The organism is Dyadobacter psychrotolerans, assembly GCF_004349265.1.
In the GTDB taxonomy this organism is placed as follows: domain Bacteria; phylum Bacteroidota; class Bacteroidia; order Cytophagales; family Spirosomataceae; genus Dyadobacter; species Dyadobacter psychrotolerans.
In genome coordinates, this window is the sequence record NZ_SMFL01000005.1 from 461,373 (window position 1) to 576,715 (window position 115,343).

The window sequence follows — 115,343 nt, forward strand, 5'->3', positions numbered from 1 at the left end:
TTATTTCGTTTCGTTCGTATTTTTTAATCAGGACCTGCCTTGGCGGGGCCAACTGCTAAAAATTTCTGCTGTCCGTCCCTGCAATACATTTGCTAAAATTTAAAATAAGCTAAATTAAGATTTGTCAGGCTGTTGCTAATCAAAATAGTGCAAAGCCAGAAAAGCCCGAAAGGTGGCTGAAATGTTTTTCCCCAAATAACAAGTCAAAAAGAATAGCGAAACTAGCGTCCCGATTATTTAAGACTTTATAAGAAGGCCAAAAGCGTTCGGCATAATGACGGCCATGATAGATGCTGGCTGCACGCCGTCAACCCCAAAGGTACTTATTCCGCTTCCTTTTGGCTTAGAGGCGGGCCGCTTACCGTGGGCTTTCTTTTTTTCTTGTTTTTTCTTTGGGGAAAACAATGTTGTTTTTTGATTAAGGCAGACACGAGGGAAAGAGAAAATGAAATTATTTTTTTCATCCATTCTAATCTTAAACACTATGTCTCACAACATTCATTTTAACGAGAACACAGGAAACCACAGTTTTTTTTCAGTGACAGAAAAAGCCTGGCATGGACTGGGGCAAATTGTGCAACAGGTGCCTACAAGCGGGGAGGCCATCGGATTGGCTGGCCTTGACTACCAGGTCGTTAAAATACCTGTTAAAACTGCTCCTTTTGATCTTCGTATTGAGGATATCGGTGTAGGAGTCTCCGTGCAAGAAATGGTAATTCCTAATTATTTTGCAACAGTCAGAACAGACTCGATGAAGCCGCTTGGTATTGTAGGTAAGGATTATCATATCGTTCAAAACAAGGAAGCTTTTTCTTTTTTTGATTCAGTTGCTCAGAAGCATCAGGTATCTTATGAAACAGCCGGAGCGCTTGGGCGAGGGGAGCGGATTTTTATAACGGCCAAACTTCCCGGTCACATCCGGGTAGGGGATGATGATCTTATCGAAAAGTATATTTTTCTTACCAATTCGCATGACGGTTCAGGTAGTATCACGGCCGCTTTCACGCCGGTTCGCATCGTTTGCCAAAATACACTAAATGCGGCTTTGGGGAATCTTGCAGGTGCCGTCAGGATCCGCCACACAGCCAATGCTAAAGAAAGACTTCAGCAGGCACATAAAATCATGGGTCTTGCTGAAAAGATCACCCAGCAGAAAGAAGCACTTTTTAACAACTGGGCCAAAGTCCGTATCACAGATAAGCAGTTAAAAAGACTCATCGAAATGGCTATGGCTTCAAGCCGCGAGACGCTGGGCAATGTGCTGGATGGAAAAACAGATCTTTTATCTTCTCAGTATCTTAATACAGTAGAAGACGTTTACCAGTACGCGCTTGGACATCCTTCACAAAACCTGGCTACCACAGCCGGAACCGTTTTTGGTGCCTATAATGCTGTCACAGGTTATTTTCAAAACAGAAGAAAATACGATAATGATGAGGCGAAGGTAAAATCCGTACTTTTTGGCGGGACAGCGCAGCTTAGGGGACAAAGGGCTTTTGAGCTTTGTGAAGGGTTTTCGCTGAATGGAAACGGGATATTTCAACTGAACTAGTCGAATCGGGGAGGGGGAGCCCTCCCCGAAAACATTACTGTAATTAACCCTTATTCCAGGCTACCCAACTCCAGAAGGGCGCAGATACTCTGCAAGCTTTTTCCGTCTCAGATCCCGGAAGTGCTCGGATTTATAGCTCCATCGCACTGATGCGCTCTTAGAGAATCCGGCTGGTTTCAAATCGCAGCATGATGAGCGTCTTTTTAGATTTCGCTATTTGATGGCTACAGGGCTCGTTACACAGCCCAGCTTTTGACCTGTTACGCAATTGAAATAAGACCGGCGCACGAGCGGTTTGCCTCCGTGGTCAGGCTACTATTTACGGTGTAGGATTTGCCCAGCAGGTAAAATACTGCAACCTTCTCACCAATCAAAATGAATCAGATACTCGCTCCGGCAGTTGCCGGAGCCAACATAAAACTTTTTTAATACGATACTTCTAGGAAATCCTTCAAACAGTGATCTGCTTTGCGGTCTGCTACTTTTTCTTGGTTTCGCGTTTCGTTTGTGGGTATCCCAAAGGCGCTTCGACAGAAAAAACGATTTTGGAAGTCAGCAGTTCAAAAGTTATTTCCACGCTGTGTTAATTCTTTTCATAGAGCGCGTTTTAATGCTTATCAGCCTTGCCATGATCCTGGGTTCCGTGCTCTGGTTTCTTTACAACTGAGCTAAAATATGCCCGATTTGTCTTTTAGAACTGGTCTATATATTCATTTCAAGTCTTTGCACAGCCTCTAAAAAACGGCTCGTGGTTACCGGAACCAGCAAATAATCATTCACGCGTTTATCGCGGACCGTTCTCGTTTCGAGTGCTGATGTCAGAATGATGTAATGATCGTGGGTGCTGAAATGATCCAGCATCTCAAGCCCCGTCATATAAGGCATTGTTACGTTAAGAAAAATGACACCGGGTTTGAGCCTCTCGACTAGTTTTAAGCCTTCCACGGCGTTAAATGCTCGCCCGACCAGCGTTAGCTGCGAGTAGCTGGCTATGTGAAAGGAAAGGGCCTTATGTGCAGGGCTTTCATCATCGATGATCACGCAGGTATATGATTTTTGTCGATTTGCTGCCATAACCGCTTGTTTTAATGTTGAGACAATAAAAATAAAAAACTCACATTGTAAAGTCAATGAATGGTTACATTAATTGCAGTGTTATTCTGCAATTGGTTATTACTGATTTAATCGTTTGCCGGGCGAACACTGCCAAGACTATCCAGGAAATTTTCGCTGTGATACATCAGATTATCGTAAATATCCACTTTTAAGAGCTTTCCGCTAACAAGGCTGCTGACAATAAAATTGTTACGGTGAAAATAGCCGAAACCGTAAAACTGGCGAAAATCAACCCGGCCCGGACTATGTCCGGGCTGCCTTGGGTAAGATCTGCTGACGGTTTGAAAGCTCAAAGTTTCAAACCCGCAGCTTTGCCCGTAAGCTTCAAGAAGCTGCCAGCCGTATTTGTTTTCAAGCACCGGCATGAGTGCTGCCAGCTCCGGCCAGTTGGGAAGGTAAAGATCAAGACCTTTGCCCTGTCTGTAGGGCCGCAGCCACTTGACAAAATCGTAGAGTTCTGCGTGCTTGTAACATAAAGCTAAAAGCTGCTTCCACTGACTTCGCAGCTCTTTGTCAAGACCATGTGGGAAGGCCTCGCGCTCGGTGTTGTAATCGTAGCTGTACCAGGTCTGGATTTTGACTTGCCCTTGCAGCGCTGGATCCAACCAGCTCAGCTTAAATTTAAAAAGTGATTTATTCGGATCGGGCGCAAGTGCCCGTGCGTTTATCGGTTTTCTGATCATTTTGCAGCACTTTTAATCGGATAATAATAAAATAAAATCCTTTTCAATCGATTCATAGCTCAATCGATCAATTGAAACTCAATTGAAAGTCATCAGAACAATTTCAAAGAATTTTGGACACAACCGCCCGTCTCACCAGAACACCTGGTCAGTAACGGTATACTTATATGTTATGGAAAGCTGGCCTCTAACTTTTGCAAGCGCTTGCAGAAGTATATAGGTTTTTTTGCGCTATTTAGCAGTGAAGCGTCAAGGGATAATAAAAACTTTACTCGCCTGCTTGGGGTGATAAGAAGGATGGTAATGAATGTAGCCAAAGCGTACCAGGTCTGTCATGTACTTATGGTAGGTAGGAATGCTTTTGATGCGGGCAATAGGCATGAGAATCTTTCTTGAAATCGTAATGGGGTTCACGCCCTGGTTCTGGCGCAGCAGATGCAGAAGCGCCAGGTAAGTTCCGATATGCCATACACTGACCCTTTTATCAAGAAGGATCCGGGTTTGAAATTGTACGATGCTGTTTTCCATGACAAGGTCTAGTTTTGGTTTTTACCTGATTTTAATAGGGCGTCGATATCCGATTGCAGATAATAAAATGAGCCGCCGATTTTGGTATGTTTGAGCGTGCCGTTTACCCGGAGCGTCTGCAGGGTGCCTGGCGAAATGCTTAGCATCTCTCTGACCTGGGCGCTTTTTAGCCACTCGGCTTTTTTGCTGGTTTGGCCGGCGAAATGTTGTTTGATATCTTCGAGCAGCTGCACGCGCAGCTGTCGAAGATCTTCTTTAGTGATCAGTTCTATTTCCATTTTATTTAAAGATTTTATGTAGGTACGTGATGCGTTTCAGCGCAACGACTACCATTTTAGATGGTTGAAAGAATGGATTCTGTTGAATTATTATGCCTTTCCAAAAGCAGAACCTGGCTGGGCTTGTTGCGTTTAAAAACGGGCATATACTGCAAATAACCAAAGGCATGCAAATCATGCATGCAGCGGTAATAGGTGCTGCGGCTTGAAATCTTGCAGATATCGATAATCTGCTGGCTGTAAACATGGATTGTAGAAGCTGCTGGCTGGTCTTTGCCATAATAAACCAGCGCCATATAAATACTGATATGGGTTGTGTTGATGCAGGGGTCTTTACGGATCGCATCGAAAAACCGGCTGACAAGATTTAAAGTTTCCATGATTGTTTTGTTTGACCTTGATTGCATAGCAGGGAAGAAGGCTCACAGGCTTCTTCCCTTTCTTAAATTAACTCACAGACATTCCTTTACTTTGGCTTGTCTTTTTACCCTTAGAAGGACTATTTTCGGAAGATTCGACCTGCTGGCCGGCTGCTTGTTTTTGATCATCCTTTTTAATGGATTGATCCTGCTTAGTGCTCTGCTGCTGGTTTTCTGATTTCTGTTGCGTGTTGGAGATCCTTTTCATGTTCTCATCGTAAATAGTGACCGATTTAAACTGCGGAGCGGCTTGAATAAAATGCTTTTTTTCTACGCCATCCTTCTCAAAACTCACCACCTGTCGGTTTCCTTTTTGCAGCGATTCTACTAGCCGATTTTTGTCAAATTCTACGCCAAGCTCTTTGATAGGGTGCTTTTCAAGCGCTTTTTCCAGCTCAAAGCCGTATTTCTGGTGAAATTGCTTGATCTTAAAATTTCCGTTGTTCTCTGTCTGCTTGAAATCCATCTGCAGCCAGGCGTTATAAACCTGACCTTCTTTGTTGGTCAGATCTTTGTTTACCGCACGCCCGTCCATCAAATTATACGCTTCTTTAAGCGTGATATTCCCGCCTTGCTTATTGACATAGAAGGTCTGTTTGAGCGCTTCTTTCTGGTTTTCTTTTTTTAGCTCGGCATCATAGCTGTTTAGAAAATATAGGTCGCTCTGTGTTGAGCGCTTAAAGTGCAGCTCGGAACTGACCTGGTCTTTTCCAAAACTGGTCTGGTGCTGCAAAGTGAACTCTGGCGCCTGCTTTTGAAGGTTTGCCTTCAGATCATTTTCCAGGGACTCTCCAAAGCCGGAGTATTTGACCTGGTCTTTTAGGAACTCAAAATTCTTCTGATTCATAGTCTTCTGATTTTAAGTGAATAATTAAAGAGAATTTGCTTTTAGAAGGGTCTTGTTTCGGATCTCAAAACGCGGGTGCCGGCCGCCGTTTTGCTCGCTGCACTGGATTTGGAGTTTTTTAGCGGCGTCCAGTGTCATTTTAGAAACCGCATAAACTTTCACCATTGCGCTGCCCGGCTCAATGCGGGCAGAATCATTGTAAACCTGCACAGGCTGGATTTCAAGCTGCTGGACTGCGCCGCGTTTGGCCTTTTTACTGTCGCTGACAAAGAACCGGATGCTTTCGATGTCGTAGGGGATAGCTGATTTATTAATGAGCCGAAGTTGGTAGTACATGATATTACCTTCAATGTAAATACCCAGCAGCTGCATTTTGACCAGGTAGGATTTATCGGAAATGCCGTGCAGGGTCCGGGGGAGCGCGCTGATTTTCTCAGCATTTTGCTGAATCTGCGCCTGGTTGTAGTCTCCCTTTAAGATAGCACTCTGACCGTTCTCATTAGTTTCCTTAGAAAACCCGATGTTTAACTGCAAGGGCTCTGGGCTGTAATCCACTGTAAAGCTATAAAGCTTGCCATCGCGGGTAACCACCGTCAGATTAGACTGCTCAAAAGCAGCACTTGCTGCCTTGAGTTGTAAAATATTGCTTAGTCCTTTTGCCTTCTGTGCCAGGATCCAGCGGCTCCCCTTATCGACACTGACAATATCATAGGGAAAAATAATGTTGGTCGTTTTCTGCGTCGTTATTTCAAGCGGATACGGGCTGACCGAGTAAAGCTCAGTTTTTTGCGCACTAGCTGCAAGGTTGATGATTAGAAGCAGCAGCACGGAAGCGGCCAGGATTTGCAATATGTATTTAAAAAAAATCATGGTAGAAAAGTGTTAAAGTGAAAACTATTTGCAGGCTTATCGGGACACGATTCCCTGATCATTTTTATCATAGAGCAGCACCTTGTAACCTTCCCGAATTGAGACCTGCTGTAATTTGGCTTTTCGGCTCAGAAGCGTTTTACTGGCCTGTATCGCGGCATCTGCCGCCTGGGCGCCCAGCGAATTATCGAGCGAGCCTACACTGATGCCGCTAGAAGCCTGGGAAGCTGACTGCTTGGCGACATCGCGGGTGATCGCCCCCGGAATATAAATCCCCGGCTGTCCATCCAGGTCATAAACGATCAGGTTTACCGTGAAAATGGCATTTTGATGCCGCACCGACTGAATCTGGATATTGAGCCGCTCACCGCTCAGGCTGGCACTGCCAAAAAGAAAACTGCCTTTGGGCACCAGCTGACCCTGGATGAAAATATCGGTGCTGAGTTTAAGTTTGACCGTCGAGCCTGAGACAAGTTTTGGATTCTGGTCAATGACTGCTTCGATTGCTTTTTGCTGCGCGCTACTGACAGGCTCGTCCAATGAGTAAAAGCCGTTTTGTGCCAGAGCCACTGAATTCGTGATCATCGAATCGCCTGGATTCGAAGCTTGCAGCAGACTGGCATCGGGTAGTTGCTGTGTCAGTGAAACGTTGCTGACCTTTGGACTCAGGCTGTCCGCTGGGTTATTTTTCTTGGCAAGTTCAGGATTCTGGATTTGGATAATCTTATCCAGCATGCCGGAAAGCGCTGCCAGTTCAGGGTCACTTGTAGACTCTTGTGAATCCTGAGTAGTGGCCTGGGCAAGGATTGTTTGCAGCTGCTTTTCAAGCTCGGCATGTGCCGCGTCGGTTTGCAGCTGCTTAGTTTTTTCTGTGTTTTTAAACGAAGGTTCAGAGGCGGTATTCAGCGCAGCGTTAAGCGCTTCAAGTTTTTTATAGACCTGCCCTGGTTTAGGGTCTGATCCTGTTTTTTGTCTTGCTGCACTTCTACGGGCTGGCGTTTCTGGCACCAGTGAAACACCTTCTGCAAATGCCGGGGTGGGTGCTAAGCTATCCTGAAAATAGGGATCCTTTTTTAAAAGCTGCGCGCGCTTGGCTGAATCCTGGGCAGCCTTTTCATAGTAGCTGAGCTTGTTGATCAGTTTGTCCTGGTTAATGATTGCATCGGGCAGGGCAGTGTTCAAACCCTGTTTTTCTGCCAGCGCAGGCCCCTTGTTTTTGTTGATTTTGGCGACGATCACCCCGTAAAAAACGGTGATGAAGGGAAGCAGCACAAGCGGCAAAAAACTGTAAAAACGCCGCTGTTTTAAAAACTGCTCTGAATGCGGTTGATGTAACATGATTGTTATCGTTTTGGTGAAGAATTCGAAAGGCTGTCCTGGATATGAGCCCATTCCAGACTATCCAGGTATGTTTCAAAAGGTGGAGGGCTTCTGCTGTAATACTGCTGGGATTGGTCAGCTGGGAATTCCGGCAGCATGTCAGCTGTGATCCCGTCTATCATGAGCCGTAGAAAGCCAAGACCTGTCAGGCTGATCAGAAGGATCAGCACCGGCATCTTGATTTTTTCTGGAACCTGCGCCAAAAGGTTTTGAATGCTGGTGCGAAGCGGGCGGATTTCAGGTGCCCTGTTTTCAGACGCTGCCAGCCTTTTATGTCTGTTAAAATCGTAGAACATGTCACTAACGGTTACGGACGGAGATATCTTTATTTTCCAGGGTCCTCCACTGCTCGATCAGAAAGCCATGTGGATTGTTATCACTGCGAAGGGTGTTTCGAAGGTACCCTTCTGTGATCAGGCTCCGGGAGACGACACTGGTCGCGCGGGTGATGGTCTGCACTCCGTAGTATTTAAAGTAATAGGGGTAGGCGCGCGCATCGATCTGAATGCTGTCGGGGTTAATACTCTGGCTGATATTCGAGGAAATAATGCTGTTGTAAAAGCCTGCTTCCCGCAGATTATCATACTGTTTTTTCGCCGAACCGTCTGCCAGATAAAGCGCCTTGACTACATAGCTTTGAATGAGCTTGTCATCGGGTTCAAGCGAGAAGAAATACCAGTGGAAACTGCTGACGTGGTCACGCGCTTCAACGGGCACATTATCCTTTCTTTGGGATGAGAAAGCTTCCAGTATCTTTCCGCTTTCCAGGATATAAACCCTGCTTTGCGCGTGTTCAACCATCACCGCCGAGCGGTAGAAAGTAAAGCAGCACAGTGCGATACATCCAAGGCTCACAACCAGCGAAAAGCTGCGGATCTGCCGGAAGGCGGTATCAATATTTTTGGCTATTTTAAACATAGACCGTCTTGTTTAATTTTAGGATTTTCGTTTTCTGTCTGGTACCGCGCTTTTAGCCAGGCTGCCAAAACCCCGTCCGGCGGCAGCAGCCGTGCTGAATACCGTGGTCACTGTTGATGCAAAAAGACTGGATACTTTGTGGGTAAGCGCATTGCCACCCCCTGCGTGAATGATGTAACCTGCAACCGAAGGCACCGAGAAATAGCCTACAATGCCAATGATTAGAAAAATCAGGTACGCGGTATCATGGGCACCGAAAACGGTATCGCCCTGGGTTTTGATCTGCGAAATGTCAAGTTCAATCATTTTCTGCTGGATCACCGAGATGATCGCGCCAAAAATATTGGCTACGGGAAGCCATAAGTAAATATTGATGTAGCGAGCAATCCAGCCTGAAAGCGTGTGCTGAAACCCGTCAAAAACCGAGATTCCGAAGGCAAGCGGCCCGATGATGGCCAGTACAATCAGATGAAAGGTGCGCATCGTATTGATGCAAAGGGCCGCGGATTCAAAAATGATCTGAAGGATCTGGCTGATCCAGGCCTTGATTGCATTTCTGAAATTGAAAGACTCTTTGGCCATGTAAAACTTGACATCATTGCCCAGGCCCTCTAAAAGCCCTTCCGAGTAGCTTTCTCCGTAGGTATATTTAAGCCACTTGTCCTTATCACCGCCTCCACTCTCACCGACAAACATCTGCCAGCTCTCAGATTCTTTGACTGCTTCCTGTTTCTGTTTCAAAAGCACTGCGATAGCCTGGTTAGAACCCTGCACCATCGAGGCGGTGGCCGCTACGGTCGGCGACAGGATCCCGTTGATCATCGCGATCACTTTCGGGAAAATCAGGATCGCAAAACCCAGCGCGAATGGACGCAGCAGCGGGTAAATGTCAATGGGTTCAGCGGCTGCCAGATGGCGCCAGACCCGGGAAGCAATATACCAGAGCGCTGCAAAGCCTGCAATGCCCCGACCGACACTAATCAGCTTTTCACAGAGCGGCATCATCTGATCGTATAGATCACCCAGCACGCTTTGCAGTCCGCTGATCTGCCCGGCCAGCCCTTGCGCATGGCTGGCTAGTGGGCATAGCAAACACAGCAACCATGCAAATAGAAATATTTTTGATTGTCTCATAACCCGGTTAATTAGACTGCCCGTGAAGGGTTTGACTCATTTTGATATCTTGATGCTCCTTTTTTCGTTGCAGGGCCAGAACGCTGGTCGAAGCGTTGAATTGCCGCAGAAACACCAGTGATTCTGCCATATCTTCGTAGATGCCATCCACCGCTTTGAGCCGCTCATCGTCGGACATACGCATTTTTTTAGCGGTCAAAACATCTGTGAGTGCATCCAGGTTTTTTACGCTTCTTTTGATGAGCCGCCCGTAGACGGATTCGAGATATTCTAACTCATCAGAATTCAGAAAGCCCGAGGCAGAGAATTGCCGCTGTGCGGCCTGATATTCTTTTAAAAGCGCCAGCTGAAGCGCGATGATATCCTTAATCCTTTGATAGTTTTTTACCCCAGGGCTCACTTGCAGCAGCCCGTCTAAAAAGGCCTGGTGCAGATTAAAGTTGCTTTTGGAAAGGTCACGGATCAGCGTGTAACCTTTGAAAAGAATATCATATCCCTCTTTGAGCTCCTTTAAAATCTTACGGAGCTGATTGAGCTTTTCGATATTTAAAATAAGCTGCGTGACCTCGGCAGTCTGCGCATGAACTTTCAGGGGTGCACTGAGCGTGAAAAGAAGCAGGGCAAGTAGTAGCTTTTTCATTAGTCTTCGTCTATGCCGAGAAGTGCCCGGCTGGTTTGGATTTGGTCTTTTTCACTGGAGCGCTGTTTTATAAGCACGGCGGACTGGCTTTGAAAAGAACTTGCAAAACGGTAGTTGGAAAGCATCTGCCCGTACAAAACTTCAAGCCTTTCAAGCCTTTGGGCATCATTCATTTTTAGGTTTCCATCCCGGATCAGCGTTAGAAGCGCATTTAGTATTCCCTGGCAATCATCGTAAACTTTGCCATACACTTTTCTGATATAGGAAAGCTCTGGATTGCTCAGCTGCCCGCTGCTGGCTAGTAGGGTCGGTCCTTTGTTACAGATCTCATTAACCTGCCCGTGCAGGTCTGTGATATCTTTTAGCCGCGGGCTGCCAGAGACGACAGGGTTCACGATCAGAAGCGTATCAAAGAAATTCTTATGGAGTTTATATTCCCCATTCTTGATGCTGTGAATGGTAGCCAGGCCCTCTTTGGCAATCTGATAACCTTTTTTGGTAAGCTCCAAATAAATTTTCAGCTCCGCGATCTGGGTTTCCAGATACTTTTTTTGTGTCCGGTTCTGCCGCAGCCACTCGTTCAGATTCTGGCTTTGTGCGGGCCTGATTACAAGTATAAGCAGCGTGAACGGTAGTAGCTTTTTCATAAGTCCGTGTTTTTAGGGAAGCCCATAGAGCGCTTTGACTGCATCGATATCCTGCTGGGTTTTGGCCCTGGAAAGACTAAGCATCTTGTTCTCCCGGTTAAAACTCAACAGGTCGCTGTAATTGTTATCGACACGTGCCGCGGCTTTATCAATCATTGCGAGCCTTTCTGCATCAGTCATCTGCAAAGTGAAGGATTTGACTACGCTGGAAAGCAGCTCAACATTTTTGGCCGTTTCATCAAGGATCGAATCGTAGACCTTTTTCATGTACTTGCGCTCGTCGGCTGTGAATCCCGGATCCTTTTGAAGAAGTGCCCACATTCTTTGGTAGGCTTCCACCACCTGAAGGTTCTTTTCAGCGAGCTGCTTGATTTTAAAATAATACGAGACCACTGCTTTCACCTTTTTTAGCTCGTCATAGTACTCCTTGTATAGATCCCTTTGCTTTTTGATCCAGTCGGCAATCTCTTCGAGCTTGAGTTTGGACATCACATTTTCAAGGGCTTTCTGCGCGTTTTGCAGTTTGATCACTTTGTTCTGACGCCTTTGAATCAGAAGATCCACCGCCTTGACCACCTTTTTTATGGCTTCTTTAATGATTTGCGCCCAGGGGATCGCCGCCTGTGTTTCGGGCACCGGGGTAAGCATCGCTGCAAAAAACACCAGGATCATTGTCCATTTTCTTAGCGTTACACTCATGGTTATAGGGGGCTTAATTTTTTTCGGAAAGAAGCACAGAAATCCCTTTTTCAATGCTGCCATAACGTGCCGCATACGCGTTCACTTTCATTTTCTCGGTCTGCTCAGTTGTGTAGGCCCAGTATTCAGAAGGGCTCACCTCTACCCGGTAGACTTTGGAAAGCATCCCACCCAAGCTGATAAAAACTTCCTTGTAACGTCTGAGCGGATCGTTGGCTTTGTTCACCGAAAGGATCAAGGCCTTCTCTTTTTCGGTTAGTCCCAAAAGTTGCTGGATTGAATCAAACTTGTTTTGGTATTTGCTTTGATCGAGCAAGATCTTGCAGTCACTGTTATTGATGATCGCCTGTTTGACGATCTCAGAGCTAATGATATCTTCGACCTCCTGGGTGACTACAATCGCTTCGCCAAAAAACTTGCGGACCGTTTTAAAAAGATACTTAATGTACTGGGCCATCCCTTCGCGGGCAATCGCTTTCCAGGCTTCTTCCAAAAGGATCACCTTACGGATTCCTTTCAGCTTACGCATCTTGGAGATAAAAACCTCCATGATTACAATCGTCACGACCGGAAAAAGAATGGGGTGATCCTTGATCTCGTCTAATTCAAAGACAATGAAGCGTTCCTGTAAAAGATCCAGGTTTTCAGTGGCGTTTAGAAGGTAATCATACTCGCCTCCCTTGTAGTAGGGGCGCAGCACATACAGGAAATTGGCAAAATCAAAATCCTTGTCTTTGACTTCGTCGGCCTGTAAAACCGCTCTAAAATTATCGGTCAGAAAATCATAGAAACTATTAAAGCCGGCTGCAACCGATGGATTTTCGCCCAGCATCTGATAGTAAAGTGTCAGCGCGTTAGAAAGCGCGACATACTCTGAGCGCTTAAATTCCTCGCTGTCTTTTTTCCACAGCGCCAGAAGCATTGCTTTGATACTTTCCTTTTTCTCGGTGTCAAGATGATCACCTGCTCCGATATAAAACGGATTAAAGCAGATCGGTGTGGTCTCTGAGTAGCTAAAATAATATCCGCCTACAAGATCGCAGAGCCCTTTGTAAGAGTGCCCCACATCGACCAGCACAATATGCGCGCCGCGCTCGTAGTAGCTTCTAACCATGTGGTTGGTGAAAAAGGACTTGCCGCTACCCGATGGACCTAAAATAAATTTGTTGCGGTTCGTGCAGATTCCCATCGAGATCGGCTCATCACTGATATCCACATGTACGGGTTTCCCCGTTAGCCTGTCGGCCAGCCGCATGCCCACCGGGCTGACCGAGGAGCGGTAGCTGGTTTCCAGGTTCAGAAAACAGCAGGCTTGTTCGAGAAACGTATCAAAGCTATCATTCATCGGAAAGTCCGCGGCGTTTCCAGGAATTCCCGCCCAAAAAATCTGGGCAGCGCCGGCCGTTTCGATCTTGGCGACCGCGTCCATCTGCGCAAGCGAAGAGGTGATCTGGCTTTTTAGCTCTTTCAGCTGGCTTTTCTGATCTGTCCAGGCCAGCACATTAAAGTGCGCTTTGACCGGCTGACGCTGCTGGCTGATGGCTTCATTTAAAAAAGCGTTGGTGGCATCAAGGGCAATCGAGTTTTCACGCGAGTAATTTGCCAGCGATTGCAGCCTGAGCCGTTTGCTTTCCAGCCGGCGCATCGTTTTGCCTTCATCTTCCAGGAAAATATACTGGTTGTAGATATGTGAGCAGGGTAGCAGCTGGCCGAGCCCACAGGCAAAACCGATACTGAACTTGGTTCGGTCGGTTGAATACTTATCGTAGGTTATCCGCGGGCTGGCAAGCGATGGCAGGTCAGCCGCATCTCCCAGTGTAAACAGCTGACAATACTGATCCCCGATCTTAATCCCATCTGAAAACTCCATATCGCGAAGAAGCGGCTCGCCGTTATCCTCACTCAGAAAGCAGTAACTTTCAATCAGGCCGACACGCTCTGCGTGGCTTTCAAGCTCGGCGCTGGTCAGCTGGAGGATTTTAACAAATCCGCTGTCAGTCAGAATCCTTTTGAACTGACTGGCGCTATCTAAAAAATCATCCAGAAGATGCCGGCTGATACTCTGCTCGGGCACGATGCTTGGCCGGATCAGATTGGAAAGAAGCGAGCTGGACAGCTTTCTACCAGCGGGTTTCTTTGTCAGTAGCACATAACAGCTGTGTTCTAAAAAAGGCCGCTCGTTAAAATAACGCTCGCTGCTTCGGGTCAGAAAACTACTGTCTTCTCCGCTGAAATCCGGATGGTACTTGCGGTCAATAAACCAATCCTGCTTATGAAATACGGTATGAGCCGGAAGTATCTTGATTGCCTTAACCCAGATCTGGTGAAGCGCTTCATACTCCTGGTCTGAAAGCGTAAAAATCTCGGGAAGATCAACTTTGAAAGCTACGGTGATATCACCCTGTTTGGAGAGGATACAGTCGTGCTCGACAGTGAAAATCGGAAGCAGCTCATTTAAAAACTTTTCCATAGTTTTATGCTTTCAGGTTGGACAGATCAGAAGGCGCCTTTTTTACAAAGGGCAGCCTGTTTTTTGCTTTGATGATTTTTGGGATTCTTCCCCTTGCAAGGGCCTTGGTCAGGCCATGCTCTCCGTATGTGCTGCTCAGATGGTAAATGGTGGTAAATAGACCTGCACCCAGGACTGCTGTCAGTGAAAGGGTCAAAAAAGTATTGACCTTGGCTGTGTACAGGATTACATAAAACAGAAATACCAACACCATCCCGCCGCCCAGATACCAGATGTACTGGGCCTTTAAACCTTTGAATTCTATCGGGCGGTTAATACCCTTATTGATTTCATAAATGCTGTTTGCCATGGTGGTTTTACTTTAAGTTTTGAATGTCACTGAACAGTTGATCGGCGTTCAGCGCTGGCCGGAAAGTTTTAAACGATCCGGCCTATACGCTGAGACTGCGAACCCACTACAGATCAAAGAACGATTCAAGAACTGTTGCTACCACCACCAGGAAAATGCAGCTGCCAAACCATGCCGCGGCTACTTTTCCTGTATCATTATCGCCGGCATTCCACTTTTGAAATACCTTAATTGCGCCTACCAGGGCCAAAACCCCGCCGATTCCGTACATAAGCTCGGTTCCGGGTTCAAAATATTCCCGCACGAGCTCATTGGCCTGCTCGATCCCGGCGCTTCCATCCTGGGCCTTTGCTGCGGCGCCGACCAGCAGCGCTGAAAACAAAGCCGCACACTTTCCCTTTGACCATTTTTTAAATGTCAATCTCCTCAGTCTCATCTCGCATCATTTAAAAGTGGAACATGCCTTTTTATCGGCCGGCCCGCTTCCTTTACTTTCCGGCTAGCAAAGGGCGGCACCGGTCAGGCTCCATGGCAACCTAAATCCATAACTCCTCTGTTTCATCCTCACTTAGGAGCATGGAGCCGTATTTTGCGCATTCCGCCTCGATCTGGTTATTGATCGAAACGCGGAAGGGCGTATCCTTTAAATAAGAATAGTCTTTTAGAAGCATCTGGATCAAAAGGACCAGATCGTTTTTACTATATTGCTTTTCGTGGGCTTCCTCGATCGCATCCCTAAGATGTGCAGTCAGCGCCATAACGTTTTGGAAGGTTTCTTCGTCAGGCAGGGTAGCTTCGGTAGTTTCCTGTTCCACATGCCCGGGTTCTGACTGCTGTTCTATCACTGAAATACTTGGCGCCGGTCTTGGTGGCTTTTTAACAGGCCGATTCTGTTTTCCGGAAAAAACGGACCTGAGATCCTGCCGGTAGAATTTGTAGCTGATAAAAATATAGTAACCAAGCGTTAAAGGGCTGAGCACAGCGGCGTAGGTGGTCCAGGGACTATCGATGTACATGGTCGTTTTGGTTTAATTTCTTTGCTTGATTGTCAGACGGAAGTTGAGATCTGCTTCCGCTTCCGGGGATTAAATTCTATGTTGCAAAGTAAACCGGGGAATGGGGTTGCAAAAAAGTTAAACTTTTGTTGACCCTTTTTTGACCTTTTATGTATTTAGAAATTTTTGTTGTAGCTAGGTTTTTTGTCTGTTCAGTTAAAAGAAATGGAGTGCTAAATATTTATTGGATTTAATATTTCCTGAAATACTCCCCATTCACTGGACAGCCAGCGATTAATATTAAGTTTTAAGATGCTTTTGCTTCAAAAAATCGGTCATGGGGGATATATCCCGTGCCTGTGTGTTTACGCCGATAATTGTAGAATTCCACGTATGCTTTTATTCCTCGATACAGATCCATACCACCATTTGGAGGATTAAGATATACGTATTCCTGTTTTAATGACCTCCAAAAACGCTCTATAAAAACATTATCAAGTGCTCTTCCTTTTCCATCCATTGATATCTTTATACCTATATCCAGCAGCGGATTAATAAAATTTGGGCTTGTGAACTGGCTACCCTGATCTGTATTGAAGATTTCCGGTTGCCCTTCGGTTCGAATTGTGTCCGACAGTGTTTCTCTGCACCATTCCATACTCATAGTATTAGATATACTCCATCCAACAATCCTACGGCTATATACATCAATAATTGCGAACATGTACATGAAGCCTCGGAACATAGGGATATAAGTAATATCGGCCTGCCAGACCTGATTAGGTCGCTCTATTTTCAAGCCTTTCAACAGATATGGATATTTATAATCGGTCGCTCTGGCCTTACTTAGGTTACGCTTTGGATAAATCGTGCGCAAATTCATGATCTTGTAAAGCCTTCGTACCCGTTTTAACCCTACATGATACCCTAAACTGCACAAATGATCGGTCATACGTTCAACGCCATAAAATGGACAATCCATGAATTTTCGATCTATGGCTTTCATAATCTTTTGATTGAGAATAGGTTCTCCTTTAGGCTTGAAATAATAGCTGCTCCTTTGTAAACCAACTAGTTTACATTGGGCTGAAACGCTCAGATCGCTATATTCCGGGGAAATGAGTTCGCGTTTCTCCATGGCCGTCATTTCCCCAAGACTTTTTTTAAGAAATCCAGCTGCACCTGAAGTTCCCCAATCTTGGTGTACAGCTCTTTTTCTCGTGGATTTTCCGCTTCTTTTGTTGTCGGAGCTTCCTTGCTAAATACCAACTCCGCATTCTCCAAGAACTCCCGTTTCCAGGCAGTTATTTGCGTCGGATGAATTTGATACTTAGAAGCAAGTTCTTGTGAGGTGCTAATCTCTTTAATGGCTTCAATGGCCACTTTGGCTTTGAAGCTCGCGCTGAATTTTCTGCGTTCCTTTTTCATAGTCAACTACTAAATTAAAAAATTTAAGTAGCTGTCCAGATATTAGGGAGTATTATATCCATAATTATTGACAAAGCCGACAGTGCGGCCTACTTTCAAGCAGGCCGCACTGTCGGCTTTGTACTTTGTTCGATTTAACCTGTTAGATATGAATATGCTGAAACATCAACCTCTTAATGAGTTAGATTACGGGATTGATCGAATCTTGAGATAAAGAATCGATTTTATCTTCTTCCCCATTGTCGTACCAGCTCTCAGTATTGATATCCAAGGGATCTACTTCTATATTTTTAAAGTCTTTGACATCAACACGTGTTGTACATTCAAATGGAAATGAATCGTTCATTTCTGCGGAATCGTTCCTGTATCCATATTCTAAAACAACGTGAACATATCCTGAGACATTTGCTGTAATAAAATCAAAATTGATTCCGGTAACAGTAATGTTATTAACTTCCACATCTTCAATACGGGATCTCGATGCCAGAATATCGATTTCACTATAAGTACTTTCAATACAATGACTGAAAATCTGTTCATTTAAATTGGCCTCAATCAGTCTTACTAACGACTCTCTGTATTCCTTAATTCCTTCCAAGAATTCAAAAAGTGAATTGATAACCTCAGCAGTTAAGTCTTCAATTTTAACATCAGCTGCTCCAAATGTAGTTTCGTTGATGTGAGTGTACTGGTTAAGAATATTTATCGAATCCAACAAAGCATCTTCGCATTCAGTATGATCAAAGTCAATTTGGTCTAAAACTTTATCAGACAAACCACCCGAAAGCGCATACCGAATCTTTTGCCGCCTGACAACTTTATTAGCCTTACCAATTTGAGTAGTGAACCAGTTACATTTTAAAACTTCTGCTTCTGGAGCCAGATCATTAATTATCAAATTTGCAAGTTCGCGAATAACATAGGAAAAATTGTTGAACCTTAACTTGTTAGAGGTCTCGAATAGGTTTGTTAAAGCAGAGTCAAGTAATTCTCGCTGAAAATCCGATGTAAGAAGATCCTTAAATCTATCTTTTAAAATTTGTTTTTTACTCATTTTAAATATGGTTATATTATGTAAATTTCTTTGATTGGGTATAGAGGGGATATGTATAATCGATTTTCAATACTTATGGTTCATCTTTGAAAATAATATATTGAAATAACTCCTATCAACTTAATTATTTATCCAAATGAAATTTACCGAATACGCAATTGATGGCGCTCTGAGTTAATTCTAAAATTTTTGTAAAAATTGCATCGCAGATGAAAACCCAAAATTGAAAAGAGGTGGGCCAATATTAGTATGGTTTAGTTGAACCTCAAAATATTTTAATGTTATACTGTCTTTACGATAGCCTCATTTGCTAACATTAGCATAGTAGCAAATTGCTGATTATCACTAGGTGAAAAGTGTTGAGCCTATTGTTTGTTCGCTAAAATGGAAATTCTGGCAGAAAATCCTTTGGAGAGCAATTTAATACCTTTGCTAAGATATTAATATGATTGATATTATACTTGGCTCTTTTTTTTGGAGACTCAACATGGGATACAAAACTGTCATTCATCTCCATTCTAAGAGATAATGCTAATTGCGAAAGGCCTAACTCTATTCGTTTTGCCTTCACTTTTTCGATTATAAACAGCTCTATTTGTGATTCCACGTCGTATTTTTCACAAATAGCCAGATATTTATATTTTTTTACAATGGTACATGTACCATTAATTATTTAATTTGTATATTTGTAAAATCAGAAATAACACTGATGATTTTATAAAAACTGCGAAACTTCACAAAGAAATTGAAGCATTCGCTTAGCGTCTCACGTTGGAAAACTGGTAATTTTTGGAACGGGACAATAAGTAGAATAGCTCACGACCTAGGCGTGGGTTTGCTTATTAGTTCCAGGGTATACCAGTACCTCCAATGAAATAGGTGAGTTCCACGCCTTTTAGGCGTTCATTAGCTGCCGCAACAATAATGAAACTCACCATAATGCTATTGTTCACGCTTCTTGTTTGAGGCAAAACTGGTAACTTTAGTTATGAACCCGATTCTTTCCCTTGTCATTTGCCCACCAGAATAGCGGTGTTTTTACGCTTCCTTGGGTTATGCTTCTTTTCAAAAGTCGAGTGGGAGCGTTACGTTCCGATTTCCCTTTCAGTTCCATGTGATACCTTTAAACAGTAATCCATGCGTGCATTCACTAATGATATCTTTCAGCTGATCATCCGTAATCCGGAGTAGGGCTTTGCTACTTCTTTGATTTTCATGCTATCCTTCCGGGTGAAGGAGACCGGCATGCTCATTTTTCACTCCATAACTACTGTTGCAATGAAAATATTTTATTGCTCCTCAGGCAAAGTATTGCATATTCTTTTTCATCTACTGGTAATGTCGATTCTTTCCGGAGCGTTTAACCCGCTTCTGGCACAGTCCAGGTATATTAAAGGAAAGGTCGTTGCGGCTGAAAATGGCGAGCCTTTGACGGGCGCAACCATTCAGCTGCGTGGCAGCTTTCAGGGAACCACCACAGATGCGGGAGGGTTTTTCTCTATACCTTCTCAGGGTGGGAAACCCAATCTGATCGTATCATTTATCGGATACCGTTCGGTTGATACACTGCTTCATTTACCGCTTCAAAAGGAGCTTGTCTTTGCTTTGCAGCCTCATGTAGCGCTCATCAATGAAGTTTCTGTGACCGGGTATCAAAGTATTCCCAAAGAAAGGGCGACCGGCTCTTTTGTGCAGGTTGATAACGCGCTTGTCAGCCGGAGCGTATCGACCAATATTCTTGACCGGCTTAACGGAATCACAAGCGGCATGCAGTTTACCGGGATTACTTCCAATGCCACCAATGCCAATCCACTCGGAAGGAACCTGGGCATCAGAATCCGAGGGGAGAGTACGCTTGCCGATGGCACCCAGGTGAGCCGTGACCCGCTGATCGTTTTGGATAATTTTCCCTTTGAGGGAAACCTGGATAACATAAATCCCAATGACATCGAATCGGTGACCATCTTAAAAGATGCGGCTGCGGCTTCTATATGGGGCGCGCGGGCTGGCAATGGCGTGATTGTCATCGTGACCAAAAAGGGTAGGGCGAACCAGCCGCTTAAAGTTGAATTTAATTCCAATCTTACCATTATTAATAAGCCTGATCTGGGCTATGACAAAAGTTTTCTTTCATCGCCGGGATACATTGACGCTGAGCAGTATCTTTTCTCCAAAGGGTATTTTGATGCGGATCTTTCTAACAGCTCCAACCGGCCACCTGTTTCCCCTGCGGTGCAAATCATGGCGGATGGAAAGGCGGGATTACTCACGCCACAGCAGGTTAATACCCAGCTTGATGCGTTAAGAAACACTGATCTGAGGAGTGATTTTGAAAAGTACATCTATCAAAAGGCAATCAACCAGCAGTATTCGCTTGGTCTTCGGGGCGGGACAAATCATGCGACCTATCATTTGTCGGCTGGCTATGACAAGAATATTTCCTCTGTCAAACGGAATGGATACCACCGTTTTACCCTGAATTCTTTAAATACCTACACACCGGTGAAGGGGCTCCGTTTAACTGCCGGGATCAATTACAGTACAAATAAAACGACTGAGAATAACTATCAAAACCAGTACGGCTCTTTAACGGTTGGTGGCAGTTATACGGATCTGTTCCCGTATGCGAGGCTCGCTGGTCAGGATGGCAGTCCGCTGGCTATTGTGAAAAATTATAGTGATACGTACCTGAACAGCACGGAAGAGCAAGGGTTTTTAGATTGGAAATACAGGCCACTCGATGAAATTGCACTTGCCGACAACTCAGTCCGGTCGTCCAACCTGCTTTTAAAGGCAGCTGTTTCGTATAGTTTTAGTAAGCATCTGAGCGCTGAAATTCAGTATCAGAACGAAAAGCAATCCATCGCAGGCCGAAATTATCATAGCCAGCAGACCTATTATGCCAGGGATCTGATCAACCGGTTTTCTGCTGTGGACTCATCAGCAGCATTTACCTATCCGCTACCAAAGGGAGGGGTCTTAGAACTTAATCAGGCTGAGTTCAACGCCAATAATCTCAGAAGCCAGCTGAACTTTGATAAGACCTTCGCCGGAAGGCACGCAGTCAATGCGATTGCCGGAGCTGAGCTCAGAGCGCTTAAAACGACTGGTTTTAACAGGATATCGTATGGATATCTGGATGAAACAGGGATCTCGGTCAATAACCTGAATTTTTCGGAGTACCTGCCAACCAATCCGGCAGGTACCGCTTTGATCCCTTACCCTGACGGCAATATTTCGGGTTTTACAAACCGGTTTATATCGTATTATTTTAACGGGTCTTACAGTTATGATCACCGCTACACACTGACGCTGAGCGGCAGGCGTGATGGAGCCAACATCTTTGGGGCTAAAACCAATGACCGGATCACGCCGCTGTGGTCAGCTGGCGGCAGCTGGGATATTTCCAGCGAAAAATTCTATCACCTAAGCTGGCTTCCGTATCTGCGGATGCGTGCTTCGTACGGAACCAGTGGCAATGTCTATCAGGGGTCTGTCTACGTCAGGGGTACCTATCTGGCCAGTGATCTGACCGGGGCGCTATTTATTAATAACCTGACCGCCCCGAACCCTGAGCTTAAATGGGAAACGATAAAGACAGCGAATGTGGGTATTGATTTCGGACTTGTGAAAGACCGTCTGAGCGGCAGCATCGAATATTATAACAAAAAGGGAGCGGACCTGATCCAGAACCAGGCGATTGCTCCATCAGCCGGGTTTAACTTTTTCTACGGGAATTCGGCCGCAACAGCAACCAACGGGATAGACCTTACTTTAAAAAGTAATAATCTGACAGGCAGCCTGGGCTGGTCGACCACCTTGTTGGTAAGCCATCTGGCGGATAAGATTACAAAGTATGATGCCAAACTTAGCTCGGGAAGCATCCAGGGGAGCAGTGGCGGGCGTGTCGGTATGGTCGGCAAACCGTTGTATAGTATTTTTAGCTATAAATGGGCGGGGCTGGATGCTGCCACCGGCGACCCGCAGGGATATCTGAACGGTGAGATCAGTAGAAATTATACCGGTATCATCAATAATTTTAGTGCGGATAGTCTTGTATTTCACGGCTCAGCAGTGCCGACCTGGTTTGGGTCGTTACGTAACGATCTGACCTTTCAACGCTGGTCGCTTTCGTTTAATCTGGTCTATAAGCTCGGATATTATTTTAGAAGACCGGGCAGCTCGATTAACTACACAGATATATTGTCCGGATACGCGCATCAGGATTACAATGCCCGCTGGCAAAAGCCGGGTGATGAGCTCGGCACTCAGGTTCCCTCCATGGTTTATCCTTCCAATAACCAGCGTAATACATTTTACCAGTATTCGCAGGCACTGGTTGAAAGAGCGGATCATATCCGTTTGCAGGACATCCGATTGGCATATACAATCAATCGAAAAGCATCGGGCTCCCTGCCTTTTGAATCCGCGCAGCTTTATCTGTATGCCAGTAATCCGGGTATTGTCTGGCGGGCCAACAAACAGGGGCTTGATCCTGATTATGTAAATGTGCAGCGGCGGCATATGTTGCCAGCACCCTTTTCACTGTCTGTGGGCCTGAGGGCTGATTTCTAACCATTAATTTTTTTATGCGATGAAAAACCGAAACCGGATATTTTCGATCCTTCCTTTTTTGTTTGTTTTAATGATGTTGTATATCAGCAGTTGCCAGCTTCAGGACGACTGGCTGAATGTAAAACGGGATAAATCTGATATAAGCCCCAAAAGCCTGGATGATTTGCAGGCAGTACTTGATAACAGTAATACCATGAACCGGGGCTATCCCATGCTGGGAATGACCGGCACGGATAATCTGTATCTACCTGATAACATTCTGGGCTCGGTCAGTCAGCGCGAGCGGAATGCTTACAGCTGGGCAAAAGACATCTATCAGGGAGGACCAACACCTGATTTTAATCAGCCCTATATTGTCTCCGAGTATTGCAATATCGTTTTGGATGCCCTGGTGAATCTGGCCGCTTCGCAGTCGCAAAAAACGCAGGCTGATAACATCAAAGGGCAGGCCCTGTTTCACCGGGCCATGTCGCTTTACAACTTGTCCCAGCTTTTTTGTAAACCTTATCAGCCCGCAACCGCGGCGCAAGACCTGGGACTCCAATTGAAAACGAGCTCAGATCCCAACGAGAAAACCAAGCGTTCCAGCGTTAAAGAAACCTACGCATTCATGATTGCTGATTTAAAGCAGGCCGCCGCGCTCTTGCCACAAAAACAGCAGTTTACCACACGCCCATCAAGGGCTGCGGCACTTGCACTGCTCTCGAAGATCTACCTTTCGATGCAGGATTATAAAAATGCCGCAGAGGTTTCAGCACTGTCTTTGGGAGAAAATCCACCGATCCTGGACTTTAACAGCACGACTATTAAACCGGCGGCAACCTTCGTTTTTCCGGCTTACAGCAACCAGCATGCAAATCAGGAGATTATTTTTTACGCTTATGGGCAAACCCTGGCGTCACTTTGGCCGGTTAATACGGTTGGTTTTGCCGATACCGCGCTATTTAAATCGTATCATAAAGATGATCTTAGAAAGTCGCTTTTTTTCAAAGTGAACAGCAGCGGCCTTGCCAAATTTACCGGTTCCTACACGGGTGCAAATTACAATTTCTCAGGCCTTTCCGTCAACGAGATACTGCTGGTTCAGGCTGAGTCGCTGGCACGTACCGGTCAAAGTCAGAAAGCCAAGGACCTGCTCGATGGACTTTTGCTAAAAAGATATAAAACCGGCAGCTATCAAAAAATGCAGACTGGTGACCAGCAGCTGCTGACAGCAATTCTGGCTGAGCGGCGGAAAGAGCTGCCTTTTACAGGTCAGCTGCGTTGGGAGGATCTTCGCCGGTTAAACCAGGATCCGGCATTTGCCAAAACGCTGGTGCGCACGGTTAAAGGAGAGAAATTTGAGCTGTTACCCAATGTCAACAAATACGTTTTTCCCCTCCCGGATCAGGAGATACAGCTTAGTAATGTGCAGCAAAACAACCGATAATCAACTAAAAACAAGGTCAATGAAAAAGGCAATGATGTTTAGTATGGCTTTGCTGTCAGGGATTGCCCTGGCAATGGGGCAGCCAGTAAAACAATCCACAATTGATATTACAGTGCGCTTTGCGCCGAACCAACCGGGAGATACCCTCTATTTAAGCTGCAACCCTTATTTTTTTAGTTTTATGGGAGATTTAAATTCCAATCTGATCAAAAGCGTTGTTGGTCGTGATGGAACCTGTCATTTTAAGGTCCCTGTTCAGCAGCCCAGCGGAAGGTTTACGGTGTCCAAGAGGTTTGATCTGGATACGAATTTGATCCCAAATGGTAAAATGAAGACCATGAATGCCCTGATCAACAATTTTTTCTGGGATGCCGGGGACCAGCTCGTTGTCGACGTAAAGAAATATGCTTCCAGCGGAAGAAACCAAATATCACCCAATTATGATTTTCATTACAGTTTTTCCGGCAGAGGTGCCTTGAAGAATAACATTCGTTTCAAAGTTGATTCGGCATACTTTCATCAGGATTTTGTCTACGGATTTTTTGAACATCCCTTTACCGATAATTTTCAATACAATGATGTATGTGTTAACCGGATCAAAGCGGCTGTTCCGGTTGTAGAGCACTACAAAGCCAGCTTGGATGAATTTTACTATGGTGTAATCAAAGCAGAATTTTTTTACCGGGACGCTGGTGCGCGGTTTCGACACATGCGCTATTTCTTTGAGAAGAATATCAAAGGTAATCAGCAGGCACGGCAGCAGTTTTTGAAAAAGTATGAGCAAAGTCTGGCAGAACATTTTTCGGGGTCAGAAGATCCCAATAGTGTCGAGTACGTAAATTTTTTAAACCAGAAGGCTGCTTTTGCAGACTTTCTGGTGCATGGAGATAGTAATACAGATCGGATTATAGAAAGTTTGATGGCTGATTACCGCAGTGTAACAAAAGACAGGGTCGTCACACTGGCGCTTGAAGGAAAAGCCTCTGCCAATTTCAATGTACTACTTGACAGCGCCCTGGCGTTTGCCCGTGACCCGGCGAGCCGGATGCGGCTGGAAAAGTTAAAAATGCGAAAGAGCGGAATAGAGCCTTTCCCGTTCAAGCTGCCTGACCAGACAGGTAAATATGTGAAACTGGAAGACTTTAGGGGGAAATTTGTCTTTGTTGACTTCTGGTTTACGGGCTGTGGAGGGTGCACGGGTTATTATCAGAAAGTGCTTTCGAAGATCGAGCATCTTTTTGATCCCAGGGATATTGCCTTTGTGACCATTAGTACAGATACCGGAAAGGCTCTCTGGCTTAAAAGCATTAAAAGCGGCAAGTATGTTTCACAGCAGTCCGTAAATCTTTTCACCGAGGGCAAAGGCGATAAACATCCTGCGATAGAGCACTACAAGTTTAATAGCTACCCTTCATTTCTTTTGATTGACCGCCAGGGTAAAATCATGGCATTTAATACAGAAGAGCTTGCAAAAAGAGACCCTGATAATCTTACCAGGGTCCTTCGGGCAGCGATAGAAAAGAAGTAAGCATTTCAGGGAATTCCTTTCATGGAATTCCCTGATTTCAATCATTAATCAGCACTTCTCCAATCAGTGGCAGTTGCCTGTGTTTTTAAAATCCGGTTGTTTGCATCCGGTGTGGCAGTGCTGGAAATTTTGCAAGTCACATCATTACCATTGCCGCAATCAGGATCCTGCACGGAGGTTACATGATAAGATGTGGCATCCTCACTGTCTACATTGAATGTAGCGAGTACCGGTTTACTTTTTCCGGTTGCTTTTTCGCTTGTTGCAAAAGCGGCACCCACAGCAATCATAGCTGCCAAAACGGGGAAAATGAATTTTCTTGTTTTCATAATCGTACTTTGAGTAAACTGTTAATTAATACGCCTACTATCTTACAGGTTTTCGGCTTTCTCCTGATTCACCTTGCGCAATGGAATATCTTTAAGCGGGTTATGTCTGGTGTCCGGTTAATAGCTTACCAGACATTGATGCTTAAAATTACCAGCTGGTAAAGCCGGGATACTGCACAAAAGGCAAGAAGTGAACCCGGAAGCTATTTTCTTTTTGCCCGTATCCTGCTAAGGGTATAGGGACGGATGTTTAGAAAATAGGCAATGTCCTGGAGAAGGATTCTGTTACAAGGAAAAAGCTGACAGAAGGCTGGGTAGGCTTTAACAGCCGGGAGTACCAAAAGCGCTGCACGCTGGTACTGTTTTCTGCTGTCCTTGAAATGGATTTTCCGGCTGAGCTTGTATGTCTCGCTGAATGCGTGATAGGCAAATTCAATCTGCTTATTATGAATGGCCAGTAGTTGGCAATCCTCCAAAAGAACGATGTCTTCCAATGATTCCATGTTTTCCATGAACCCGCCTTTGGGAAGCACAATCTCATTTTCTTTCCAAAACCGGGTTACAACCTGTTTGCCATCTTCATCAAAATATCTGGACTTGATAAGGCCAGCCAGCACAAAGAAGGTCTGGCTGAATTTTTCTCCGCTTTTCAGCAGCGTTGTTCCCTTGGGAAAATCTTGCCGGATCACTGTTTTGTGAAGATAGTTTTTAAACTCACTACTTAGCGGTGTTAGTGCAGAGAGGTATTCGTTCAACTTTTTGGTGTCCATATTGGGTATGCTTAGTATTCTTTGATCCATTCAATGACACTTTCCAATGTCTTTATTAAAATTTCCTTGTCGCGCTGCTCGACCGAATAGGATTTGTTACGCATACTTTCCCAGGAAATATCCTGCTTTCTTGGCGTAGACAAATAGGGGGTAATACTTTGGTAGACCAGGTTTAGCGAGCGGGCTTTCAGGATCCGAAGCGAATCCATCGCCCTGAATAGAAGTCCGATCTGGTCAACAGACAAAAAGCAAAGTATCTTGAATCGTTCGGAAAGCGTGCCAGCTGGTGAGGGCGGGCTGTAATCCTGCAAAGGATTCACATCCCATTGGTGTTTCTTTTCCAGATACATGATCTCCTGGGCAAACCAGTTGCCGATCACTTTTTTTACATCCGCATAGTTAGGGTTTAGTTTTACCCCAGGTTTGCGGTGCATCTGGTTGAATTCTTTATAGCATAGAAGAAGCTGTCTCATCTTGTCGCGGATTGGGCCATAGGCATTTATTTTCTGGGCGAGCTTCTGGGTGTAATAATTCATGAAAGACCGGCTGTTGAAATTCAGATAGACCAAAAGCTCAATCACGGCATCGTGTACCTTATCCTCCTCTTTGATATCATTTATTTTTTCAAGCCCTTTGATCACTTCTTTTTTATAGAATACTTCACGAAGTGAAATAGGGCGGTTCTGATTCTCGGCGTTGAAATTATTAAGCACACCCAGCAGAATATCAGTCAGGTTTTTATTTCCGACCCTTTGAATCAAACCTGGGCGGATAGAGTCAATTCTATGGGCCACTTCCTTTTTGATCTGGGTCAGGTAGGCGGCCGGGACACGCTCGTCCAAACTGATATATTCCCAGAAATGGTTTTCAATAAAAGTCAATAGCTCATCGACGCATCCAATGATGGTTTGAATGGTACTGATCATGACAGGATTTGAGCTCGTTAGTTTCAACGCATTTTCACAGGCCTGATCCAAAAGGATCACCAGCGTACTGTGGTGTTGTTTGATCAGGTGCTGGATTTTGCGTTTACTTGATACTGTAAATGTCTGCTGCTTGAGAAACGTTTTGTTTTTGTGGATTTCAGAAACCGCCTTGGCAATTATCGTTTCGGCTTCTTTTTGTCCCAAAGCATCAACATTGGTTTTGGATGGATCCAATGTGAAGGTGATGATCAGGTCAAGCCATTCGAGCGTGTACTTTTTTTCTTGCATAATACGCTGAGTGTTTAATAAATAAATTTTATCAGCGAGAAGGGATATGACTTTGCACAGGAAGCACAAAATCCTGAGGTAATCTTTAAGGTCCTAGTTTTTGGTTTGAAACCACTAAATCCAGGGACAAAGCACTCTTTTTTGGGACGAAAAAGGATACAATATTGATTTCAGATCCGATTTAGTAGACAGAAACAACAAGACCCATAGCCAATTTTGCCATGGGTCTTGCTGTTTTAACGTTTGCCTTGTTTTAGAATCGTACTAATAATGGTGCAGGTTGTAATACCATCCAGATTTCTGAGGGCTGGCTGATCCAGCCAGATGCTCCCTGTGTAAAATGCAACAGGATACTTTTTGATTTTCAGGTCCTTTTTCATCATTGAGTTGTTTTGGTGGGTAGATTTATTTTCAACTTCCCAAAACAATATTTCACAGCCCTGATTTAAAAACCATTGGTATTAAGCGGCTGGTATCAGGTTGGAATGCCAAGTTCGTCCCTATGATCCGGGACGAATGGCATGTAAAGCTCCATTTCAAAACTTCGTTCTAAATTTTTGCTTTGAAGCTTGTATCGTCCGGCAAAATTATGTTCCAGGATTCTCTCAATGTTTACGAGACCGATTCCGGAATATTTCTGCTGTCTGACAGCTGTCGAGTTAACCGGTTTGCTGTTACTGATCTGAAACCTAACCCCTTTTTCTTCGGCACTTAATCCGATCTTAATCCAGTTATCATCAAGTGGACTTCCCACGGAATGTTTAAAGGCATTCTCTGTCAGCGTAAAAAGAATCAGAGAAAGAATTTTCTGCTCAGGCTTGATTATGCCTTGCTGCTGGAAAGTTACTTCTGGGCAGATCCCTCTTCGCATTTTTTCAAGTTCCAGATAACTTTGGATGCTGTACAGCTCGTCTTGCAAAGGAATGGATTCATTTCTTGTGTCATAGACATTATGGCGAAGCAGATCCGAAAGCTTTCGAATGTAGAAGGCGGACTGCTTGGAAACCGGTTCTACCTGCGCGTAAGCTGCATTGATCATATTGTAAATTAAATGCGGAGCCAGGGTGGCTCTAAGGTTTTTTAGTTCCGCGCGGATGACCTCATTTTCTGCACTGAGTTTTAGCGCATTTTGCCGGTTGCCGTATTTTGCCATCTTTAATCCGAGCGGAAGAAACAGCAGCTGCATTTCCATCATATCATAAGAGAAGATCAAAAAATCGGCGCTTTTATCGAAAGCCATTTGCTGGATATATAAACTACCTATGCCATAAAACACGGGAGATAAATTCCTTAGCCCGTATAAATAATCGATCAAAAGAAAGTTAAGCGTCGTAACGATATGCATTAAAATCAGCGATGAGAGAAGGCTGAGTGCATAAAGGGAAAATGGCCTTACCCGCTTTTTTAAAAAGTTAAATATCCACTCATAACAATAAAAAATGGGTATCATTCTTAAATAATGAAGAAGGTACGCCATCCTGAGTGGAGCTGATAACAGCTCGCTTCTAAAAGCGGGTACAAAGTAAAGCAGGTGCGAAGCCACAAACAGCAGCCAGAAAATCCCGTGCAGCAGGATTTTTTGACTCAGTGGCTCATCTTCATAGCGGAACCTGATGCTTAAAAAGCGGTAGCGTCTGTCATCCATTGAAAGTAAGTTTAGCCAGCACAAGTGCTCTTAAATCTTTGGATACTTTGACGCGGTAGTTGTTGTTCATCAACATTTCGTTACCCTCCATTTCAATAAAGGCCAGACGGTTCACTATAAACGAGCGGTTGGTGGTAATGAAAAGTGAGCTGGGAAGACGACTCATCATGACTGAAATCGGGATCCGGCAATACCGGACAATGTCCCCGATATATATTTTTACATAATTTTTTGCGCCTTCCACAAAGGTTACGTCGGCATAAGGAATCTGAACGATCCGTCCGTCCACCTTAACAATCATGGTGTCTTTGTGAAAAACTGGAAATTTTCCCTGAGAATCGTCGCCGCTTTCAAGATCAATCTCAAAACCAGTTAAAACGGGCTGAACCGGCATAAACGCGGAATTATTTATGATTTCACGCTGCTGTCTGACCCGGTAAACTGTGGAAATGAACTCTTCGAAATAAATGGGTTTTAAAAGGAACCCTTTGACCGCATAGCCATACCCATCGACAGCAAAATTCTGGTGTGCTGTGGTGAGAATCACAGAAGCAGTCAGCGTCTTTAAAAGATCCAACACTCTGAGCCCGCTCAGATCAGGCATTTCGACATCGAGAAAAAGAATGTCGGGCTTTAATATCGGAATCTTGTCAAGTGCATCTAAACCCAGGTATGCACCTTCAATAGGGGATAGACCGGGAACCCGGTCTATGTACTGGTTTAAAACCTGATGGGCAGGTTTTTCGTCATCAACGATCATGCAGGTGACCGCATTTTTCATTTGATCTTCCATTGTCAATTGGTGTTATGAGAGTGAATAACATTCAATCAGATAGAAGGAGGTTAGTACAATTTATGAATCTACCGGTTACTTAAAAAATGATTTTACTCAGTTTTTAGCCGTTTTTTCTAAATTCAAAACCATGTCGTAATATTTCTTTAGAAAGTGATAAATGATCCATTCCTGTTTTCTATGCATCTGATTAAACCAGCGGTTTAAAAATAGATGCATCAGGTGGGCAATGGTTTCGATTATATCCTGAGATGAAGTGACCATCTCTTCAATGAAAGTGCAGCGCAAAAAATCAGAAAGGTGATCAAAATGTGCTGTGAACGGCTCGATTCCGTTTGATAGATCCTTTTTTGTGTCCAAAAATGAAAGGATCGCGTTTTTATGCGTCCTGTATTTTTGATCTAAAAGAACAAGATCGTCCACGGATGCATTAAACTCACTGCTAAAATCATCATGCAGTCTTTTGATTAATGAGAATTTTTCAATGTTGGTAAGACCAGCACTATTTAAAAGGCTAACACATCCTCGTAAAGCCAAAAGCCAGCGAAGATCCGGATTGTGGTTTTCAGTTAATAAACGCAGGGATTTGCATGTAAGGTAACTGTCTATATAAAACATCATTTCCATTTTGATGTAAGCCAGCAGCTTGTAACGGTCAATCTCGCGCTTGTACTGATCAACTGTAAATGCGCTGATGAGTCCATTTTCCAGATACGGCTGAACCGTTTTTTGAAAAGTAGTTAATAGACCATTCCATGAGATTTTACTTTCATTCATATGAAAACGGATGCGCAGGTGTGGTTTTGGATCGTAGTAACGTATAAAAAACCATTTTTCAAGTTCACCTCTGCGTTCAAGCGACTCACAGAAAGGTTCTATAATTTTAGAAAGAAGAAAGTCGGAGGCCTGCTCACTGCAATAGAGCTTCACATAAAGCCACTCGCTTCCCAAGTGAAAGACTGCTGGAGTGTATTGTATTTTAACCAGGCTTTTCAGTGCTGGCTTCTCTATGGGGTTCAGAAAGGGGATAATCACTTCACTGGCCAGACTATTTCCCTTCTCAGAAAGAAATCCCATGGCTTCGGTTTCAAGGTATTCTGTTAGTTTCAAAGGGCTGCTTTTTTTTAGGTAGTCTTCCAGTATTTGAAGAGAAAAAAGACTTTGCCCATCGATCAGAAGCTCGTTATCACCCTGCTGGATTTGAAAATACTTGGGTAGTTTTTTCCTGGCCGCGAGCGCTGCCCAGGCACTGAGCTGGTCTTCACTTTTAGCCATAACCGTTTCGAATTCATCCCAATCCAAACGCCAACTGGCTTTTTGGAGGATCAAGTGTTTATAGGTGACTCTGGGTAAAAAAGATTCATTTGAAAAATCACCCCAGTCCCAGCCCATACTGGCACTGTCAGACTGCTGGGCAAGCTCGCATAGAAATCGGTAAAACGGTAAACCGTTTGTATAATAATGAGCGCTGGTCAGTCTTGGGATAATTCTTTTATCAAGGCGCTTGCAGCTCAGAATAATTTGCCTGCCATCAGGCGAGCTTACCAAAAGCTCACTAGTTTGGATCTGGCTAGAACGCGGCAAACTGCTATGTGACAGGTAGGGAATCTCATAGGATAACAGAGACGGCCGGTTGACAACTTTTAAGACCTGTGGGCTCGGGACGTGGCAGATTTCAGCAAAGATCATATCGGGATTCTGAGCCTCCGCAAGCTGCACGACATTTTCAAGCTGCTTTTTGAGATCCGGATCAGACTGGGCAAAGCGGCTCATTAGGTTCAATCCTGATGGGCCTGCTATCGCTTTTAAATCAAAGGAAAATTTGCCTTTGTCAAAATCTGACTGCGTGCCGTTAATAACACCTCCAAACACATAAAAGCTTTCAGGCAGCGGAATATGTTTTTCATTTTCGAATAGTACAATATCCTTAGCCGTTAACTCGTAGGCCATGCTACCGGTTGCATTCGTTTTTTCAAGGATACTTTGTTGAAAATTGGAAAGCGGGGTGTCAACCTGCTTACTGGTTTCTTGGGAAGCGGGCTGGGTTAAGCCGGTCAAAAGTGTCAGACTGCTACTGACAGCGGGTTGGAGTGTTCCGTAGCCAATACCACTTGCGAGATCCAGCACGGGCAAAAGGGGCACGGGTTTGTTTCCAAAATGCGTAAATAACCGGCTGGCAAATTCTGCCAGTTCCGGATTTTTCGTTTGACTTGTAAGAAATGCCAGCTCCTTGATTTCTGATGCCAACATATTCACGATACTGCGGCTTATTTCACAGGCACTGGTGCGGAAAGCTAAGTCAGTTTGAACAAAACTTTTGTCAGGCGCCATTACGCCGGCCGTTTCAAAGTGAGATTTTAGGGACTGCTGGATCGTGAAGGCGCCTGACCCATTTTTAATAAGTGCCTGGATTTTCTGTATCTTTTCAAGATGCTCTTCACATCCGGTCATGTTTTTGAGCTCTTTTTCGATACGCTGTAAATAATTCTCACCGGTAGCGTTCATTTCAAAGCTGCTGACAAAAAACTGGGACTCGATCAAAGAATCTACAAACGTCTTTGCCATCTTCTTTCCGACGTTGTATTGGCGTAGAATTTCATTTAATTCTGTTACTGTCCGCCCGTCTTTTGCATGCTCTAATAACCTTGCCAGATACCGGTTTGACTTAATGGCAGATAAGCCCAGCGTTTTACCATCGGCCTGCCGCTCGATGTAACGGTAAGAATCCATGATTTGGTAATGCGAAGTGTTGGGAAAGAATTTCAATTGGCTGATTATCCCAGGCGATTGAAGGATTTGATTGACCAGCTGCCAACAGATTTCTGCATCTATTTTTGTGTGAAGATGCAAACTGTTTTCGCCATCGAAACGAATCCTTGTATTTTCAGTGATGGCTCCCAAACTGTATCCTGCAAATAATCCGAAAGGGGTACACCGGGTGCTCATACGGATCAGGTATTTGTAAAGGGTATTTAAAAGGTCTTCTTTCCCGTTTTGCAGCTCATCATTTTGCAGCCGCAATACCTGCTGATACAGCACAGGTGAAGCCTGGTGCAGGGCGTGTTGCAGCAAAGGATCTGAATAGATGAGCCTTAAATACGATTCAAAGGCCAACGGGTCATTACCGACTGCTTTTTGAAAGCTAAAAAAGAAATCTGTTGAAAGAAGTGGCCTTCGCAGCATAAAAAAGTTTTGTGGTGTCATAATCAGGTTTGATTGGTGTCATGGATCCAATCAAATTCGTCATGTGCCAGATGCGTCTCAATTATTTGGGAAAAAAGGGCCAAATCCCGGTACGAAAGTGCCTGCGTGTATTTCGTCCCAGGCAATTTGGTACAAAAAGAAAATTGGGTAAAGCTTGCTGAAATGTAATTCTGAAGAGTCCTGACTTAATTAGGCCACAAAGGTAGGCTCACTCAGCGCTGGAACGTCCATGAAATTCCGGCATAAACACTGGGCTCCCACGCAGGCATTCCATGCCGGAGCTTTCCTTTATTCCGTTGCTTCATGGGCGTTAGCGTCCTTCGCCAATCAGGGCACCATAATCAATTCATAAACCTTAAATTCAAATGTTATGGAAAATGGTGCTAACGTTTCAACAATTTATCAGTTTGCAGAGATTGAACTGGTTTACAAAAATCATGTTAAATCAAGCGAGCGTTTTAAAATCGCACGATCGCATGATGCCTACTCGGTTTTAAAACAATCCTGGGATGAAAATAAAATCGGGTTTGTCGAGCAGTTTAAAATTATTCTCATAGACCGGGCTAATAAGGTACTTGGCTTCTATGAAGTTTGCCAGGGTGGAACCTGCGGCGTTGTAGTAGACTTAAAGCTGATTTTTGCAGCGGCTTTAAAAGCAAGTGCACACGGGATAATCCTGGCACATAACCATCCTTCCGGAAACCTGACAGCCAGTGAAGCAGATAGACAAGTTACCGCAAGAATAAAAAAGGCGGGACAGCTGCTGGATATTTTGGTAATGGACCATATCATCATAACCAGTGAAGGATATTATTCCTTTGTTGATCAGGGTGAAATGCCCTAAAAAATAAGCGGAAAACCGTAGGTCAGAAACCTACGGTTTTCCGCTTTAATAACATGACAATCTGCACAATTTACGGAGCCGTCACCAGGGCTTTCAGTTTTTGACTCAGCAGATCTAGTCCCGACTTTTCAAGGCAGTCTTTTGAGATTCCAAAAAGAAGCTCGCTGAACTGCTTTGAAATGTTTTCAGGCAAACTTGGAAGTCCGGCTTTCCCTGTCTCATCTGAACCCTTCTCAATCGCGTGGCAGAGAATGAGAACGGCTTTACGCGAAATCTTCAAATCGATCTTTACGATCTCATCCATGCCAGGGCTGCAAAGCAGCGTATCATAGACCCTGGCTATTTCAATTTTCGAATCCATATAAAAGGCGTTTATGTGAGCAATATTACCGGCCGTAAAATTAGGTCAGACCGCCTAATTGGACCTAAGCAATAAACGGTTAGCATACCTTAAAACAGCTCGCTGTTTTTAAATTGCCAGTGTGGAAGAAAGGACGTGCAGCACTCTTCCTTGACGGACTACATCCTAATAATTGATACTGAAAGTGCCTGCCAAACTTAAAAAAATACAGGAGCGAAATGAAGCGGTTTAACACAAATATTCAAAGGCGCAAAGAAATTGAAATCATGGATTTCAAAGAATTTAAAGAAAGTCTAAAACAAGAAGAGTTTTTGAAAAAATCTGGGGTAATGCCTGCTTTGCCGCAAACTGCCAGATGTCAGAATGTTTAACACATTCTTCCGGACTGGTAACCCATTCCGGATCTGGCCGCGCCGCGTAGGCCCACCCATTCACTCCGAAGTCGTGGGTGGGGGAGTCTAAAAAGTAACAGTGTTTGAGATAGGGAAAGGAAAGAGAAGATGGGAAATCAGAAATCAAACAAAACAAGAATTGTCGCGCTAAGACTTAGTGCCCAGGAGTTTACGCTGCTAGATCGGAAATTCAAAGGCAGCACCTGCCATAAGCTCAGTGAATATATCCGCAAAGTAATACTTGAAAAACCGGTCGTGGTTAACTACCGGAACGGTTCACTTGATGACTCAGTCAAGGAGCTGATAAGGCTCCGAAATGAGCTTAATAATATCGGCAATAATTTTAATCAGGCTGTCAAAAAGCTACACACATTGGATCAGATTTCTGAGTTTAAATCCTGGATTATTACCTATGAGCTCGATAAAAGAAGGCTGCTTTTGCAGATCGATGAGATCAAAAAACAGATCAATAAAACAGCAGACCAATGGTTGCAATCATAAAGACCGGATACTCGATCCAACGCAGTTTTTATTACAACGAAAATAAGATTGCTCAGGGAGATGCGCAGTGTATCATGGCCGCAAATTATCCCAAGGATCTTACAGATCTTAATCAGATGCAGCGGCTAAATATGCTTCTGAAAACGGCGGCGCTCAATGAGAACGTGAAAAGAAACAGCGTTCATATTTCACTGAATTTTGATCCTTCGGAAAAGTTAAACAAGGATCAGTTGACACAGATTGCAGGCGTCTACATGGATAAGATAGGCTTTAAAGATCAGCCCTATTTGGTCTATGAACATTACGATGCGGGGCATCCACATATCCATATCGTGTCGGTAAAAGTCCGGCCCGATGGCAGCCGGATCGAGACCAATAACATCGGAAGGAATGAGTCTGAAAAAGCAAGAAAACAAATTGAAATCGACTTTGGTCTTGTGAAAGCAGAAGTTCACAAACGGCAATTTTTTGAGCTCAAACCAGTGAATGTGAGCAAGGCACAGTACGGGAAATCGCAGACCAAGCAGGCGATCAGTAACGTCTTAAATACGGTTTTGAATTCCTATAAATACACCTCGACCGCTGAGCTGAATGCGGTGCTTAGACAGTACAATGTGCTGGCTGATACCGGAAGTAAAGACTCCCGCATCAATAAAAACAGCGGACTTGTCTACCGGATTTTAGATGAGAGAGGCAGACCGGTAGGCGTGCCGATCAAAGCGAGTGACTTTCATTTTAATCCGGGGCTCAAATATCTCAGTGAGCGTTTCGCTCTAAATGAAACTGCGAGGCAGCCGCATAAAGCCAGGGTGAAAAATGCCATTGATTTAGCGCTGATGGGGACTTCAAAGCCGGATGTAAAAGGGCTCGCTTCGGCCCTTGACAAGCAGGGGATCAAAATGGTTTTAAGACAGAATGAATCCGGAATCATTTACGGGATTACCTATGTGGATTACAGGACCAAATCGGTTTTCAATGGTAGCAGCCTTGGAAAACAGTACAGTGCAAATGCAGTTCAAGAGCGGTGTAGACCGGTGGTATTAACCCAAGCTCCTCACCAGGAAAAAGCTCAGCAGCAAGCTAATCGTAAGGCTGATCACGAATCAGAATTTTTCAAAAGGAAAGATCAGGTAGCATCTTTTGAGCCTGATTCCGGCGGTAGCAACGGGCAAAATGAAATGCTGGATTCACTGCTTGACCCTGTAAAAGATGGTAGCGCGTTGCCATTCGCGCGTCGGAGAAAAAAGAAAAGAAAGCAGAAAAATATCAGTAATCACCTTTAAACAATCTTATCATGGCTTCACAAACAGGCGAAAATCAGCAGGCACTGCACAGGATTACCGACATGACCAGGCTTATCAGTATTCTGATTCTAGCCCTTCATTTTTATTATTTTTTCTATGGCGTTTTCGCGCACTGGAAACTGGTTTCAGTTTTCAGCGATCGGATACTTTCCAATATTTACAGGACCGGGCTTTTCAACGGATTTAACAGGACTAAACTGATTGCGCTGGGCTTCCTTTTGATTTCGCTAATGGGAGCGAAGGGGAAAAAGGAGGAAAAGCTTAGCGTCAAAAAGGGATTCATCGTTATTGGTATCGGAACGTTTCTATACTTTATAAGCCAGGTTTTTGTAGGTAGAAACAGCGACTTGGTTATGATCTCATTGTCTTATATGCTGATCACCGTCAGCGGATTTTGCCTGGTTTTGACAGGCGGAACGCTGCTGTCGCGTGTGATCCATTTAAAGATGAACAGCAAAGATATATTTAATAAGGAGAATGAAACCTTTCCGCAGGAGCAGCGGCTTTTAGAGAATGAATTTTCTATTAATCTTCCTGCCCGCTACCATTTAAAAGACAAGGTCCACCGTAGTTGGATCAACATAATCAATCCGTTTCGGGGTCTTTTGGTTCTGGGATCACCGGGGGCGGGCAAGAGTTATTTCGTAATCCGTCATGTGATTACCCAGCACATAAAAAAAGGTTTTTCTATGTTTGTGTATGATTTCAAGTTCGATGATCTCTCTGTTATTACCTACAACACCTGGCTAAACAATCAGGATGCGTACCAGATTGTACCCAGGTTTTACGTGATCAATTTTGATGATCTTACCCATACACACCGCTGCAATCCGCTGGACCCAGAGAGCCTTCTGGATATAACGGACGCAGCTGAATCAGCCAGAACGATTCTTATGGGACTTAACAGGGAGTGGATCAAGAGGCAGGGAGATTTTTTCGTAGAATCACCCATCAACTTTCTTACAGCGATCATCTGGTTTTTACGCCGGTATCAGGACGGGGAGTACTGCACACTTCCGCACGTGATTGAACTGATGCAGGTTCCGTATGACAAACTTTTTACCATTCTTCGGGCGGAAAAAGAGATTGAGGTATTAATCAATCCTTTCGTATCTGCTTATCTTAACGATGCGATGCAACAGCTGGAAGGACAGATAGCATCAGCACAAATTTCTATGGCCAGACTATCATCGCCACAACTTTATTACGTTCTCTCAGGTAGTGATTTTACGCTCGATATCAATAATCCGGACGAGCCCAAGATTATCTGTATGGGAAATAATCCGCAGAAAATTTCAGTTTATGGTGCTGTACTTTCCTTGTATGTAACGCGATTGATTAAGCTTGTCAACAAGAAAGGTAAGCTAAAAAGTAGTTTGATTTTTGATGAGTTTCCAACCATTTATCTTAATAACATGGATAGTTTGATCGCTACTGCCAGATCAAACAAAGTGTCAACCACCCTCGGTGTTCAGGACTTCAGTCAACTTAGAAAGGATTACGGAAAAGAGCAGGCGGATGTGATCATGAACATTACCGGAAATATTATTAGCGGCCAGGTGACGGGCGATACGGCAAAGCAACTTTCTGAGCGTTTTGGAAAAATTATGCAAGACCGTACAAGCTTTTCCATCAACCGAATGGACACTTCCGTAAGTAAATCCAAGCAGCTGGATTCGGCCATTCCTCCTTCCAAGATTTCTGCGCTTTCCTCTGGAGAATTTGTCGGATTGGTCGCAGATAATCCGGAGCAGAAAATTGATTTGAAAGCGTTTCATTGTGAGATTCTTAATAATCACCAGGCGCTGAAAGGGGAGCAGGATAGTTACCAAGCTATTCCTGAAATAAGAAAACTGGATCAGGCGATGGTAATTCGGAATTACATGCAGGTGAAACAGGATGTTCTTGACATTGTCGAATTTGAAATGGAGAAGATTGTGGATGATCCGGCTTTGCAGCATCTAATTATCAAGAAAGGGTAATTTGGATGGCTAGGATTCATTCAGTTTTAATGTATCAGCAACTTGATTAATTAAATTATCAGATTGGTTTCTAAGGTGATCAGACATAATGGTTTTAAAACCTTGCTGCTGCAGAAGTATATCCTGGAATTTCTGGGGCGATCTTTTTCTCCGTTTCGCTTTGCGTTCATTATAAAGGTCGATGACATGCTGGAAATTTTTTTTGCTAGATATCCGGTTTAGTTGAAGGCTAATTAGATCATTGATATGGATAATGACAGCAGGATTAATTTTATGTTTACCGAAATCTTGGTTCAAAAGCTGCCTTTGAAATTCATCATTTACTATTTTTTCAACACCGTCAACATTGAAAAAATCATCTGTGCAAACCAGAATCGGATAGATGTTCAGGCGGCTAAACTTTTTGCTGAGAAAATTATCAAATGGAAATGGTTTGGCTACCAAATTTTTAATCACGTTGCAAAGTTGGGTGACTCCTTTTGGTTTACCCTTTTCATTACGTACTAGCTTCTTAAATATTTCCTGTTCAATTGTTTTGTAGTTCATTGATTGTTTTACCGCAGAGCTTATCAACACATTCTTAAATTCGAAGAGAAAAATGGACTTGCCTTCGCGAACGTAATAATCTGTATACTCCAGGGTATTATATTGGTCACCAGTTACTTTGACAATGTGCCGGTCCTGACGGAAACATCGAGCCACATGGGTGTAGAAAATTTTACTTTCAGCAAAACTGCTTCCCAATTGCCGTAGGAAGGAAGCAAAACTGCCAACTTTGTCGCAAACTGAGGTTTGTTTGTAAAAATCGAAGATTGCCCCCTGGTACAACTTATCCACAAAGAAATTATGATGTAAAATGTAATAAGTGCCTTCACCTAAATTGACCAGGGGAAAAGTCCTAAAGGTTTTAAAATCTTGATCCGGCATTTTTGGATGATTCGGATTCATTGGATCTGCTGCCAACGTAGGTAATGTGAAAGAGTCAAACAGGGAAGCCAAAAACTGATTATCGGGCGTCAAGGTGAAGGAAAAGTCTTGGCCAATGTCTTTGATGTAGACTTCTGCTAATGCTCTGAGGTATTGATGGTGAGATTGCAGTTTTTTGTTGGCCAAAAACTCCTTTAAAAATGGCTCATAAGTGAGATTTTCTGATAAGTAATCAAAGAACGATCCGGAAAACAAAATTTGAGTAAAGATATCTTTCCTCTCCACGAATTCGTGCTGACTTGCCTGGCTAATTAAAATGGTCTCAAACAAATTGTGAGCTGTTGGTCTAGCACTTTTCTGAATTTGGTCACCTAATTCTGAATTGCTGATTAGCCACGCATGAACAAAAATCATTTCTTCCTCAGTTGTCGCTTCAAGGCAAGGCTCTATACTGTTATATGAAATCATAATGCGATCCATAAGCCGGAGAAGTGCAATAGAGTTAAAAAGACAGATTCGTGATCCGCGAGCTTCGTTTCTCTCTTTGAATTTTAAGTAATTTGACCAAATATTTTGGCGCGTGCCGATATCAAAAACTCCTATCCATCTAAAAAATATTGTTTCCTGTTCTTTGATATCTAGCTGGGTGATGTGGATCCGGGAATTTAGAAATGCCGCAATCTTTAAAAGTGTAGAAGACGAAGTAGTCAGAAGAATTTCTTCCAGGGAAGGCTGCTCTATGCCAGGAAATATTTCCTTAAAGGTTGGGAATACTGCAAAACTCATGCTTGGAAAGAATTAGAATTTCGTTTTTTGATATTGTCCGAGAAAAAAAGTGGCAAATAGGAAAACCGCGAGGAAATTGGTGTTATTTAATTAGGATCATAGCGTCCGGAAATTTTTTCCTTATAAGAGCCAAACAAATTATTTAAATCAGATATGCTAGAAAAGAGTCCGCTCATGATAAGTTGTGATTCGTCTCCCAGAAGAAGTTGATCACTTACATATTTATATGCCGATTCCTCGCGATCATAAGAATAACTTCCTTGAGGAAATCCGATAGTGCTGTTACTATCGTTTTGATGATGTTTAAGAGATATCAACAATTCATAAATCTGAAATTGATACTTGTAATCTTCATCACCCGGAATGAGATTTTGAAAATAGGGGCGCAGTATTTCTGAGATCAGCATACTTTGTGGCATTTTGTAATTGTTGCCGTATGCTTTTTTCAAGGATTCACTATTTAAAACCCACCACTGATTTGTTACGTCGGTAAGGCTGTAAAAGTTATTTTGATGATATTTTACTCTAAGGTTACATAGTTCTTTGAGTAAATTAAAATTGTTACTCGCTAAACAGCTGATTCCGCACGCATATCTTAACAACAACGCCGGAACCCGGCTTGTTTCTGCGGAAAGTTGGCTGGATGCGTTACCGGCAAATATTCTTCGAATGATATTTAAGATAATTGGGTATTGGTAGGCCTTCGACCAAAAGGCACTGTTAGTCATAGCGGTCAGTATCAAATCCATATCGAGTTGATACTGCGCAACCACATCATTGATCTTTCCTGGTTTGATTCGATGTATTCTGGAATAACAGTCTTCTGTGATATCATGCAAAAGGTCTGATAATGAGATCAAGTGCTCTTCTTTTACTATAAATTTTTTGATTTTGGAAAGAACAATCGCTGGTGTAGCGGGATGCATCGTATCGTTCCGTTCAAGCGCCTCAACATTTTCATACAGGTCAGAAAAAAAAGAATCCGCGTCACGAATCTGTATTAATTGTCCCTGCCGAGTACCTGCAATATCCTGCAAACCTGGGTCTGCTGTATAAAGGTGTGTAAAATAATTAGAGTATCTAAACTTATTTGCAGATTTGAGTATATCAAGCAAAGCAAGATCCCAGGTGGCAGACCAGCCACAGGTAACCAATCCGAAATTTTCAAAAATAAAGCGAAGTTGTTCCGCCAGTCTCGGATCGTAGGCCGTAAGTTCCTCTTTAACATTAAGAAACTTGGTGTCCAGATAGTCGCCATTTATTTTAAAGATTGTTACCTTGCTATGAATCAGCGGTATGACATTATCAATCTGATTCGGGTTCGAAATTACAGAGGGCGCCACGCCCAGATCTATTAAAGCCGTTTCGATAAGCCTGTCGAAATTTGTTGTGATGATCACTCTAATATAACCCTGAGCAACTAGCTGGGCAATTTGTCGATGAGCTTTTGTTGGCCTCTTTTCTCCGTTTTCAAACTCTCCCCTCGTTGGTTCAATAAATGGACGCAATAAATTCAAGCGTTCTTCGGGGCTTATGGTGAGCTTGGCAAGAATATCAGAATAATCAGGTTCTGCACCAAAATAATTTCTGTACCACTGGTCTGCTGTTGGCAACGGGCTTTCATTGTTATTTCTGGCAATTTGCTCAATAAGTTTTAAAGCGATAGCCCATCCTGTCGGAATTCCAGCAGCGCTTGAAATTCCAGAACCCAGGAGCAAAGCAAATGCCCCTTTGTTAGTGAAAACTGAATAGGATGCGGTCGTAATTTGGTTATTTATCATAGTTCAAGTTCAGCGTCAGTAGGTATTTGCACTAGGGTGTTTGGGTTAAACCTTTACTCTGGAAGACCATTGCCAGAACATGAAAAAGGCCTGTTAATTGGTTAATATTGAACGTTATGGCAATAAAGTTATGATTAAGTCAATCTGTAACCAATAAGTCGTAAACCGAAGATGGATTTACTTAAAATCGACAGGGTTTTTGTAAAAATCGATGACCTTTTTAGCAACGGCCACCGGCAGCTGTTGAAGGTATAGAGGTTCAGAGAGAATCAACTTGCCGAATCCCAGGTTTTCATAATGACTAATATCTGGCATGTCAAGAAAAACCTTGCTGTACTTTAAAAAGTATGCTTTATTAATCTCCATGAGTTTGTTCAATAACAAATAGAGATGTTCCATTCCTTTATGCAATACCGGAATTACGTCGATTTGATTTGGGAGCTGTTCAAAATCTTTTCTAAAAACTTCTTTTTCCCTAAAATCTTTAAAGTCTCGCATGTGATCCTTTGAGAATAAGGCACTTGTGACGCCATTCATTGTAAAAATGCCAGAAATTATACTATCGTAATGTGCGCCAAAATTTCTGAGGCCGGTTAATAGTCTATATTCGAAATTTTCGTCATACAACGCCTTAGTAAATTTCTTTATTTCTAAGAACTCCATCGACTTTTCTCCACCGTAGCCATTACTTACCTGTTTATACATTAACTCAATAAAACTCCGCCAGGAGTTTATAAAGTTAGTACATAAACGATTTGCATTTACCAGCGATACTGATATGTCGTTTAACAAAAGATTTGACTTTGGATTTATATTGTGGCTATATCTATGATCGGCTACTTTGGCAAATTCCCACAAATTAAGTTCCACTTCATATAACCTGCTGAAATAATTTTGAAAAATGTAAAGAACCCTATTTGCCTCTATTATCTGTTTAGATTCGTTTGATGTTAGATTTCTAACATAATTTGGTACATCGTTCTGGCTAAAAAATAAAGCATAGGTCTCATTTTCGTTAAATCGTATAATAGTATTGACTTCGGGAATCATTTTGAAGCAGTCTTGTAGGTTAAAATATTATTTGACGTTCGAACTTTCTGCAGCCTCGCGTAGGATTTTGGCGGCTTCTTCATTACCCGCCTGATGGTATACAAAGGCGCCGATCCTATAATACTTCGGTAATTCATGATCTGGATTGTAATTCAAACTAAGTCGATCATGAATGGCATTTTCAAAAAGTAGTACAGCAGTTTTGTGAGTTTCCGCTTTATCCTCTTGTGATTTATCAGAATTAACTGTAGTCACTGTATAAATTAAACTTGCATTTAAACGATACTGGGCTAAAAGAGCTTTTGATTTTGCAGTGCTTTGGGAATCATTATGGATAAATATCGCCGCATGGATGCAATCAACGGCGCCTGAATAATCACCTAACTCAAGATAGATCATTGCGGTTTGATTTGCAAACATGGCCATTAAGTAACCATGTCTATCAAAGTCGTTTGATTTTATTATTGAAATCGCCTTTTGGCAGCAATCCAACGATTCTTTCCACTTACGTGATTTCCAATAAATGTCCATCAGAGCGATGTAACTTTGAACAATTAAAATGTTGTTAAGGTCCCTACTTTTATCAATGGATTTGTTAAAATATAATACGGCATCTTCAACATTGGCTTCTTCAAAAAACATAATGGCAATGGAATGGTATATTGTCGAAAGCAAAATTGGATCATGATTATATGTTTCTTCCAATCGCTCAAAGTCGTTTCTTAGCTTTTTACCAATCGCGATCTTTTTTTCTTCTTGGCCCAAATATCGATACATGACAAATAGATTATTCATCATAACAAGAATCGGTTGAGTCATAAATCTAGTTCTTTCACCAGTGAGTTTTTGCAAAGCGGACTCTGCATACAATTGAAGACGATAGCCGCTTGAGGACATTTTTAGATTGGTTTCGTTCATTTGATAAACTAACCCACCTAAAAAGAAAGAAAAATGCGTAATTACAGTGTCGTCCATTCTATAAACATCCTGGATAACCGGATGAATTAGAACCAAGTCGTCTGTTCTCTCGACCAATCCCACCTGATCGAGCTCGTTGAAAGCATTGACTAGTGCTGCATGCTCAGAGGAGTCAATATTAAAAGCCTCCAATACTTCTTCTATGGGAAGAGAGCCCAAAGGACAAAATGCCAGAATACAAAGTGCAGTATGTTGCCAAGGCGAAAGCCTGGACATATCAAATACCTTAGCTATTTGGTTATATAATATATCCCGATTTGATTCAATCTCATTATCGTGCACAAAAGAAATAGGAAGTATAGACGAGGAAATGTTCATGTCCGTTAATGCCTTGCACATTTTATAGACCGTCAATCCAGGGGAATTTTGGATTGTTTTCGCGCAAAGGACTACTAACAAAACGTTATAATTAACCAAGCCAATCAATTCGTCTAATTCATTTTGAGCTTCTATTCCTTTTTTGCAAAAGCGGATAAATACGTTCCTTAAAGCCTCTAAGGTTAAATTAATTAACTGATATTGATGAAATTCATTCCACCGTTCTCTGGTAGTGAAGATTATTTTTGTTCTACTGCTAGCTAATAGTCTACCCAATTCACGATTTAAATTTAAATCATCCTGGTGCGAGAGATTGTCAATGTAAATTATTTTCGATCCTTTTAATGAATTGAATTTCATCAAAACAGTTTCATACTTTACGTCTACCGATGTGTTCTCAGGGAAGGCCAGTCCTAAGCTAACATGGAGTGCTGTGTTGAATGCCCATTCTCTTTTGAAATCCAATTGATAATTTATCCAAACGCTATGTTCAAAATTTGGTAGTTGTTTTTGATACAGTTGATATAAGAGCGTCGTTTTTCCGGTTCCTCCGACAGCTTTAATCGAAACTACATCGTGTAATGTCAATAAACTGGCAATTTTTTCTACATCATCTTTTCGGTCTTCAATTTTTGAAAGATCCTTTTTAGGAATTATGGTAAGCTCTCTTGGGATAATCTCAGTTTGTAAATGGGGATAGTATTTTGAGCGAAGCTTGGGATATGCTGTCAAATCCTTTTCAATGTCTTCCCAAGCTAAAAACTGAATTTTCTTTTGTTCCCTTAGAGATAGACTAATGGCTTTATCTTGAACTTCTGAATATTTAGGCGTTGTTGAAGCTACGATAAAAGTATCGACCGGGTAGGGGAAACTTTTAAGAAGTTCAATCGATTGGTCAAAGTCGGCTACTAACTCCTTGGTCAATACCAACTTATTTCGACTTAACTTCTTCTTTTTTGCCTGCACTGCAATTCTTAACTCAGGAGAATACACATCAATTCCGAATTGCGCTAAACCCTTTGATCGATATTCTTCAAAAGAATTTGTTGCGAATTTTGCGTTGAATAGGTCATTTATAAATTCCTGGAATCCATACTCATCGTCCAGTGGCTCAAACTGAAATTTCATAGCATTTATATTCGGGCGTTAGAATGGTTTAAGCATACACAGAAACCATGTTTTAAAATATTAACTAGTTAACACTTGAATTAAGGAGCGTTTTTTTGAGTGAGTTTTTAGTGATAATTTTAACCAGATCAAAATATAATATTACTGCTTCTTTGGAGGGTTATGTTATATTTTCTTGATTTATTGAGTTAACTAACCTTAAAGACTTTTCCATAAACCAAATGGACACTTCCTGGAGGCTTATCGAAAAATAGGACAGGTAAAAATCAGACCAATTTTTTAATTCCATTGCAGGCAAACGCGAATTAAATTGTGAAATGCCGGAAAAGCACTTAATAAGGGCTGTTACAAGACTGGACCTTATTTGAAAGACTTTCGACAGTATTCAAATAAATGATTCTATATTTTTAATTTTTGAAAAATTGGAAATATAGAATTATAAAAGATTATTTCGTCCTGTTAACCAGATTAGGAGATCTTGGCTTAGCGAGGCGACCTTTCCAGTTGATGCATCAAACTGACAATCAAGGATTCATTTTGATCAGCATTAATCTGCCGCAATGAAATCTTTTTTCCATATGCGTTCCAAAGGCGCTCGAATTTAACGGCGGTAAGCGCATAGCCATATTTTGCGTAAAGCCTTCTAGCCGTTTTTCTTAAACTTCCTTTGGCAGCTGGAATAAATTCCTGGTCAAGAAAATTTTTCAAGACCATTTCACGGAACTCCTCTGGCAGGATAGCAATTTTCACTTCTCTTTGCGTGGAGACGAAATCAACAATTTTAATCTTTTCTCCAAGCCCGAAATATTGCTTGGCGTCTGTGAGATAATCGGAAATATAAGGCTGATATATCATCGTATAAAGTCCTAAATGGAAATAATTGAAATCAGGTGAATGATAAGTGATGGTTTTTGTAGGCTTCAAGTCACGTTCAGGCTGGCTGTCCTTTGGATCATACAGATTATAGTAGCCAGCAAAAAAGGAAATAGGAAGCTCTAACTCAATTAATAACCTGGATTTTATATCTTCTGGTGTTTGCTTCTCTGGATCGATATCAATGACATTTAATAAGTAGGTTCTGAGTTTTTCAAGTATGATTTCAGAGCGTTTATCATCGAAATGAAAAAGACCGAATCTCCATAGATTCAAAAAACAGTAGGCAGCAATTAAATTTTTGTGATAAGAATCAGAAAAAGTCCGTATTTCAACGCCACTGGGATGGTTGGGCTTTAATTCTTGGTTATCCGGTATTGTGGCTTGCTGGAATTGGGCGAAAATGGATTCTAATAGTCCGAATTTTTCTTCGCACCGGGGACAAAAGACAAAGTCTCGGGCAAAGCCGTCTGTTTGATTCTGTACCGCTTCAAATACCTTTTGCTCCCCGCCAAAGATTTCCTCTGACTTTTTTTGATCCACCTTCCTTCCGATAAAAGGCTTCGAGCTCAATGATCCCTCACCGACCGAAATATCTCAATAGGTTTCAGCATCTCGAAATTTTGCTCTACCAGGTTGGTTTATAGCTGGTTTCATCATAGAATTCGCAAGCAAATGAGTGTTGCTTTTCTCTGGTTTATTCTTTCTGCAGAATAAACATAGTTTTGGGTTGACAGCTTCACTTGTGCTCATAGAAGACTTTTTTTTAACGTAAGCTAAAAAGCGAACCAGATTAGAGTTATACTTACGAAAAATGTTCGACGTACCAAGGCCCTTTGGGCGGTTGTTTTTGGGATCTGGCGTATAGCCTATAAGCAGGCAGAATGCAAAGGCTCTTGATAAATTTGTTAGGTCTTCTACAATGTATTTACAGAATTTGGGAAATGCCAAAAAAAGGCAGATGAAATAATGCTGGATTTGGCCATTGCTATCAATACCAATCTACCTAACTTGCTTTTACACGAAAAGTACCTATTAACATCTATGATTGAGCTTTACATTTATGATCAAAAAGTGCAAAGCCTTTTTTTTCTGTTGGGACAGGCTGAAAACGACATTTCTTATAGTGTTGCATACGCATTCAGTCAGAGCACTTCATTTCTAACCTTATTTTTAAAGGAAATTGGGATTACTGCGGCGATCCAGGAAGATCAAATTAGAATTAGGCTCCAGCAATACGAGCACAACCAAGGTTATACTGATTTTGAAATTATCCAGCCGGAAGATTTTCATATCATTGTCGAAGCCAAGCGAGGTTGGGTATTTCCATCCGATGCACAAATCGATCGATATTACTCAAGTCTTTCCTACCGTCATTCAAAGGCAGCACAGAAACAATTAGTTATTTTTAATGAAAGTACTGTAGCATTCACAGCATCAAATTTTAATATGACGGCCCGATGCGACCTCGGGTGATACCCTGGAAAAGACTGCAGGTTTTGTCAATGCAGTGCCAGGGGAAAGGGGGGGGTAATTCAAAATTATATTTTAAAGGAGCTATCCAATTATCTGGAAACCATCAGCACCATGCAGAAAATTGACAGTAATAAAGTCGATGTAGTTTCTTTGGGAAGCGGTATGGTTCCTGAGTCATCGCTAACTTGGCAGGACATTGTCAATAAGCAAATGAAATATTTCCATCCTGTCAGTGGTAGAGGGGGCTGGCCTAAAGAGCCTCCTAATTATATTGCCTTTCGGTATAACGGCAAACTTCAGGGTATTCATCACATTGAGCGTTACGAGGTATTTACTAATCCAAATTTATACATTACTGAGATTGCTGAACAGGTTTGGCCAGCACATTTTATGTATTTTTTAGGCGAGCGGATTCTTCCTCCTCATGAGGTTAAAACAGGGAGTGAAATTATTAAAAGTCTCAGAGTATGGGCCGCACTTGATTTACTGTTAACATCGAAAACCATTGGTGAGGGCCGTGAAAAACAAAGATCAGAGAAAAACAGGTCATGTAACTTAAAAAATATCTTGGCTGCTTTTTTACAGACTAAGGTGCTTTATATTGTCCACCACTAAAGCGGTTTGCATCTCAACAGTAGTAAAATGGATGTTGGTGCGGCTTTCTTCATAAGAGCTTAAACAGCGACTACTGCCTTTCAAAGGGGTATTAAATTCAATTATAATCATATATAGAGGCTGAAAAAACTGATACAAGTATCTTTTTGATCATTCAGTCCTAAGACTATCATAATAATATTGACGCTGTTTTGAGACTTGCTGAGCAAATGCAGAAAGAAGGAAAGTGAGCACCCGACGTAATCTAAAATTAGCTAAGTAAGTTACCGTTAACTAAGTTCTTCTCAAATTTTAGCCAACTAATAAGTATGTTAATGGAATAAATCCTTTCTATACTAAAATTCTACTCTCGAATGCTTGATACTGCGATTTTTGAAAATTATGATAATGAGACCTACGTCCAATTCTGTGGTCCTGCACAATTAGAAAAAGACTTGAATATTCTGCGTGGCTTTATTTCCGGTATCCGTTTAGATGATGACATTAATAAGCGAGAAGCCGAGTCCCTATTAAAATGGATCGAATCCGTTCGACACTGTCGGGAAAAATATCCATATAAAATTTTAGTCGAAAAAATTACAAAAGTTCTCGCGGATGGCGTTGTCACAGAGGATGAATCTCAGGATTTACTTTGGTTATGTGACCAGTACTTGAACATTGAAAATCCTTATTACAATTTAATTACTTCAACCATACAACAGTTAACGGGTCTTATAAGCGGAATTATTGCTGATAGAACTATCAATGCGAAGGAAATCTATGAGCTAAATATTTGGCTACAAGAAAATTTGTTTCTAGCAGGCACCTGGCCGTTTGATGATTTATTGGCTTCTGTAAGAAAAATAAGCATGGAGGGCTTTATTACACCTAAATTGCACGAGGATCTGCTAAAATTCTGTGATAGCATTAATGTGATTTCTGAAAACAGCGAGACCAACGGTAAAAAATTAGTCGCTGCCATATCGGAAGAGAAAGTACAAGTTCTGATTCAGGAATCCAGCTTTTGCATAACAGGAGCATCTAAACTCTATACAAGAAGGCAAATTGCGGAAATTGTTGAACTGCACGGCGGAATTATACAAGATAGCGTGTCCGGTAAACTTAATTATTTAGTTGTATGTGATGATAAAAATGCTTGCTGGGCATTCGCTAGTTATGGACGTAAAGTTGAAAAGGCGATTCAATTAAAAGCAAAAGGCAACGGTCCGATGGTGATCTATGAAGAAGATTTGTTCGATTCACTGATGTCACTAGGATTTTCACACTAGAATGCTCCTGCAAACGGTTTTCTGCTGGTAATAATTTCAGAATGTTGGCCAGTTTACCCGAGGCAATAAATTTCAAATTGCAAATGCTTACAACTTTTTTCAATGGCTTTCTTTCTAACTATTATGGCGCTTCTTGTTATTTTGACTCCAGTCTTCTCGATTGTGGTTAATCGCTACAATGCTAAAAGAAAATTCGCTTCGAAAAACGGATCTTTTTCAAATGCTACTATTTCCAAATCGCTTCAGATATCATTGGATAAGAAAGTTCAAAAAACGGTAAAGGAACAAAGTAAAATGGATAATGAAAGTGCTTCGATGCTAACGAGAATTAAGTCCACAAAAACACTGGGCGAGACAGAGATTGCGTCTAGTAATTTCAATGCATTACTTGAGGGTCTGGAAACTTCAAAAAGCTCATCTGTGGTAAAGGATAGCAGTTGGGCAAAACCTAGTTATAAAAATTGGATTGAATCGTTCGATTCCTTTAACGAGCCGAAGACTTATAGCGAAAGTTTAAGTAATTTAGAAAGAAGTGATAAGGCGGAGACTTCTAATGGCAACGAATCTGAAAATGTACCGCAACACCCTACCGAGCGTAAAATGGCACTGCTGGGCGCTATTACAAATGAAGAAAGGGAGCACATCGACGATTCGGTAATAGAGGTAACGAATCAGTCATTTGATTTAAGAAACATCGTTGATGAAGCTGTAGCGGTGCCGGAGTGGCCTCACCAATATATATATTCCTATAAGGCGATTCAGACGGCTAACCCAGAGCAGCTTCGATTCTACGAAAAGTTTAAAAATTATTTCTTAGAAGGAAGATATCTTGATGTCAAGGGAAATTATAATTACGCCTTTATCCTTTTATTTGACCTTATTGGAGCGTACAATACACATAAAAGCCTGGAACTTCTATCTAAGCAGCTAACTGCCCTGGGAAATCATTATCCAAAGACGGACTCGTACGCAACAACGTTTTTTCAGCGAATAAAAACCAGAGAAAGAGAAGGTGCCGTAGCAGAAGTCCGGACACAGCCTGTTGCAAACCCATTACGGTATTTTCCTCCATCTGAACCGCAGGAATATTGGAAGTTAGGCTCCAAATATAAAAACAAGCTCAGTCTTACGAAAGGACAGGAAAGTCTTTTGAATCAGCTATGGAGCAGCAGCAACAGTTTCTCGAACATCGAGTACTGCAACCTGGAGATTATCAAGCTTTATCTTCTGACCCATGCAACTTTAGACAAGCAGTTTGAAGCAGAGGAGTCGTCGCTTTCTGATCAGCTAGCGGGTATTGCAGATCTTGTTGCCAGAAAACAGCACCGCTACAGGAAGGGTAGTGCAAATTATAATGAGTGTATCCAAACGGTGCTTCCCCAGATCAATAACTATCTTTTTAAACTTTGTGAGAATCAGGTAAGGGAAGTTTTTGGTCACAAACGAAAGCTAAGTGCCGATGTTAATTTTACAAGCTCACCAGTCGTTGTCAAAGCGTTTGAAACGCTAGTTCTGGAAAGAGTTGAAGTAATTACACCAGAATTAAGAAATTCAATTCAAAACCCGGATGAAAAAACAGAAATTGAACTTAACGGTTTAAATCCGGGAAGATGGAAAGCTGATTTTGAACAGTATAAGAACACATTTGCGTCTAAACCTGAAAAGTTCTTCGAGGCGCTGTTGGTACTTGGCAACAAAAACCGGAAAAATACGGCTGTGGAAAATTTGTTTTACGAAGGGTTTAAGTTGATGGCTGGTTATCATAAGGAAATTGCTTTGAAGCTTTATATCCTTTACGTGAGCCATGGCCTTAAGGCTGCTGGTTTTGTAAATAAAAAGATATCAAAAGGTATTCAGCATCAGCTGTTTAATTCACAGCAGCTGAAAGACTTCGAGGAAGTTGTCCAACGTTTATTGACGGATAAGGATGCGGGTAGGGCTATCCAGTCGGTGTCTGACATTTTCATTATGAAGAGGAAAATTGTTAAGCTGGATCGGGACCTAATAAAAGAGGTCATACAAAAACATGCGGACACAGTAGAAGTACTCGACAAAGTGTTAAATGAGGAAGGGGAAGATCCGGTTACTATTTTAACAGCCGATGCAAGGGAACCAGAGGCTTTACACAAATCGCTAACCGAAGAAATTGCCCCAACGAATACCCCTTTTTTAGACCGCCTGAATTTTAATCCAGTGCAGTCGGAAGTTTTACTCCTTTTTGACAAAAATAATTTGACTTTACTCCAAAAGGACTTAGAAGCTTATTGTATAAGTCAAGGCCTCTTTAAAAATCAGCTCATTGAAAGCATCAATGATAGCTGTTTTGAGCTTCTTGATGATGTTTTTATCGAGCAGGATGAAACGGCTTACACCATTGACCCAAGTTATTACAATAAAATATTGACCCTATGATTGACAATGTTAAACCTAAGGAAGCAACAGCGATAATCAACTCTTTAATCGGAGGTGTGGTTCCCAAAATCGGAGTGCAACACATTACGGTAGGGCGATCAGAAGAAATTCAGGCTTTCATTTCCTCTCTTGAAGATGTAAAAAATGGGCACAGTATGGTCAAATTCTGGATCGGAGATTTTGGTTCCGGAAAATCGTTCATGCTTCATCTTTTGAACACAGTTGCCTTAAAACAAAAATTTGTTGTAACCAATACCGATTTCACACCGGATAATCGTCTGTATTCCAATGATGGAAAGGCAGTCGCTTTATATTCTGCGATTATGGATAATATTGCTATCCAAACCAAATCTGAGGGCGGGGCATTGCCAACGCTACTGGAAAAGTGGATCGAGCAAGTCATCATAAAAACGGCGAATGATCATCATATCCCGCTCACTGACATTCGGGATGAAAAACATCTGGTTTTGATTCAAAATAACATCATGACCATTATCAATGAAATCACCGAGGTGGGCGGATTCGATTTTGGAACTGTTATCAATAAATATTATGAAGGTTATATCAGAAGTGATGAGCAGCTTCGGCGAAATGCTTTAAAATGGCTTAAAGGGGAATACCGTACCAAAACGGAGGCTCGTCAGGATCTTGGCGTCAGGGAAGTGATTAATGATCTGAATTACTACGATATGCTCAAGAATTTCTGCAAGCTGTTTGTCAGTATGGGATACAGTGGTTTTATGATTAATTTGGATGAAGCTATTAACTTATACAAGATTTCAACCTCTACGATCCGGGAAAAAAATTATGAAAAAATCCTTACGATATATAATGATTGTTTTCAGGGAAAGGTTGCCAATCTGTTTATAAATTTTGCAGGTACTAAGGAAGTGCTAGAAAATGAACGAAGAGGCTTGTTTAGTTATCATGCCTTGAAATCTAGGTTAGAAACAAATAAATTCGAAACCGCTGAAATTCGGGATTTTGCTCAGCCAGTCATCCGCCTTTTACCACTGAATCAGAATGAGATTTTTGTTTTGCTGATCAAATTGAAAGCTATTTTCGATTTTAACTATAAAACAGATATTGCGGTCGACCAGGAGGATATTCGTAAATTCATGGAGGAGATGTTCAATAAGCCGGGAGCATCCGAGTTTTTGACACCACGGGAAGTAATCCGCGATTTTCTAAACATTTTGAACATACTTCGTCAAAATCCGGAGCTGGACAAACTGCGTTTGTTTGGAGATGTACAGATTAGCGACGAAAGGCAAAATGAAATTTCACTGGATTTTATTGAAGAACTATAATGTCCTATGATCTTCTTTCTGAACCCATCAGAAAATATGTACGGGATCAACGGTGGGAACAACTCCGGCCAATCCAAACAGCAGCAATAACAGCAATCCTTTCTACCAAAAATAATTACATACTGGCTTCCAGAACGGCTTCTGGTAAAACCGAGGCCGCATTTCTTCCTATTCTGTCTCAGGTAGACTTTAACCAGCCAGGTGTTCAGGTATTGTATATTTCGCCACTAATTGCGCTGATTAACGATCAGTTTGGCAGAGTAGAGGATTTATGTAAAAATCTACAGGTTGATGTTACCAAGTGGCATGGAGAAGCAAACAGGGCACTTAAGGAAAGACTCCTTAAACGACCATCAGGTATCGTTCTGATTACGCCAGAATCGATAGAAGCGATGTTTGTGAACAAGCCCTATCACGTTAGCCAACTATTTTCTAACCTGCAATTTGTCGTTATTGACGAGATACATTCTTTTCTGGGAACAGACAGGGGCATTCAATTAAAGTCGCTTCTTTCAAGGCTACAGCATGTGAATTGTTCATCTTTTAGAACCATTGGATTGTCAGCTACGATTGGAGATTACCAGGAAGCGAAGAAATTTACAGGAAATGAAAATGGAACAAAGGTATTACTGGATCGGACCGCTAAATCTGTGAAGGCTTCATTTAAATACTTTGAAGCATCAGGAAGTGATTTGCCTTTGGATCTTTTTAAAGATTTGTACCTTCAAACAAAGGATAGTAATGCCCTAATTTTTCCAAATAGCAGGGGGCTGGCTGAGGAAATAGCAGTAAAGCTCAAAAAGATATCAGACCGGGTCAAAGGACATCCAAACTACTTTTCACATCACTCATCTGTGGATAAGGAAGTGCGGGAGTATGTCGAATATTTTGCCAAGAATAATAAGCGCGAGCATTTTAGTATCAGCTGTACTTCCACCCTTGAATTGGGCATTGACATTGGTGCTGTCGATCAGGTCGTGCAGATTGATTCTACATTTAGTGTTTCCTCGTTAATTCAGAGAGTTGGACGTAGCGGAAGAAAGGAGGGAGCAGAGAGCATATTACAGTTTTATACCACCTCTCCCTGGGAATTGCTCAGGTCACTGGCTTGTTGGGTGTTGTATCAGGAAGGATTTATTGAACCACCGGCCGCCAATGACAAACCTTATGACTTGTTACTACATCAGGCTTTATCCATTACAAAAGGTCATTCAGGAATTTCTATTGCGGATCTAAGTAGCGAATTGAAAAGGAATTTTGCTTTCGAATCCATTGAACAAACCGAGATCACCGAACTTTTAGGGCACCTTATAAAAATTGATTTACTAGAAAAGATACGTGATGAAGTTATTGTCGGTGTCACCGGTGAAGAAATTGTAAACGATAGGGATTTTTATAGTGTATTCCAGAAAGAGGAAAACTTCAAAGTTGTCAACGGTGCTAATCGTATCGGTGAAATTCCCTTTTCTCCCCAGATTAATGTGGACCAGAATTTACTTCTCGCAGCAAGGATCTGGAAAATTCGCACTATTGACGAGAAAGCTAAAAAGATAGAAGTAATTCCAGCCAGTGATGGCAAAAAACCTGTTTTTTTTGGTGGTGGCGGAGCGACTCATCCAAGGATATGGGAAAAAATGTTGGAAATACTAATATCAAAAGAAGACTTTGAGGTACTAAGTAAAGTATGCAGAGAGGAGCTTAGACAATTAAGACAAGAATTTGAAATCTTTGATCTAACAGATTATCAAGTGGACAGACCCTTGATTAGATATCCTATGCATTTCCAGTTTTTTTCATTTACCGGCACTAAAATAAATAATACGATAAAATTACTAATGGATATGGCAGCAATAAATTGCCAATTTTCAAATCTGGATTCATCTTTTGAAATTGAAAATTCAAAAGGCGCAGTAACCCAGTTTGCAGAATTGACAAAACATATTGCACAAATAGATAATTATCTTCTGCAACTCCTCGAAGATAATCCATCGTTGATGGAGGCCTATAAGTGGGGTAAATATCTTCCAGTTAAATATCAGGTAGCATTAATTAAAAACACACGATACGATGTTGACCAAACGAAACGATTGTTATCCAATATCAAGATTATCACTTCAAGGCTTTAATATAAATTTAACTTCTACCTTTCAAAATTAATGGAATATATTGTATACCTAGCGGTTGTAATCATAGGCGCTTTGATAGGAGGCTTATTGTCAAGGATAATTTTCAATGTTAAGGCACAAAGGGAAAAAGATTTCGCGAAAGATCAATTCAATGAACTCGATAAGGCTTATCTTGAATTAAAAACTATCTCAACGATTCAAGGGGAGTCTGACGAAAGAATAATAATTGAAAAAATCAATGAAATTGAATATCTGCGAGAGACTGTTAAGGCTCAAAGTCTAAAACAGAAAATTGTCGACGATGAGCTGTCCGTGTCTAACGCCATTCTGCTATCAACTAAGCAAACTCTCGCTGATAAATTAGTTGATTTTTCAGACATGAAGAAGGAGTCTAGTAGCCTGACATCAGAATTGAACCATATCAACCAAAAGCTGGCAACCGCAATGGCGGAAAATATAGCCTTAGTAGAAAAATTAGCCACGCAGAAAGATGAGATTGCCAGGTTAGGTGAGAAGTTCAATCTTGAATTTCAAAACATTGCTAACAAGATCTTCGAATCGAAATCTGAAAAATTCACCGAGCTAAATAGGGCAAATCTTAGTCTTATATTGGAGCCCTTAGGAAAAAACATTGCAGAGTTTAAGAATAAAGTGGAGGAGGTCTATATTAACGAGTCTAAAGAAAGATTTTCATTAGGAATTGAGGTCTCAAAACTTGCGGAATTAAATAAAGTGATAAGTGACGAGGCCAGAAATCTTACCAAAGCCTTAAAGGGAGAATCAAAAACACAAGGTCGTTGGGGTGAGATGATACTTGAAAGTATTCTCGAGAAGTCTGGTCTTGTGAAGGGGCGTGAATACTTCATGGAGCACGAACTTATTGATTCGGAAGGTGTTGCGCTTAGATCAAGTGAAGAAGGTAAGAAAATGAGACCAGATGCAGTAATAAAATATCCGGACAATAGAAATGTCATAATTGATTCCAAAGTTTCACTGAATGCGTTCACTCGTCTAGTTGGTTCAATAGATATTGACGAACAGAAATCCGAGCTCAGCGCCCATATTGGTGCAATTAAAAGCCATGTGCTATCTCTTAGCGCAAAAGGTTACGACGATTATGACAAATCTTTGGATTTTGTGATGTTGTTTATCCCAAGTGAGCCAGCCTACATTGCAGCGTTACAAGGTGATGCCGATCTTTGGAACTTTGCGTATGACAGACGGATTTTACTTTTAAGCCCTACGAATCTAATCACTTCTTTGAAACTTATAGCCGATTTATGGAAACGTGAATATCAAAATCAAAATGCGCTTGAAATTGCAGACCGTGGGGCAAAATTATACGACAAGTTTGTTGGTTTTATCAGTAATTTAGAAGACGTGGGAGATCATTTAAATAAGGCGCAAAGCAAGTATGGTGAAGCTTTTAAGCAGTTGTCTACCGGAAATGACAACCTAGTGATTCAGGCGACTAAGCTAAAAAGCTTGGGCTTGAAAACCAAGAAAGATATTCCAGTCACAGTGTTAAATGCAAGTTTATAAAATTCTGCAATGTCATCTAGTTATTTTTGAATCGCTGGCATAAAGGTAAATTTAAAAGGTTATTTGAATACGATTTTAAGCTATTGGATGAGAATGATATTAATTTCGAATTGAGAAATGTTTTTGACTGCTTGCATTGGATAAGCAAAAATAGATTAAGATTTAAAATTATCCCTCCCAAAATCACGTGGTTCTTAAATATAGAGATTTCAACAAATGGGCTCACGAATACTATCTGAATAGGTTCAAGAAAAACACTAAAGGTAATTTATGTATTGACGCAAACGATATTGATGATTTTCTTAGGTCGTACGAAAATAGCTCGTCTTCGACTATCTTTCATTTCAGGGAAATAAACAGTGATAATTGGAGTTCATTATTGAGACAAGATACTCATAACAAAATTCCACTATACTTTGGACTGATTGCACTACAGTGTTATGCGGCCAGTAAAATGGAGAATTCTGAGGCCATCAATGCCAAAGACTACCAAAATCAACTCCTACCTCTTGTAGGACTTAATACAGTTTCAAATCTTCAGCAACGATTTTCTGAAGAAATTAGAATCGGACTTTCTGTTCAGGAGGATATATGGATGAGGTCGTCAGGATATCTGAGAACAAAAGGCATATCCATTACGCTTCCTGAAAACAAAAAATATAAAGGCAGATATACTCAATTTCCGCTTAGCCAAGTAATTCTTAATGCAGAAGACTTAAAAGAGTATATTGATATTTTCAGAAAAATAGAAATGGGTGAATCACCAATTTCCAAAGATTGCTTTTTGGAAGACTTTAGGCCATTGGCTAATAATTCGTTATTTACCAGAATTAATAATAAGAAATTGAACTGGCAAGAAGTCGATGACTTAGCTGAGCTTCAAATCTTCAATTTCTTCTGTGGTAACTGGAAAAATATTAACTATCCCGAAAAAGATAAAATTGGTAAGGCTGCTTTTGGTCAGAAAGACGACACAAGTGAAGTTGATCTACTGTTGATAAAAAACGGCAATACTTATGAATTTTATCTCAATAAAAAAATCGTCCTCCCCAATTCTAATCTTTTCAAGTTACCGTTTAGAGACAAAACAACTTTAAGAAATAATATCCTGATTTTTAAAGAAATAGATGGATATGAAAACGAATTTGAACTTACCAAAGATTCTCAACTAGGTGAGAAGCTAATTTTTGTGCTTAATCGTGGTTACAACCGCCAAATTGAACAATTTCTACTTTCAAACTATTCACCTATATCCCTATGTAGCGAACTAGTACTGTTCGAGGTGCAATTTTATGATTCAGCGAACATCCCAGAAGCTCTACGTCACTTTGTCAGACAGCCTTACCCAATTAAACTCAGGGGATTCAAAGTTTCCAGGCGATTTGAGTACTTTGAGGGCTTTGGTCCTCACATAGAACCTATTGACCTACAAATAATATACTCTGTATATCACGAAGGAACAAAACAAGAATATGAACGGGATAAAGTAAAGATTGGCGAGTACAAGGTTCGCATACCGGGTTTTACAGACTTGAAATTCAGAGTAATTTCCAAAACGAAACTGCTTGATAAAATTGAACCACGTAATGCAGGCTGGAATGTTATTCGAATGGTCCCATTCGTTCAAGATCATCACTTGCAGGGCGCGAGATTAATTGCACCATCTCAAAAATCCCAGTTACCCCTTATGCGCGCTTGGCTAGGGACTTGTCGAGGACAAATTGTAAAAGAAACTGACAACCAATTACTTAAAATATTAAACGTGGTGAAGAATGGACATTGATTTAATTTATGGTGTGGTAGAAAGAATTGCTGATAATAAACTTGGCGGGCGAATTAGGGTAAAATCTTTCAGAGATAATGACAATAGTGGTAAAGGTTTAATATTTGATGAATTCAATATTCAAGAAGAATTTCCAACAAGTGGATTTGTTTACAATCCACGGCTAAATGCAACCGGCGAATTTTCGATTGGCGACCTCGTAGAGATAAACGTTAAGGAGCTCATTGAAGTCCCAGAGAAGGACCTCATTGTTCACCATTCCAAAATTTCCAGGTATGGAGCAAAGCTACTAGATTTCGAGTCAGCGGTTTTTCTGGAGAATGGAAAATCCATAAACTTAAATGAAATAGAATATAGAATAAGTGGAACCCGTCAAAATATTTTAGATTCGACAGTTTTCTACATTAAGGACAAAGATTATGCCTACGGGCCACTGAGGTTTGTCGGTGGCAAAGTTGAGCCAAGATCAGGAAAGGAAATTTCTAAATTCAGTTTGGATAGTCTGTCAATTATCAAGAGTGACGACTTGATGTATTTGTTTCTGCACCCTCCCAAAAATGAAAGTTTGGGAGATGTAGATTGTATGGATAGAAGGCAAATATTGGACTGGCTGAAAGGGAAGATAAGGGATTTTGGGGAGCTAGGTTCTCAAATCAACCAAATTATCAGAGTTGTCGATAAAATAGAAGTTGATAACGAATTGGATAAAATAAGGTTCAATCGCGTGAGAAAGTTCATTAGCGGCTTGGAGTTTAATTTTCAGGAGGTTAAAAATTTGAGCAGTTTAACGGATGAGTGGAGAAATGTTTTTAATGAAACGTTCGAAAAGTATTCAACTGAGTTCGAGAAGGAGATCAGAAATTCAATTGAGCTAAGATTAATTGATTATGAGAAGTTAAAACAAAACGAAATTGATAGTGAAAAATCTTATCAGGAAAACGAATTAAGAGATCTTCAAAAAAATAGAAGGACCCTTGTTGAGATAATTGAAAAGGATCAGCGTATTATAAAAAAATATAATGATGACCTATTTTTGATAAAAAGCCAATTAGCTGAGATTGAAATAGCAAAGTATGACTTATTAGAAGAAATAAATTATATATCAGAACAAAAACAGAGATTAATCTCTGACATAAAAATACATTGCCAAATTTTAGAGGTTGCCGATAGGAAAAAAGTAGAGACCCATGCCATTTCTACATATGAGGAGCAAATATATGTGTCTGCAGAGCAAGAGTACTTTGAAGATTACAATCAAATGTTGACCCTCACAAGACAATCCAATATTGGAAATGGAGACATGTTCAGAAGTACATTTCATCTATTGTTATCTCACAAGTATCTGATAGTGAAAAATGAGATGCTTGTAATATTTTTTGCCAAGCTCTTCGGAAATTCCAAAGTTGTTATCCAACAGGTTGAGCCAGATTGGATTAAATTCCAAAGTTTGTTTGAAAATGGTCTGGCTTATACATGGGAGTCTGCTACTAAGCATCCGAATCAATTCCATTTTCTCATTTTACAGGACATTAATCTGGCCAGCATTGAGTGTTATGCCAAACCCCTATTGGATGTAATTAGCGGTATCCGTCAAAGCATTCCAGGTTTTACTAACCCCATTCCTCCGAATCTTTACATCATATGTACCCCACTAAAAGTAGGGCAAAAGGGAGAATTTGGACTTAAGCTATTTAAAGACACATTTGACGGTTGGGCAGTTTTGCAGGATTTTCCGATAAAACCATTTAACGTCGGCCGCTTTTTTCCTATCCAAATTTTGGCTATTGAATCTGTCCAAGATATGCTGGACGACTTGGGTTTTCCAGAGGACATCAGCCTTGCACAGGACTTCTTTGAGGAATATAATGACTAGATCAACAGAGTTTTTATACGAATACTTCGTTCATAATAATGAGAAAGATGGTATTTCCTTTAATCGTATCAAAAGAGTGCTTGAAGGAATTGAACCCCAAACAGACGAAAATAAATTCTTAAAATATATACCACTATATAATCTACTCAAGTATGGATTAATCGAATTGGTGGGAAAACATACATATGGATTGAGCCCATCAATTCTTATTAAGGGCCGAGATTGTAACCTTGGTATCAATTTTCCCAAAATCACTGATGAATCTGTTATTGAAAGTCTTCTTGGATTAAAGGTAATATACAATTCTATGGCTTATTTGGAGAATGATATAGCTCAACCTTTCGAATTCAGAAATGTTGTACGCGCCATTCCTGATATTAGAAGTATTATTGGTAACTCATTTAAGGAATGGGCAGAAGGCCCCGAAGATTGCGAATCTATCGAATGCTACACAGCTACTGGATGGAGAAATTCTAAGATTGAAGGCGGGACTCTGTTCAAGGTTCGCATAGGGTCGAACCAATTCCTGTTCAAATACATAGTAAAATTGAGTGGAGCAAAATATTTTCAATTTGAAGCACCTGAATTCGAAAAATTTAATCTCGCAGTAATGTTGCATTCAATAAATGGATTTTCACACATAAAAGGTTTAGAGTACAATTCTAATAGTCAAATTTTGAAGACAACTGCATATGGTTTTCCAATAATTTTAGAGAGACTTCTCTTTATCAATCACATACTAGAAACCGGTAAAATATCCCTATCGCGAGAATACCATTTATCAAGGCTGGATTTTAAATGTCTTAATAAAATATTTCATCATAAGATCAATAAAATATGAGCAATGCCTTCCAAATATGGAGAGAAATTAAGGAGCTATATACCAAATATATTGACACCGGGATACCTTTAAAACGAAAGGAACTGGAAGATGAGCGACGTAAGCTCTTCGATGAACCAAACGCCATTGCAAAGCTTCCCATCATAGAATTGACTCCAAAATACCAACAGTACGGCACAATCAGTTCAGCTTGCAAGGAATTAGACCTGGATAGTAGATTTGCCGAATTTGTACAGGTGGGATTGTTTGGTGCTGACAAAGATGAGGAAAGAAAAATTTACATTCACCAATTTGAGTCTATTAAGGCTGCGTTAGTTGAGCGCAAACATCTTATCGTGACTACAGGGACGGGTTCTGGGAAAACAGAATGTTTCTTGTTACCACTGACATACGATATTTTAAAAGAAAAACTAAAAAAAGAGAAATCTACCCTCGCAGTGAGGGGTTTAATTCTTTACCCTTTGAACGCTCTTGCCGAAGATCAAATGCGAAGGCTGAGAAGTGGGTTAGATAGTGAAGCTGTGAATGATTGGCTCGCAGAGAATACATTTGGGAAGACAATTACCTTTGGACGATATACAGGAAATACGCCAGTTACCGGCTCAAGAAGTAACAGTAAGGGTAAAAAGAGCGACCTGAAAAAAATAAAGTCCGAGCTGGAAGAGGAATGGGAACAGGCAAAAAAACAGGCTGAGGAGAACAAGAATGATGACTATTTGTATGATATCACAAATACAGACCGTAATACTGAGCTATGGGATCGTTGGAGTATGCAGGAAACTCCACCAGATATTCTCATTACGAATTACAGTATGTTGAATATCATGCTACTTCGAAAAAGTGAGCAAAGTATTTTTGAACAAACAAAAGCTTGGCTCGAAGAAGATGAGGAAAATGTTTTTCATCTTGTTATAGACGAGTTGCATTCATACAGGGGAACGAGCGGAAGTGAGGTTGCTTATTTGATCCGTTTGCTACTCAGACGACTGGGGTTAAGGCCCGATTCAAAGCAAGTCCAATTTTTATGTTCCAGTGCATCAATGCAAAAAACGACGAGAGCGGATAAGTTTATTTCTGGCTTTTTTGGTATTGCATCTGAGAATTTCGCAATAATTGGAGACACTAAGGTTGTGCCTACCCTAAGGAGTACTGAATTACTAAACCCCTTAGATTTTCTCAATCTGGATCAAATGTCAGAAACTGAAATTACCGAAACATTTGAAAAGTACAAATTATTAGATCGGCTAAAACAGTCAATTGATAAGCCAAAAAGCTCAGAGGAAATTGTAATAGATCTTTTTGAAGAACCAGAATCGAAACTGGCGCTAGATGCATTAGAATCTATTCTGGGTGCGTTGGGCAGATTAAACGATAGTAAAGGTGGAAATAGGCAGCCACAAAGAGTACATCTGTTTTTTCGAAATATTCAAGGAATATGGGCTTGTACCAATTCAAATTGTACAGAGACGGATGTTCGTTTTCATTTTGATGGGCGAAGTATTGGTAAGCTTTATCGTAGACCTCAAAATAGATGTGCTTGTGGAAGTGTGGTACTGGAATTGCTTACCTGTAGAACTTGCGGAGATGTTTATTTTGGTGGCTGGACGAATCATTCTGAAGGAGCGCGAAAGGTAAAATTGGAAAAGAGTCTTTCAGCGGAGGATCAATCTTACCAGGTATTTTATCTTGACGAGGCCGAATTCGGAACGGAGGACGAGGCATTAAAAAAAATCTGGAAACCAGCGAAATTTGACCATAAAACTGGTCTCTATCAAAAAACTAATCTTGGAGAATTTAAGATTTTTGACAGACCGCAGGATTACTCTTCATTGTTTCCAAACATTTGCCTCACGTGTGATTCTGGCGTTGAAGAAAAAAATGTGACCGAAAATACATTCACGCCGATAGTTAATCATTTTACAGGTGTGCAGAAAGTGAATCAACTTATGGCAGACGCGTTGATGGGACTTTTGTCGGTGGATAACCCCAAGAACGCAAAACTGGTATTGTTTTCAGATAGTAGACAAGCCGCGGCAAAATTAGCTGCTGGAATAGAAATTGATCATTATCGCGATGTGTTAAGAGCGCTTCTAAAGAGTACCGTCCATGAGGGAAACATTGGTCGGGAGTTACTACTGAAACAGTTAAACGGAATTACCCTCTCACGTGAAGAAAGAAAAGTCATTAGAGAAAATACGTATTTGACAAAAATTTATAATCGAATTGAAGATTACTTATATGATGGTGAATTAAACGAATTGAATTCTATAAAGGCAGTTCTGGATGAAAGCAATGGCCTGCCATTTGAAGATGTTTATCAGAAACTATTCAACAGATTACTAAACGCAGGCATAAATCCTGGCGGACCATTTGATTCCATTAGCAAAACTTTACTAAACAAGCCTTGGTTTAAAGATTATTACGATAAAAATGTCCCGATGCAATCTGATGATTACGACAAAGATCTAAAAAGGAATATTACTTCCAATTTACGACGAGAGGTTTTAAGCAGCCTATTCGCTGGCAATCGCCGATCATTTGAATCCTTGGCAATTGGGAGGGTAACGCCCCCTAGACAGATGAAGGATTTACACGGATTAGATTTAGAATTTGTAAGCAACTCGATAAAAATTTTAGGGGAGAATCGGAGAATCTCAAAATTTGGAGCTCCATCTGATTCTATGCCAAAAAAGTGGTGGGTTTATGCGCGGAAGGTTTTAAATTTTAAAGGTAATAAGCATTCATGTAAAGAAAACCTTTTCCGAGTTTTAAAGGAAAATCAGCTAATAGAAGCAGGAAGAATGTCTCTGTCCGGTAGTAACTTAAGTTTTATACTTGCAAAAGATGAAGACTTGGCATATATCTGTGTAAAATGTGACAATATTCATTTAGTAAATTACCGGGACATCTGTACAAGCTGTTTCAATAAAGGATTGAGGCAAGTATTAGTAATGGACGCTTGGGAGATTCTTAGAAGTAATTATTATCTGCATATTGCCAATTCACTAGAAGGAAATTTTAGAAGGTTGCATTGTGAGGAATTAACTGGCCAGACTGATAAGGCCGATCTAAGAAAGAGACAGCGATTATTTCAAGGCCGGGTATTTGATACTGAAACACAACTGGTTGAGGAAATTGATTTACTAAGTGTTACTACCACAATGGAGGCCGGGGTGGACATTGGATCATTATCGGCAGTAATGATGGGTAACGTGCCTCCCCAACGTTTTAACTACCAACAAAGAGTTGGACGGGCTGGAAGACGCGGAAATCCGATGTCCATTGCCTTGACCGTCGCCAGAGCAAACAGCCACGATCAAACACATTACAATCAATCATACCGCATGGTTTCGGCCATCCCTCCCGATCCTTACGTCGAGATGGAAAGAGAGGAGATATTACTGCGTTTAATTAATAAAGAAATTCTTTACCAGGCTTTTAAGGATAAAGATTTTGCCAGTGAAAGTGTACATGGAAGCTTTGGGAAATCATTTGAGTGGGACCAGAACCAGGCCACATTAGTTAGCTACATCAGAGATCATCAGGATGAAGTAATCCAAATCATCGGGGATATGATGTTTGGAACAGATGTAAATGGCTCAAAAGAACAAATTTTTCAAAAAAGCATAAAAAGTAGTTTATATGAGAAAATAGCGGCAATAGCAAATGACAATGAAAAATATACACAACTTGACTTAAGTGAACGCTTAGCCAGTGCAGGTATTCTGCCGATGTTTGGATTTCCGACACAGTCAAGAAATTTATACCAAAGCGAGCCTCAAAAGCTACCTGCCACAGATATTGTTTCCAGAGACTTAGATTTAGCAATTTCCATGTTTTCTCCTGGAAGCGAAGTTATTAAAGACAAAGTTATCTTGAAGCCCGTTGGTGTGGTACATTATAAACAAGTTGGAGGAGCAGTGGATGAAGTAGATGGAAGGGGAGTTTTGAAAGGAGGCATTTTTAAATGTACTGGTTGCAACACAGTTTATTTATCAAATACCAACAGCGAATGTCGCATTTGCAAAAGCTCTTTGGAATCTTTCAACGCCATGTCCCCTTTAGGCTTTTGCGTAGATTATGATACTACTCCTGATGATTTTGACGGCAGGTTTGAATGGAACTCAAGCGCCGGAGAAGTGAAACTTGATCCGGATTCAAACTTAGAACCTAGTCCAACAGCTAAAAACTTAATTATTAAGTCAAACCAACTTCCAGAAAGTGGCCGTGTACACCAAATCAACGACAACAAAGGCAAATTGTTCAAATTTGGCAAACAAGGAAAAACAAATCGATGGGTTGTAAAAGAAGCGCTAAGAAAAAATGGTGTTCCAACTCAAAATTACAGTTTGGTTCGTAGTGAAGAGGATTATGTTTTGATATCATCAAAACATACTGGTGTAATAACGTTATCAATTGAAAATTTCAATAGTCATCACTATGAATTTACAACCTTCGATTTACACCAACCTGCAGTCTTTTTATCCTGGGCATATCTCATCAGAAAATCAATTTGCGATGTCCTTGATATAGAGACTAATGAGTTTGATGTTGGATATCGGGTATCTCCTGAAAATTTAAAACACGAAATCTACATCGTCGAACGAGCGCAAAATGGAGCAGGATATTGTAACTATCTGAATGGTATTTCAGATCCCGAAGTTCCAAATGAAACCTTTATTAAGCCTTTACTAAAAGGAGGTAAAATTTATGAACTTCTCTACAACAAAGATCATAGTAATTGTAGAGGAGCCTGTTATGACTGTTTAAAAGATTATTATAATCAGGACAAACATGCGTTTCTAAACTGGCGATTAGCATTAGACCTTGCCGAGTTAAGCTCAAATCCAGACGCAAGCCTGCATTTCGCGCAGGAGTATTGGATAGATTATTTTGAAGATTATGTATATAAACTCGTGGAAAATAAATGGGGTGGTATTCAAGTAAAGGTAAAAGAATTTCATATTGTCAAAGGTACCGACGGAACTTTTTTAATTACCCACCCTTTTTGGTCACAAGCACATATTCAGGAAATTTTCGCACAGTTAAAGGAGCATAATGTAACAGTGGAAAAAGGAATCGTTGAGATACTGAGTTAATAATCTAATCAAGTAAAACCGTTTTTAAATCGATACCGAAATTCTTCAATAGGCAATATCATATTTCCCTCAATAATTGCTACTTATGACTTGAATATAAAGGGAGCTTGGATTGGAAATCGAAAAAAATTCACTTCAATAACGATTTAGGTTTTGTCAAAACTTGTTTTTTTGTAACTTTATAGTAACTAGAATTGCTATATAAGAATTAGGATAAATCTAACAGGATAGTTTGTGAAAATGCACATGTAGTTTTCTGAAATGTCAAATGAAAATCAGTGCGTAAATCGTGTAGTTTTGAAATATAGGTATTTGTAATCAATTGATATACAGTAGTGTATTGATTAAGTTCGAGTCCCGTCCAGACCGCCAGAAACAATAAAAGCCTTTAGATCGAAAGATTTAAAGGCTTTTTTATTTGCATCATGCCTGTGATCGTAGCGGTTTCGCCGATACGATTCGAGTCCCGCCGGACGGCCGTACCCCCCAGACCGCCTGATACAACAAAAGCCTTTTGATCGAAAGATTTAAAGGCTTTTTTATTTGCATCGTTTGTCGCGCATGGGATCGCGGCGGTTCGCCGATGGGATTCGAGTCCCGCCGGAAAAAGAGAATGCTGTCGGAAAGGAGCTGTTTTCTTATGAGAATTATCCCATGGGTAAAATAGCGGGTGTAATGAAAAATTATGATTTCAGGGGTCCCAAGGTAAAGTCGGATATATTCATGTTGAAGGTACACGACGGAAAAGAACTAAAAGATATGATGTCGTCCATGCAGGTGGTTTTAAAGCACTGGATAACAAACAGGAAAAAATAGCCCAGCTTGAAAAAGTATATAATGATTAGGCGAAACTTATTGCAACATTACATTCATGGTATAGTCCAAAGTGGTGCTTGTGGAATGGAAGGCTTTAAACTGCATTTCTGTTTTATTGTCGCTGATCGCGCCTTCGCCTCTCCAGGTACCCGTATATCCTTGCACGGAATAATTTGCGGAAACTTTGTTTTTATCCTGAGTCCAGGTGCCGGTAATTTTTTGTGGCAGTCCATTAAGATTTAGATTTCCTTCCAGATTACCTCCTGCAATAAATATCAAAGTATATTGGGAAGTACTACTTCCACGGGTGTGGTTACCCTTCCACGTGGTTGCGCTGATATTAAAATCGAAAGTCGGTTCATTTTCTTTACAGCCACTACAAACGATGAGCAGAAGCAAGGCAGGAATTAGGACCCATTTTGACATAACAATTAATTTAAAGTGTTCATATATGCTGCAATATATTTTGATACGTAATTTTATTTCCGACAGAGTGGATGAGATCCCTTTATGAATTATTGAAATGACATGATCAGTTATTAAACGGTTTCTGAAATTTCGCGGCGGACTTTCCAGTTGCGAAAATCATCAATCAATATTTTCGTTTGTCGTTCGGAATACTTACAGTGCGCAGTTCTAATGTTTTTTGAGAACGATCGACTTTTTTCGTTTCTTTCAATCGTATAATCGTACCTTTGCGGCTTCAAAAAATGTGAAGATGATTACAGTTGAAAATTTGGCCGTTGAATTTAGCGGTTCTGTCCTTTTTAGCGAAGTTTCCTTCGTTATCAATCCTACTGATAAAATAGCCCTGATGGGTAAAAATGGTGCTGGTAAATCCACAATGATGAAAATTATTGCGGGTGAACAAAAAGCAAATCGCGGCCATGTGCGTGCACCAAAGGATGCCGTAATTGCTTATTTGCCACAGCATCTACTTACCGAAGATAATTGTACCGTTTTCGAAGAAGCAGCCAAAGCATTCAAACAGGTTTTTGAAATGCGTGCCGAAATGGAAAAACTGAATCTTGCGCTTGAAACCCGCACAGATTATGAGAGCGATGAATATATGGCAATCATCGAACAGGTTACCGAAATTGGTGAAAAATATTATCAGCTGGAAGAAGTTAACTATGATGCCGAGGTTGAGAAAGCTTTGAAAGGTTTGGGATTCAGGCCGGAAGATTTTCAACGGCAGACAAAGGAATTCAGCGGAGGGTGGCGTATGCGTATTGAGCTTGCCAAAATACTCTTGCAAAAGCCAGACCTGATTTTGCTTGATGAGCCTACCAACCATATTGATATTGAATCGGTAATGTGGCTGGAAGACTTTTTGGTTAATAAGGCAAACGCCGTAATGGTAATTTCTCACGACCGTGCCTTCATCGACAATATTACCAACCGTACCATTGAAGTAACCATGGGACGGATTTTTGACTATAAAGCCAACTACTCCCATTACCTGGTATTGCGTGAGGAGCGCAGGTCACATCAGGTCAAGGCGTATCAGGAACAGCAGAAAATGATTGCAGATAATATGCAGTTTATCGAACGTTTCCGCGGGACTTACTCTAAAACCAACCAGGTTTCCTCCCGTGAACGCATGTTGGAAAAACTTGAAATTATTGAAATTGATGAAATCGATAATTCAGCACTGAAACTTCGTTTTCCGCCATCGCCAAGGTCTGGGGACTATCCGGTAACCGTAAAAGATGTGTCAAAATCTTACGGAGATCAGGTTGTGTTCCGCAATGCCAGCATGTCCATTTCACGAGGAGAAAAGGTGTCGTTTGTGGGCCGGAATGGTGAAGGGAAATCTACGATGATCAAGGCTATCATGGGCCAGATCGATGTGGATGGAACCTGCCAGCTTGGACATAATACCAAGGTCGGATATTTTGCGCAAAACCAGGCGTCTTTATTAGATCCCAATCTGACTATTTTTCAGACGGTCGACGAGGTTGCAGAAGGAGATGTAAGAACCCAGATCAAAAATATTCTGGGAGCCTTTATGTTTCAGGGCGAAGATATCGACAAGAAAGTAAGTGTGTTGTCAGGAGGAGAAAAAACGCGGCTTGCAATGGTGAAGTTGCTTCTGGAACCTGTAAACCTGTTGATTCTCGATGAGCCTACAAACCACCTGGATTTAAAATCAAAGGATGTTTTGAAAGAAGCACTTAGAAACTTTGACGGAACGCTGGTGCTGGTTTCCCACGACCGTGATTTTTTACAAGGTTTATCTCAGAAGGTTTTCGAGTTTAAGGATAAGCGTGTAATTGAGCACTTTGAAACGATTGATGCCTTTCTGGAACGTAACAGGATTAAAAGTATAGCAGATCTGCAACTTGCCAGGTAGATAATGATTTTTGTCTGACAGTTTTCGGTTTGCTCTTTAAACGGTGTTGTTGTCTGGTTAGGTCAACAAGCTGAAATGTTAGTAATATCAAACTTTTTTGCAAGAAAAGGTCCAGAGAGACCGGAGCGGTTTTTCTGGACCTTTTCAATACAAAAGTAAGAGGTCCCCGCTGGAATTATTCAATTCTTACTTTGTCAATTTGCCTGTTCATTCGATGTTCCCAAGCTGGACCATTTCTCTGATCAAGGTATGATGCTGTAAGCTGCTCATAGTAAGATTGCGCCCTCAATAGTGGACCAGAAACGATACATCCGGCATTTCTCCTTGCAATGCCATAGGTCAGCATAATACTGTCAACTTTTTTGTCTCTCGCCTCCGCAGCTGAATCTAACAGCCATGGAAGGCCGGCTGTTTCATAAGTAATAAGTCCGTTTTTGATATCAGATTCAGCTTTGATCCTGTACTCCACCAATAATACGTCCATTTCCTTTTTGGCATCAAGCATTGCCAGGGCGCCGGTATATGCTAAAAAGAGGAGAAATACGATGTCAATAAAAATGTTCACTCTCAGAAAACGATGCTTATAGGGAATTTTTTTAAATGGAATGCATCCCAAAAAGGAAGCAAGGAGGACACCTGCCATTAATATGCCTGAAAAAATTAACCATTCGAAGTGGATAAACGAGTCTATTAGACTATTAGACAACTGATTATTGCTGTAATAGTCAGGTAAGTTGGCTGCTATAAACAGCAAAAGAATTATCACAGTATTTATTATCAGCAGTTTTTTCATAGTGAACAAAATTTTCGGGATTCCCTTTGCATCCGATCTATTAAATTAAACAAAATAATATATATAAAATAATTATATATTAAACCTCTACAAAAAAAGTATGAATTGTGAGATTTGTGATATGCCCCTGCTGTATTTTATTGAGTGCATTGTATTATTCCTGTTCAGTTCTGTTTGGTACCTTGTTCAAGTCTCAGTTAAATAATTAAATCCGGTTACATCTGAGGTAATTTTCCTGATTAATATCGATATTTAGCAATCAAAACACCTCTCTCATCAGTTTTATTATTTATATGAAAAAAAGGTTAATACTTTTTTTGTTGCTGTCTTCTGTTGTCAGCGCGTTTTCACAATCCAGAGTTCAACCCCTGTTCAACAATCTGGAGATCGGAACCGATTTTAGGACCAATACACTTCTGACTGGCCGGGAATTAAGTTTTGGAATGCCTGTATATCGTATTCATAGGCTCGCTGATGAGTCATCGTTTGCTGTAATGCTCCGCAAGAAAAATCCAAACAAAGCGATGTGGACATTTAAGGGCGAAGTGATGGTTTTTGATGCGGCCAGCGGCCAGACCAAGTGGCAGAAGAAATTTAAATATGCTCAAAGCCAGTTGATGATGACGGGTAATGTAATACTCCAGCAACGGGGCAACAAGCTGGAACGACTAAATCCCGAAACTGGCCTGCCGCTTTGGACATCAAAAGGTGTTGCCTTTAAAATTTTTCCAGAACTCAACCGTGCTTTATGTTACAATCTGCAGGAAGGGGGATATAAAATCATGCAAGGTATTGATCTTGAAAATGGAAAGCCAGTCTGGAACCGGAATGTGCCGGGTATTTATGGCTGGGAGAATCTGGAAATGCTGGATCATGAAACTGCGCTGATTAAATCATCCGGCTTACATCTGGTAAAAATTACCGATGGATACGGCTGGGATATCGACAGGGTTTCGTACGCAGAAAAAGTGGATATGAAGCAGGTTGGTCTGGCGGTGCTGACTGGTGTGGCCATGGGCGCTGCCAGCGGAGCGCTTGGCGGTGCAGCATATTATGGTTATGCCGGGCCGTATGGCGGAGGTGGATATACGAACATATTTCTGGATATTTCTTCCAATCCGGTCTTTGAAAAGGATATGGTTTTCTTCGCCGCAAAGAACAGGATAAGCAGCCATTCGATGGATGGAAAAACGATTTGGTCAACCGAACTGAACGATAAGCAGACCAGTAAATCACACTTATTTAAGGAAGGAAACGTACTGTACTTGATTAATAATGGTTATGCGATGAAGCTAGGCCGTCCGGCTCGTTTTGGAACTCCATTTATTGCGGCCTTTGATGCGACTACCGGCCATCAGCTTTTTATAAAAGTTTGGGATGAACGCAAAAATTATTTTACTGATTACATGGTTCAGGGCAACGAACTGTATCTGTTATACCGCGATAAACTGGAAATTCATGAGTTTTCTCCCGACGGGCTTACCAGAAAAAGTATGATTGATATGCAGGACGGAGTCGAGATGCATTCCTTTGTTACAGACGAATGGTTCTCGAAAAAAGACTCGGTTTGTTCCCAGCTAAGCCTTGACCGGGAGCATTATTATATACTTTCGGAAGCCGGTGATGTTTTAAAATTCAACAATGATTTCGAACACCTGGGGAAGGTGAATGAAAATACGATATACAGGAAGTATTTTGAAAACATCGATTTCCGTTTTCTTGGCAACGCCAGGGAAACCTTTATTGTAAGTAAAACAGACAACCTGCCAGTCGCTCATTGTGAAGTTCCTGTTTCAGCATCGCGTTTTGGGAAAAGGTTTTATTATCGAAAACCTAACTTTAATATTGTTGAGTTTGATTTAAGCCCGTTCATGAGTTCCGTAGGCAATTCCTTCGGGAATCAGCAAGAACGTTAATTTGTGAATACTTATGCGGATTGCATTTTAAGCCAGAAGATCAGGGGCAATTTATTAGAACAGCGAAGAAAACGGAATTTGTATCATCAAAGCAAAAAACTGGCCGTGTTATAGAAAGATCCTGCCCGGTGAACGCGCAGGATCTTTCTATTTAGAACCGCATGAAATTACCACGGACTAATACCGGTCTCCGGAACATTGTCATCGCTGAAAAACTGGCCTGTCGGGCCGTCTCCTGGTAATGTAGCTGCTTTTACTAATCGGACTGCGGCATCTTCAACGGTTCCCGGTCCGCTGTGATGGTTGAAGTCTGTGGCGGTGTAGCCAGGATCGACCACGTTTACTTTAAAAGCCGTCTCGCGCAGCTCATAAGCAAGCACGATCGTGTAGGCATTCAGTGCTGCCTTGGATGCGGTATAACATGCACCCTTAACATGATAATACTTCCAGTTTGGGTCACTGTGCAGGGTGAGCGATCCCAGTCCTGACGTTACGTTGACAATCCGTGGCACTTCCGAATTTTTTAGCAGGTCCAGAAATGCCTGAGTGGTTTCAATGGCTCCAAAAAAATTGGTCTCAAATACCTGCCGGAAAATGCTGATATCTGCTTCACCGGCTGTTTGCGGAAAACCTCCGCTGATGCCTGCATTGTTGATCAGCACATCCAGCGATTCGATTTTACTACCCAAAAACTGTCGCGCGGCTTTAATGGAATCCAGGTTATCGACGTCAATTGAGATGGCTTCAACCTGATCGTAACCTTCTTCTTTGAGCTGTTCCGCTGCCTGCTCGCCTTTTTGCAGATCGCGGCTGCCGATGTATACAAAATAGCCCAGTTTTAGCAACTGCCTGGCGGTTTCAAATCCGATACTTTTATTAGCACCTGTTATCAATACGGTTTTCATAGTTCATTTTTTTATGTTGGGACAAAATTAGCTTGCCACATAAAAGCAGATGATACACATTGCGCAGTTTCACTGGTACATTTCGCTGGTGGGTGTGAGGAGTTATTTCAGTGGGGCGTGGGGCTTTTGAATCGGATGTTTGTGATATGATCCTATGCGGCTCATGGTGAGTAAATTAGGATCGGTCAATGCTTTTTTTGTTTAGAATACACAATTTGTTTCCTTATCGAAAATGCGTCGATCTCGGAGTTAAGTATAAACCTAAAAAAAAGATAGATTAACAGGATTGATAAACGAATTCACAGATGAAAATTGAACTTGTATTTCAGGACAAGACTATAAAGGCAAAAGGCAAAGTTTTAACAATTGGAGATTGGCTGACAACCAGCGAATTGCCAATTAAAGAATTACTTGCCTATGCTGAAAAGCAAAAAGCGACTGATAAAGCAACTTGTATTGAAGCGGTGGAATATGCAACAAAAAAACGACCGGAAATTGCTGACGAAAGTCTTATGGATTATGTCATCAAAACACTGAAAGATGAGGAACCAAGGATAAAATGGGAAAGTGCAAAAGTGATAGGAAACATCGCTAAACTTTTTCCAGCGCAACTGGACCGGGCGATCAACAATCTTTTGCCAAATGCGGAAAACACAGGCACAGTAGTTCGTTGGGCGACGGCTTATGCATTGGCTGAAATACTTAAATTGAAGACTGAAAATAATAAAAAACTACTGCCAAAAATGGAGGCTTTGTCCGAAAAAGAGGAAGACAACGGCGTAAGGAGAAAGTATATTGATGCATTAAAAATAGTTAAAAAATAATATACCAAAATCAAATTATAAAACCAGAACAATCGGAAGTATGGCACTCAGCCATCCATTAACTTCAAATTCTGTACCAAATGGATGGTGGATTTTGACCCAAAATATAACGGGAAAGTATAAGGCGCATCACATTTTTTTACGGATCCGACATCAAATTGAGATACCGTCACGGGTAAATTTCGCACCTTAGTATCAGATACGTCTTTAAGCAATGTTTAATGGCCGCTATCCGAAAAGTTTTTGCTATAACACTTTTTTCATCATGATATCTGTCTGTTCATCCTGACCAAACAGAAAAATATGTTTGGAGAAAGCAACAAAACCATTCTTTTCGTAGAACCGAATGGCTTTCGGATTTTCTTCCCAGACACCGAGCCAGGCGTAATCATTTTTTTGAAGCCGGGCGAACTCGACTGACTTTTCATATAAAAGTTGTCCAACCTTTTTTCCATGATAGGTATTTTTCACATAAATCCGCTCAATTTCAAGCGAGTTTAAATCTTTTATTTCAGTTTGAGCCTGACGAATTTACTTTCAAATTTCCAACAGGCTTTTTGTCATCCCAGGCAATAAAAAATTGAGATTCCGGATTTCGCAGCTCTTTTGTTATTTTTTCTTCGCTGAAATTTTCTGCGAGATATTTTTGCATATTGGCTTCCGTGTTGGCCTCTGCAAATGCTTCATAGAAAGTTTCTCTGCCAATTTGCTGTAAGATTACAAGATCTTCAAGGCTGACCTGGCTTATAGTTATCTGATTCATTTGAATGATGGATGTTTAATAACACAAGACTTTCTAAGTAGGAGACCGCCCGTGATAAACAAAGGGGCTGCGCGAAGCAAACAATTGTTGGCGCTTTTGCAGCAAAAATAATGGTTGTGTGGATAAACCTGGTAAAACAATCAGGCTGTTCTAAAAAGTATGGCCAGACAAACGCTGACAGGTTGATAGAAACTGAATAAGCCCGGAACATGACTTTGACCTTTTAAGGCCGGGCCGTCCCTATTCGGTTCTCATTATGAGGCAGGTCGTCCTGCTGCTGCGGGCTCTGTTACAGAGTTTTAGCTCAACGAAGCAAAAATAATAATTAAGCTCAATTTGGCAAAACTACCATAAATACAAAAACACGAGTATTGAAACTGAACCGGCTCCTTTGGTAATTATCTGAATTTCTGTTATATCATGAATACACCATTTTACCTTTGCATTGAGAGAAATATGCAATTGGAGATGGGAAAAAAGTATTTAAAAAAATATTCTTTTGATGTCCGGAAAACAGCAAGGCAACTGTCTACTGGTAAAACAAAACGTTGCTTTGAAAGACCAAGCAAACCAATCAATTATTAACAACAAAACAACTGGAAAATATGGCACTTATCAATCCATCCATCAACTTCAACGGAAATGCTGAAGAAGCATTTAACTTTTACAAATCTGTATTTGGTGGAGAATTCGCAATGATTGTACGATTAAAAGATATGGAAAGCCCGGAGAACCCGGTAGCAGAAAATGATGCAAACAAGATCATGCACATTGCCTTGCCTATAGGTCAGAACGTGCTGATGGGCAATGATGTTCCGGATTTTTTGGGGCCGGTGAATGAAAATGAAAACAGGTCCAAGATTTCGGTCAGCGCGGAAAGCCGTGAAGAAGCAGACAAATTATTTAACGGGCTTTCGGCAGGCGGAAGTGTTGAAGTGCCCATTGATGACAGTCCCTGGGGTTCCTATTTTGGCATGTTCAGAGACAAATATGGTATTGAATGGATGGTGGATTTTGACCCAAAATATAACGGGAAAGTATAAGTCACATCACATTTTGTATGGTTTCCAACATCAAATCGCCACACCATCACTGATACATTTCACGGGTAAGTGCCCGGTACTCTGCCGGTGTCACGCCCGTTTCCCTTTTGAAGAAGCGGCTGAAATAGGATGCGTCCGAAAAACCAAGGTCGAAACCGATTTCTTTTAATGAATATTCGGTGTGGAAAAGCATCCGTCGCGCTTCGAGCACCATGCGCTCCTGTATGTGAGCGATGGCCGGTTTTCCGCTCTGTGCTTTGATGACGTCTCTCAAATGACCGGGTGACACGTAAAGCAATGCGGCATATTCGCTCACCTGATGAATTTCGCGGAAGTTCTCTTCAATGGCTGTCTGGTATTTTTTCAGCAGCGACTTATCGTTTGCTGGCGTAAAATTCTCGTACTGCTCGCTGTACAGCCGGCTTAGATAAGTGAGCAATAGCATCAGGTAAGCCGTAATCATTCTTTGCTGCCACTCGCCGGGTTCACTGTATTCTTTCAGGATTTTTGCCAGCATATCTTCGGTGAACGTGATGTCTGCTTCTGATAAAATCAATTCATTGGCGTTTTGCTCGTTGCGGACAATTGGCAGCCGGGCCAGTGAGTCATTATCGTGCAATGCCAGGAACTGCTTGTCAAATGCAAGTGCCGTCCCCCACATACATTTCGGTTCTTCTTTGACGATCACCTGGTTGGGACCCATTAAGTAGAAGGTGTTGTCTTTGGTTTCATAGGACGCCATATCGGCCCAGAAACGCGCGCCGCCGCGGCGGGCAAATACAAACAGGTAATAATCCTTTCTGTGCGGCACCAGCAGTTCCGACTGATGCGGCCGCACACCTTCAAATTGCTTAATACTAAACAATTTTCCCTTCATCACCGGATCATGTTCCAGAGAAAAAACAGGCACATCCTGATTGTTTTTGATTGTATTCATGTGTTGAATGTACGGAATTGGGGGGAGATTGTTTTACAAAATGAACATTCTGATATGGCAGCTGGTTTTTTATCTGTAAGCATTATCTTGTCATATAATAGAAAGTATCGAGTTTGAATACATTTCGTCTGTGGCAGTTTTCCACCACTGCTACCGTTTTAACGAAACTTCCTGACTCTTTCTTTGTTACTCTCTTTATTGTGCGCAATTTAGCCGGGTCTATTATTTAGAAGATGCCACAGCTGGCTTTTTTTTGTATAATAAGGCAATTAACAATCAACATTTAATTAACCGCTACAACAAAACCAATCTCCGGTATTAACCTGACCAAAGCAGGTAAAACAGAGTAACACGTTATGGAAACAAACAAAGACACAAAATCAATTGAGAATATCGAGCTGGTATTTCTAAAACCGGAAGATTATCAGGAGATCAAAGAAATGATGATTGAAACCTATTCCTCCATGCCTAATGCATATTGGAAAGAACATCACATCAGAACACTGATCAATATTTTTCACGAGGGGCAGGTAGGTATAAGAGTAGATGATGAACTGGCCGGGTGCGCTTTATCCATTATCGTTGACTACGAAAATGTTGATTCTAAGCACACGTACAGGCAGATTACCGGAAATTACAGTTTCAATACCCACACCAAAAAAGGAGACGTATTATACGGGATTGATGTATTCATCCGCCCCAAGTTTCGAGGCCTCAGGTTGGGAAGGCGTTTATATGATTACAGAAAAGAGCTTTGTGAGAAATTAAACCTGAAAGGAATCGTTTTTGGTGGCAGGATCCCGAATTACCATCAGTATTCCGACAGCTTTTCTCCCAGAGAGTACATTGACAAAGTACGAAATAAGGAAATTCACGATCCCGTATTAAACTTTCAGTTGTCGAACGATTTCCACCCTGCACGGATTTTGCAGGGGTACCTGGAAGGCGATAAAGACTCCAATGAATACGCTGTACTGCTGGAGTGGGATAATGTTTACTTTGAGAAAATCTCAGACCAGGCTGCCTTCAAAAAGACAATCATCAGGTTAGGACTGATCCAGTGGCAAATGAGGCTATATAATGATTTTGATGAACTCATGCAGCAGGTGGAATATTTTGTGGATGCGGTATCGGGTTACCGGTGTGATTTTGCGTTGTTTCCGGAGTTTTTCAATGCGCCTTTGATGTCTGACTATAATCATCTTGCAGAGCCGGATGCCATCAGAAAGTTAGCAGAATATACAGAGAGAATTGTAAGCCGTTTTTCCGATCTGGCCATTTCTTACAATATTAATATCATAACCGGAAGCATGCCCGAGGTCGTCGATAACGTTCTTTACAATGTGGGTTATCTGTGCAAAAGGGATGGGGGGATCGAGCGATTTGAGAAATTACATGTTACTCCGGATGAAGCAAAGGTGTGGGGTATGCAGGGTGGCAATACCATCAAAACTTTCGATACGGATTGCGGAAAGATAGGTATCCTTATTTGCTATGATGTTGAGTTTCCCGAGTTGGGCCGCATTTTAGCAGACGAAGGAATGAACATTTTATTCGTGCCTTTTTTGACCGATACCCAGAATGGTTACTCAAGGGTAAGAAACTGTGCGCAGGCCCGGGCCATTGAAAACGAATGTTACGTTGCCATCGCCGGCAGTGTTGGCAATTTGCCAAAAGTACACAATATGGATATTCAATATGCCCAGTCGATGGTTTTTACACCCTGTGATTTTTCGTTTCCTACCAACGGAATAAAAGCCGAAGCGACTCCAAATACAGAAATGATCCTGATCGCCGACGTGGATATTGATATGTTACGCGAATTAAATCAATTTGGAAGTGTCCGGAATTTAAAAGACAGAAGAACAGACATTTATTCAATCCTGCGTAAAATCGAAAACAAAAACAGCAAAGAATCCGAGCCTAATGTACAATTGAATATATAAAGGCATGTTGCAACAGAGCTGTTTAAAACATCGGGCTGTATAAATACTCAAAAGCCTGCAATCTTTCGGATTGTGGGCTTTTTTGATTGCTTCTCATTTTTCTTTTACTATCAATTTTACTGAGATCTTGTACTGGCGCGACTACGGTGGCAAGTATTTTCGACTGGTGCAGCAGGTATATTTAAAAGTGTTTCAGATTGAATGATTTCCCGGCAGCATCGGGTCATGTTCCGGTGAAAAAACAGGCATATTCAGATATGAAACTCTAATCAACTATATACATAACAATCCGATGCACGAGCGATGGTATCTGGCATCAGGTCCTGAAATTTATCGCTGGTTATCGGCTGAGTTTTACGAATCTAAAAAGGATGAGTTTGGGATTTTGACGCATTATGGAGAGCGTTTTTAAGGATCGAATAATCTGTCATGTGGCGTCTTGCGATAGTGCTGTGAAGACACAGGCAAGGGTTGAAAAATGTTCAGCTCTTAACCTGTACTCATCTACTGGATCTGACGTCAACTTTACCCTGATATCACTCCTCATCCCGTCACATTCATTTCAAATTCCCACCCAAACTTCTCTAATAATTCGCATTAGAGTTGAAAGCCTGATATAGCTGGCGTTATTTTCAATTCGGGAAATGTAGGGTTTTATGGTTGCGCATTTGGTCGCGGGCTGTTTTTGTGTTAAACCCTGTTTCCTCCGTAACTCCTGAATCATCACCCCTTATTGGAAATGCTTCAAATTCTTCTTCGTATTGCACTCTCGCTGCCGTTCCTCGTTTGCCATACTGTGCGTCCAGATGTGCGGAAAAAGAAATTAATTTTTTATTTAAAATCTGTTTCATAGGGAGTTGCCATTGGTTTTATTAAAGTTAGACAATTTGAAGTAATCGAATATGTAACAAAAATAGAAAAGGTTAACAGCCATGAAGCCAATCACTCTTAGGAACTCTACGCCGTAACATTCAAACAAAAACAACAACCAAACACCTCATTTCCTACTCACTCCTTAAACTCTTAACCGGATTCATCAACGCCGCTCTAATACTCTGAAAACTAATCGTAAACAACGCAATGCCGGTGGCCACTAAACCAGCCAGGGCGATGACCCACCATTCGAGGGTGGTTTGGTAGGCGAATCCCTGGAGCCATTTGTCCATGGCGAACCAGGCAATGGGGGAGGCGATGAGGATCAGTACCAACTCGCCAACACCACTCCTCATCCCGTAACACTCAATCTCAAATTACCCCCCAAACCCTCTCTAACTATTCGCATCAAAGTTGAAAGCCTGATGTCGCTGGCGTTGTTTTCAATACGGGAAATGTAGGTTTTTGTGGTTCCGCATTTGGTCGCGAGCTGTTCTTGTGTTAAGCCCTGTTTCTTCCGTAACTCCTGAATCATCGCCCCTAATTTGAAGGCTTCAAATTCTTCTTCGTATTGCTCTCTCGCTGCCGTTCCTGGTCTGCCAAACTGATCGTCCAGATGTGCGGAAAAAGAAGTTAATTTTTTATTTAGAGTTTCGTTGCTCATCAAAGTACTGTTTTTTAAGTTTTTCTGCCAGGTCTAATTCACTTTTAGGCGTCTTCTGCGTTTTCTTATTAAATCCATTCACCAGTATAATCATGTTTCCTTTATCAAAAAAACTGAAAACACGATAAATGTCAGATCCAACCTCAACTCTGACTTCATAAATACCTGTTGAGTTAGTCATGTGCTTGAAATATTTTTCAGGCACTCTGTCAATCGTTGCAATGAGCTGTAATGTCCAGTTGAATTTCTTTTTTACTTCAGGTTTCAACTTTTCAAAAAAGTCAAGATAGTGGTTTTCGTAGTAGTAGATTTCTCTGATGAAGTGTGCGCTCATAGCTAATCTATTCCAGCTAATTTTTTGTAAAGTTAGCTAATTAGGTAACATTTTCAAAAAATCGACGACAAGTTTTCGAAGTTTATGCAGTCTACTAACTACTAACTAACTAACAAACTAACAAACAGAAAAGGGCAACCGACAAAAAGCCGATTACCCTTAATGACTCCACGCCGTAACATTCAAACGAAAACAACAACCAAACACCTCATTTCCTACTCACTCCTCAAACTCCTAACCGGATTCATCAGCGCCGCTTTAATACTCTGAAAACTAATCGTAAACAACGCAATGCCAGTCGCCATTAATCCGGCCAGGGCGATGACCCACCATTCGAGGGTGGTTTGGTAGGCGAAACCTTGCAGCCATTTGTTCATGGCGTACCAGGCGATAGGTGAGGCGATGACGATGGCAATCAATATCAGTTTCAGGAAATCCTGGGAGAGCAAACCCACAACGCCGGCGACGGTCGCGCCCAGCACTTTACGAACGCCGATTTCCTTGGTGCGCTGCTCGGCCATGAAGGCGGATAGTCCGTACAAACCCAGACAGGAAATGAAAATGGCCAGTCCGGCAAAGAGATTGAAAATGCTTCCCATTTGCTGTTCGCTGCGGTAAAGATTGTCCAGATCCTCATCCAGAAAGCCAAATTTGAAAGGGAAGGCGGGGTTGAGCTCTTGATTGATCTTTTCCAGTGCTTTGATGGTCTGCTCGTTACTGCCCGCAGCGGTGCGCACCATCACCACGCCGCCCCATTTGTTGAGGCGAAGGATGAGCGGCTCCATGGCATATTGCAGGGATTTGAAGTGAAAATCCTTCACCACACCAATGATCGTTCCCTTGTCGTCGCCAAAATTCAGACTTTTTCCCACTGCATTACCCAGGTTCATACCCATGATCTGCATCGCCTTTTCATTGATCATATAATTGGAACTGTCGCCGGAAAACGCCCTGTCGAAACCCCGGCCAGCCAGCACTTGTGATTTAAAGACTTTTATAAAATTTTCATCCACATCCAGCGAAGGAAAGACGATTTGATTACGAATGGTTTGTCCGTCCCAAACTATATCCGTGGTGCCCGTTGCAAGCGTTGTAGGCATATCTGAGATAACCGTGAAGTTTTCCGTCAGCGGATTTTGGGCCAACGATGTTTTTAATGTTTGCTTTTTTGCACCCAGCTCGCCGGTCATAGGCAGGTAAAGCAGGTTGGATTTGTCAAAACCCAGGTTACGCTTTTTGATAAAATCAAGCTGTTTGTAAACCACCGCAGTTCCTACGAGCAACACAATGGCTACCACAAACTGCGTTACCACGAGCGCATTCCGGAAAAGCAGGTTTCCGCCGGCAACTCTCAATTTGCCTTTCAGTACTTTTACAGGCGCGAATCCCGAAAGGAATAACGCAGGGTAACTGCCCGAAAGCAAGCCCGTCAAAACCGCAATGCCGATCAGGCTCAGCAGCAGTTTTCCATCCAGCAGATCAATGGCGAGGGTTTTCTCAGTCAGCATTTTGAAAACTGGAAGCAGCAGGAACACGATACCGATCGCAATGACCAGCGAGAGGAAAGAGAAGATAAGCGATTCGCCCAGGAACTGAAATACGAGCTGATGACGATTGGCCCCAACCACCTTACGCAGCCCCACTTCCTTTGCCCTGCGCTCCGAACGTGCCGTGGCAAGATTCATGAAATTGATGCAGGCGACGAACAGAATAAAGATTGCGACAACGAAGAAAATGTTGACGTACTGGATGTTACCATGCCCTGGAAGGTCTATCTGAAGATTGGAATGCAGGTGGATATCCGTTAGGGGTTGTAGCTGGAAGTCGACTTGAATCGTCTGACCACGGTCCTTGAAAATCTTGCCGATCTGCTGCGTAAGTTTCTGCCGGGCAGAGGCAGATGCGGCCGTTTTTTCGTCGAGTTCGAGATAGGTATAAAAGTTAAAATTTCCCCAGGTGTCGTTTTTTAAATCCCAGTCCCATTTGGCCATGGTTTTCATGGGAATGATCACATCAAACTGCAAATGCGAATTGGAAGGCGTATTAGCCAGAATTCCCGCAATGGTAAAGTTGTCCTTATTGTTGATGCGGATGGTCTTGCCGACGGCATCGCGATTGCCGTAATATTTCTCGGCAATTTCTTCGGTGATCAATATCGCTCCCGGATCTTTCAGGGCCGTAGCTGCATTGCCGGCCAGTAAAGGAAAAGAAAACACTTCCAGAAAGTTTGAATCGGCATAAAAGACGCGTTTTTCTTCCACCTTTTTTTCTCCTGCTTCAAACAGCATAGGAATAAGTTTGCTAATTCGTACCCCGGATGTAATCTGCGGCAACTCCGATTGTAATCCCCCGGACATTCCCGCGGCACTAACCGCCGTTTTGAAGTCACCGGCCGTGCAGGTCAGACGAAAGAGCTGGCCGGCGCGGGTATGGAAGCGGTCGTAGCTCAGCTCGTTTTGCACCCATAACAGGATCAGGATACTGCATGCCATGCCGATGGATAAACCGGCAATGTTCAGTATAGAATATGCTTTTTGACGAACAATGTTCCGCCAGGCGATTTTGAAATAATTTTTTAACATATCAGGGCTATGAGAAAATGATTGTTCATACTTTTTGTTGCCACGACGCCTGGGAACAAATGGCGGCAAAACGGTTGCTACATTAAGCAGATAACGCAGAAGGGCTTGTCGTTTTCCGAAACGCTGAACCGAATACGCATACAACTCATCCAGATCTCCTTCCACTTCTTCAAGCGTATTTTCAGGGTGCAGCCAGCGAAGCAAAGTTTTTGCCCACCGCGGCGCTTGTGGTTGGTTCATAGGCCGCTCAGCTTTAAGGTGTCATCAGGCATTAATTTCCAAAGCTTGTTACGCAGCTGCTGTATATCTTCCATCGCGCTTTTTCCCAACGTCGTTACCTTAAAAAGACGTTTCCGTCTGCCACCGCGCTCGGTAGTCGCCCCGCCGAGTTCTGAGGTTACGAAGCCTTTTTCTTCCAGGCGAATCAGTGTATTGTGAACCGCGCCGAAAGTGACAAGCCGGCCAGTTTGCTGCTCAATTTCCTGCGAGACCGTAACGCCATAGGCATTCCCGTCCAGGATTGCGATCATGAGCAAAACGAGTTCTTCAAATTCTCCCAAATACGTCCTGCGCATTCAAAAAATGATTAGTTTGTATTTTATAGTATAAATGCATGCCAGGTTTCCAAAGAGGCGAAAAATGGCTTTTAGGGCTGACTTTGAGCATTTAAGGTAAGATGCAGCGTTCGCAAAGGAACGAAGAGTGTCCGGTATTGAACAGTGGGCATATTCCGGAAAAGAGGGGATTTTCAAGAAAAAGTCTTATCGAATATTTCCATCAAGGTAACGCTTATTATCGAGTGCGTGGACTGACGAAAAAAAGGGGCACGCCTGGTCGGGTTACACGTAAGGTTAATGGGTGGAAGCATTTTTTACTTTTTCAGGGGACCCACATGCCGGTAGGTATTCATAAGTAAACCCGTAGGCGTAACTTTTGAGCTGATGAAAGTAAGTTCGCGTGCATCAATGTGATCAGAAAACAGTTTTTTGCCACGGCCCAGCAAGACGGGATAGACGATCAGCACAACCTCGTCGGCCAGTCCATGATCCAGCAGCAAAGAAGTCAGTGTTGAGCTTCCCCAGACGATAATGTCAGGACCGGCGGTTAACTTGAGACTACGGATACCTTCAACGATATCTGAACCCAAATCTGCGACGGGACCCCAATTCAGGCTCTCCGGCCGGTGTGTTGCGATGTATTTCGTTGCAGCGTTAATACTGTTTGCAATTGGCATATTGCCTGCTTTCGGCCAGTATCCTGACCAGAGATCGTAGGTCTTTCGGCCTAACAGCAGATCGAAAACGCTGCCCTGCGCTTCTAAAACAAATTCTAAACCAGCAGGACTGCGATAAGGGTTCGTCCAGTCGCCATATGCGTAATCCTGCCCCTGCTCGATCACCCCGTCCAGCGAGATATGTTCCATAATTTTGATCTTTCTCATTTTGTTTGCTGCTGGTTTGACTGATGTGTAAAGTTAATGGGGATATGTTGGGTGGAAGAGGGGTGATTGGGAGAAGGATAGGGTGGTATTGCGACAATTTAATATATCTGACAACAGTTGCAAGTAATGAATCTGGCTTCTAGTTCTGAAAGTCACCGCATGAGCTTAGTGAGTTGTGTAGGATCACAGAATCTCGGGAAGGCACAGGTAAGGGCTGGTGAACGAATTAACTTTGAACTGATTTAATTCCTAATTTAAGTTTACTTAAGTTCATCTATCATTTTTCTATACTTTTGGTAAAAATCCGACTTTATTCTTTAATGAAAAAAATATTACTCGCCCTGCTGATCACCCTAATTCTATTCAATTGTAAGAAACGTGGAGAGGATATTGATCCCATTGATCTGGAAACCCACCCGGCAACTTATTCTAACAAAATCGTCCTGAATGAACCCCGAATTATGGAGGATTCTGTACGCATCTCATGGTCTGTTCTTGACACCGCTAATTTCGTGAGCTACAATTTATTACGTAGGGATGATGCAGGAGAATCTCTAACTGTGATCAAACAATTTTACAAAAAAGATGAAACAGCTGTAACTGACTACGACGTCCCTTACAGTCCAACGGTTCAGTATCAGGTGATTGGCAATTTGTCATCGGGCAAAAGTGTAGCTAGCAATGTGATCACCTATTCCCGCAACGCGATCCAATCACTTAAGATCGCTCCTTTTGACATAATTTACAGTGACAACCTTCTTTACTTCTTTGAAAAAAATGGTAAAATCAGTATTTACAACACCAATGGGGTTCTCAACAAAACGATTGCTACTGAGGCAACAATAGGTTACTGTGACTTTGGTATTTATAATGGCAAAAAGGAGCTCTACGTGCCGAGGAACGACGGTTGGGTATTTGTATATGATGCGATATCACTCGAAAAGATTACCCAGGTCAGCACCGGCCTTACCAATTCATGCGTGGTCTATTACAACAACAACCTTTATGTCTCTACCTCGGCATGGACAAATCGTCCCATTAAAGTCGTGAGCCGTGCAAGTGGCAATTTAATTTCGGAAACGGGTGATTTTGATATAACGCGGTTTAAACGTATTCCTAATAGTAGCCTGGAATTAATAGAGATCTCGATTAACATCGGGCCCGTTGATCAGGATTATTATAAGTTTACCGCTGACGGGCGATTTGTAAGTCATTCAGATGACCGGTATCATGGAGACTATCCGCTGGATCACAAGATCTTTGAGTTTTTTCCTGATGGCAGCAAATACATCACTTCTTCGACCGGAGCAATTTATAATAAGGATATGACTTACCTGGCCAGTTTACCTCGCGGAAACTTATTTTTCACTACTTTTTCTATTAATCAGAGTGAAAATTTGATATATGCTGGCTGCCAGACCAAAAATATCAAAGTATACACCGCGGACAACTTTAATGAGGTAAAAACAATTAGGACGAAAGCTTATCCTTACAAAATATTTGATACCGGTAATCAGCTTTTATGTCTTAGCTCTACGAAAGCAGTTACGTGCAACTATTGCAGCTCTCCCGTAGCCAACCTGGTTATTGAAAAGATCAGTAAGTAGCCTGGCAGTAGCCGTATCAAACCGTTTGATCAGAAATGCATGCAGTTAACATAAGTAATCGTAACCTGCTGGTGATACTCTTTCCGTGTTACGATTTTAGTCAATTATATTTCTTCCAAAAACGCCTGCATATAATCCAACTCATGATTAAACCGAAGGCCATCAACTTTCCGGGCAGTAAAACAATTTGTGCAAACAGAAGCCACCGGTTGTAGTCGTCCGAGATACGAAACGGGTTGTCAACCAGTCCTCCGGGCCAGCCGATATTCTAGTGGTCGGGAGTCGGGCTTGTGACATGGCTGACGAATACATACAGGGAAAGCAGGCAAAATCTGATCAGTGTCTGCTGAAATCCCCAATAGTACGAAGTTTTGAATACCCAAAACAAAGCCGTTATCACCAAAAACAAGCCTACGATAACAGCGATGTAAATAAGCCATTTTTTCGACGGCTCACCGTCATCGTCCGGCTCAGGGGAATTTATATAGATTATTTTAAATCTGATTTACAGCTGAATTCAAGTCCGGATAATATGAGTGTGTTGACTGGTTTAGCTGTTCCGCTGCAGGTGAAAAAGAGTGGTCAAAGTATAAGTCAGCTATGAGTGAGTGTTTAATCCTTAAATTTATCCTGCTTCGATAAAGTTAAGTTCAAGTGTTGCGATTTATACTTCGTTAGAGTAATCTGAATCTTTAAAAAAGATTCATGCAACTTTACATTTGATACCTTCTTAAAAATAAATGTCAGCAGCTATACAACCCTTTCACTGTCCTGATGCCTCCTTCAAATATGGACCTAAAACCACTCTATGACTTCGGAGTCTGAGCTTATTGCAGATTGCCTTTTAAACGACCGGACTGCGCAGCGGCTATTGTATGACCGTTACAAAAAAAGTATGTACACGCTTGCATTCCGAATCACTGCGGATTTTGATGATGCCAATGATGTGTTGCAGGACTCATTTTTAGAGGTCTTCCGGCATCTGGATCAGTTCAGGGGAGAAGCTACGCTGGGAGCATGGATCAAAAAAATTGTGGTTCGTAAGTCAACGAAGAAAAAGCGGCTGGTTATCTGGGAAAATATTGAAGACCATGATCAGGAAAGTGTTAACTGGGGAGATAGTGAGATAAATGCAGCGCATTTGGAAACAGCCATTCTTTCCCTTCCCGATGGTTTTCGGACGATCTTCGTTTTGGCAGAAGTAGAAGGTTACACACATAAAGAAATAGCGTCGATGATGAATATTTCGGAAGGGACCTCTAAATCACAATTGTTTCATGCAAAAAGAAAGCTGCGTAGCATGTTAACATCCAAATGAGCAAACTATGAAAGATATCAATAAAGAAAAATTGAATAAAGCACTGACCGGGCTAAATACGTATGAACCAGGCGAATGTATCTGGTTACAGATTAATGACGGTCTCAATGAGCTGCCGTTACAGGACGCGATCCGAAAACTTTCTGATTACGAGCCTGATGATCTGATATGGACGTTAATTGAAAAAGAATCGGTGGCTGGTAAAAAGAAACAAGCTGTGATCTGGTATGCGGCCGCAACAGTACTGCTTGCATCTTTTTTTGGTTTATGGCTGTTACTGCCCGCTCAATCTCCGGACATTGCGTTTTCCCAACAGGAAATTGACAGCCGTTTGCAAACTACCGGTAACCTGGCAACTGACGAGCAGTTTAATACGTTAAAAACTTATTGTGAAACTGAAACATTGGTTTGTAACCGTCGGGATTTCAGGCAGCTGACGCATGACTATGAAGCACTTCGCTTTGCCGCCCGTGAGTTGCAGCAGGCCATTGGGAATTACAATACCGAACCCGATTTAATGAGACAGCTCAGCGTTTTAGAACAGGAAAAAGCAGATATTTTAAATAAAATGGCTAAAATGATTTAGTCCTGAAAGATGAAAAAAAAGTCAAATTACGGGTCCATCGTTTTTGGAGCGTTCCTGATCATCACGCTGGCATGCGCACCTGTGCATAGCCAGAATATGCTGCAGGTGGCGACCAAGTCTGTTGAAAAATCAATCGGAAACCCAACTGTCCGCACACTTCACATCAGTGCTGAAAAGGCTGATATTGAACTGGTGGCCTGGGATAAAGCCGAAATATCAATTGTTTTAGAACTTTCTTCTAAGCACCCCGACAAGGCTATTGCCGTTTCTGACCTGAATAAATTCCAATATATAGCTGAGCGCAGTGGTAAAGATTATTTTTTGAGAAATTATGTGCTTTTAAAAGAAGGTGAAAATAAGCCTGTATCCAATCTTAAAGCACGCTATGTCATACATCTTCCAGCCAGCTGCGCGGTTGATCTAAAAAATACTTTTGGCACTATTATTCTGAAAGGTTTAAACAATAACCTGTCTTTAAAAGCAGATTTCTGCACAACAACGCTGGTTGATTTGCAGGGTAAAGGAATGCTTGCGACCCGATTCGGCGATTTAAAAGGCAGAGAGATTTCCGGCACTTTCTCTTTCGGCAGTGACCACACGAATCTCAGGCTCGAACAAATTTCAGGTGCAATTAAAATGGATGCCGTATACGGCAATGTCGAAATTTATCCTTCTACCGGTCTCAACAGCCTCACGATACAATCTAAAAAAGCGGTCATTACACTTCTTGCCAAAAACTGGCAGTTATTTGACTACAATGTAAACGGCGCCTACACCACCATGAAACTTCCTAATGGTTTTAAATGGAAAAAAAACACCGCAGATTTTAAAGAAGCTTTTTTTGACAGAAAACAAATCGCCAACGTGCAGATTAATTCTGAGTTTGGAGACCTTACGATAAGATAACGCATCGATGAAAAAGGCTGGTTTATTGATTTTATTGATGTGTTTTGTCAGGATGCTGGCCGCTCAGGATAGTACATCTATTTCGTATTCCGAACAAAAAGATTCGCTTGCTCCGCAACTTGTTGTTGACAAGTATGAAAAGATATTTATGACCATGGTGCCAACCAGGCATATGTTTAAAGTTGGTTTGTCGCAGTATTATCAGGCCCTATTTTTCCCTCTTATACAAGATGGAATAATTACAACAACATCGCTTCATCTCGGTTATGAAGTTAAAGTTTTACCTTCCTTTTCTCTGGCCTTGTCCGGCCATCTGCCTTTCTATGCTCAGACATTTCCTTTAAAAAGCGCACTGAATTACACGGTCGTTGATGCACAGTTACGCTGGTTTGTTGACATGAAAAAACGTATACGTTCGGGCACGGGGGTGAATAATTTCAGTGGAAATTATTTAGCGCTGAATTACACAGCCACAGGTTTCGCAGACTACTTTAATAAAAATCCTTCATTTGGTGTAAAAGCCGGTTTTCAAAGAAGGGTACTTAATTCCGGTTTTATGGATTTTGCTATGGCTATGCAGCAGCGTGAAAATTTTTATTACGGACTATTTTACGGCTGGACCATTTCAACCCAGGCTACCGTAGGATTCGCAATCGGCGATTGGAAAAAAACCAAGGTGGGGCCGCTTTGTGATTTTTTGCTGTGCGACCCACTATTAAACAGCCAGTGGAAGCTTCGTTTACCCGAGATCAGTTTTGGTTTTCGTGTTAGAAAGGGTAAGGCTGGAATTGCCTACGAGAAAAAGATTGGCTCTTCTCCGTTCAGTCTGAATTACCAGTTTGATATCGGTGTAAACAGTACGTGGAACTACATGGATACGGATAGGTATTCACCTGAAAGCATCGAAAATCGTTATCGGTTAGCTATTTCCACTGAACTTGATGCTTCTTTATCAATTCAGCCGCGCTACTATTTGCTGCAAAACCGCCAGCGTCGGAATGGCCGTTCCGGTAACGGTTTGTCCGGCTTGTACGCGGGGATTCATACAGAGTACAACGATTATCGGGGAAGACACAATATCGATATAACCGGAAGGAATGATTTGGTTTTACACAATAAAACTCTCAAAGCGGGGCCAATGGCAGGTTTTCAGCAAAGACTATTTCAAAAAGGCTACCTGGATTTTAATGCTTCCTACAATCTTGAAAAGAGATATAGAGATCCGGAACTGTCATTTGGCTTTACAACATACCTGGGTGTAGGGCTCGCATTTTAAAAAGCGCATTTTAACAAAGAAGAGTTAATGAGATTATATATTATTTCATTTTTGGTATTTTTCTATTGCCAGGCAAGGTCGCAGGACAGCTTGTCTTTTAGCTATTCGCAGCAGGCAGATACACTAATCAATCAGCGCTTTATTGACCGGTATGAAAATGTATTTATGACCAAAGTACCTACCAGACATATGTTTAAAGTGGGCTTGTCGCAGTATTATCAGGCGATCCCTTCACCGCTGCTTGACGATAAACTGAGTAACAACACTTCATTACATCTTGGTTATGAGTTCAAATTTTTGCCGTCATTTTCCGTCGCGCTATCGGGCCATCTTCCGTATCTGAAAAGCGATCAGCCTTTGCGTACAAGTCTTATGTATACCGTACTGGACGCTCAGCTTCGCTGGTTTTTTGATATGCGGAAACGGGTTAAAGCAGGTAAAGCAGCCAGCAATTTCAGCGGTAATTACGTTGCATTTTACTACAACATGCCCGGTACATTCGATAATGCCCCGAACATTGGTATCAAATTAGGATTTCAGCGCCGGTTCCTTAATTCCGGATTTATGGATTTCGCTGTCGCAATTCAAAACGAATTTGATGCAGGCTTTACAATTTCGACGCAGTCAAGCTTCGGATTGGCTTTTGGAGATTGGAAAAAGTCGCCGGTTGGACCGCTATGTGATGTTTTACTTTGTGATGAACATCTTAACAGGCAATGGAAAGTGAGATTACCCGAACTCACATTTGGTTACTATTTCAACAGGATTCGTTTTGGTGTTGCATTTGAACAAAAAATAAAGACGTCACCGCTATCATTAAATTTTGAGCTCAATGTTGGTATGACGAGAGGTTTTGATTACCTAAATCAGCGCTACTTTATTCCTGATTATGGTTATACGAATTACCTGATGTTGTATTCAAAAGAACTTTTTCCCACCTTAACATTCCAGCCGCGCTACTATCTGCTTCATAAAAAGCGCCGGTTAAACGGACAAGGAGGATATGGGTTTTCCGGAATTTACACTGGTCTTAATTCGGACTACAGTTATTATTTAGGAAATCACTCTTACAGCAATTTTCAAATTCCAAATATTGACCTTAAAAAGCACATTATCAAAGCCGGGCCGGTTTTTGGGTTTCAACAAAGAGTGTTCAGACATGGTTATCTGGATATAAACACTTCACTGAATTATCAGAACCAGGCTCTTATTTCCACCAAACACATAAACCTGAAAACATCCGTTGGCCTTGGTTTTGCCTGGTAAAAATCCTGTAAACCCTAAACAGGCTGAAAGCACCATTAAGAATACCGGTATTAAAATAAACCAAATTGCATGATTTATTTTTATCACCATACAACCTTTTGTCACTGAAAGTAACTCTTTACTAAGTGACAGGTCGACAGATCAGTATTCTTTATTAACCGTCATTAAATCAGCTATTTATCTAATCGCTAAGCCGGATATGAAAAATTCCTGTTATCAAAAAAGCTATGTCCTTTGTGTAAGAAATTGTACTTTATTTCTGGCCTGGTTACTGCTGACGCTTATATTTGCTCGCTGCAATTCTTTTGAATTCAGCCCGAATCAGATCAGCAGCCATCGTTCTGTGCAGGATCTTAATGGGAAAAATCTTTTAAAGTTAAATTTGACTCCGCCTGATGACACGGTCACAATTGTGTTTGCAGGCGATTCCCAGCGGTGGTATAGTGAGCTCAACCGTTTTGTTACAAAGGCGAATGAAATTAAAGATGTAGACTTTGTTTTAATCGCCGGAGACATTTCGGATTTTGGTCTGCTGAAAGAATTTGAGTGGGTTAATAAACGGCTTTCGGATTTGAAAACACCCTATTTCGGTGTGATCGGCAATCATGACCTGACCGGAAATGGCGAGGCTGTATTCAGGAAAATGTTTGGCCCGCTTGACTACTCCTTTGTGTATGACAGCATCAAGTTTGTAGCGCACAATACCAACAGTCTTGAATATGAACGTGTTAATGTACCTGATGTCGGCTGGCTGGAAAACCAGCTGCAAACGGGTTCAGATATTAAACATATTGTTGCCGTATCCCACGTGCCTCCTTTCAGTCCGTTGGAGTTTAATGCCAAACTGGTCAAGCCTTATACAAGTCTTTTCAGTAATACACCCAAAATGCTGGTATCCCTGCACGGGCATGTACACGACCACAACGATTTTTATCCCTTTGAAGATCATGTGCGTTACATTACCAGTTTTGCCTTTGCTCAAAATTCATTTGTATTGTTAAAAATAGTCGACGGAAGGGTCCTGAAAACGATTATTGAATATTAAGCCATGAGAAAAAGTTCTATTCTTAAAATTACGGTGGTCCTAATTTTGGCGGCCCGATACTGCTGCGCGCAGTCCAACAATCCGGTTTTTCCTGACGATGTTTCTTTGCAGTACGCTGGCAGCAATGGATGGGTATCTGTCGGAGCGGGTTACAATTTATTTAACGATCATTTTAGAGTCGGTATGCAATATGGTTTTGTACCAAAACACAAAGGAGGGGATCTGCATATCCTGTCGGCTGCGTTGGTATACAGGCCATTAAGGCTTAAACTATCTGATAACGTAAGCATTAATCCCATCGACTTTGGCGTGAAGGCCTCTTACCAGTTTGGTGAAAATTATTATCTTAAATGGCCTTCCAAATATCCTGACGGCTATTACTGGTGGAATTCAGCAATCCGTTTGCATTTAATCACAGAATCTTCTCTAACTGTTAAACTCAGCAAAAGTCCGTTCAAATCAATTACGGGGTTTGTTGAATTAAATACCAATGACCTGTACATGGTCAGTTACGTCTTAAACTTAAAATCACTAAAACCAACCGAGATCATCAAAACAGGTGTTGGTGTGAGATTGCAGTTTTAATAAAATTCATTTTACTTTCGTATATAGTTCATAGTTCTATTTTTTTTAAGCGCATTTGGTCCGGGATATCCGCTAATTACGCCGGAACAAAACTCTAATCTGCTCCGGACCTTTCATTGGTGTACATCAATCAATCAGTTTATATGTTTTGGTGTCCTGAACGTTCTGTTAGCTCCATAGGTCGTAACACCGTTCATGATCACATATGCCCGGTAATTGTAGGAGGTTTCATCCGAAAGGTTGGTGGCATTTACCTGAAAGTTTTTCGGGAACGAGGTGATGTTGCCGTTGAATAACAGTTTACTGTTGCTGGTCGTCGGGTTAGCAGTTAAGGACCAGCATATTCCATATTGCGAAACGGCGGCATCTCCTGCTGCTGTAACGGATCCCGAAAGGACCGCACTGTAATCGCGGGGATTGGCATCGCCGGTCACAACAGTGGGCTGACGTTCGATGGCAGTACGGAAGGTTCTGCTATCGCCGTAGGTGGTTACTCCATTCATGGTGACAAATGCACGATAATAGTACGTGGTAGACGGCGCCAGGTTTAGCGCTTCACCGAAATAAGATTTGGGAACCTGGTTAACAGCATCATTATAAACGAACTTGTTTGATGCAACAGTGGGATTTGGCAGCGTCGACCAGCAAATACCATATTGGGTGATCGGAGAGCTTCCCAGAGCTGTGATTTGCGCAAACAATGAAGCGACCCGTGTCCCTACCTTGGCATCGCCGGTCTGGACTTTTGGCTGAGCTTCATCGGATGTTCTGAAACTCACATCGGCTCCATAGCTTGTCACGCCATTAGAAATCACATATGCCCTGTAATGATAGGTCGTGTTAGGTGACAGACCCCGCGCTTCCGTCGAAAAAAAAGCCGGCACGTTGCCTACGTCGCTTTTTAAGGTATATTTTGATGAAGACTCAGTTGTCGGGTTGTCTGTGCCGCTCCAGACAATTCCATACTCAGATACCGGGTAACTTCCTTTTGCTGTAATACTTCCTCTGATCTGCGCTGAATTGTAAGTGACAGCATCGAAACCGTCAGTTCTGATACCAGGCTGCTGTACATTTGAAGTTTTGAATTTTGCACCTTCACTGAATATCGGTCCCGATTTTAGCATCACAAAAGCGTGCAGGTAGTATTCTGTCGCCGTTTGCAGATTGGACAGCGCTCCGGTTATTGCAATCGGTGTGGGTGTAGCCATGTCAATTGCACCTCTTTTGATACTCTTGTCATCGATTACCGGTGCACCGTCGGAAAGTGATACAGTAAAGCCATGGTCAAGGATTTCCTGGTTTCCTGATTTGGAGATCGCCGAGGAGAAATTTGCTGTATTAACACCAACTGCGGTGATGCTGATATTTGAAAGAGTAGGTGGAATGGGATCCAGCGTTTCCTCACAGGCAGAAAAAAAGCCAACGGTAAAAATTGCTGTCAGGATTGTAGGGATAAAGCATTTCATAATGAGCTATTTCTTTAAATTTTGTTGATACAAAAGGTACTTGTCCAAAACAAAACAGGTGTGTAAGTGTTAATCTCTTCTGGCGCTTTTCTCCGTTCCGGGCGGACTCTTAATTCCTTTCCCGCTAACCTGCATGGTGTAAAAATACTGTTGACCAGCTTTTGCGGCTGAATTGACAAAAACCTCTTTTCCGGGCTGAATTTCGGCTAACAGGGTAGGTTCCTTTTGAGCAGTCGTGCGGGTGAAAAGCAAATATTTGTCTATGCCCGGCACCAATACATCGTTCCAGGTAATCTCGATACCCTTGCTGGTGGGCCGGACGTAGATTTCAGGTGCCCGCAAAGCGAACCGGGGAGTTTCCATTTTTTTTGCGCCTAAAGCATTTCCTTCAATGCCCAGCTGATCGGTTGCTGTCACTGCGTACGCATAGCTGATTCCCGGCGTAGCTGTTTTATCGACAAACACTACTTCCTGTAACAATTCCTGGCTGATCTTTCTGAATCCATCTGCCAGCAGGGCCTGCGCGCTAAGCTCGGTTTCCTTTGGTTTGCTGCCAGCGCCCAATGCTTTCCGGTATACGGTATATCCTCGGATGTATGCATCATAAGCCACCATATCTTTCCAGCGCAGGGTAATTTTGCCGGGTTCGGCGTAGCCTTCAATGTCATAAGGGGTTTTGGGTAAAATGGCTGTTGCCGGACTGCTAAATACAACCTTGGAAAGCTCACTGGTGCGGTTTTCGTAATTCAGCGTTTTGATGGCGTATTTATAAACCAGCCGGCTGTTGTGAACTGTGGTATCAAGGAATACTGAATCCTGCAAAAGATTTGAAACCTGCTCAAACTGTTCGTTTCCCTGCAAAGTCCGGAAAACCTGGTAGCCGCTCACTTCCGGTGATGGTACCGGTTTCCAGGAAATGATCGCATTACCTGTTTTGTTGTAAATAATTTTTACACCTTCCGGGGCTTCAATCGCTCGTTTTTTGACAAACATGCGGTGCGAAACATAGGCAGAAGGCTCGGAAAGGCTTCCACGAATACTGAGCATTTTAAACCGGTAATGGTATAAGGTGTTAGGCAAAACCCTTACATCTGTATACGATGTGGCCGATGCCGGAATGGTATCAAGCAGGGCAAAACCTTCGGAAGGAAGTTTACTTCGCTCAATGACAATACCGCCCAGAAAGGATATATCACCAACTGTTTTCCAGGATATAAAAATACCGTTGGAGGTATCTTTGGTAGAGGCAATCGGTATTTGGGCCAGGTTTCTGAAATTTCTTGAAATCAGAGAAACAGTATCTGACAACGGACCGGGCAGATTTAAAAGCGTCAGTGGTTCTAGATAAAGACCATAAGAAAGCGCAGGTTTAACCTGCTGCTGCCAGGTGAATGTGATATTTTGGTTCTTTTCATCGCGGTTGGCAAAAGCGTAGCCAGCCTTTTTGAATGGCGCATTGGCTTTTTCGCGTAGCCAGATTTGTCCCAGCATGACATCTGGCGATGTGGCCACATCCAGTTTCCAGCTTACGACAACCGATGAATCTGCCTCAATAACTTCGCCCAGTATTGGCTTTTTGATAACTGGCGGTAAACCAAGCGTAAGACTGGCTTCGGCTGTTTTGTTGACGCTGCCATCGACGTTGATAAACTCCGCTTTGTAACGGACACTTTTGGCTCCTGCTTTTTTTACTTCTTCGTCCTTATAGGCGGCGCCCATGGCTACCGAAAAATCGGGAGATAAAACTATAATACCATAGTCGGTAAGAAGAGGGTTTTTACGAACAAATTCCCAGGCTTCCTGTTGAGACTTTAATTTTTTCTGTGTCTGAATATTTTTTAAAATGTCGTCTCCCGCTACTCGTTTGAAGTCTTCTGGCGTAATTGCTGACTGAACTCTTCCAATTGATTTGAAACCCTCATTGCCGACTGCGCGATATAGATTTACGCCTGTAATGGATTGCATCGGCGTCTGTGCTGACAGTCTGCGGTCCGCCAGGTAAACATATACTGCATCTTTTCCTTCCTTAATTCCAAGCTGTCCGAGGCAAGGTATCGAAGAAACAATCAAAATGGTCACGGATATCAGTTTTGTAAGTTTCATGTTATTCAAAAAGTCTAAGTGATATTCCAATACCACGATTGGAATTATAAGAAACATCAGCGGCTGCGCCAGCGCAGATTTTGAAACCGCAGGGAATGGGTAAAGGCCAGGCAAAGGCGAAGAAGTTACACCCTCCGTCACACCCGATATGTCCCCTTACACTTCCCGAAAGGTGCCCGGCAATACCCCAGTTATTGCTACTGTAATAGCCTTCCAGGCCTCCGGCAAACCTAACATCGGCAGAGGCAATATCACCAAAGGGTGAGACGGTAATCCGAGCTCCTGCACGCCATTCAGAAGCTATTTTTAAACCGTAACTGTTTGATTTAAAATTGGCATATACCTCGCACATCGCATTGTTTTTGTACCAGACTGCGGCACTGGCCGGTCCAAAGCTGATTGATGGAGTTCCAATATCGATCGAGGAATGCGTACCAAAGTAGCCGCCATAAAGTCTTCCATTGGTCAGTACATAATCCGGAATGCCGCTTAGTGAAGTGTGTGTGCTTTTGGGTACATTCCATCCGGCAGCTATCGTTACGCCGGTGTCAAATATTCCTAAAATTCGCGTTTTGGAGTAACCGGCTACAAACCAGTAGTTGCTTCCTGTACCGGTGTAAAGTTCCAGGTGAACGCCGGATTTACTTTCAACATCAATTCCTTTCATCAGACTAAATCCTGCACCAAACTCTCCGTCGATGAAAAACTGTTTGCGGTTAAAATCGAGTTTCATCGTGGCCGAGCCCAGCGTCCAGGCATTGAGGACTTTCACGCCGGCATTTCCCTCGAATATCGGACCGCCTGGGGCTGAGGTAATTTTAATAGCGATCGGTTCCAGGGCAACCACACCATAAGGATCAGGTGCTATCGTAATGCGCCCGCCTGCATTGATGCTGTAAATATTCTCTGCAAAATCGAAATCAAATCCGCCGGTTAAGCCGTCCAGTTTTACCAAACCGATTGGAATCACAACTTTGGCAGCAAACTGTGCACCTACGCGGGGACCTGCATTCTTTTTGATATACCAGAATTCAAGGCCTACGCCAGGTATACCGGCCAGTTTCATTGCTCCCAGACCTCTGAATTCATTTTCATTGAATTTGAGCTTGGCTTCCAATGCGATTGCTGAGGCCAGATTGAAATTAACTCCCAACTCATCGATCCGTGGCGCCTGACCTTTTCTAAAATAAAGCGTTCCGTCTGCACCAATACCAAACATAGGGATGTTCAACCTGAATTTTCCTCCAACAGTGATTTGGGAAACATTGGACGCAAAGCCAAATTTGGTGATGCCCAGTTTGGCCATGCCTGCAAAATCTACTTCAACATCGGTTTGTGCAACAACTGAAAACTCACCATTGGTCGCTATACTGAAATGATCAAGCGCTATGCGTTGGTTGATCCATTTCGGCAGATCTATTGTTCCCGCGCCGATAAACCGGTAATTTGTACTTCCGGCAATTTTCTGAATAGTAAAATCTTTTCCGGGGTTGGTTTTAAATTTCACCTGGCCGAAGATATCCAGACCTGCCGAAGGAAGCAGAAACGTTCCGCCGGTAAGCTGCTCGCCATTGATACCCAATTCCTTTACCGTAATTTTAGCCACGTCAGAAGATGGTACGGGCACTTCCAGTTCTCCATTGAGTTTCAGTCCGTATTGGTTGATGCTCACACCGCTCAGTTTTAGTTTCCAGGCAACAAGCATCAGGGTCGGCTGTGGGTTCAGACTAATGCTGACATCTTTGATCTCGCCGCGTTTATTGATTACAAAGCGGTCGAGTTTTAATTCCTGGTTACTTAAAACAGGCACGTTTTCAATTTTGACCTTTCCTTTCAGATTCAAACCTTCTTTGTCAATTGTGCAGCCAGCCAGATCGGGTATGACCTTGATTCCGTACAAACTCCAGCCTTCTGCCGGACCTGTAAGTCCGAGCGAAGTGAGCGAGGCGGTACCGGTGCTGTTAATGGGCGCAATGACGTTATCTGTATTACCAATTTTGATTTTTACCGGCACATCCGGCAAAGTGATTCCTGAAAGGGAAGAGAAGGTTGCACCCCAATCAATGTCCGCTTCGCCGGCGATTTCTCCCTGCGTGCGGCTGCCGGGTGAAGCAGCTCGTACGCGAAGCCCGGTTGTGTTTTTTAGTTTAATGATCAGATACTCGAATACTTTCAGTTTAATCTCTGATACATCAGTGATCAGCTCACCGCCTTTTGGGTAGATGCTGTTACCTTCTTTGATGATTATTTTATCTGTAAAACGCAGCGCCAATGGTGTGTTGCCCGTTTTTTTGAAAATCGGGTTATCGGGCAAGTCTTTTAATTCTCCTGAAATGACGAACTCATTAGCCGCAGCGCCTGGTTTTGAGCGGTGCAATACGAGTTTGAAACCAAGCAGACTGGCCGCGTTGAATCCCGGATCCGTCAGTAAAAAATTAATTGGGTAGGTTTCATTTGTATTGAATTGCTGTGTTTTTTCTCCGGCAAGCAGGCCTTCTTTACTGGCGATCAAAGTGTATTCTCCGGCCGGTATGCCTGAAAGCGAATACTTGCCCTGCTGGTCGGTTTTGGCATTAATATGTTCCATTCCTTCTACCGCAACAACTGCATCGGCCACAGGCGCGCCGCCTTGTCTCACAATCCCATTTGCTTTGGAACCCGCTTTCAAACTCACTTCCACAGAAAGGGTATCTTTTGAAGCATCCAGAATAACCTCGGCTTTTTTTGTCGCATAAAAGGAACCGTCCGGTCCGCTTACAACAATGGCCGCGTTCCCGCCTGGCACGTCTTCTACGATTGCTATACCGGCTGCATTGGTTACCGCTATGCTGGATCCGCCATCTGCTGACGCCTTCGCATTGGCAATGGGCTTTCCGGTACCGGCATCTTTGACGAGTGCTTTTACAAAAAACTTGCTCATCACGATCACGTGTCCTGATGAAACAGACTGAGAAGCCATTCCGTCCGAGAATACATCGAAGTAGTTTTGAGCAGCAGTTGTAAGGACAGCCGAGGTACTTGTGGAGGTAATATTTCTTGACTGATTTTGAATGCCCGGTTTAGCAGGCGACGTTGTCGTCTGTGGTTTTGGTGTTATTGTTTTACCATTATATTTACCAGTGCCGTTAAAATTTACCTGCGCTGTGCCTACCGACTGTGTCCACTTATTCACAGATGCTGTGATGGATGTAGCAGAGGTTGCCGATACTGCCGATCCTTTTTGTTTGGATTCCGCTTTTAGTTCAACATGATATTCGATATCACGAAAGCCGGGCTTACGGGCAACAAGGGTATGTTTCCCTTCGGTCTGACTGGCTGTGAAACTGCCATCTTCTTCACTGTAAAACGCTTTGCCTCCGCCTTTCCAGTTAAGAGAAGCATCTGCAAGTGGTTCTCCGTTTACATCAACTACTTTACCCACAACCGTGATCAGCTCAGCATTGATAAATAACGGATCGATGTTTTCACGCAATCCGCGCTGGGACAGATAAAGATCTTTGTCATGAATCGTTTTTTTACCCTTGAAATCAACCATCACTTCGGCAGCTTCTGCGCTTACAGGAATGTTTTCAACTTTAAATTTTCCAAGGCTATCTGTGACAGCAGATCTGTCATTGAGGTTAAAAGTGATTCCGATCATACCGTTGGACAGTCGGGTCGACTCACCCGAAATGCTTCCTTTTTTGCGAACCGTTACCACCGCACCTGCTACGGGTACTTCTCCGTTTTTCGTAAGTACGCGGCCTTCTACAACGGGCAATGAAATGTCGGCCACAAAACCTTTTTCAAGCAAAACAACCTGGTCGGACTCAGAAAGGTTGGTGCCAAGGTTTGACAGATCGATCAGATTCAGGTTGTGAACGGTTTTTTTAATCCCTTCTCCTTCAATCACAACGGAATAGGAATCTGCAAAGCCCCGACTGTAAAATAATCTTGGCCAGAAAGAACCGCTTTTCCCAATGGCTACCACTTCGGCTGGCTTTCCTGTGATGCTGTCCTTCATTACTTCGTGCAAAAGATTCTGATTTGTGGCAGCGGTGTTGTAAAACCCGCTGGTTCTTTCAAGTCGCACCGTTGCCAGATCCAGTTCAGATCCTTCCTCGTTAACCACTTTCACTCTGACCCGGAATGTCTTGGCAAGTCCAAGCAGCTCTCCGAAATCGTAAGTACCATTCTGACCGGCCACGAGCGGAATGTCGTAATCTGCAAATTCGAAATATGGGTTATCGATCTTTAAATAGACATCATATCCGTCCGGAATATCATCCATGTAGTTGAGCTCAAACTCTCCGGCGCTGTTTGTATTTGTTTGTCCCAATAAAATCTCTTCTTTTGTTTCCTTTCCATCAACCCAGAAAATCATCGGAGCTGCCTGTGAGGGCTTTCCTGATACCGATTTTTTTCTCAGATAAACACTGACCTTGGTTTGCGATAAGGGATAATGCTTTTCATCTGCAAGTGAAAGGATTTTCTCCTGCTGCCGCTGGCGTTTCGACATCAAATTTTGTGTATTGGCTGTGGCGCGGTCCGAAAGAGGATTTGACACCACGCGCATACGGGTATCTCCGCCTCCCAAAGCATATACGGCTCCTGAATTATTGACGCCAGCACCAGCCGGAGAGTTATTTTTTTTGTCGGTTGCTTTAACAGCTGAATTGGTAACTCTTTCCTGAACCGCGGATGTCAATTCAAATGCACGGAAGTTCAGGTTCCCCATTCCGGGCCCGGAGGTGTTTGGAAAATCGGGGTCCTTAACCGCAGCAGGTGGTGGGGCGGGAACAAAGCCTGTTTCGGATTTTCTAAATGCCCAGGTCAGTTTTCCTTTGAACTTATTTAGAACAAGATCGCGAATCTGTGTATCTCTGGTAAACTTTACAGTGGACAAGGAAATTGCTTTGCCTTTCTTTGGTTTTTGCTGTTTCGCCACCGGTACAACTGCAATTTGTTCCGGTAAAAAAGCCTTGTACAAAAATGCCCTTACCTCGCTTCTGCCATTGTTTCGGAATGCCGTTTTACTGTTTGGATCAACCGCGGCAACGGCCCAGGCATAACGCCGACCGGGAACAAGCGCGTGATCGGACGGCCCGTAAATGTAAGTACTGCCTGTAATTTCCTGATCAAAAATAGGTGAGCCGGATGCCTCGTAAATTACGTTAGGGTCCATACGTCTGCCATCTCCCTCGAACATTTCCACGATCCGCAACCTGTAAAGCGTTCCCGGATCGGAGCCGGCAGGCTGGGTCCAGGAGAAAATGATGTTTTGCGGCTGAAACGCTTTTACTTCTGCATCCTGAAAAGGTTGTATAAGAATAGGCGGCTCGGTATTTCGCATGAAAACCGTGGCGCAGCCCGATGGATTTGCCATTGATACAGGAACCTGGGTTCTGCCGGGCGTATGATCGTAAGCGCGTACGCAAATGGAATAAATGCCTTCGGGAACCCTGTCAGAATTTTTGATCTGCCGCTGATCTGTGCCTATGTAAACCAGGCGGTTTGGATCGTAGATCTCCATGATCTCAGATGGGAAAAGCTGTCTGGTTTCAAACGGATTGAGCACAATCGGCGTGGCCGGCACGTAATCCGGACTGGTGAAAATCCGAACGCCGTTATCTTCTCCGCGTACTTCTGCACGAATGTAAATGCGCTGTTCAAGTGAACCCAGATTCTGCACGGTAACAATCATTTTTCCCGGTCCGGAAGGTGAAGGCCGGTAGTCGGTCAGACTTGTGGAGTAGGGTGGAAGAATATTCAAAGTCAGCCTCACCGAAGTGTTCTGGGCAACGGCAGACAGACCACCAAAAACAATAAATAAAAACAGTATTAACCTTGCCATGATGTCAGAAATTATAAGTGTAGCCTAATTCACCTGTCAACTCGGAATAGTGTACAGGCTCATTGTCGGAATATGTCAAACTGTTGTTTAATGCATTGACCCGCAGGGCAAGCCGGTGAGTCTGGGCTAATCTATACGATACGTTCGCACCCACATTCCATATTTTGCCCCCACCTTGCAGTGGCTTTGTGATGATGAAGCTGTTGTTACTGCTGAAAGTGAGTTTATTTTTTAAAAATGCTTTGGAAAAACCCAGACTAACACTGTAATTTTTCACCTGGTTTGCAGCAAACTTATTGGAGGTATAATTCAACCCGGAGCTGATGGTAGCACCCAGACTGTTTAGGGTAAGGCTATGATTGAGAAAGAGGATCTGTGAGAGGATGTTCGCAGCCTGCAAAGTGTCCTTGCTGAGATCTTTCAGACTGCTTAGATTGTACGATAGGATCACGACCTGCGTTGTTGCTTTTCCCGGAACAATAAGTCGGGGTGTTACAGAAACGTTGCTGTTGGTTTGTGCCAGAAGGTACCGATTGTTGACTATCGCCACGGTGGGTTCAGCATTGGTGGTGAAATTGGCATAATTAGCGTCCAGACCGAGCCTGTCCGTCAAATCCCACGAGAGATTTGCCAACCCTATCAGACGACTGGTGGTCGCATTTTTTTGTTTTTTCACATTGTCTTTTTGAATTCCAAAACTTCCGGTAAATCGCAGCTTTCCGTTTAGTGCATTAAATGAAGGGTTGATAGTCAGGTTACTTAAATCATCCTGAAAAAAGTAAGCGCCCATTGACTGAAAGTTTGGATCGACATATTTGTAGATTAATTTCAGTGAAAAATGTTTGCTAGTATAACCGGCTCCGGCATTGTAGGCTGTGTAATATTCGGTTGTGGAATTAACTTTTAAAATTTTCGAAATGCTCCTCAAAAACTTTTGGGAAGAATCGATTTCTACTTCCAGATCCGACCCGCTATCGCGTGTGTAAAGACTCAGCCCACCGTCACCGAATACCTGGAAGTTTTTAAGAAAACTGATTTTGAAACCAGTGCCTAACACCGAGTTGGCCGCAGGTCTCAGGCGCGCAGAGTCGGGATTGATGCCAAAGTCTTTTTCACGGTCCTTTGCCTGTAAAAAACTTATATCGAAATAGTTACGCTCTGTGCCGTAACCCGCTTTTACAGCAGTTCCAAAACGTGAAAAGCTTTGTGGCCGCAGCACTCCGGTGGTCGTATCGACTGTCGTAGCACGGTTCAGTCTTCCGCTCATCAGGCCGAATCGGAATTTGCCGGGATTCAGTTCCACTCCGGCACCCAGCATGGTATGGCCGGCGAGCGTGTATGGAGAAAAGCTGACGTTCCGGTAGCCGCCATGCACCGTAATCCATTTGTAAGTGGGGCTCAATCCGAACTGATTGAAAGGCTGGCTAAAAGACCTCTCCTGTTCGGTGAACATAAATGAAATAGGGATGCTGATGCCGTAGACTGAGACGGTGGGGCTTCCTGAAATGATCCATGAGAACGGGCTTCTTCTGGCGGGGATACCTTTTGACTGGTACCCGATTGCCCGCACGTCAAGCGCACCGCTGATTGCAAAGGGTTTTTGGTTTGCAACCGTGGAAAGATCCTGGGCTGCAACCGGCATCACCAAAAGTGATAACCCAAGAAAAAGTAAAGGTAAATGAAGTTTCATACTGACTCGTTTTTCCTGGTTGAATGATATTTTTTGTTACCTATCCGGGTAAAACTATTAATTGCAATTGCCGCTAAACCTGACAAATGATCCGCTTTGGCGTCGTGCGGAGGTTTATTGAATCAAACTTATACTTCTTTAAAATGGAATTTCAGCGCAATGATTGAAGCAGGTATTTTAATTAGCGAACTATGGGTTGATGTGAGTGAAGGGGGAGGAGTACTTGGAAAAGTGAATGTGTAGTTAGCTCCGGATTCTCTGGTTATGCACCGGGCATTTTGGTATAACTTCAATAACCAAAGTTTCACATTATGATACAACCAAACAAATTGCAGATGTTTGAGGCAATTAAAAGACGCTTTTGTCTTCGATGCAGAGCAATAGGATCCACTGTTAAAATTAGCTGTTGGCTGATTGAAATGAAATTTCAACCGATAGTACTAAGTGGTGTATTGGCAATGACTCCAAGTAATTGATATGAATCAGACGTTTTTCTTTAAAACAATTGCCATTCTTTCCATTATCACGGTTTTATCAGTTTTGTTCGGAGTCAACGTGCCGGAAGGAGAGGAGACAATATTAACATTTGCTTTTTCTCTTCCAGCCCTGTTTATTGCGGCGCCATACCTGTGGTGGATAATGCTTTTTAATCATGCTTCAATTGGAGAAGGCTCATTTACCGCAGCGCTAATTCTTGATATTATCCTTTACTCATTTATTATCGAGCGAATATCTGCCTACATTCAAAAATGGAAGAAGAAAAATTAACATTAGACGAATTTATGGACCTTGATAAAAAAGACATGTAGATGTAAAAAGATGGTATAAATACAGATCAACAAATTTGAATTTGTAGTATTTTGCGTATCCAATCAGCTTAACAATTACTTCAAAAAAATCATAATCAAATATAAACTTGTAAAACTATGAGCAAGTACGAAGTAATCATTTATTGGAGTAACGAGGACGAGTGTTTTATTGCAGAAGTTCCGGAGTTGAAGACGATTATGACTCATGGTAATACGCAGACCGAGGCCCTCCAAAATGCTCAGGAAGTAATTGAGCTCTGGCTGCAAGTTGCTAAGGAGGAGGGCAGAGAAATACCTGAACCGAAAGGTAAATTGATGTACGCATAACAACAAGTGAAAATTGAAGTAAAAAAAGTTTGATTCAGGATCAAAAATGGTATAAATAAAAATCAGCAGACTTGATTTGTAGTATTAGCCTATCCAATCAGCTTAAACAATTACTTCTGGAAAACTATAATCAATATGGAGAATGAACAGAAAGGCTTCCCAATAATCTTAGTTATCATAGCTGTCATTGTAGGTGGTGGACTTTTGCGAGAATTTGATTTTGAGACTTTCAGGTTCAGAAAGGTGGGGCTGGGGATTGTGTATCTGATCACATTTATTGCTACGGTAGCCGTTATAATCAGGAGCAGGATTGTTAAAAGGTAAGCAATGATGAATAGACCTTTACTTTTCTTAAGGTAACTGAATAGCAGATACTACTATACGAAAAGCAGCAGCCATGAAACCATAAATAATGAAGAAAATTTGTATTCTGATGATTCTAATGGTGGGTTGCAACACCAAAAGCTGCAATATGGATAACCTTGCAGGAACATTAGGGACGTTTCAGCCATGGGGTTTCGCAGCTTCGGAGGATCAAATGAATAAAGCAATAGCGAATCTTTATGCACAAAATCCAAAGTATGTAATTCCTGAGAAATGGAAATATCTTGACAATTGGGAAGAAAGTGGATATGGATTCTTACAAGGGAAGATATTTTACTTTGGGCAGATTCCTGAGGAAATGTATTACGTTTCTTATTCAAGTGATCATATAGATGATATGAAAGTAATGGCGATCTCCGTGCGGGCTGTAACTGATGGAAATGATTCAATGAGATGGTTTAAGAATGATGAAATCCAAGAATCGGAACAGAAAAGAATAAATAACCGGTTCTATGAAGAGATCATTAAAAAACTTGAAAAGCTGTTAGGTGTACCGGCGCAGAAGTTTAATCCCTAAAAACTGTTATTCGCGGTAAAAAAACTGCGGGTTCAAACTCGGCCCTAAGCTTTAAAATTGATAGTCATGCCAAAAAAAATAAAAGCTCTAAAAGCATTTTTAAAAGCACTTGAAATACCTTTCAACAAATCGGGGTCTGTTAGTTTGGATATGAAAATTCAGGCAGCAAGGCAGGAGAAACGGGCTGGGACACTTATAAGGGTTGATCCGGACAATTTGTGGGAAGGGATTGCTTAATCACATACTAATAAATGATTAACTTTTTTTGGATAAACGCATGTTTATCCAAAAATCGCAAAAGCCTCTTCTAATACAACCACAACAACAACGCCTCCTTTTTCTGCGGAGAAACTTCTATCTCAGACCCATCGGATAATTCCAAAGTACCACCGTCACCTTTACGGTATTTAACGACAAAGTCGAGATTGACAATCACCGATCTGTTGATTCTCATAAAATGGGCGTCGTCTAAAACAGGCTCAAATTCTTTTAAGGTTTTTGAAACCACTATTTTTTTTGCGTCGGTAAGCAAAAAGACACTGTAATTACTCATTGCTTCCACCCGGATGATATTGGCTTTGTCTACAATATAAACTCCCTCAGCGGTTGGTAATGCCAGGCGGTTATTCGGTTTTTTTTCGGGCTTGACGAGTTTATATTTTGCTTTTTCATTTACCCGCTTCTTCAAACGGGTGATAGCTGTCTGTAATTCTTCTTCGTCAATAGGTTTGAGCAAATAATCCACAGCGCTTAGCCGCAACGCTTCCAGAGTATAAGAATCGTAGGCTGTGGTAAAAATAACTTCGAAGTCGAAACTGCCCAGCTTTTCGAGAAATTGAAAGCCGTTCATTACAGGCATTTCTACATCCAGAAAAATAACGTCAAGGTTTAGTCCTGCAACTGCATCCGCCGCCAGGGCAGGCTGATTAAATACACCCACAACCTGAAGCTCACTTTCAAAGACAGCAAGCTTGTGGGCAAGTAACTTGCTTCCCCTGATTTCATCATCTAAAATTGCAGCTCTTAACATCATCGTATTTTATTCTTCAATTTCGTTTATATATTTATTAAACACAACTCATTAGCAACTTCATCATATGAAGACTCCCAAGTTCATCCCGAAAAATTACTTCGATAGATTAAAAAACCGTTGTTTTGGGAAACTCTTGGCCGGAATCGAAGGGATGGAATTGATTCCATCCCTTCGATTCCGTTTTTAAGAGAATTTCTTACTTAGAGATTCCCATCACAACCTGATCACCTACTTCAACCAACATGCCCGGCAGATTTTTACCATTGAAATTCCAGTTGGGAACCACCACGCCCATGTATTCATCCTGATTGGTTTTGAAACCATAATTTTCAAGTGAATAAGACGCATAACGCCTGCCATCAATCCATTGTAATACAGGTTGATTGCCGTCCATCTCAATTTTAAATCCAACTGACTCGACCCAGAAAGTTTTATTCATGATCGGAAGTGCATCCGATTTTTTTACCAGCACGGCCTGTCTTAGCTGACCGGCAACACCGCTTGCAGTCAAATCCTGGGATTGCAATTGTAAATTGCCGCTGGCATCCTTTCTAAATGTGAAAGTGTAAACTGACGCTCCGTTGGAATTGTAGTCAAAACGAAAAACCGCATTTTCTAATGTTGCTTCATGAACTCTTAACGCACCCTGAAAATGTGCGGAAGCTTTGACGATATTTCCTTCGGCGATGAACGATATAATTCCTAATCTCTTATCACCTGCCTTGTTTTCTATTACCAGATAATAGTTGGTCAGGTCATTAATTGAAAGCTCAGTGTTTACCGGGTCCGCAGATTTTTCCTTGCAGCTGCCCAATACCAATAACAGGACAGGAAGCATTTTACAGATGTTGATTAGATTTTTCATGATATTGTGTTTTTGTTGAGATTATGATGGCTCAAACTTATAGCCGTTTTATTTCTTATTTTAAGACAATGATTGAAGCATGTCTTTTAGTTAGCAAACAGGAATTGAATGTGAGCGAAACCGAAAAGAATAGTCTGTTGAGGACCTGATCCGTGAGCGTGTATGCTCTGGTCTGGAAGCTGCCAGCAACAGGGAAGAAAAAAGCGGACATAGCCGGGGATTAGCTCAGGAACCAGAGAAAACAGCTATATTGGCTTAGACATAAGAATCCGAACCATATCAATTTTAGCCTCCCAAAAGAACATATGAAATATCTCCTTTCCATTTTCTTTATGATCGTTTCCATTCTTTTTGTGGTAAGTTGTCTTTCTTCCTTGAAAGATGGTAAAACGCAAGTAAGTATTTCCTGCCGCGAATGTTCCGGAATGGATGTATCTCTAACCAGATCGAGTGATTTACCCCTTGCTCCATTAGAAGTTCATCGGTCGAAGTTTGATTCCCTGGGGCGTGCAAGAATTGAATTTAAACAGGAGGATACCCTCAATGTATTGTTGGTATTCGGTGAATTCAAATATATTACACCCATGCACTTAGAACCAGGGTCAAATATCGATCTTACAATTGAGAATGGAACTTTTAATTTTAATGGAGATTTGAAAATCATTAATTCGTATTATAATAAAATTAGCTTAACTGTAAATGAAGGACAGAAATATGTAAACGCAAATTATGCGAAACGTATTTCTGCATCTTATTTAGAACAGCAGGCGCATCTTGATAGCCTTAAAATATTTGGTGCAGAATTAAAAAAGCAGATAGAAAGTGATAACTCTATTTCAACTCACTATCGGGAAATAATAATGGAGTATTTCTCCCTTTTCGAAATTAGTCAACGATTGTATTTTGATACACAGGTGGATATCAATGACATAGTCGCTAAGGGTAGAAGTATCGTTTTAGACTCAACATTATCTAATGCGTTTAATAATTTCAGCCTGCTGGATAATTACATGAAGTATCCGTACTATACATGGTACTTACACAAAAGGGTAGAACCGATATTCAACAATATCCTGAACTATCGTTACGAAAATAGTATAAAAACTGGGGAGTATGAATACATTAAAAGAGGGATAGTAAGAGACAGAAAATTGGACGATTATCAAGAATTGTTAATGGCTATATTTATAGCGCAGACCTCAAATAGTGGCGATATGGATTATGAAGCGGGATCAAAACTTATTAATTTGTTTCAAAAGGATTTTCCTAAATCCAAATACCTGAGGGAGTTAAATTATATGCTTACAGGGTTCTCCGGATTGAGGAGTGGTATGCCTATAAAAGACTTATCGATGCATGATGATAAGGGAAAAGTATTTGAACTCTCTGATCTTAAAGGAAATCTGGTGTATATAGATATCTGGGCAACGTGGTGTGGTCCGTGCGTAGATGAATTAGAGTACTCCAAGAAGCTATCGAAAAAATATTCGACTTATCCTGATTTAAAATTTCTTTATGTTTCGATAGATCAGGACACAGAGAAATGGAAGAAGTTTTTAAAGGAAAATTCGCAAATTAAAGGTTTGCATGGTATACAAAATTCTGAAATTGTAGCGGATTCCAACCTGGTTACCAGCTTGTATAAATTCGGTGCAATTCCCAGATATATCATCATTGATAAAAATGGAAATATAGTGACTGCTAACGCTAAACGCCCATCAGAATTAGTATCCAATAATTACTTAGATTCTCTTTTGTCTCTCTAATTACTTAACCGATAAAATCAACCGTCTGGTAGCAGTCAATCCCAATTTCTGTTATTATCAAAGCCGATTGAGCGAATTGGCACTTTAAACCAGTGCAGAATAGTAACCGACTAGTGAACTCTTCATGCTGCTTTGTATAATATCGCTAACTTTAAGGCTGCTGAAACCCGTGCAAATCTCTATCTAAACAGATACCAGATGTTCAATTTAAAATTCTTCGTGAAGGGCGCTTTTTGTATAATAGCACTGCTGACTTTACTGCTGACTTTACTGCTGATGACGCAATGTTATGCCCAAAATGCCAAAACAGATTCCATTTCCAATCTGCTTAAAGCGCACCCAAAACAGGACGACCGACGCGCTGAATTACTCTTAAATCTTGCAACCGAAGGGATGAAATTTGATCCCAAACTGGCACTTCCGCATGTTGATGAGGTTATTTCTTTTCAAAATAGTATCAAAGAAAAAAACTATGTATCGGGCGCTTACCGCACGAAAGGAAGTATCCTTATTTATCTGTCAAAATTTCCGGAAGCTATTGAAGCCTTTACGAATGCGTTAACGAATGATAAGGCCCGGAAAAATGAGGCGGGAGTGGCTGCGGCTTTGGGAAATATTGGTATGGTGCATATGACGCAGGGGAAGTTTTCCGAAGCACTGAAATACTTTTTGCCCGCACTCAAAAAACATGAGGATGTGAAAAATGAGCTTAATGCAGGTATTACTTTAATGAATATCGGAATTGTGTACACCGAAATGCAGGATTATGAGGCGGCTATGAAAAATTATCAAAAGGCCTTACCTATTTTTGAGAAAAACAAGCATTATGTGGGTCGCGCTCACACGCTTACAAATATTGGCATTGTTAATATGAAAAATAAAAATGTTAAGGAAGCCATAAAATACAGCAAATTATCCCTGCAGATTGCAGATTCAGTAGGAGATATGCGAATTAGCGCCCGTGAAAACGGGAATCTGGCGGCCTATTATAGTCAAATACACGAACTGGATCTCTCGCTGATGCACGGTGCGAAGGCGATTGAAAAAAATAAAAAGATCAATAATACAAAAAGTCTTGGAACCAATTATCTGAATTTTTCAGATGCCTACTATCAGAAACACGATTATGCACGTGCAAAATCCTATGGGCTTGATGCGTTAAAAATTGGCACGGAAGCAGATGTCACTGATCTTAAAAGAGATGCCAGCCTGGGTTTAAGTGAAGTTTACACAGCCCTGAATATGCCGGATAGCGCCTTTTTTCATTATAAAAAATATAAAGAATTTGGAGACAGCATCAGCAATGACCAAAAGAAAAATGAAATTACCCGGATGAGTATAAAATATGAGTTTGATAAAACAGAAGCAGTTTACCGCGAAAAACAGATTTTGGCGGAAGGTCAGTTGAAACAGCAACAATTACAACTGGCTTTGAACCGTGCTGAATTACAAAAGGGTTTACAGCAGAGTGACTTACAAAAAGCCCTTCTGGAAAATGAGAAACTGATCAGCGGGGAGAAAGAAAAACAGCTGCTCATCTCAAAGAACAATGAAAAGCTGCAGACAAGCAAATTAAATGCCTTGTCACAGCAGCAACAGCTAAGTAGGCTGGAAATCCGGCAGCTCTGGTTATATGGCATTTTGGCAATCGTTAGTTTGGCATCCGTGCTGATATATATTTTAAACCTTAACAGAATTAGGAGATTAAAATTTGCAAACATCCTCGAACGTCAGCAGGCTGAGCAGAACACGCTTAAACTGGAACATCAATATCAGTTATCGGAAAGTGAACTGAGCGCGATCCGCTCGCAAATGAATCCGCATTTTATATTTAATGTACTGAATTCCATCGAGTCTTATATCATGGATAATGATAAAAGAACGGCTTCGAGGTTAATACAAAAATTCGCTTCCCTGAGCCGGCTGATTCTGGAAAATTCTACGAAAAGTCTGATTGCTGCTGATAAAGAATGGAAGGCGTTGCAATTGTATACAGAACTGGAAGCGATGCGCTATAACAATTCCTTTACATACAGCTTTTTGCTGGCACCCGATATTGCTTTGAATCGAATACTGCTGCCGCCTATGCTGATCCAGCCTTTGATAGAAAATTCTATACTGCACGGAATAATTGGCTCTGGTATTCCGGATGCGCATATTGCAGTTGCCCTGGACCAGGCAGATCAAACGATTGTCATAACCGTCACAGACAACGGTATTGGCCTTCATGGCAAAACGAATAAAATGGCGGTAAATGTCAATAAGGAAAAATCGATAGGCTTAAAGTCCATTCAGGAAAGAATCGCGCTGATTAACACACAGTATCAGGCGGCAGCGAGCTTTACAATTAACGAAAGAGTTGATCAGAGAGGAACCATTGCGGTCATCAGGCTGCCATTATTTAACTCAGGCGCTGAGGTGATTGATTAGGTTTAGAGCAAAGATTTTGATCACACATTAGGTCAAAGCGGAGTGTAAAATATTGCAGGTTTCAGGTCGGTTTAGATTCCGTACGGCAAAAGGATAAACAAGCAAGACCTGCATTTTTTGATTAATTTTCGGCTGCCTCCAGATAAAACGTTTGACTGAATGCGCCGTTAACAGCACTGTCCCAGGCTTCCAAACGCATCCATTTTCTGCCTTTTAACTTGGGACGGAAATTGAATTGCTGTTCACCAAAGGCTTTTGTACTGGTCAAATCGAACTTTTCGCGGTAAACTTTTTCGCCATCGCCGGAGATGATCTCTACGAAATTCATCGGGAACGTCCAGCTCAGTTTCAAACTTACGTCTGCAGTGCCATCGGTGTTCAGTTTGAGCGTTTCCCCGGACAATTTTCCGTTTACTTTTAATTCATGCATCAGCACCTCACCGGTTGTTCCAAAGAATTTACCATGCTGCATCGCATCTACGACGGGTTTCCACCCTTCATCATATCTGGGCAGCTCGTCAAGCATCATGTAATTGACATTCATGTGTGCATACATCTCATTTTCCTTTGTGACAGTAAAAAGATCGGCCTCGGTGATGACCGTTTTTTTCTCACCCCAGTTATTCATGTCATCCAGCAGGTCGAGCACCCGGTTGCCCAGGCGGGGTTGTGAAAGATCTGCCGGCATTGCTTTCCAGGCTGCACCCATAAAGCGGTCTGATTTAAAAAAATCTTCATGGTTGTAAATATCCGGCGTATTAACTGAACCTTTTGTACGCGCATGTGCGGTCCAGGCAAGTCCCTGTTCATCCTGTAACAATTTGAGCATATCATTTTTATCGCCGATATGATACACCTTGCCAAAACCGGGTTTGTTTTCAACGAAGGGTACATTCTTGTTTCGTGACATAATCCAGTAAACCGGCTTTGGGAAAATTTGAAGCCAATGACCCCCGAAAAATTCGTTAGGTTCTTCTCCTGGCATAAGCAGAAAGTCTTTGTCAGAAAGCCGCCTGCACTGCTCAAAGAGTGCCCGCAATTCCCGCAGTCGAAGCGAGTCCGGTCCTTTGGGATGAGCGGTGTAGTGAAATTCTCCAAGATGAACCATATCGACACCCATTTGCTTGAAGACTTCGACAAATTCGGGTTTCTGTGGAACAGGTTTTCCGGCTAACACCACATTCATAATAAACTCATTATGAAAATGGCTCGACATGGTTTTAAAACCCGGCAGTTTAACGTAGCGATCAGAGTTTGTAAACTTTTTAACAGCATCAATCACATCGGTGCCGGAAGCATTACCAATCAGACAGAAAAAATTCAGGCGCTGCTGCGTTCCGGCAGGTGCATTAAACCAGGGCACAAAACGTCGGTCGCCTTCCAGTTCCTGACGGATTCCGATGCCATACTCATCGAGCATTTTCCGGTAATTTTTTCCATGCCAGATAAATTTTAGATTAAAGGCTTCATCCAGCGGATAGAAATATTGATGCGGCGCAGGGAAAATAGCCAATGCGCCATTGGTACTTTGTGCAGCAATAGTACGGTATTTCACGGCAAGATTTTTCGCGGAATCTGCATACTGGATTTCAGCAGATTCGATCTGATCAGCGGTATTGGTCCATGAAAGACTTTTCCACTTCTGAGTACGGCTGATCAGCCCGGCGTCATAGACAATAGCGGAAGCCTCGGCTTGTGTTGACATCACGGCTGCGATGTTAAACAAAGGACTGCCATTGTAAAAGGTTATTTCTAAAACCCCTGAAAACCGGTCGGCTGTGAGACTACCAATACTTACTACCGTGCGGCTGCCAACAGTTTTAACCGTTACGCTGGTTTTTTTAAGGATCACCGGAAATGTTTGAAAAGGCCTTAAAGGAACCTTATCGAAAAATATATTCCATCCATTTTGCGAAAGCAGGTCACGTTTGCCGATTGTCAGCAGAAAAGCGGCGTCCAGATCTTGTGAGACGGTAACAGGCTGTGTTTTACTGCCAAGGGCAATGCGTTTGAACAACGCATTAGCAGGCGACAGATCAAATTGAACCTTCCCAAATTTGCCGTCTCCCGCAGGCCAGATAATTTCTAACAGATCTTTCTGACGGCTCAATGAAGTTTCGCCTTTTGGATTGAACTGCTTTGTATTTAGTATTAACTGGGCATGCAGTGGTGTAACTGCTGTGGCCAGCATGACAATCAGGATAAAAGATCTAAGTTTCATGAAATGGTCTTTAATAAATCTGATATTGATTTTTTCTTATTTGCATAAGCAAA

95 protein-coding genes and 1 pseudogene are annotated in these 115,343 nt (G+C 42.0%); 41 read left to right on the forward strand and 55 right to left on the reverse strand.

What is annotated here, in order from left to right; all coding sequences use genetic code 11:
* Nucleotides 1-237: 237 nt before the first annotated feature.
* Nucleotides 238-468, reverse strand: a complete 231-nt coding sequence (locus tag E0F88_RS16245) for a hypothetical protein (RefSeq protein WP_131959320.1) — start codon at nt 466-468, stop codon at nt 238-240.
* A 16-nt stretch (nt 469-484) separates the two neighbouring features.
* On the opposite strand from E0F88_RS16245, the gene E0F88_RS16250 reads away from it, so the two are divergent.
* Entirely contained in the window at nt 485-1,552 is a 1,068-nt protein-coding gene (locus E0F88_RS16250; RefSeq protein WP_131959321.1) for a DUF932 domain-containing protein, read from the forward strand.
* 702 nt (nt 1,553-2,254) lie between these two features.
* Here the strand turns inward: E0F88_RS16250 and E0F88_RS16255 are convergent.
* From E0F88_RS16255 to E0F88_RS16355, 21 genes are all read right to left on the reverse strand, one after another.
* Nucleotides 2,255-2,626: a LytR/AlgR family response regulator transcription factor gene (locus E0F88_RS16255; RefSeq protein ID WP_131959322.1), complete on the reverse strand. Its 372-nt coding sequence runs from the start codon at nt 2,624-2,626 to the stop codon at nt 2,255-2,257.
* A gap of 107 nt (nt 2,627-2,733) precedes the next feature.
* On the reverse strand, nt 2,734-3,351 hold the full coding sequence (locus tag E0F88_RS16260) for a hypothetical protein (protein WP_131959323.1): 618 nt from the start codon (nt 3,349-3,351) through the stop codon (nt 2,734-2,736).
* Between the two features lie 249 nt (nt 3,352-3,600).
* Nucleotides 3,601-3,879 carry a hypothetical protein gene (locus tag E0F88_RS16265; protein WP_131959324.1) on the reverse strand — a complete coding sequence of 93 codons (279 nt, stop codon included), beginning with the start codon at nt 3,877-3,879 and terminating at the stop codon, nt 3,601-3,603.
* Nucleotides 3,880-3,887: 8 nt separating this feature from the next.
* Entirely contained in the window at nt 3,888-4,157 is a 270-nt protein-coding gene (locus tag E0F88_RS16270) for a helix-turn-helix domain-containing protein (protein WP_131959325.1), read from the reverse strand.
* 56 nt (nt 4,158-4,213) lie between these two features.
* Nucleotides 4,214-4,537, reverse strand: a complete 324-nt coding sequence (locus E0F88_RS16275) for a hypothetical protein (RefSeq protein ID WP_131959326.1) — start codon at nt 4,535-4,537, stop codon at nt 4,214-4,216.
* 67 nt (nt 4,538-4,604) lie between these two features.
* A complete protein-coding gene (locus tag E0F88_RS16280) occupies nt 4,605-5,423 on the reverse strand; it encodes a hypothetical protein (RefSeq protein ID WP_131959327.1) in 819 nt (272 codons plus the stop codon).
* A 24-nt stretch (nt 5,424-5,447) separates the two neighbouring features.
* The gene (gene traN, locus E0F88_RS16285; protein ID WP_131959328.1) at nt 5,448-6,293 is read right to left on the reverse strand and encodes a conjugative transposon protein TraN; all 846 of its coding nucleotides are present in this window, start codon (nt 6,291-6,293) and stop codon (nt 5,448-5,450) included.
* Nucleotides 6,294-6,329: 36 nt separating this feature from the next.
* Entirely contained in the window at nt 6,330-7,631 is a 1,302-nt protein-coding gene (gene traM, locus E0F88_RS16290) for a conjugative transposon protein TraM (protein ID WP_165940083.1), read from the reverse strand.
* A gap of 5 nt (nt 7,632-7,636) precedes the next feature.
* Nucleotides 7,637-7,969 carry a hypothetical protein gene (locus tag E0F88_RS16295; RefSeq protein WP_131959330.1) on the reverse strand — a complete coding sequence of 111 codons (333 nt, stop codon included), beginning with the start codon at nt 7,967-7,969 and terminating at the stop codon, nt 7,637-7,639.
* Between the two features lie 4 nt (nt 7,970-7,973).
* Nucleotides 7,974-8,591, reverse strand: a complete 618-nt coding sequence (gene traK / locus E0F88_RS16300) for a conjugative transposon protein TraK (RefSeq protein WP_131959331.1) — start codon at nt 8,589-8,591, stop codon at nt 7,974-7,976.
* 18 nt (nt 8,592-8,609) lie between these two features.
* Nucleotides 8,610-9,683, reverse strand: coding sequence for a conjugative transposon protein TraJ (gene traJ / locus E0F88_RS16305; protein WP_229213786.1), 1,074 nt, complete (start codon nt 9,681-9,683; stop codon nt 8,610-8,612).
* A 49-nt stretch (nt 9,684-9,732) separates the two neighbouring features.
* A complete protein-coding gene (locus E0F88_RS16310) occupies nt 9,733-10,365 on the reverse strand; it encodes a TerB family tellurite resistance protein (protein ID WP_131959333.1) in 633 nt (210 codons plus the stop codon).
* The gene (locus tag E0F88_RS16315; RefSeq protein ID WP_131959334.1) at nt 10,365-11,012 is read right to left on the reverse strand and encodes a hypothetical protein; all 648 of its coding nucleotides are present in this window, start codon (nt 11,010-11,012) and stop codon (nt 10,365-10,367) included. Before E0F88_RS16315 ends, E0F88_RS16310 begins: the two co-directional genes overlap by 1 nt.
* A gap of 12 nt (nt 11,013-11,024) precedes the next feature.
* A complete protein-coding gene (locus E0F88_RS16320; protein WP_229213787.1) occupies nt 11,025-11,711 on the reverse strand; it encodes a conjugal transfer protein TraI in 687 nt (228 codons plus the stop codon).
* Nucleotides 11,712-11,724: 13 nt separating this feature from the next.
* Complete coding sequence (locus E0F88_RS16325) at nt 11,725-14,181, reverse strand: TraG family conjugative transposon ATPase (RefSeq protein ID WP_131959335.1); 2,457 nt, start codon at nt 14,179-14,181, stop codon at nt 11,725-11,727.
* A 4-nt stretch (nt 14,182-14,185) separates the two neighbouring features.
* On the reverse strand, nt 14,186-14,530 hold the full coding sequence (locus E0F88_RS16330; protein ID WP_131959336.1) for a DUF4133 domain-containing protein: 345 nt from the start codon (nt 14,528-14,530) through the stop codon (nt 14,186-14,188).
* Nucleotides 14,531-14,636: 106 nt separating this feature from the next.
* Nucleotides 14,637-14,966, reverse strand: a complete 330-nt coding sequence (locus E0F88_RS16335) for a DUF4134 domain-containing protein (RefSeq protein ID WP_131959337.1) — start codon at nt 14,964-14,966, stop codon at nt 14,637-14,639.
* A 100-nt stretch (nt 14,967-15,066) separates the two neighbouring features.
* Entirely contained in the window at nt 15,067-15,546 is a 480-nt protein-coding gene (locus E0F88_RS16340) for a hypothetical protein (protein WP_131959338.1), read from the reverse strand.
* A 286-nt stretch (nt 15,547-15,832) separates the two neighbouring features.
* Nucleotides 15,833-16,663: an IS3 family transposase gene (locus E0F88_RS16345; RefSeq protein ID WP_165940084.1), complete on the reverse strand. Its 831-nt coding sequence runs from the start codon at nt 16,661-16,663 to the stop codon at nt 15,833-15,835.
* Nucleotides 16,664-16,668: 5 nt separating this feature from the next.
* Entirely contained in the window at nt 16,669-16,953 is a 285-nt protein-coding gene (locus tag E0F88_RS16350; protein ID WP_131959340.1) for a transposase, read from the reverse strand.
* A 181-nt stretch (nt 16,954-17,134) separates the two neighbouring features.
* Nucleotides 17,135-18,007 (reverse strand): pPIWI-associating nuclease domain-containing protein, encoded by an 873-nt coding sequence (locus E0F88_RS16355; protein WP_131959341.1) that lies wholly within the window; start codon nt 18,005-18,007, stop codon nt 17,135-17,137.
* Between the two features lie 1,278 nt (nt 18,008-19,285).
* Here E0F88_RS16355 and E0F88_RS16365 point away from each other — a divergent pair.
* The 3 genes from E0F88_RS16365 to E0F88_RS16375 are packed head-to-tail and all read left to right on the forward strand — an operon-like array spanning nt 19,286 to nt 25,539.
* Nucleotides 19,286-22,582: a SusC/RagA family TonB-linked outer membrane protein gene (locus tag E0F88_RS16365; RefSeq protein ID WP_165940085.1), complete on the forward strand. Its 3,297-nt coding sequence runs from the start codon at nt 19,286-19,288 to the stop codon at nt 22,580-22,582.
* 19 nt (nt 22,583-22,601) lie between these two features.
* The gene (locus tag E0F88_RS16370; protein ID WP_131959344.1) at nt 22,602-24,011 is read left to right on the forward strand and encodes a RagB/SusD family nutrient uptake outer membrane protein; all 1,410 of its coding nucleotides are present in this window, start codon (nt 22,602-22,604) and stop codon (nt 24,009-24,011) included.
* A gap of 19 nt (nt 24,012-24,030) precedes the next feature.
* Nucleotides 24,031-25,539, forward strand: coding sequence for a TlpA family protein disulfide reductase (locus E0F88_RS16375; protein ID WP_165940086.1), 1,509 nt, complete (start codon nt 24,031-24,033; stop codon nt 25,537-25,539).
* A 44-nt stretch (nt 25,540-25,583) separates the two neighbouring features.
* On the opposite strand, the gene E0F88_RS16380 is transcribed toward E0F88_RS16375, so the two are convergent.
* The 7 genes from E0F88_RS16380 to E0F88_RS16405 form a co-directional block, all read right to left on the reverse strand.
* Entirely contained in the window at nt 25,584-25,868 is a 285-nt protein-coding gene (locus E0F88_RS16380; protein ID WP_131959346.1) for a DUF6520 family protein, read from the reverse strand.
* A gap of 203 nt (nt 25,869-26,071) precedes the next feature.
* Entirely contained in the window at nt 26,072-26,668 is a 597-nt protein-coding gene (locus E0F88_RS16385) for a Crp/Fnr family transcriptional regulator (RefSeq protein WP_131959347.1), read from the reverse strand.
* Nucleotides 26,650-27,852, reverse strand: coding sequence for a hypothetical protein (locus tag E0F88_RS16390; protein WP_131959348.1), 1,203 nt, complete (start codon nt 27,850-27,852; stop codon nt 26,650-26,652). Before E0F88_RS16390 ends, E0F88_RS16385 begins: the two co-directional genes overlap by 19 nt.
* A 236-nt stretch (nt 27,853-28,088) precedes the next feature.
* Entirely contained in the window at nt 28,089-28,235 is a 147-nt protein-coding gene (locus E0F88_RS33715) for a hypothetical protein (RefSeq protein ID WP_165940088.1), read from the reverse strand.
* A gap of 92 nt (nt 28,236-28,327) precedes the next feature.
* Complete coding sequence (locus tag E0F88_RS16395; protein ID WP_131959349.1) at nt 28,328-29,497, reverse strand: sensor histidine kinase; 1,170 nt, start codon at nt 29,495-29,497, stop codon at nt 28,328-28,330.
* Complete coding sequence (locus tag E0F88_RS16400) at nt 29,490-30,290, reverse strand: LytR/AlgR family response regulator transcription factor (RefSeq protein ID WP_131959350.1); 801 nt, start codon at nt 30,288-30,290, stop codon at nt 29,490-29,492. Before E0F88_RS16400 ends, E0F88_RS16395 begins: the two co-directional genes overlap by 8 nt.
* A gap of 96 nt (nt 30,291-30,386) precedes the next feature.
* Nucleotides 30,387-33,494 (reverse strand): lantibiotic dehydratase, encoded by a 3,108-nt coding sequence (locus E0F88_RS16405; protein WP_131959351.1) that lies wholly within the window; start codon nt 33,492-33,494, stop codon nt 30,387-30,389.
* Between the two features lie 370 nt (nt 33,495-33,864).
* Here E0F88_RS16405 and E0F88_RS16410 point away from each other — a divergent pair, with 370 nt between their 5' ends.
* On the forward strand, nt 33,865-34,338 hold the full coding sequence (locus tag E0F88_RS16410) for a JAB domain-containing protein (RefSeq protein WP_131959352.1): 474 nt from the start codon (nt 33,865-33,867) through the stop codon (nt 34,336-34,338).
* A gap of 70 nt (nt 34,339-34,408) precedes the next feature.
* On the opposite strand, the gene E0F88_RS16415 is transcribed toward E0F88_RS16410, so the two are convergent.
* Entirely contained in the window at nt 34,409-34,699 is a 291-nt protein-coding gene (locus E0F88_RS16415; RefSeq protein WP_131959353.1) for a hypothetical protein, read from the reverse strand.
* 218 nt (nt 34,700-34,917) lie between these two features.
* Here E0F88_RS16415 and E0F88_RS33720 point away from each other — a divergent pair, with 218 nt between their 5' ends.
* From E0F88_RS33720 to mobC, 4 genes are all read left to right on the forward strand, one after another.
* A complete protein-coding gene (locus tag E0F88_RS33720; RefSeq protein ID WP_165940089.1) occupies nt 34,918-35,070 on the forward strand; it encodes a hypothetical protein in 153 nt (50 codons plus the stop codon).
* 129 nt (nt 35,071-35,199) lie between these two features.
* Nucleotides 35,200-35,592 (forward strand): plasmid mobilization protein, encoded by a 393-nt coding sequence (locus tag E0F88_RS16420; RefSeq protein ID WP_131959354.1) that lies wholly within the window; start codon nt 35,200-35,202, stop codon nt 35,590-35,592.
* Entirely contained in the window at nt 35,577-36,875 is a 1,299-nt protein-coding gene (locus E0F88_RS16425) for a relaxase/mobilization nuclease domain-containing protein (RefSeq protein WP_131959355.1), read from the forward strand. The genes E0F88_RS16420 and E0F88_RS16425 overlap by 16 nt, the downstream gene beginning before the upstream one ends.
* An 11-nt stretch (nt 36,876-36,886) precedes the next feature.
* Nucleotides 36,887-38,878: a conjugal transfer protein MobC gene (mobC, locus tag E0F88_RS16430; protein WP_131959356.1), complete on the forward strand. Its 1,992-nt coding sequence runs from the start codon at nt 36,887-36,889 to the stop codon at nt 38,876-38,878.
* A 9-nt stretch (nt 38,879-38,887) separates the two neighbouring features.
* Here the strand turns inward: mobC and E0F88_RS16435 are convergent, their stop codons facing one another.
* The 5 genes from E0F88_RS16435 to E0F88_RS16455 all read right to left on the reverse strand — a co-directional run bounded on the left by E0F88_RS16435 (nt 38,888) and on the right by E0F88_RS16455 (nt 47,262).
* On the reverse strand, nt 38,888-40,591 hold the full coding sequence (locus tag E0F88_RS16435; protein WP_131959357.1) for a hypothetical protein: 1,704 nt from the start codon (nt 40,589-40,591) through the stop codon (nt 38,888-38,890).
* An 86-nt stretch (nt 40,592-40,677) separates the two neighbouring features.
* Nucleotides 40,678-42,372 (reverse strand): SIR2 family protein, encoded by a 1,695-nt coding sequence (locus E0F88_RS16440; protein ID WP_131959358.1) that lies wholly within the window; start codon nt 42,370-42,372, stop codon nt 40,678-40,680.
* 177 nt (nt 42,373-42,549) lie between these two features.
* Nucleotides 42,550-43,422, reverse strand: a complete 873-nt coding sequence (locus E0F88_RS16445; protein ID WP_131959359.1) for a hypothetical protein — start codon at nt 43,420-43,422, stop codon at nt 42,550-42,552.
* A gap of 27 nt (nt 43,423-43,449) precedes the next feature.
* Nucleotides 43,450-45,846, reverse strand: coding sequence for a tetratricopeptide repeat protein (locus E0F88_RS16450; protein WP_131959360.1), 2,397 nt, complete (start codon nt 45,844-45,846; stop codon nt 43,450-43,452).
* Nucleotides 45,847-46,329: 483 nt separating this feature from the next.
* Nucleotides 46,330-47,262, reverse strand: coding sequence for a hypothetical protein (locus E0F88_RS16455; RefSeq protein ID WP_131959361.1), 933 nt, complete (start codon nt 47,260-47,262; stop codon nt 46,330-46,332).
* 501 nt (nt 47,263-47,763) lie between these two features.
* Between E0F88_RS16455 and E0F88_RS16460 the strand changes: the two genes are divergently transcribed.
* The 12 genes from E0F88_RS16460 (at nt 47,764) to E0F88_RS16515 (ending at nt 67,880) form a co-directional block, all read left to right on the forward strand.
* The gene (locus E0F88_RS16460; RefSeq protein WP_131959362.1) at nt 47,764-48,195 is read left to right on the forward strand and encodes a hypothetical protein; all 432 of its coding nucleotides are present in this window, start codon (nt 47,764-47,766) and stop codon (nt 48,193-48,195) included.
* A gap of 111 nt (nt 48,196-48,306) precedes the next feature.
* Nucleotides 48,307-48,810, forward strand: coding sequence for a hypothetical protein (locus E0F88_RS16465; RefSeq protein ID WP_131959363.1), 504 nt, complete (start codon nt 48,307-48,309; stop codon nt 48,808-48,810).
* 353 nt (nt 48,811-49,163) lie between these two features.
* The gene (locus E0F88_RS16470) at nt 49,164-50,078 is read left to right on the forward strand and encodes a BRCT domain-containing protein (protein ID WP_131959364.1); all 915 of its coding nucleotides are present in this window, start codon (nt 49,164-49,166) and stop codon (nt 50,076-50,078) included.
* A 102-nt stretch (nt 50,079-50,180) separates the two neighbouring features.
* Nucleotides 50,181-52,490 (forward strand): tellurite resistance TerB C-terminal domain-containing protein, encoded by a 2,310-nt coding sequence (locus tag E0F88_RS16475; protein WP_131959365.1) that lies wholly within the window; start codon nt 50,181-50,183, stop codon nt 52,488-52,490.
* The gene (locus tag E0F88_RS16480) at nt 52,487-53,800 is read left to right on the forward strand and encodes an ATP-binding protein (RefSeq protein ID WP_131959366.1); all 1,314 of its coding nucleotides are present in this window, start codon (nt 52,487-52,489) and stop codon (nt 53,798-53,800) included. Before E0F88_RS16475 ends, E0F88_RS16480 begins: the two co-directional genes overlap by 4 nt.
* Nucleotides 53,800-55,926, forward strand: a complete 2,127-nt coding sequence (locus E0F88_RS16485; RefSeq protein ID WP_131959367.1) for a DEAD/DEAH box helicase — start codon at nt 53,800-53,802, stop codon at nt 55,924-55,926. Before E0F88_RS16480 ends, E0F88_RS16485 begins: the two co-directional genes overlap by 1 nt.
* A gap of 30 nt (nt 55,927-55,956) precedes the next feature.
* On the forward strand, nt 55,957-57,468 hold the full coding sequence (locus E0F88_RS16490) for a DNA recombination protein RmuC (protein WP_131959368.1): 1,512 nt from the start codon (nt 55,957-55,959) through the stop codon (nt 57,466-57,468).
* A gap of 454 nt (nt 57,469-57,922) precedes the next feature.
* A complete protein-coding gene (locus E0F88_RS16495; RefSeq protein WP_131959369.1) occupies nt 57,923-59,251 on the forward strand; it encodes a hypothetical protein in 1,329 nt (442 codons plus the stop codon).
* Nucleotides 59,241-61,124, forward strand: coding sequence for a coiled-coil domain-containing protein (locus tag E0F88_RS16500; protein ID WP_131959370.1), 1,884 nt, complete (start codon nt 59,241-59,243; stop codon nt 61,122-61,124). The genes E0F88_RS16495 and E0F88_RS16500 overlap by 11 nt, the downstream gene beginning before the upstream one ends.
* On the forward strand, nt 61,117-61,965 hold the full coding sequence (locus E0F88_RS16505; RefSeq protein WP_131959371.1) for a hypothetical protein: 849 nt from the start codon (nt 61,117-61,119) through the stop codon (nt 61,963-61,965). Before E0F88_RS16500 ends, E0F88_RS16505 begins: the two co-directional genes overlap by 8 nt.
* Complete coding sequence (locus tag E0F88_RS16510) at nt 61,962-67,064, forward strand: DEAD/DEAH box helicase (protein WP_131959372.1); 5,103 nt, start codon at nt 61,962-61,964, stop codon at nt 67,062-67,064. The genes E0F88_RS16505 and E0F88_RS16510 overlap by 4 nt, the downstream gene beginning before the upstream one ends.
* 543 nt (nt 67,065-67,607) lie before the next feature.
* Nucleotides 67,608-67,880 carry a hypothetical protein gene (locus E0F88_RS16515; RefSeq protein ID WP_131959373.1) on the forward strand — a complete coding sequence of 91 codons (273 nt, stop codon included), beginning with the start codon at nt 67,608-67,610 and terminating at the stop codon, nt 67,878-67,880.
* A gap of 36 nt (nt 67,881-67,916) precedes the next feature.
* Here the strand turns inward: E0F88_RS16515 and E0F88_RS16520 are convergent, their stop codons facing one another.
* On the reverse strand, nt 67,917-68,306 hold the full coding sequence (locus tag E0F88_RS16520) for a hypothetical protein (protein ID WP_131959374.1): 390 nt from the start codon (nt 68,304-68,306) through the stop codon (nt 67,917-67,919).
* Nucleotides 68,307-68,598: 292 nt separating this feature from the next.
* Between E0F88_RS16520 and E0F88_RS16525 the strand changes: the two genes are divergently transcribed.
* Nucleotides 68,599-70,236 carry an ABC-F family ATP-binding cassette domain-containing protein gene (locus tag E0F88_RS16525; RefSeq protein ID WP_131959375.1) on the forward strand — a complete coding sequence of 546 codons (1,638 nt, stop codon included), beginning with the start codon at nt 68,599-68,601 and terminating at the stop codon, nt 70,234-70,236.
* A 175-nt stretch (nt 70,237-70,411) separates the two neighbouring features.
* Here the strand turns inward: E0F88_RS16525 and E0F88_RS16530 are convergent, their stop codons facing one another.
* A complete protein-coding gene (locus tag E0F88_RS16530; RefSeq protein ID WP_131959376.1) occupies nt 70,412-71,029 on the reverse strand; it encodes an FEKKY domain-containing protein in 618 nt (205 codons plus the stop codon).
* Nucleotides 71,030-71,322: 293 nt separating this feature from the next.
* Between E0F88_RS16530 and E0F88_RS16535 the strand changes: the two genes are divergently transcribed.
* Nucleotides 71,323-72,945, forward strand: a complete 1,623-nt coding sequence (locus E0F88_RS16535) for an outer membrane protein assembly factor BamB family protein (RefSeq protein WP_131959377.1) — start codon at nt 71,323-71,325, stop codon at nt 72,943-72,945.
* Nucleotides 72,946-73,112: 167 nt separating this feature from the next.
* On the opposite strand, the gene E0F88_RS16540 is transcribed toward E0F88_RS16535, so the two are convergent.
* Entirely contained in the window at nt 73,113-73,850 is a 738-nt protein-coding gene (locus E0F88_RS16540; RefSeq protein WP_131959378.1) for an SDR family oxidoreductase, read from the reverse strand.
* A 305-nt stretch (nt 73,851-74,155) separates the two neighbouring features.
* On the opposite strand from E0F88_RS16540, the gene E0F88_RS16545 reads away from it, so the two are divergent.
* The gene (locus E0F88_RS16545) at nt 74,156-74,674 is read left to right on the forward strand and encodes a HEAT repeat domain-containing protein (RefSeq protein ID WP_131959379.1); all 519 of its coding nucleotides are present in this window, start codon (nt 74,156-74,158) and stop codon (nt 74,672-74,674) included.
* 246 nt (nt 74,675-74,920) lie between these two features.
* Here the strand turns inward: E0F88_RS16545 and E0F88_RS34285 are convergent, their stop codons facing one another.
* Both E0F88_RS34285 and E0F88_RS34290 read right to left on the reverse strand, forming a co-directional pair.
* Nucleotides 74,921-75,145 carry a GNAT family N-acetyltransferase gene (locus E0F88_RS34285; protein ID WP_229213788.1) on the reverse strand — a complete coding sequence of 75 codons (225 nt, stop codon included), beginning with the start codon at nt 75,143-75,145 and terminating at the stop codon, nt 74,921-74,923.
* A 40-nt stretch (nt 75,146-75,185) separates the two neighbouring features.
* Nucleotides 75,186-75,437, reverse strand: a complete 252-nt coding sequence (locus E0F88_RS34290) for a hypothetical protein (RefSeq protein ID WP_229213789.1) — start codon at nt 75,435-75,437, stop codon at nt 75,186-75,188.
* Nucleotides 75,438-76,042: 605 nt separating this feature from the next.
* Between E0F88_RS34290 and E0F88_RS16555 the strand changes: the two genes are divergently transcribed.
* A complete protein-coding gene (locus E0F88_RS16555) occupies nt 76,043-76,480 on the forward strand; it encodes a VOC family protein (RefSeq protein ID WP_131959380.1) in 438 nt (145 codons plus the stop codon).
* A 46-nt stretch (nt 76,481-76,526) separates the two neighbouring features.
* Here the strand turns inward: E0F88_RS16555 and E0F88_RS16560 are convergent, their stop codons facing one another.
* Nucleotides 76,527-77,417, reverse strand: coding sequence for a helix-turn-helix domain-containing protein (locus E0F88_RS16560; RefSeq protein WP_131959381.1), 891 nt, complete (start codon nt 77,415-77,417; stop codon nt 76,527-76,529).
* A gap of 356 nt (nt 77,418-77,773) precedes the next feature.
* Here E0F88_RS16560 and E0F88_RS16565 point away from each other — a divergent pair, with 356 nt between their 5' ends.
* Nucleotides 77,774-79,363 (forward strand): carbon-nitrogen hydrolase family protein, encoded by a 1,590-nt coding sequence (locus E0F88_RS16565; protein WP_131959382.1) that lies wholly within the window; start codon nt 77,774-77,776, stop codon nt 79,361-79,363.
* Nucleotides 79,364-79,925: 562 nt separating this feature from the next.
* Here the strand turns inward: E0F88_RS16565 and E0F88_RS34295 are convergent.
* The 7 genes and pseudogenes from E0F88_RS34295 to E0F88_RS16600 form a co-directional block, all read right to left on the reverse strand.
* Nucleotides 79,926-80,087, reverse strand: coding sequence for a helix-turn-helix domain-containing protein (locus tag E0F88_RS34295; RefSeq protein ID WP_229213790.1), 162 nt, complete (start codon nt 80,085-80,087; stop codon nt 79,926-79,928).
* A 280-nt stretch (nt 80,088-80,367) separates the two neighbouring features.
* A pseudogene (locus tag E0F88_RS34300) lies at nt 80,368-80,571 on the reverse strand (ABC transporter permease); the annotation flags it as partial.
* Nucleotides 80,572-80,588: 17 nt separating this feature from the next.
* Nucleotides 80,589-80,900 carry a helix-turn-helix domain-containing protein gene (locus E0F88_RS16580; protein WP_131959383.1) on the reverse strand — a complete coding sequence of 104 codons (312 nt, stop codon included), beginning with the start codon at nt 80,898-80,900 and terminating at the stop codon, nt 80,589-80,591.
* Nucleotides 80,878-81,234, reverse strand: a complete 357-nt coding sequence (locus E0F88_RS16585) for a type II toxin-antitoxin system RelE/ParE family toxin (RefSeq protein ID WP_131959384.1) — start codon at nt 81,232-81,234, stop codon at nt 80,878-80,880. The genes E0F88_RS16580 and E0F88_RS16585 overlap by 23 nt, the downstream gene beginning before the upstream one ends.
* 215 nt (nt 81,235-81,449) lie before the next feature.
* On the reverse strand, nt 81,450-84,056 hold the full coding sequence (locus E0F88_RS16590; protein ID WP_131959385.1) for an ABC transporter permease: 2,607 nt from the start codon (nt 84,054-84,056) through the stop codon (nt 81,450-81,452).
* Nucleotides 84,053-84,391 carry a PadR family transcriptional regulator gene (locus tag E0F88_RS16595; protein WP_131959386.1) on the reverse strand — a complete coding sequence of 113 codons (339 nt, stop codon included), beginning with the start codon at nt 84,389-84,391 and terminating at the stop codon, nt 84,053-84,055. The genes E0F88_RS16590 and E0F88_RS16595 overlap by 4 nt, the downstream gene beginning before the upstream one ends.
* A 296-nt stretch (nt 84,392-84,687) precedes the next feature.
* Nucleotides 84,688-85,257, reverse strand: a complete 570-nt coding sequence (locus E0F88_RS16600; protein ID WP_131959387.1) for a dihydrofolate reductase family protein — start codon at nt 85,255-85,257, stop codon at nt 84,688-84,690.
* A 320-nt stretch (nt 85,258-85,577) separates the two neighbouring features.
* Between E0F88_RS16600 and E0F88_RS16605 the strand changes: the two genes are divergently transcribed.
* From E0F88_RS16605 to E0F88_RS16645, 9 genes are all read left to right on the forward strand, one after another.
* Complete coding sequence (locus E0F88_RS16605; protein WP_131959388.1) at nt 85,578-86,864, forward strand: PQQ-binding-like beta-propeller repeat protein; 1,287 nt, start codon at nt 85,578-85,580, stop codon at nt 86,862-86,864.
* Between the two features lie 187 nt (nt 86,865-87,051).
* The gene (locus E0F88_RS16610; protein ID WP_131959389.1) at nt 87,052-87,468 is read left to right on the forward strand and encodes a hypothetical protein; all 417 of its coding nucleotides are present in this window, start codon (nt 87,052-87,054) and stop codon (nt 87,466-87,468) included.
* Nucleotides 87,469-87,672: 204 nt separating this feature from the next.
* Nucleotides 87,673-88,182, forward strand: coding sequence for an RNA polymerase sigma factor (locus E0F88_RS16615; RefSeq protein WP_131959390.1), 510 nt, complete (start codon nt 87,673-87,675; stop codon nt 88,180-88,182).
* Between the two features lie 7 nt (nt 88,183-88,189).
* Entirely contained in the window at nt 88,190-88,768 is a 579-nt protein-coding gene (locus tag E0F88_RS16620; RefSeq protein ID WP_131959391.1) for a hypothetical protein, read from the forward strand.
* Nucleotides 88,769-88,777: 9 nt separating this feature from the next.
* Entirely contained in the window at nt 88,778-89,674 is an 897-nt protein-coding gene (locus tag E0F88_RS16625) for a hypothetical protein (protein ID WP_181956094.1), read from the forward strand.
* Between the two features lie 7 nt (nt 89,675-89,681).
* Nucleotides 89,682-90,950, forward strand: a complete 1,269-nt coding sequence (locus E0F88_RS16630) for a hypothetical protein (protein ID WP_131959392.1) — start codon at nt 89,682-89,684, stop codon at nt 90,948-90,950.
* A gap of 27 nt (nt 90,951-90,977) precedes the next feature.
* Complete coding sequence (locus E0F88_RS16635; RefSeq protein WP_131959393.1) at nt 90,978-92,216, forward strand: hypothetical protein; 1,239 nt, start codon at nt 90,978-90,980, stop codon at nt 92,214-92,216.
* Nucleotides 92,217-92,415: 199 nt separating this feature from the next.
* Nucleotides 92,416-93,261 (forward strand): metallophosphoesterase family protein, encoded by an 846-nt coding sequence (locus tag E0F88_RS16640; protein ID WP_131959394.1) that lies wholly within the window; start codon nt 92,416-92,418, stop codon nt 93,259-93,261.
* A gap of 3 nt (nt 93,262-93,264) precedes the next feature.
* Nucleotides 93,265-93,846: a hypothetical protein gene (locus tag E0F88_RS16645; protein WP_131959395.1), complete on the forward strand. Its 582-nt coding sequence runs from the start codon at nt 93,265-93,267 to the stop codon at nt 93,844-93,846.
* 134 nt (nt 93,847-93,980) lie between these two features.
* On the opposite strand, the gene E0F88_RS16650 is transcribed toward E0F88_RS16645, so the two are convergent.
* From E0F88_RS16650 to E0F88_RS16665, 4 genes are all read right to left on the reverse strand, one after another.
* Nucleotides 93,981-95,312, reverse strand: a complete 1,332-nt coding sequence (locus E0F88_RS16650; protein ID WP_131959396.1) for a hypothetical protein — start codon at nt 95,310-95,312, stop codon at nt 93,981-93,983.
* Nucleotides 95,313-95,381: 69 nt separating this feature from the next.
* Nucleotides 95,382-97,415 (reverse strand): fibronectin type III domain-containing protein, encoded by a 2,034-nt coding sequence (locus E0F88_RS16655; protein ID WP_131959397.1) that lies wholly within the window; start codon nt 97,413-97,415, stop codon nt 95,382-95,384.
* Nucleotide 97,416: 1 nt separating this feature from the next.
* A complete protein-coding gene (locus tag E0F88_RS16660; protein ID WP_131959398.1) occupies nt 97,417-103,248 on the reverse strand; it encodes a carboxypeptidase regulatory-like domain-containing protein in 5,832 nt (1,943 codons plus the stop codon).
* Nucleotides 103,249-103,252: 4 nt separating this feature from the next.
* Entirely contained in the window at nt 103,253-104,938 is a 1,686-nt protein-coding gene (locus tag E0F88_RS16665) for a hypothetical protein (protein WP_131959399.1), read from the reverse strand.
* 477 nt (nt 104,939-105,415) lie between these two features.
* Here E0F88_RS16665 and E0F88_RS16670 point away from each other — a divergent pair, with 477 nt between their 5' ends.
* The 4 genes from E0F88_RS16670 to E0F88_RS33725 all read left to right on the forward strand — a co-directional run bounded on the left by E0F88_RS16670 (nt 105,416) and on the right by E0F88_RS33725 (nt 107,212).
* Entirely contained in the window at nt 105,416-105,706 is a 291-nt protein-coding gene (locus E0F88_RS16670; protein WP_131959400.1) for a hypothetical protein, read from the forward strand.
* Between the two features lie 158 nt (nt 105,707-105,864).
* Nucleotides 105,865-106,074, forward strand: coding sequence for a type II toxin-antitoxin system HicB family antitoxin (locus tag E0F88_RS16675; protein WP_131959401.1), 210 nt, complete (start codon nt 105,865-105,867; stop codon nt 106,072-106,074).
* Between the two features lie 412 nt (nt 106,075-106,486).
* Nucleotides 106,487-106,975 (forward strand): hypothetical protein, encoded by a 489-nt coding sequence (locus tag E0F88_RS16685; protein ID WP_131959403.1) that lies wholly within the window; start codon nt 106,487-106,489, stop codon nt 106,973-106,975.
* Between the two features lie 66 nt (nt 106,976-107,041).
* On the forward strand, nt 107,042-107,212 hold the full coding sequence (locus E0F88_RS33725) for a DUF2683 family protein (protein WP_165940090.1): 171 nt from the start codon (nt 107,042-107,044) through the stop codon (nt 107,210-107,212).
* A gap of 70 nt (nt 107,213-107,282) precedes the next feature.
* Here E0F88_RS33725 and E0F88_RS16690 read toward each other — a convergent pair whose 3' ends face one another.
* Both E0F88_RS16690 and E0F88_RS16695 read right to left on the reverse strand, forming a co-directional pair.
* Nucleotides 107,283-108,008 carry a LytR/AlgR family response regulator transcription factor gene (locus E0F88_RS16690; protein WP_220466305.1) on the reverse strand — a complete coding sequence of 242 codons (726 nt, stop codon included), beginning with the start codon at nt 108,006-108,008 and terminating at the stop codon, nt 107,283-107,285.
* 196 nt (nt 108,009-108,204) lie between these two features.
* Nucleotides 108,205-108,873, reverse strand: a complete 669-nt coding sequence (locus tag E0F88_RS16695; RefSeq protein WP_131959404.1) for a hypothetical protein — start codon at nt 108,871-108,873, stop codon at nt 108,205-108,207.
* Nucleotides 108,874-109,178: 305 nt separating this feature from the next.
* Here E0F88_RS16695 and E0F88_RS16700 point away from each other — a divergent pair, with 305 nt between their 5' ends.
* Entirely contained in the window at nt 109,179-110,639 is a 1,461-nt protein-coding gene (locus tag E0F88_RS16700; protein ID WP_131959405.1) for a TlpA family protein disulfide reductase, read from the forward strand.
* Nucleotides 110,640-110,837: 198 nt separating this feature from the next.
* A complete protein-coding gene (locus tag E0F88_RS16705; RefSeq protein WP_131959406.1) occupies nt 110,838-113,069 on the forward strand; it encodes a tetratricopeptide repeat-containing sensor histidine kinase in 2,232 nt (743 codons plus the stop codon).
* Nucleotides 113,070-113,190: 121 nt separating this feature from the next.
* Here the strand turns inward: E0F88_RS16705 and E0F88_RS16710 are convergent, their stop codons facing one another.
* Nucleotides 113,191-115,290: a CehA/McbA family metallohydrolase domain-containing protein gene (locus E0F88_RS16710; protein ID WP_165940091.1), complete on the reverse strand. Its 2,100-nt coding sequence runs from the start codon at nt 115,288-115,290 to the stop codon at nt 113,191-113,193.
* Nucleotides 115,291-115,343: the final 53 nt, after the last annotated feature.

Coding starts and splice junctions, on each gene's coding strand:
- E0F88_RS16450 (WP_131959360.1), bottom strand. CDS start 45,846: ATGAAATTTCAGTTTGAGCCACTGGACGATGAGTATGGATTCCAGGAA.
- E0F88_RS16265 (WP_131959324.1), bottom strand. CDS start 3,879: ATGGAAAACAGCATCGTACAATTTCAAACCCGGATCCTTCTTGATAAA.
- E0F88_RS16350 (WP_131959340.1), bottom strand. CDS start 16,953: ATGAAAAAGGAACGCAGAAAATTCAGCGCGAGCTTCAAAGCCAAAGTG.
- E0F88_RS16520 (WP_131959374.1), bottom strand. CDS start 68,306: ATGTCAAAATGGGTCCTAATTCCTGCCTTGCTTCTGCTCATCGTTTGT.
- E0F88_RS16250 (WP_131959321.1), top strand. CDS start 485: ATGTCTCACAACATTCATTTTAACGAGAACACAGGAAACCACAGTTTT.
- E0F88_RS16315 (WP_131959334.1), bottom strand. CDS start 11,012: ATGAAAAAGCTACTACCGTTCACGCTGCTTATACTTGTAATCAGGCCC.
- mobC (WP_131959356.1), top strand. CDS start 36,887: ATGGCTTCACAAACAGGCGAAAATCAGCAGGCACTGCACAGGATTACC.
- E0F88_RS16500 (WP_131959370.1), top strand. CDS start 59,241: ATGGACATTGATTTAATTTATGGTGTGGTAGAAAGAATTGCTGATAAT.
- E0F88_RS16690 (WP_220466305.1), bottom strand. CDS start 108,008: ATGATGTTAAGAGCTGCAATTTTAGATGATGAAATCAGGGGAAGCAAG.
- E0F88_RS16695 (WP_131959404.1), bottom strand. CDS start 108,873: ATGAAAAATCTAATCAACATCTGTAAAATGCTTCCTGTCCTGTTATTG.
- E0F88_RS16625 (WP_181956094.1), top strand. CDS start 88,778: ATGAAAAAAAAGTCAAATTACGGGTCCATCGTTTTTGGAGCGTTCCTG.
- E0F88_RS16525 (WP_131959375.1), top strand. CDS start 68,599: ATGATTACAGTTGAAAATTTGGCCGTTGAATTTAGCGGTTCTGTCCTT.
- E0F88_RS16330 (WP_131959336.1), bottom strand. CDS start 14,530: ATGGCAAACAGCATTTATGAAATCAATAAGGGTATTAACCGCCCGATA.
- E0F88_RS16640 (WP_131959394.1), top strand. CDS start 92,416: ATGAAAAATTCCTGTTATCAAAAAAGCTATGTCCTTTGTGTAAGAAAT.
- E0F88_RS16400 (WP_131959350.1), bottom strand. CDS start 30,290: ATGGAAGATCAAATGAAAAATGCGGTCACCTGCATGATCGTTGATGAC.
- E0F88_RS16605 (WP_131959388.1), top strand. CDS start 85,578: ATGAAAAAAATATTACTCGCCCTGCTGATCACCCTAATTCTATTCAAT.
- E0F88_RS16585 (WP_131959384.1), bottom strand. CDS start 81,234: ATGAGCGCACACTTCATCAGAGAAATCTACTACTACGAAAACCACTAT.
- E0F88_RS16275 (WP_131959326.1), bottom strand. CDS start 4,537: ATGGAAACTTTAAATCTTGTCAGCCGGTTTTTCGATGCGATCCGTAAA.
- E0F88_RS16545 (WP_131959379.1), top strand. CDS start 74,156: ATGAAAATTGAACTTGTATTTCAGGACAAGACTATAAAGGCAAAAGGC.
- traK (WP_131959331.1), bottom strand. CDS start 8,591: ATGTTTAAAATAGCCAAAAATATTGATACCGCCTTCCGGCAGATCCGC.
- E0F88_RS16595 (WP_131959386.1), bottom strand. CDS start 84,391: ATGCGCAGGACGTATTTGGGAGAATTTGAAGAACTCGTTTTGCTCATG.
- traN (WP_131959328.1), bottom strand. CDS start 6,293: ATGATTTTTTTTAAATACATATTGCAAATCCTGGCCGCTTCCGTGCTG.
- E0F88_RS16615 (WP_131959390.1), top strand. CDS start 87,673: ATGACTTCGGAGTCTGAGCTTATTGCAGATTGCCTTTTAAACGACCGG.
- E0F88_RS33720 (WP_165940089.1), top strand. CDS start 34,918: ATGAAGCGGTTTAACACAAATATTCAAAGGCGCAAAGAAATTGAAATC.
- E0F88_RS16685 (WP_131959403.1), top strand. CDS start 106,487: ATGAAGAAAATTTGTATTCTGATGATTCTAATGGTGGGTTGCAACACC.
- E0F88_RS16375 (WP_165940086.1), top strand. CDS start 24,031: ATGAAAAAGGCAATGATGTTTAGTATGGCTTTGCTGTCAGGGATTGCC.
- E0F88_RS16280 (WP_131959327.1), bottom strand. CDS start 5,423: ATGAATCAGAAGAATTTTGAGTTCCTAAAAGACCAGGTCAAATACTCC.
- E0F88_RS16630 (WP_131959392.1), top strand. CDS start 89,682: ATGAAAAAGGCTGGTTTATTGATTTTATTGATGTGTTTTGTCAGGATG.
- E0F88_RS16365 (WP_165940085.1), top strand. CDS start 19,286: ATGAAAATATTTTATTGCTCCTCAGGCAAAGTATTGCATATTCTTTTT.
- E0F88_RS33725 (WP_165940090.1), top strand. CDS start 107,042: ATGCCAAAAAAAATAAAAGCTCTAAAAGCATTTTTAAAAGCACTTGAA.
- E0F88_RS16325 (WP_131959335.1), bottom strand. CDS start 14,181: ATGGAAAAGTTTTTAAATGAGCTGCTTCCGATTTTCACTGTCGAGCAC.
- E0F88_RS16380 (WP_131959346.1), bottom strand. CDS start 25,868: ATGAAAACAAGAAAATTCATTTTCCCCGTTTTGGCAGCTATGATTGCT.
- E0F88_RS16260 (WP_131959323.1), bottom strand. CDS start 3,351: ATGATCAGAAAACCGATAAACGCACGGGCACTTGCGCCCGATCCGAAT.
- E0F88_RS16600 (WP_131959387.1), bottom strand. CDS start 85,257: ATGAGAAAGATCAAAATTATGGAACATATCTCGCTGGACGGGGTGATC.
- E0F88_RS16700 (WP_131959405.1), top strand. CDS start 109,179: ATGAAATATCTCCTTTCCATTTTCTTTATGATCGTTTCCATTCTTTTT.
- E0F88_RS16505 (WP_131959371.1), top strand. CDS start 61,117: ATGACTAGATCAACAGAGTTTTTATACGAATACTTCGTTCATAATAAT.
- E0F88_RS16335 (WP_131959337.1), bottom strand. CDS start 14,966: ATGAGACTGAGGAGATTGACATTTAAAAAATGGTCAAAGGGAAAGTGT.
- E0F88_RS16470 (WP_131959364.1), top strand. CDS start 49,164: ATGCTTGATACTGCGATTTTTGAAAATTATGATAATGAGACCTACGTC.
- E0F88_RS16410 (WP_131959352.1), top strand. CDS start 33,865: ATGGAAAATGGTGCTAACGTTTCAACAATTTATCAGTTTGCAGAGATT.
- E0F88_RS16390 (WP_131959348.1), bottom strand. CDS start 27,852: ATGCAAGAAAAAAAGTACACGCTCGAATGGCTTGACCTGATCATCACC.
- E0F88_RS16490 (WP_131959368.1), top strand. CDS start 55,957: ATGGAATATATTGTATACCTAGCGGTTGTAATCATAGGCGCTTTGATA.
- E0F88_RS16485 (WP_131959367.1), top strand. CDS start 53,800: ATGTCCTATGATCTTCTTTCTGAACCCATCAGAAAATATGTACGGGAT.
- E0F88_RS16665 (WP_131959399.1), bottom strand. CDS start 104,938: ATGAAACTTCATTTACCTTTACTTTTTCTTGGGTTATCACTTTTGGTG.
- E0F88_RS16580 (WP_131959383.1), bottom strand. CDS start 80,900: ATGAGCAACGAAACTCTAAATAAAAAATTAACTTCTTTTTCCGCACAT.
- E0F88_RS16295 (WP_131959330.1), bottom strand. CDS start 7,969: ATGTTCTACGATTTTAACAGACATAAAAGGCTGGCAGCGTCTGAAAAC.
- E0F88_RS16565 (WP_131959382.1), top strand. CDS start 77,774: ATGGAAACAAACAAAGACACAAAATCAATTGAGAATATCGAGCTGGTA.
- E0F88_RS16405 (WP_131959351.1), bottom strand. CDS start 33,494: ATGACACCACAAAACTTTTTTATGCTGCGAAGGCCACTTCTTTCAACA.
- E0F88_RS16480 (WP_131959366.1), top strand. CDS start 52,487: ATGATTGACAATGTTAAACCTAAGGAAGCAACAGCGATAATCAACTCT.
- E0F88_RS16245 (WP_131959320.1), bottom strand. CDS start 468: ATGGATGAAAAAAATAATTTCATTTTCTCTTTCCCTCGTGTCTGCCTT.
- E0F88_RS16650 (WP_131959396.1), bottom strand. CDS start 95,312: ATGAAATGCTTTATCCCTACAATCCTGACAGCAATTTTTACCGTTGGC.
- E0F88_RS16635 (WP_131959393.1), top strand. CDS start 90,978: ATGAGATTATATATTATTTCATTTTTGGTATTTTTCTATTGCCAGGCA.
- E0F88_RS16510 (WP_131959372.1), top strand. CDS start 61,962: ATGAGCAATGCCTTCCAAATATGGAGAGAAATTAAGGAGCTATATACC.
- E0F88_RS16440 (WP_131959358.1), bottom strand. CDS start 42,372: ATGATAAATAACCAAATTACGACCGCATCCTATTCAGTTTTCACTAAC.
- E0F88_RS16425 (WP_131959355.1), top strand. CDS start 35,577: ATGGTTGCAATCATAAAGACCGGATACTCGATCCAACGCAGTTTTTAT.
- E0F88_RS16475 (WP_131959365.1), top strand. CDS start 50,181: ATGGCTTTCTTTCTAACTATTATGGCGCTTCTTGTTATTTTGACTCCA.
- E0F88_RS34295 (WP_229213790.1), bottom strand. CDS start 80,087: ATGATTCAGGAGTTACGGAGGAAACAGGGTTTAACACAAAAACAGCCC.
- E0F88_RS16590 (WP_131959385.1), bottom strand. CDS start 84,056: ATGAACCAACCACAAGCGCCGCGGTGGGCAAAAACTTTGCTTCGCTGG.
- E0F88_RS33715 (WP_165940088.1), bottom strand. CDS start 28,235: ATGATGAAAAAGGACCTGAAAATCAAAAAGTATCCTGTTGCATTTTAC.
- E0F88_RS16320 (WP_229213787.1), bottom strand. CDS start 11,711: ATGAGTGTAACGCTAAGAAAATGGACAATGATCCTGGTGTTTTTTGCA.
- E0F88_RS16420 (WP_131959354.1), top strand. CDS start 35,200: ATGGGAAATCAGAAATCAAACAAAACAAGAATTGTCGCGCTAAGACTT.
- E0F88_RS16310 (WP_131959333.1), bottom strand. CDS start 10,365: ATGAAAAAGCTACTACTTGCCCTGCTTCTTTTCACGCTCAGTGCACCC.
- E0F88_RS16710 (WP_165940091.1), bottom strand. CDS start 115,290: ATGAAACTTAGATCTTTTATCCTGATTGTCATGCTGGCCACAGCAGTT.
- E0F88_RS16255 (WP_131959322.1), bottom strand. CDS start 2,626: ATGGCAGCAAATCGACAAAAATCATATACCTGCGTGATCATCGATGAT.
- E0F88_RS16555 (WP_131959380.1), top strand. CDS start 76,043: ATGGCACTTATCAATCCATCCATCAACTTCAACGGAAATGCTGAAGAA.
- E0F88_RS16675 (WP_131959401.1), top strand. CDS start 105,865: ATGAGCAAGTACGAAGTAATCATTTATTGGAGTAACGAGGACGAGTGT.
- E0F88_RS34290 (WP_229213789.1), bottom strand. CDS start 75,437: ATGAATCAGATAACTATAAGCCAGGTCAGCCTTGAAGATCTTGTAATC.
- traM (WP_165940083.1), bottom strand. CDS start 7,631: ATGTTACATCAACCGCATTCAGAGCAGTTTTTAAAACAGCGGCGTTTT.
- E0F88_RS16620 (WP_131959391.1), top strand. CDS start 88,190: ATGAAAGATATCAATAAAGAAAAATTGAATAAAGCACTGACCGGGCTA.
- E0F88_RS16415 (WP_131959353.1), bottom strand. CDS start 34,699: ATGGATTCGAAAATTGAAATAGCCAGGGTCTATGATACGCTGCTTTGC.
- E0F88_RS16560 (WP_131959381.1), bottom strand. CDS start 77,417: ATGAATACAATCAAAAACAATCAGGATGTGCCTGTTTTTTCTCTGGAA.
- E0F88_RS16340 (WP_131959338.1), bottom strand. CDS start 15,546: ATGTACATCGATAGTCCCTGGACCACCTACGCCGCTGTGCTCAGCCCT.
- E0F88_RS16660 (WP_131959398.1), bottom strand. CDS start 103,248: ATGGCAAGGTTAATACTGTTTTTATTTATTGTTTTTGGTGGTCTGTCT.
- E0F88_RS16670 (WP_131959400.1), top strand. CDS start 105,416: ATGAATCAGACGTTTTTCTTTAAAACAATTGCCATTCTTTCCATTATC.
- E0F88_RS16465 (WP_131959363.1), top strand. CDS start 48,307: ATGCAGAAAATTGACAGTAATAAAGTCGATGTAGTTTCTTTGGGAAGC.
- E0F88_RS16355 (WP_131959341.1), bottom strand. CDS start 18,007: ATGAGTAAAAAACAAATTTTAAAAGATAGATTTAAGGATCTTCTTACA.
- E0F88_RS16345 (WP_165940084.1), bottom strand. CDS start 16,663: ATGGAGAAACGCGAACTCATTTCCCCGGAATATAGCGATCTGAGCGTT.
- E0F88_RS16370 (WP_131959344.1), top strand. CDS start 22,602: ATGAAAAACCGAAACCGGATATTTTCGATCCTTCCTTTTTTGTTTGTT.
- E0F88_RS16655 (WP_131959397.1), bottom strand. CDS start 97,415: ATGAAACTTACAAAACTGATATCCGTGACCATTTTGATTGTTTCTTCG.
- E0F88_RS16385 (WP_131959347.1), bottom strand. CDS start 26,668: ATGGATCAAAGAATACTAAGCATACCCAATATGGACACCAAAAAGTTG.
- E0F88_RS16530 (WP_131959376.1), bottom strand. CDS start 71,029: ATGAAAAAACTGCTGATAATAAATACTGTGATAATTCTTTTGCTGTTT.
- E0F88_RS16460 (WP_131959362.1), top strand. CDS start 47,764: ATGATTGAGCTTTACATTTATGATCAAAAAGTGCAAAGCCTTTTTTTT.
- E0F88_RS16645 (WP_131959395.1), top strand. CDS start 93,265: ATGAGAAAAAGTTCTATTCTTAAAATTACGGTGGTCCTAATTTTGGCG.
- E0F88_RS16395 (WP_131959349.1), bottom strand. CDS start 29,497: ATGGATGACAGACGCTACCGCTTTTTAAGCATCAGGTTCCGCTATGAA.
- E0F88_RS16435 (WP_131959357.1), bottom strand. CDS start 40,591: ATGAGTTTTGCAGTATTCCCAACCTTTAAGGAAATATTTCCTGGCATA.
- E0F88_RS16705 (WP_131959406.1), top strand. CDS start 110,838: ATGTTCAATTTAAAATTCTTCGTGAAGGGCGCTTTTTGTATAATAGCA.
- E0F88_RS16540 (WP_131959378.1), bottom strand. CDS start 73,850: ATGAAAACCGTATTGATAACAGGTGCTAATAAAAGTATCGGATTTGAA.
- E0F88_RS16495 (WP_131959369.1), top strand. CDS start 57,923: ATGGAGAATTCTGAGGCCATCAATGCCAAAGACTACCAAAATCAACTC.
- E0F88_RS16535 (WP_131959377.1), top strand. CDS start 71,323: ATGAAAAAAAGGTTAATACTTTTTTTGTTGCTGTCTTCTGTTGTCAGC.
- E0F88_RS16445 (WP_131959359.1), bottom strand. CDS start 43,422: ATGATTCCCGAAGTCAATACTATTATACGATTTAACGAAAATGAGACC.
- E0F88_RS16270 (WP_131959325.1), bottom strand. CDS start 4,157: ATGGAAATAGAACTGATCACTAAAGAAGATCTTCGACAGCTGCGCGTG.